The following is a 104,803-nucleotide window of genomic DNA, read 5'->3' on the forward strand; positions in this document are numbered from 1 at the left end:
GAAAATTTATTTACTGCTAGACTCTTAAACTTGCTTTTTTTTACAATATTAATAATATTAAATTTTAACAAATTCTATTTTTCGGTTTTATTTAACAAAACTTTATACTCTTTATTTAAACCTTTAACAGCATATATCCATAATATTACTATTACAAAGAATATAGAAGCAAAATAAGGAGTTGCCTCTACAAAACCAAACGCAGGAAATAAAATAAAGAATGTAGATTGAATAATAGCACCACCTGATTTACCAAATCTTCCTCCGATAACTTCAACAGCAGCTTGCCCTTTTACTCGTAAATCCTTATCAAGCGGAATATACGCCATGTTTTTAGTGGCATCAAATAAAGAATATTTTACACCTTTACTTAAAACATTTTGAATCATACCGATCATAACAGCAAGTACTAAAGGACCTGAAGCAAGAATACCTGTTAAATGCATAGCAATAACACTATCAAAAAAGATAAATGCAAAAAACGCTGCACCGGTAATTAACATCATTAATGGCGTTATCATAGCTGCAGTTAGCCATGATACTTTTCTTAAAATATTACTACCTATAAGCATGAAAGCAATTGCAACCCAACCCTGATAAAATTGGAACTTCCCCATATATATAGTGTAAGCCTCTTTCGTCGGATATAATTCTTTTACTTTGGATTTCCAAACACCTTCAACTAAATTTACTGAAACACCGTAAGCAATAAGTAACAATGCAATATAACCTACATACTTAGAAGTAAAGATCATTTTAAAACTGTCTATTAATGACATTTTAGCTTTAGCTTTCTTTTCTTTTACTAATGCCGGATCATAAAGTCTAGGATCGGTTAGAACGTTTTTATTTATCCATCTATATGTTAATATTACCAAAAAGCTACTTGTTATCATTATAACAAACAAAGGTACAAATTTTAGATGTTCTGCAACTATTTGAGTTTTTTCATGCAAGCAATATCCAATAATTATGGATGTTACAGGCAATGCTAAATTAGCAAGTAAACCAAACATTGAGTAAAAACGTTTAGCTTCATCGGTTTTAGTAATTTGGTTAGCAAATTGCCAAAATAATAAACTAAGCATCATTGTTCCCCAAAGCTCTGCCATAGTATAAAAAGATGCAAAACTCCATTTCCCAACTATTCTTATAAACCATTTGAAATTAGGATAAACTACACTCCAAGATTCTATGGTTTCAGGATCAGGATGAACTAAATCAGGGTAAGGGTAAAGAACAAACGCAAATAATACAAAATACCCTAAGAAAAATGAAGTAATAACATAAAACACGTTTTCTTGCTTTAAAATATCGCAGAGCTTAACATAAATTACCATAGCGATTACGGCAGAAGGTAGTACTATATATGTTTTTAAGAAACTTATTGCTTCTGCTCCTATATCCGTTACTACAAACCCATCTTTAATTGAACGAAGCGTTGAGTAGTTTAATAAAATACAGAACATCATAAACGCCATAGGAAGAAACTTCTTATTTTCATATCTTTCTATAGGCCAAATTACCTTGCTTAGTTCTGAGAGATAATTGTCATTTTTGGGAGTATTCATAAATTAAATTTTCTACTTATTTTGAAGATGAATATTATACTAGAATATGTTAGAAAAGTCAAACCCATTGATTTTTCTCAAAAGAAATATGACAATTTATTTACTTGATTTTAGTTTCTATCTATAATTTTTTATTTATAAATTATTATAATAAAATATATGTCCAAATTAAAAACAGCATTATTAACTGCTATAATTTTTATAACAGGTTGTAAAAGTAATATGAAAAATGAAAACAAGATTTCATTACCGCAATATGTAACTTAAACCTTAAATAGTTCAGAGGATAAAACTATTAGAATAAAGGCAAAAACTTTAAACTTTCCGTTATCTTCAGAAGATTTACGTGATATATCTATTTTAGAAAAGAAATATGATCAAGAAGAAAATTGTGCAGGACTTGCTATACCGCAAATAGGCATATCAAAATGTATAATAATATTTGCAGTACATGAAGATGCAGAGTGAAAAAAATGGCATCCTGACCTTAAGGATACAATGCCTAAAACTATTTGGATTAACCTCATATAAACCGATAGGTATTGATAAACATGAAGATTACGAGGGATGCTTTTCTGTTGAAAATGCTACAGGACCGGTAGCAAGATTCAAGAAAATTCATTATCACGCATATGATATAAATGGCAATCAAATTCAAGGTATCGCAGAAGGATTTTTAGCAAGAGTTATCCAACATGAAATCGATCATCTAAACGGAAAAGTATTTTTAGATTAATGTAGCTCCAAAAAAAATAATGACTAAAGAAGAATATTTAGAAATGCGTAAAAAAGCAATGGAGCAGGAAAATATAAAATCTTAGAGTTCTCTAAATCTCAAATATCATTCTAGCTAAAATTTGAGTATGTCATTGCCGCAAAAATTTACTTTATATTATTTGGTATAATACTATTGAATCGGATACGGGACGCACGCGATATTCGCCTAAAGCTTCATCTTCATCACCTATTACATTATTTATAATTTTTCCGCCCATGAATAATGTAGAAGAACCGCCACCGTCTAAATTGATTGCCGATTCATATCCAAGTTAACATATAATATGCAAGTTCTGTTTTAGTTAATCCTATCACAGTATAATTAACAAGGTATTTTTCTAAAATTTTTAAAGCTTCAGGGATTATTAATTTATCAACATTTATTTCTTTCTCTTTCCGTAATATTGATCTTACTTGCATAAGCTTAAGGTCTTTTACATGTTGCTTATAAATATGTTCGACTACAACTATAACTATAGTGCCGTCATTACACACTCCTAAGGCAGTACGAGCATGAACCGGATCATCTTGCTTTGGATTATCTATAACATTTTTACCGTTTTGAACCAATAAGGGAATACCGGTTACTATTGAAGCAGTGTTACTTAAATTTATAAGCTTACCGTCTTTATCGATAAATTCCAAAATTAACTTTACAGAATCATTTATATTTACTACCAGCAAACTTGTTGCTTGTGGACAGGACAATATAAAGCCTTTCTGTGGGATTTGATTATCACCATGCTTACTTATTGCCGTAACAAATAAAATTAGACCTATATAGAAAGTAATATCTTTTAGGTTTGAAAAATAATGAACTTGATTTGGAATAACAGATTTATCGCCTATTGCTACTAAAATTTTTGCACTAGCCTTGGTAATTTGAATATTGCCCTGATCTATAATTAACAAACTTTGTAGTTGTTTTCTAAGGCTAAATAGCTTGCTGTCTATCATTAAAGTAAGGCTTGGTCTGCCATCATCACTACCAGCGATTTCAAAGAATCTGACATTAATAGCAGCAACTGCATTAGTGCGGTGTGCCATAACGTTTACTGTTTCTCTGCCTTATCACCTGATTATGAGCTTTAACTAGTTTTAACCCACAATTCTTAGGATCAATAGTCTAAGACATGAATCACATGCTTATCTTTTTCATAATGATTATATGTCAAGCCTTTATATTCCTTTACGTATATTTTAAAACTGTTGTTTTACTTTTTTTAACAATAAAATTTAACCATAATGCCTCTTTACTTGGAGAGAATCTCTTACTCTTCTCCGTCCATATTTTAACTATTTCAAAAAGCCTGTTAAAATAAGGTTTTATTGTATCTTCATGCATATTGTAAAAATCGCGATCATCACGTTGTATAATATCTGAACCGTATCCGTAAGAAACATAAAAAATGCCTTCCGGCTTTAATGCAGCATGAATTTTTTATACACATTGATTGTTTCATTATAAGGTACATAAAGGAGAGTTGCTTGAGCCCAAACACCATCAAACGACTCCTTAAAATCAATATCTTGAAAAGTGGAGTGCAGTACATCTATTCCGGTTGCTTTTGTAGCTCATTTAACCATTTCGGTTGAACCGTCAAAAGTAGTAACTTGATATCTTTGACTTAAAAAATATTTTGTATCACGACCAACTCCGCAACCTGCATCTAAAATATGAGCCTGTTCAGGTAAATAGCTAGTAAATGCTTTATAGTTATCAGACAAATCTGCATTGATTGTTCTGCTATAAAACTCTTGAGCGTTATTATTATAATATTGTATATTTTTCCCAACTATTAGTATATTTATACTCCCCAAACAATAACATACAAATAGAAAATACATATAATTTCTATTATATATTAGACTTCTTTTCGAACTCGCTTATAGGGAGTCATTTGGAGGAAACACGGAACGCAGCACCGCAGCGTATAAAAAAGTACGTGAGGATGCGAGTACCGGATTGACGTACAAATTACCCCTAGAAGTAGAGTTCCAAAAGAAGTCTATTGACTATTAGACTTAAAAATGGTCTACTTATCAAGAATAAGGCTTAAGGTTTATATGATAAAAAAAATAATATTTGGAATAGCTATTTTACTTAGTACAAGCTGCTTTGCCAATAGTACAACTTCTGACGGCTCAAAAAAAGACGCAGCAAAAACTAACGATGTTACAACACAAAAAATTATAGATGATTTTTCTGCTTACGCCGGTACTATAAAACCGGAAGTACGGGAGGAAATACAAAAATATAGAGTAGCAATAGTCAAGATTAATAAGAAGAAACGTGAACTATATAACAGGCTTTCCAAAGAGGCCCAAAATTTTTTAGCAGAACAACAAAAATATAAACAAAAACTATCTATCTCTAAGCTACCGGTAGAAAACGACCAAAAGAATAATACTGTTGATTCTAATTGTAATAAGAGCAAAGATACAAAATAAATTACTTTTCTTAGCCGTTATTGTGCGGGTCAAAAATCGTCATTGCGAGCAGCCATAGGCTGTGGCGGCAATCTCATGAAATAATAACAAACTCCTGAGATTGCTTAGTCAATTGCTACGCAATGTCCTCGCAATGACGGATAAACCTATCCATACAACAACTCCGTTTTTTAGCTAGGTATTTCATAAACCTGCTCTACTACACCATCAAGACCCATTAAAAAAGTATAAACTTTTAATTGGGGGAATTTTGCTTTTATTATATCACGGGCCTTGTTTAAAATTGCTGCATGTGCTGCCGTTTCTTTTTCCTTGGTATTTAGCTGTTCCTGACCTATAAGTATATTATAAGCTCCACATTCTCTATGATCAAGAAAAACAATTTGTTTTATGTTATGTAATTCTTGCAAAATCTCAATAGTATCTTCTATTGTTTTTCCCCAATAAGTATATTTGTCGTTAATAAGAGCAAGCGATGCACCGGGCAGTGATACTTTATCAAAATTATCTTCTAATCCTAATTGCTTCATTAATTTATCTGTTTCGTCTATTAATCTAAAATCTACACAACTAATTAAAAGAGTAGAAGCTTCATTTAATGTTTTTAAATGTTCATTACTTACTTCTACCTTTACAACTTTCTTATTGGCAATAATATCATTGTTAGCAGCGTAAAGATTTAAACTAGACACCATAATAAACCCTAAAATTATATATTTTACATGTATCATAAAATTTTCCTATTTAAAAATATTTCTTACAGGCTTTAAAATAAGAATAACCTGTAATGATTGTTAAAAAAGCGGCAATCCATAAAATTATTTCCCCTACTATATCTAAATAAATAATTCCTGAACCTTTCGAGCCTATTATCAATATCGATAAAGCAAACATTTGTAAAAACGTTTTTACCTTAGCAAGTCTCGATACAGGCACACTAACCTTTACTAGAGCTAAAAATTCCCGAAGACCGCTAACTAAAAATTCTCGTGCTAAAATTAATAAGCAAGGTATCTCATCTACATTATCTTTTTTTAGTAGCATGATAATAACGCAACCTACAAGTAGCTTATCTGCTATAGGGTCAAACATCTTGCCGAAACTTGTAACTAAATTATATTTTCTTGCAATATAACCGTCAAAAAAATCCGTAATACTAGCTAAAACAAATAATAATGCCCCAAGTGTACGTGCAAGTGAGTTATTTATATAAAATACCAGTATAATAACTGGAATTACCATTATTCGAGCAATAGTTAGATAATTAGGTAAATTTTTATCTATTCTCATTAATTAATTAAATTTATTAATATAATATTGTTGAATGATGGATAGAATATTATTCCAAGACCAATATATTAAAAGTCCAACAGGAAAACTACTAAACATAAATAAAAAAATTAGCGGCATAAATTTCATTACTTGAGCTTGCATCGGATCCGCAGGTTCAGGACTCATTTTTTGCTGTAAGAACATAGTAATAGTCATTAAAATAGGCCATGCTCCAATCATTAAAAATGACGGCGGCGCGAACGGTAATAAGCCGAATAAATTAAAAATAGTAGTAGGGTCAGGTGCAGATAAGTCTTTAATCCAACCGTAAAACGGTGCTTGCCGCATTTCAATAGTTACATACAATACTTTATAAATGGAGAAAAATACCGGAATTTGAACAAGTATAGGTAAACAACCAGCTACCGGATTTACTTTTTCTTTTTTATATAAAGCCATAATTTCTTGATTTAAACGTGCTTTATCATCACTGTATAAATTTTTTATCCTATCGATTTCCGGCTGTAAATTTTTCATTTTTTTCATCGAACGATAAGACTTATTGGCTAAAGTAAACATTAATAGCTTAATTATAACCGTAACAATTAATATACTAACACCGAAATTACCGACATAGCCATAGAAAAAATTCATGGTGTAGAAAACCGGTTTGGTAATTATATAGAACCAACCGAAATCAATAGCTCTATCAAATAATTTAATATTATATTGCTTTTCATATTTATCAAGCAAGTCTACTTTTTTTGCTCCAGCAAAAATTCTGCTTTTAATTGCAAAATTTTCGCCGGGCTTTATTATTTGTACCGGTGAAATAAAATCTACCTGATATCTTTCAGTCCCTTGCTTAAGAGCGTAATTAAAATTCGAGCTGTAATTACTTGATTTATCCGGAATCAAGGAAGATAACCAATATTTATCGGTAATTCCTATCCAGTCAACCTTACTTGCTGCAAATTTTTCACTTTTCTTATCTTTAATATCATCATAAGAATATTCTTTAAGGTTCTCGTCTATACACCCGATAGGTCCTTGATGTAATATATTCACCGCTTTCTCTACAGCAATATATTTACGATTTATTAAACCGTAAGATTGCACAGGAAGTTCTTTATCACTATTATTAACGATGGTTTGCTCTATAGTAAATAAATAGTTTTCATCGACAGTAATAGTAACTAAAAATTTAACTCTGTCTTCATTAACCCAAAATAAATGCACAGGTTTTTCAGGGCTTAATATTTCACTATCACTATTCCATATAGTATCGTTGTTAGGGAGTTTTACACTAGATAAATTACTAACTAAACCAACTTCAGCAAAATATGCATTTTCTGTATTAGCCGGTGAAAATAATCTCACTTCAGGACTATTTTTAGATAAATCTTGTTTATACTTCTTTAATATTAAATCATCAAATCTAAGTCCTTTTAATGAAATAGAACCGGTAAGTGATTCAGATTCTATTTTAATACGCTGTACTTGACTTTCTTCTTGCACAACAATACCAGTTGCAGGTTCGACTAAAGCTTTTAACTGTTGTTTCTTTAAATTTTCTGCTTTCTGCACTGCTATTTGCTGTTGCTGTTTTTGTTGTTCAGGTTTTACAACAAAATACTGCCAACCGAAAATTATACTTAAAGACAGTATAATAGCGGCTATTAAATTAATTATATTATTATTCATTCCTAGGTCTTAAATTTTAATATTTTTAAAGCTTTAAGTTTTAAAGCATTTAGAGCAAATAATCAAGTAGTATAATATACTTCTTTGCTTTCAAAAGTAGTGAATATCCAAGCTGAAAGACAACTTCCATCTTGGATACAAATTTAATTTATTTTTTTCTTTTTACTACTTTTCATTTTACTTCGGATATATTATACCACTCCTACATTCTGAAATATTTTTAATTTAAATTCAGGAAGTATAGAAATGAAATGTTCAGAAATATTGTCCTGTATATTTTCATAACCTACTAAATTTACTTCTTTAACAAAGATATATATTTCTATAGGCAACCCATTAATCGTAGGTTCAAGCTGTCTTACTAGAAAAGTAAACCCTTCGGTATAAACTGCTGGATTATTTTTTAGATATTCCTGAATATATAATTTGAATAGTTTAATGTTGGTTAAATCTTTCTCTTCTTTATCAAGAGTGATTTTATCTATTACATTCTTTGATATATAAGGAGATTTTTTTAGTGCTTTTAAAATAGTAGCATCACAGAAGTTAATAGTTGCCATATTAATATTAAATACTCTCTTTACCCTTCTTGCTCCTGATTCACTAATTCCTCTATAATTAGTTACGTTAGAATTTAAAATGCTGTAAGTAGGAACTGTGGAAATAGATTGGTCAAAATTCCTAATTGTTACTACGGAAATAGTAATTTTTTCAACTGTTCCTTCAATTGCGCCTATACGTACCCAGTCTCCAATATTAATAATTTCTTGAGTAGTTAGTTGCAAGCTTGCAAGTAATCCTAAAACGGTATCTTTGAAAACAAATGTTAAAAGAGCTGCGGCTGCACCTAAGCTTGTTAAGAATGTACTAAGCGAAATATTTAATACATATGAAATAGTTACCATTGCTGCAATAACTATGACAATAATTTTTAATATTTGAAAATATAAGCTAAGCGGTGCATTTTTTGTAACGGCTTTGATTCTATTCTGATACAGATCTGCAAAAGCATCTATAAGCGTTAATAATAACATCGTCACAGATATACCAGTATATAAGATTACTATAGTATCTTTGATTCCCAGTAATACATGTGCTTTAAAAGAAATAGGATTAAAAATCTTTCCCCAACATACAAAGTAAAATGCTAATAAAGTATGTAATAAATAACGAAATATAGGATATTTTTTTATCCTTTCATAATCATCATAATGATGTCTAGTTAAATAATTTTTTACCGGAATAAAAATTAATCTTTTAATTAGAAATATCACCGGTATAAGAGATACTAACATAACAAACAATAATACTAACTCAGTACTTGAGGTATGATATAGATCCATTAAATATTGCATATTTTACCTATCATTATTATTATAAATATAAATCTTTTTGATTATTACTAAGAATTTTATTTTTATCAATAATTTTAACTCAAAAGAATTTGGTATTGCTAAGCAAATATAGATACTGTCATTGCAAAGCCATGAAGCAGCTGCAGCAACCCATAAAAATAATAAAAAACTGAATTGCCTAGTCAATTACTTACGTAATTTTCCGTAACTCAGACGTTAAATGAATTAAATAACTTATTTATCTATGACATTTCCTAATATCAATCCAGTTATTTTCTCTATAGGTCCACTTGCTATCTCTTGGTATTCTCTTTCATATGTAATAGGAATTTTGCTAGGCTGGTTCTATGCAAATAAAATTATAGAAAAATTTAAGCCTCAAATTACCAAAAAAAATCTAGAAGATTTCATTACTTATGCCGTTATAGGCATAATAGTCGGAGGCAGACTAGGGTTTGTTTTATTATATAACCCTTCTAGATATTTTTCAAATCCAATAGATATCTTAAAAACTTATGAAGGCGGGATGTCTTTCCATGGCGGAGCTTTAGGGGGGATTATTGCTGCTTATTTGTTTTGCCGAAAATATAAAATTAATTTTTTAAGTCTCACGGATATAATAGCCCCTGTAGTACCTATCGGATTATTTTTAGGTAGGATCGCTAATTTTATTAACGGCGAACTATACGGACGTATTACAAATGCTTCTTTTGGTATGATTTTTCCGAATAGCGATTTGATGCCAAGACATCCTAGTCAATTATATGAAGCTTTTTTTGAAGGTTTAGTATTATTTAGTATCTTAGCATATGCAACATTTAAGCACAAAACTCTTAAAAAGTGCGGTTTAAACTCAGGAATATTTTTCACATTTTACGGTCTTTTCCGAATCACTATTGAAATATTTAGAGAACCCGACATACAAATCGGGTTTATTTTAGATAGCTTAACTATGGGACAAATTTTATCTGTACCTATGTTACTTTTAGGAAGTTATTTAATATGTCAATCGAATCCAAAATAAGACAATTAATTGATCAAAACGGTTATATTACTTGCGATGTCCTCATGCAGGAGGTATTAAACTCAAATCCTACTTCCTATTATAAGCAAGTAAAATCATTAGCTAATGAAGGTGACTTTGTTACGGCTCCTGAAATTTCACAGCTATTCGGTGAAATTATCGGCTTATGGTGTATCAGAGAGTGGCAAAGAATTGGCTGCCCAAAAAGTCTTAGTTTAGTAGAGCTTGGTCCTGGTCGAGGTCTACTAATGCGTGATTTACTACGTACTGCAAAATTAGTACCGGAATTTTATAAAGCCTTATCAATTGAACTAATAGAAATTAATAAAAATTTCATTGCTTATCAAAAGGCTAATTTACAAGATATTAATTTACCGATTAGTCATCAATCATTTGTAGAAGATATACCAAAGAAACCTACTATAATAATAGCTAACGAATTCTTTGATGCTATACCGATAAAGCAATATATTAAAGTCAAGGAATTATGGTATGAAAGAATATTTGTAGTGCAGCCGGTAGACAAAAGAATTAAATACGATAAAATAAGCGTTAATAAGCAATTACAAGAATATCTGCTGTGTACTCATATTGAAGCAAAAGACGGGGCAGTACTTGAAGAATCTTATAAATCGATAGAAATTATAAAATTTATAGCGCAGCATCTAAAAAGACTAAGCGGCAGTGGCTTAATAATAGATTACGGCTATGATATAGCTCCGAATGGTAGAACTAGATATCAATATAATCAAACATTACAAGCGGTTAAAAACCATAAATATTGCCCCATCCTTGAAAATCTTGGAGAAGCTGATTTATCGGCACATGTGGATTTTTATGCATTAAAGACGGTAGCTAAAAACAGCAAAATAAACGTAATAGATACAATATCACAACGAGATTTTTTAATAGAAAATGGAATCTTATTACGTAAACAAACATTGCAAGACAAGCTTAATGATAGACATCTTGCCAAATTCGCTTATAGAGAGGAATTTAAAGAAGACACGAAACGCAGCACCGCAGAGTACACTTTAGTACGTGAGGATGCGAGTATCGGATCGACGTATAAATTACCTCTAGAAGTAGAGTTTGGAAAGATGTCTGAGCAGGCACAAATAATAGAAAGACAGATAAAAAGACTAATATCACCGAAACAAATGGGAGAATTATTTAAAGTATTACAAATTATGAATTAATTTAGGTTTTGTGGACATTTCTAATGTTTATTGCTGCAAATTATAAGATTTTTTTGAAATATGACTAACTATTCCGCAAAAATCTTATTAATTTTTGTTACAAAATACATCAAAATAGCAAATCAACTAGAAATGTCCACAAAAAAATCTAGGTTCTGAGTCTTGATTATAAATGGACAACTTTAAGTCCCCTTCTTCACATTTCAGCATGGCTTCAAATTCTTTTTTATACGCTCTTCGGTTTTTCCTGTAAGATGTAAGACACATAAGCAGTATCATTGGATATACAGAACCGCTATAAACCCCAAAACTTTGAAATTCACAATCAGCATCTCGGTACTTAATCCATAAATTTGGGAATTTTTTAAGTAAATTAACTTGTTCTCGTTTGTCTGAAATATTGTTTTAATATTTCTTGGTATATTTGATTTAGTTTCTTATATTCTGCAGCGACACAATAATTCATGTCACCTTGTGTCATGGTATTATTACAATCAACAGAAAATAATTGCTTTTTTCATTATTTTATCATTTTTAAAAATAATTAATTAAGAATCACACACCGTGACGTTCTGCAATTAAACTTTTTATTTTACCGATAGCTTTAGCAGGATTTAAGCCTTTCGGGCAGGTCTTAGTACAGTTCATAATCGTATGACAACGGTAAAGCTTAAATGGGTCTTCTAAAGCTTCAAGACGTTCACCGGTATTATCATCCCTTGAATCGGCAATCCATCTATATGCTTGTAGTAAAATCGCAGGACCCAAATATTTATCACCGTTCCACCAATAGCTAGGACAAGAAGTAGAACAGCAAGCACATAATATACACTCATATACACCGTCAAGCTTTTCTCGGTCTTTAATCGACTGTAACCTTTCAGAGTTTGAAGGGGTAGGGCTATCGGTTTTGAGCCAAGGTTCTATAGATTCGTATTGTGCATAAAAATGCGACATATCAGATACTAAATCTTTCACTACTTTCATATGAGGAAGCGGATAGATTTTGATATCGCCTGATATATCTTCTATTGGTTTTATGCATGCTAAAGTATTTGTACCGTCAATATTCATTGCACAACTACCACAAATTCCTTCCCGACAAGAACGCCTAAAAGTTAAAGTAGAATCGATTTCGTTTTTGATTTTAATTAAAGCATCTAAAACCATTGGTCCGGTTTTGCTTAAATCTATCTCAAAACTATCGATAGTAGGATTCTTATCAAGATCAGGATCATACCTATAAATTTTTATCTTTCTAGGTTTAAGCATTTCCTCTTGTTCTTTATGCTCTCTACCTTTTTTTACTACTGAATTTGGCGGTAACCTTAACTCTGGCATTTTAAGTACTCTCTTAAAATTTGTTTTTAGAACTATACAAAATAATTAGCTAATTCACAATCTTTCATACCTGTTACGTGGATGACATTAATGTCTCTAGGTTGCCATGCTACTTACAGTTACTCACAAGGTATTGCCAGCGTGGATACCGATGTCATTCCCGCAGAAGCGGGAATGACATCAAGAGCATTTACTGGTCCACGCAACAATGCCTACTCACAATGACGCTATTTATAGTTAGCAATCCATATACGAAGATCAACTTCAAAAAGAGCCAGGAGTTCACAAGACGAGGAACGCAGCGTATACTTAATACATGAGTACCGCAGTACTTGTAGAACGACTTCGCCAATTTTGAAGTTGATCAAGTATATTCTATTATCCATTAAACTGCTCTTTTATTGAGTCATATATATTTTATAATCTCATCTAATTTTTTAGTTTCAATTACGCTGCCATTATTAATATTCAGAATATTTTTAACATTCTCAAGCAATAATATATAGGGATTGTGATATTGTACTATTCTGATTATTTCATACAAAAGTCTACATCTCCTATACCAAGCCTCTTACCTGAAATACTAAAAGATTGGCAAGGAAAACCGACACATAAAATATCATATTTAGGGATTTTGGTCTGATATTTCCATAATATCACCATATGGCTTATCACCGAAATTTCTTTTATATGCTTCTTGTACATCTTTGTCTATGAAAAAACACATTCAAGCCCCTTTATTTCCAAGACTTTTCTAAAACCACCGATACCACAAAATAAATCTATAAATTTATACGTAAATTATACTACTAAACTTAGGAAGCGTAATTTTCTTTTTTAGCTTTAGTTGTTTTTGTTTTCTCAGGTGATTTTTCTTTATCTATTTTTATAGTAGATGAATCATTAAAAGGAAATTTATTCTCCTCTTCTGAATCTAAAGCTCTACCACTAAGTAAATTTTTAATTTGCTGACCAGACAATGTCTCATATTCAATTAAAGCATTTGCTAAGGTATGAAGTTGATCTATATGTTTTGTTAAAATATCTTTTGCAAATTCATATCCTTGCGTAATAATTCTTTTAACTTCAGCATCAATTAACTCTGCAGTAGCTTCCGAGGTTTCATGATTAGGTTGTCTACCATACATATCATCACCACTTAAACCGTGAAATATCGGTCCTATTAAATCACTTAAACCTGCTTTTGTAACCATCGCTCTGGCAATATTAGTTGCACCTTTTATATCCGACGAAGCTCCTGAGGTAACTTTATTTCTACCGAAAATAATTTCCTCCGCTACTCTTCCTGCCATATAAACTGCTATAGATGATTCCATCTGTTCACGATTCTGAGAATATTCATCAGTTTCAGGAAGTCTTTGCACCATCCCAAGAGCATTACCACGCGGTATAATCGTAGCCTTATGAATAGGTGATGCTGCAGGACAATAAAGTCCTACTAATGCATGTCCGCCTTCATGATATGCAGTCAACCTTTTTTCTTTCTCCGACATTGCAATGGAGCGACGTGCAACTCCCATCAGCACCTTATCTTTTGCCTCTTCCATGTCTTGCATATCTACTTCTTTCTTACCAAGCCTTGCAGCAATAAGAGCAGCTTCATTAACTAAGTTAGCAAGTTCAGCACCGGAAAAGCCTGGGGTACCGCGAGCAATAATTCGTGCTAGTACCGTACTATTATATTTAATTTTCTTTAAATGTACTTTTAGAATTTGCTCACGACCGTTTATATCAGGGTTTGCAACGGCAATTTGACGATCAAACCTACCGGGACGCAGTAATGCACGATCAAGAACGTCAGGACGGTTTGTAGCTGCAATGATCACAACTCCCTCGTTTGCTTCAAATCCATCCATTTCAACTAACATTTGGTTTAAGGTTTGCTCACGTTCATCATTGCCGCCACCCATACCGATACCTCTATGGCGACCTACTGCATCAATTTCATCGATAAAGATAATACAAGGAGCATTACGTTTACCCTGTTCAAACATGTCACGCACACGGCTTGCACCGACACCTACAAACATTTCAACAAAATCAGAGCCGGATATGCTAAAAAACGGAACATTAGCCTCACCTGCAATTGCTTTAGCAAGAAGTGTCTTACCGGTTCCGGGAGGACCTATAAGTAAGCAGCCTTTCGGTATTTTACCACCAAGCTTTTGGAACTTGCTTGGATCCCTTAAAAAATCTACTATTTCAGTTAATTCTTCTTTTGCTTCATCGATACCTGCTACATCTTTAAAGGTAATTTTTGGTCCTTTATCTGATAGCAACCTAGCTTTAGATTTTCCAAACCCCATGGCTTTCCCACCTCCATGCATTTGACGCATGAAAAAAACCCAAACACCTATCAATAAAAGCATAGGAAACCAAGAAATTAAAAAGCCTAAAAAGGTATTCATTCTTGTTTCAAGAGGCACTACTTCAATATTAACGTCATTGCTAGTAAGACGATTTACTAAATCAGGATAATCAGGAGCATAAGTATTAAAAGTAGAGCCGTCATTTGAAGTGCCTTCAATTACTCTACCCTGAATTTTTACCGAATTAACAGTCTTTTCATCAACTCGTGTTAAAAAATCCGAGAAAGTTATATTATTTCTTCCACCAAGTAAACCGTCAGATTGGAACACATTAAAAAGTAATATTACACAAATAAAAAGTACTGCCCAAGCTAAAATACTTCTACCTTGATTATTCATCGATATAAAACCTAATAAAAATTTTTATTGGTATAAGAGAGGTCTGTAAATAAATTTTAACTATAAAATTTATTTACAGATAACCTCTTAAATACCGGTGTTAGCAAAAATGGGTGAAACGAGATACAAAATTTGGAGAAAAAGATACTTCAAAGTTCCACATGTCGTTATCATAATATGATATATGTGGTATTGCTATAACTTTTTCAAGTATTTTAATGATAGGTAAGGTCAATAAAACTGCATTGTGGTTTTTGCAAGATAGATTTTTTAAAGGTTCTAAATCTAATTGTTTCTTTATTATTTTATAATCTTTTAACGATAGATGAGTTACAAAACAATTTGGAGTTTCTTGATTTTTTGTGATACAAAATCTATTATCCCAAATAACGGATTTATCTAGTAATATTTTACTCTCAGGCAATTTTTTGCCGAATTCCCTGTATATAAGTAACTCGTTTTGTATGCGCTTAATTATACAGCCATGAAGTGTATTCTTAAAGTTTACGTCTTGAGTAATTAATTTCAAAATAGGTTCTACCGAATAAAAACGAGCTGCTCTAGATTGTCCACTAATTATTATCAGTAAAAAATTAATTATTTGTACTTTCACCTCATTTGAAAACTTATCAAATTTAACTAAATCAAGAAAAGCAAAGCCATATTCAAAAATCTTGACCGCTTCAGCTATCGCCGATATTAATTCAGGCTTAAACTCGTTTTCTATACGTTTGTTGGTTTTAAGTTGTTGTGAGATTATTGCGGCTTTAGACATCTTTCCACACTTCGCTTCTAGAGATAATTTAGACGCCGTTCCGGTACTCGCATCCTCACGTGGCATTGTTGCGTGGATCAATTTTACCTCTGTCATCCCGTGGCTTGACCACGGGATCCAGTTAAACATACTAAAATTATTAGTACTTTTTATTGTCTTTACCGTGGTCAAGCCACGGGATGACAGAGGTAAAATTGATCCACGCAACAATGCCTCCTCACCTACGCTTGTGTACGCTGCGGTGCTGCGTTCCGTATTTCCTTTAAATTCCTCTCTATAAACTGGTTTGGAAAAATGTCTAATATAATCTGCACCTTTAGCTAATTTTTGCCTAATAACATTTCGTCTATATTTATCAGATGAATTTGACTCATCTTCAAACCATTTTATATTATGACTGACTAAATATTCTACTAATTCACTTTTTGGAATATTATATAGCGGTCTAATTATGTGTATATTATTATACCAATTGATATTACTGCTACTAAGTCCAAATATACTGCTATTACGCTCTAATCTTAAACAAAAATTTTCTATGTAATCATCTTCATGGTGAGCAGTTAAAAGTACTAATATATCGAGTTCTAGGCATAGATTGGTCATCAAATCATAGCGTCCTTCTCTTGCTCTTTCTTGTAAATTGGAAAAATTATTTTGATGGTCAAAAGATAAACTATAATGCTTGCGATTTAGACTATTACTGATATTTTGGATATAATGGGTCTCTTGCTTCGACTGTTCCCGTAAGTTATGATCAACCGATATAACAAATAATTCTATATTATTTTTCTCTGCCCAAATATTAGCAAGATAAAGAAGTGCTACCGAATCGCTCCCACCAGATACTGCAATCGATATTTTAGATAAGCCAAAATTACTTATTAGATTATTGATATTATACTCAAATTTTTCATATAGCATGGTTGAAAAATGTTAGTATTGTTTGTAAAGTGTTTGGATATTGTGGTCAAACTGAGTAGTATGTCATCTCCGCGTAGGCGGGACGTTGTTGCATGGCTCTTATGTCATTCCTGCGAAAGCAGGAATCCAGAAAAAAGTATAAACACAGCAAATTCTTGAAATTAAAAGCTCGATTTATCTTGTTTTATGCTGGATGCCCGCCTACGCGGGAATGACATCGAGCAAGTTTCTCAATCCATACAACAATGCTCTACTTTTGCAATGGTAACAAAAAACTACACAATTAGATGATAAAAAAAATTTATGCTGACTCAGCTAAATCTTCTGAAGTTTCAGTCTTTTGTTCGCGTAAATAATCTTGTGCCTCTGATTCTGATCTTGCAACAATAACCGTAACTATAGCATTAAGCTCTGCATGGAGTCTTATTTCAACTGTATAAATTCCGGTAGATTTAATTTGTTTATCAAGAATAATATTTGAATGAAAAATATTATAAGATATATTTTCAGATAATTTATTGGCTATTTCTTTATTAGTAACCGAACCGAAAAGTTTACCGTCATTTGATGTTTGACGGATAAAAACTAATTGTTGATCTTTAATAAGAGCATTAATTTTTTCTACTTCTTCTCTTATTTGCTTATCTTTTGCTTCAAATTCGTGTTTTTGTTTAACTATTAGCTCTTTATTAGGCTCAGTAGCTCTAATAGCTAATTTTTGCGGTAAAAGATAATTACGACCAAACCCGTCTGCTACTTTGAGTATGTCGCCAATTTTACCTAATTTTCTTACGGGTTTTATTAATATAACTTCCATGTATTATGCCTTTATTTAGCTTGAAATACAAAAGGTAATAACGCTAAAATTCTTGCAATTTTAATAGCATTATTTAGCTTTCTTTGTTTCTTTGCACAAACATTTGTGATCCTGCTTGGTAACATTCTACCGCCTTCAGAGACAAATTTTATTAAAAGCTCAGGGTTTTTATAATCAATAACAGGTGCATTAGGCACAGAAAGAGGGCATCCTTTACGTCTTCTAAAAAATACTTTTTTAGCAGTTTTATCTCCTACCTTGTGAGCAGCTGTTTCACTAGCATTATTACTTTTTAACATTCTTTAACCTTAATTCTTATCAATTTAATTATTAATCGTTACGTCAATTACCGGAGCATTCTCTGTACTTTGATTTTTTAATATCGGTGAAGGTTCACTATTAATTGAATCTGCTTGAATTGTAAGAAATCTAATGATATTTTCATTAAGCTTCATTTTTCTTTCTAGCTCTTCTTTTACATTACCAGTAATATCTAGACCTAAAAAATAATAATGTCCTTTTTTGTTATTACCGATTTTGTAAGCTAAAGTTCTTAACCCCCAATATTCTTTTTTTATGATAGTGCCATTATTATCTTTAATAATTTTAGCAAAATCATCAACGATTTTATCTATATCGTTTAATGATACGTCTTGACGTATAATAAAAACTGACTCATAAAAACTCATGATATATAAGAATCTCCAACAAACAAACTTTAAAATAAAGCTACTTATAGCAACTAAAACTATTAAATTCAAGTATTATCTTTAAAAAATTATTATTTCTTTGTTTCTTTTTATAAAAAGTTTGCTATAAACCCTAATAAATTAGAAAATTATTACAAAAAATTTTTAATTATTTACTAAATATTAATGAAGATTAATTCAGTGTTTGATGAGCTATTACCTGAAGTTTTAATTATAGAAGAAAAAAATAAAAAAGTGTTAATATTTCTTTAAGTAATGATATAAGAGAGCAGGATTTAATATAATGAGGGCTTCAACTCTAGAAAAAGCATTAACTTATTTTTTTAGTCAGCTGCTTGTTATCATGATTATTAGTGCAGAATTACAAGAAAATCCTTTAATAACAATAAATAACTAACAGAACATAGACGATAACGTGCTATTTTTTTATAAGCCCTTCTTATCTGAGCAAATAGTAGGTACTTTAAAGAGCTTATTGAGATGTTTTAAGTCAGTTGTACAAGATAATATTATTAAATTTAAGAATCTAAATATTGATTTAAATACTGAAAAAGTATACAAAGACGGACTGAATATTCCTCTAGGTCCTACTGAGTTTAAAATTTTACAACTTTTTTTCAGGTTCCAAATGAAGTATTTTTGCGTCAAGAAATAATAAAATATTTATGGGAAAGTGAAGAGACCTTTAATGAACGTCTCTATAGATGTTCATATAAATAGGATTAGAGAGGTCTTAGGGAAAGACAATTTAATTATTACAACCATTCGTTTATTGGTTATTATCTAAATAAGGATAACTAGAATTTTATTGTCAAAATTTTCTTTGTATTTATACATTAAGTATGTTAATATCTATTAATATTTGTATAATATAATTAAGATTTTATTCGTTGCCGATTTATATATCTTATAACTAAAAACTGTAAATTGTATGTTAAGTAAACTAAATAAGCCCGCTTTATTTGCTTTAATATTTTATCCTATTTTTATTATATCTCTTGTAGTTAAATATTCGTTTGATTATGGAATAGGGCTAACTGAAGTTATTTTTATAATTGCTAGTTATTATATTAATAATATTACCGTTGGGATCGGTTTGCATAGGTTATGGTCTCATAATGCCTATAAAATAAATAAATATGCTGAGTTTGTCTTAATTATGCTATCTGCAGGAACATTACAAGGACCAGCTTTATCTTGGGCATCGAATCATTATAAACATCATAGATATACGGATCAAGATCAAGATCCGCATACTCCTTTAAAATTTGATAATAAATTTTTAGGCTTTATGTGGTCTCATATAGGATGGATGCTAGTCGGAAGCGGTAGCTATAAGTCTATTGATCGCATTACTTGGGCTAAGCACGGGAAAAACAATTTATTAAAATGGCAGCTAAAATATTATTGGCAAATAGCAGCTTTTATGAATATTGTCGTGCCTTTATTTATCGGTTACTTAGTCGGTGGTACTATGCAATCGGCATATGCAGGATTTTTATTTATGGGGCTCGGTAGATTCCTACAGCAGCAAGCAACCTTCTGCGTTAATTCTTTATGCCACTTTGCCGGTAGTAAAAAATATTACAAAGGCACTGCCGGAGATATTTGGTGGATGGCATTATTCTTACTCGGTGAAAATTGGCATAATTACCATCATGCTTTTCCTTCAGATTATCGTAACGGTGCAAAATGGTATCATTTGGACGTTCACAAATGGATAATATTTTTAATGAGTAAAATCGGTTTAGCTTCAGGACTTGAACGTACTACAAAAGTACGTATACAGGCAAAAATGCAAGAAACTTTAAGCTATCTTAGTGAAAAACAAAAGCAAAAATTGACTTTAATGCAAACTAAAATAGATCATTTATTAGAAAATCTATGCTTAAAAATTAAAGAACTTGAAGAATCATCTATTACTATCAAAGAACAATTTAAAAAATCTTTTGTAGAAATACAAGAATCACTTAAAAATTTAGCGGAGCAAGTAAGTACTGCAACACAAATAACAGAAAAATCTTCGGAAAAACTATTAAAAATAGTGAATAAAAAAATTATTGATGCCGAACAATCTATTTATAAGCTGTATAATCAATTAAATACCTTAAAGGTATCTAATTAGGCATTATTAAAATAAAGATAGATATCGTGATTGCAAGCGGGTGTGGTGTTTTCACATGGGTCCTGTTATGTTCATGCCCACCTACACGGGAATGACATCGGTATCCACGTGGACAACACCTTCTCATAATGACGCAAACTATCATTTTTTACTTAACAACGCCTCTAATTAGTTTCAATTTGAATGATAAAAATTTTAGGTATAGAATCAAGCTGTGATGATACAGCTGTTTCTATAATCACCGAAAATCGAGAAATCTTATCTAATATAATCATTTCACAAAATACAGAACATACAATTTTTGGAGGGGTAGTACCTGAAATTGCTGCACGTTCTCACTTATCGCATCTAGATAAAGCATTAAAAAATGTTTTAAAAGAAAGCAACACTAAATTAACGGACATTAGTACAATTGCTGCAACTTCCGGTCCAGGTTTAATCGGCGGTGTTATAGTTGGCTCAATGTTTGCAAGATCACTAAGCAGTGCTTTAAAAAAACCCTTTATTGCAATTAATCATTTAGAAGGTCATGCTTTAACCGCAAGACTAACCGATAATATTCCTTATCCTTATTTACTCTTGTTAGCTTCAGGCGGACATTGCCAATTTGTAGCAGTTTTAGGTCTCGGAAAATATAAAATACTAGGATCTACTATAGATGATGCCGTAGGCGAAGCCTTTGACAAGGTAGCCAAAATGCTAAACTTAGCTTTTCCCGGAGGACCTGAAATTGAGAAAAGAGCAAAACTTGGCGATCCTCATAAATATAAATTTCCAAAACCTATAATTAACAGCGGTAATTGCAATATGTCCTTTTCAGGACTTAAAACTGCCGTGCGTACTTTAATAATGAATTTAAAGGAAATTAATGACACTGTAATCAATGATATAGCGGCAAGTTTTCAATTTACTATAGGAGAAATTCTAAGTAGTAAGGTACAAGATGCTATTAGAGCATATGAACAAATAACAAATAATTTTGATAAGAAGAATATAGTTATTGCCGGCGGTGTCGCTGCTAATAAATATTTACAAAAAATATTAAGTAGTTGTGCTAAAACATATGGTTATCGGCTTATTTATCCACCTATCCACTTATGCACCGATAATGCTGCAATGATTGCATATGCAGGACTTGAGCGTTACAATAATAAGTTATTTACTCCTTTGAATTTCTGTCCAAAAGCTAGGTGGAGTTTAGAGGATATTAGTAATTAAAATTTATTTACTGATATCCTCTAAGAAGAAATATAATTTTTTAATATTGACACTTCTTAATTTAGTAGTATAATATGCAATTACCATGAAACATGGCAATTACGTATATAAAAAAGAGGTAAGTTTATGAGCAATAGCAATTATGAAAACATATACAAAGCATTTAATTGTCTTTCAGAAGCAACCAATTCTGCCTATTCAGCCGTAAATACTTTTTTAGAGCTACCTAATGTATTTAACAAATATCCTACTGTTATTTCTGTAATTTTTTCTAAAACAGCAACATTAGACTCTAATATAACCAATATAATTAAAAACGGTGTTATTATATATGAGATATCAACAGCCTTAATAGAGGCCGTAAATACTTTTTATAAAGATAAAAAACTAGTCGATACAATATTAAAAGACGGACAACATGCTATTGATAAGCTTATTGAAACAACAACCTATTTATCGCCAATAGTTACAGGTATTACAAATACTTACTTAGTTGATCCGTATAAAGAAGAAAAAGCACTATTATTTGACTTACAAATTCCTAACTCTACTAGTAGTGATTATTATCAATTATCAGGTACTGAAAGTATAACATCATCTGAAATTGAATATTATTAATACTAATTTATAGAATTTTTATATTACTTTTTCTAGATGACCATGCTCCTTTTAGTTATGGTCTTGTTGCATTGCTTGTTTTGTGTCATTCCTGCTTCCGCACGAATGACATCAAACACGTTTTTTGAGCTATGCAACAAGTCTTTTAATAGCTCGCAATGACAAAATCAATAATTATTAAACAGTGCCTTTAACAAGAATAGTGGATTATGCGATAATTCGTTATTCGGAAAAAATTAATCAACTTATTGTTACCTTCAATTCTTTATCCTTTGCATTTATTTTAACCGTTTTACCGCTACTTATTTCGCCTGCTAAAATCATTTTGGCTAAATTATTTTGTATTTCCCGCTGGATAAGACGTTTTAAGGGTCTTGCTCCAAAGCTTGGATCATAACCTTTTTCGGCTAAATAATTTAATGCAGATTCATCAAATTCAAGAATAATATTTTGTGCTAGTAAAATTTTCTTTAAACTTTCAAGCTGTATCTTAACTATATCATGAATATTATTACGATTTAGGCGATGGAATAATATAATCTCGTCTAATCTGTTTAAAAACTCAGGTTTAAATACTGCTTTTACATATTCCATAACCTCATCCTTTACTTTATATGTATTTTCGTCCTCTTTCTGATTAACGAGTATCTCAGCACCTAAATTAGACGTTAAAACTATTATAGTATTCTTAAAATCAACCGTTATACCTTGACTATCTGTTAATCTTCCCTCATCAAGTATTTGCAGCATAATATTAAATATGTCGGGATGGGCTTTTTCAACCTCATCAAATAATATTACCTGATAAGGACGACGTCTTACTGCCTCCGTCAACACTCCGCCTTGATCATATCCGATATAGCCGGGAGGAGCTCCTATTAAGCGAGAAATAGCGTGCTTCTCCATATATTCCGACATATCTATACGAAGTATTGCATTACGGTCATCAAAAAGAAAACCAGCTAAGGCTTTGGTAAGCTCGGTTTTACCAACCCCGGTCGGTCCTAAGAATAAGAACGAACCAAGCGGGCGGTTAATATCTTGAATCCCTGCACGTGATCTTCTTACCGCATCACTAACACCTTTAATTGCCTTATCCTGGCCTATTACCGATTCTCGTAATTTCTGCTCCATCACAAGCAGACGCTCACGTTCACTTGATAGCATCGTATCAATTGGAATACCAGTAATACGAGAGATAATACTTGCTATATCACTTTCCGATACAATTTCTTTTAACAGCTCTTTATTATCCATACTTTCGGCTTCCTGAATCTTTTTCATAATCTCAGGTATAATTCCGTATTTTAGCTCACTAGCTTTAGCGAGATTAGCATCACGTTCGGCACGTTCAAGCTCGTTTCGGCTACGGTCTAGTTCTTCTTTGAGCTTTTGTGTTTGCTGTAGTTTAGACTTTTCAGCTTGCCATTTAGCTCCCATATCATAGGATTTAGACTCTAATTTTTCTAATGCTGTAGTTAAATGCTCTATTTTCTTTTTAGAATGCTCGTCATTTTCTTTTTTAAGTGCTGCAAGCTCTATTTTTATCTGAATAATACGACGGTCCAGCTCATCAAGCTCTTCTGGTTTACTTGATAGCTCTATTTTCATACGACTACAAGCTTCATCAATCAAATCAATAGCTTTATCAGGTAAATAACGATCGGTAATATAACGGTTTGATAACGTCGCTGCTGCAACTATTGCACTATCGGAAATTCGCACTGCATGATGCAACTCATATTTTTCTTTAATTCCTCTAAGTATTGATATAGTATCCTCAACCGTCGGCTCACTCACGTAAACAGACTGAAAACGACGAGCAAGTGCCGCATCTTTCTCGATATATTTACGATATTCATCTAGAGTAGTAGCACCGATACAATGCAGCTCACCACGAGCAAGCATCGGCTTTAGTAAATTCGAGGCATCCATAGCACCGTCGGTTTTTCCCGTACCGACTAATAGATGCAATTCATCGATAAATAAAATAATTTCACCGCTTGATTCTTTGATTTCGCTAAGCACTGCTTTAAGACGCTCTTCAAATTCGCCTCGATATTTAGCTCCCGCTATTAAAGCTCCCATATCAAGCTCAATAATACGGCAATTAATAAGCGATTCAGGTACGTCCTTACTAAATATTCGTTGTGCAAGCCCCTCTATTATAGCAGTTTTACCGACTCCAGGTTCTCCAATCAATACAGGATTATTTTTCATACGTCGTGATAGTACCTGCACCGTTCTTCTTATTTCTTCATCACGTCCGATTATCGGATCAAGCTTACCGCTTTCGGCAAGCTCTGTTACGTCTCTGCCGTATTTCTTTAAAGCATCATAACTATTTTCTGCCGATTCGGTATCTGCTTTTTTGCCTTTACGAAACTGTAAAATAGCTGTTGCTATTTTTTTATTATTAATTCCATTATTCATTAAAATTTTACCGGCTATAGTATTATCATAAGTTAATGCTTCAAATATACGCTCTATGGTTACAAAGCTATCCCCACTGTCTTTAGCAATGCTACTAGCTTTTTCTAAAACTTTAAGAACTTCAGCAGAAGAATAAACTTGTCCCCCTCCCTCAACCTGAACTTTTGGGATTTTATTTAGTTCTAGCTGAACTTGATCTTTTAATAAGTTTATATTACCGCCGGTATTATTAATAAGGGTTTGAATTATACCTGTTTCTTCACTTAAAAGACTAGATAATAAATGCAAAGGTAATATTTGCTGATGATCATTTTTAGCAGCAAGTGATTGGCTACTAGCTATCACTGATTTAGCATGTGCAGTAAATTTATCAATATTCATATAAATAATATATTTTAATTAATAAAGTTAAATATTTTTAACTAGACTATTTTTATATAATAATTTTTAATTAAAATAACAAGAGATGCACAACTACATATAGAATTTTATAATGCTTTCATCATCAAAAAAACAATTTGATAACGATAAGGAGTTTTTATTAAATCATACAAAAGAATTTTTAACCACACCCGGAATAGGTGTTACTTGAGAAACAAATAGAGCGAAAATTGAAGGGAAAAACGGTGAAACTCCAATATTAATACATGACAGTCGTAACAATCCCAATGAAAAAATTGTTTTAGGCACTAAAGCTTTTGAAATGCAATATTTAAATGCTATCAGAGGAGCGATAAACATAGCAAAGGGCAAAAATAAACCTGAGCTTGTGCTGAAATTAAATAAAGAAACAGTAAAATTTATTAATAGTTTTAATGCTTTGAATATGGAAAAATCACAAGAAAACATCTCAAAAAATAGGCAAGCTGAAATTGACAGTATTGCTGAATTGCTAGGAAAAAGTGGTATTAAAAATGCTCATAAAAAATTAAATGTTGCTAAAGATTTTCAAAATTTCAATGATGAGGGAAAAGAGCATATTGTAGTCAAAGCGGAAGTAGCTTTTAAAGGCTTGACAGAAGAACAAAAGCAAGAATATCAAAATAGAGACGATAAAACTGGTATAATGTAATGCCTGAATGCGCGAGGAAGCTTGTTGATCAGTATACTGATACAATTTAAAACGGTAGGCATGTTATCCCAACCCAGTTACGACAAATTGTTGGCATGAAAAACGCCTTTGAGAAAATTGGGACAATAACCGACAAAGACGGTAAAAATTTTGAAACATTGCTTACATCTAAACATGCAGGTACATTAGCCTCGATTTCAAATGATATAGATTCTAGACAAAAAATTACCGACTTAAATGCACGCCAAGCTCAAGAATGGCTTGAAGACGGCGTTACTCTTCATACTAATACATTAAACTCAGGTCCTATAGGAGCTGGCAATGATCCCACAATTGTTGATCAGACAAAAAAATCTATGGAAAATGTCGGTGGGAAAAATACTAATACTCCTCTTAATTTATTTAGGCTTATAGGAGTAACAAATAACTTTACAGGAGTGAGTGATACTTTAAACAAAATAGCAAAAAATTTACCGACTGAAAAAGGAATTGATGAATTAAAAGCACATATTAAACCGAGAAGCAAATTTGAACATTTTTTTAGGATCAATAAACCTACAGGAAATGCAGCAGAAACAATTAACAATGCAAATTTAACGGATCAGGAAAAAGAAATATTAAAAAAAGCTGCAACATTAAGAAAAAATATTGAACAAACAGATATTCCTTTTAGAGTATCCTTCGAGACAAAACTTCCTTTTATATCTTTTGATAAAGAAAATATTAATCTAAATATATCAGATGTCTTAAGTAATTAAACAGCGAAAATAAGACAAAATAAACAAGAAACTAAAACCACTAGTTTAATAAATTTACCTCAGGAAGAAATATGCACAATGTGTGCCAGCGGTAAAGATAGAGAAGGGCTTAATGAACATAATAAAATATCTCAAGCAGTATCAAAATATACCGGTATAAAAAGAAACAGACATCGATAAACAATTACTTAAAAACTGTCATATTACTCAGCAAGCAGGTAGTATTTATGCAAGCGGTGCAACAATAGGTTGTTACGGCACTAAAAAAGAAAATAAAAGAGTCATTCCAAAAAGTAGAAAAGAAACACTTGCTGCTATAATGGCATTAACTGCTAAAACTAATAAAATTGCAGACAAAAAAAAAGATGGATAAAAGATAGATGCAGAATATGAAAAAAATCACCCTAGAGAATCTATCGCAATACGCAGTGATAGGAAAGTTGTTAAACCGTTAACTAAATCAGTATCATAGCTTAAACTAAGTATAACCCCACCGGTTAAATTTAATAAAAGTCAAAATATAGGTAGGTATGGAGAAATAATGTCAGAACTTACAATTGTAACAGGCGGTACTAGAGGAATAGGTAAAGCTACCGCTTTAGAATTAAAAAATAAGGGTCTTACGGTAGTGGCTAATTTTTTCAGCAATTACGACACTGCTAAAGAAATAGAAGAAAAATACGGTATAAAAAACCAAACGCTAGAATATTACGGATTTTGAAGAATGTAGAAAAGCAGTAAAGGAAATTGAAGAGGAGTTTAAAAAACCGGTAAGTATTCTTGTAAATAATGCCGGTATTACCAAAGATAAAATGCTACATAGAACGAGTCATCAAGATTGGAATGATGTGATTAATGTTAATCTCAATTCTTGCTTTAATATGTCTAGTAGTGTAATGGAGCAGATACGAAACCAAGATTACGGTCGTATAATAAATATCAGTTCAATTAATGCTCAAGCAAGGCAGGTTGGGCAGACTAATTACTCTACTGCTAAAGCTGGAATTATCAGCTTTACTAAGGCCCTTGCTCGTGAAACTGCTTCTAAAAATATCACCATTAACTGTATAGCTCCAGGGTATATTGCAACCGAAATGGTAGGAGCAGTACCCGAAGACGTGCTTGTTAAAATCGTTAATAGTATCCCCAAAAAAAGACTAGGACAGCCGGAAGAAATAGCTAGAGCCGTAGCACTTTTAGTTGATGAAAATGCCGGATTTATCACAGGTGAGACTATTTCTATCAACGGCGGCCATAATATGATTTAAACAATTAACTAATAATAGATTAGAATATGAAAGAGATCGTAAACCAATTAATCTCTAAAGGAAGAGAACTTTTAAGTAAAAATGAATATAAAGAAGTACTTAATATATTTACCTTAAATTAAACAATATAAAGGTTTTCTAAATATCTATTATTATGAAGACATCACTTACTTGTGTTGGGGAGAGTATTATAATAATGTTGAACAAACAGACCTTTTTACCTTAAGGCGGTAGCTTCATTACGACAAACAGCTCTATATACATCTAAACCTAAAGATACTGATGTTTTATTAGGAAAAGCTTTTTACAAAGCAGGCAAATTAAGCGAAGCTGGTACTGTACTTAACAAATATATATATCTTGTCCAGAGAATGAGGAAGAATTTCAGGAAATTCTCAGTCAAATAATTCCAGAACTTAATAAAACTAATAATTCACCAATGTTATCGAGAGATAGTAGTCAATTAACTTCGTTTAATAATAAAGATTCGCATGATATAATAGAAGTGAGTCAAACATTAAATGCATTAATAAGCATAATAGCTAAACATGACCACGATATAGCTCGACATGCGCAAGCAATTGCAGACATAAAAAAATGTTACAATCTGCAAATGTTGGGTATACTGCAGATATAAACAACCAAATTAAAGAATTGAAAGTCATTAACCCTAAATTAGAAGAATATTATAAATGTTTTAATATGGCTTTACAACAATGTATGTATTGCTGCTAGTAAGTAGCGGCCTAGTAGTTCATGATGCAGGGTATTTAACGTGTGAGTGCCTCTTCTCTTATAAAATGGGTTTGTTATCTTGGCGACATAGCAGCGTCCGGTTTTTTAAATTCTATTGCCACTGCTCTAATAGCAGTTCTGCATGATGCCGGTAATAATATGTTTAACTCTAAGAAAGAAAAAAAGCTATTAGATGTACTTACTAAATTTTGTAAAATGATTAATAAACAATCTAATATAACCATACCTGTAGGACAAGATCTACAGAGATTAGCTTTACTTTTTGCTAATTTAAGGAGTGTAGAAATCAAAAAAAATAATGAGACAGATTTCAGTAATTTCTTTACGACTAAATTGCCAATGCACAATAAATTTTTTCGTTATGATACCAAATAATATCAAAGAAATGAATAGTAATCCTATGGAAAAATTAGCGTTTCAAGATACTATTTCTTTGATTAGTTATATGTATCATCATGCAGAGGATATATTAAAGAGTTCTAAATCGTTGTTAAATCAAATTTTAACTACTACAAAAGAAGGATTAAGCACATCATGGGATGATATAAAGAAAAACTACTCCCGGCAATATAGAGTACGATTTATGGCAAATGGAAAAGCAAGTACCTGAATCTGAAATAATAACTGAGAAAGCAAAAAGCGGACAGCTACGAAGTATAAAGATATCTTGCTTTTCGGTTGATTGCTCAAAACCACTTTAAAAAAAATAGCGATTTCTTCAACCGACATCAGAAGAGGAGTTGAAGATTTTCTTAATCAAAAATATTTTGCTGATAAATTTACTGAAGAAGAACAAGGTTGTTTTGTCTTATTCTTAGCATACTAAATATTTAGATATGGTAATAAGGTATGTCTCAAATATTTTAGCGAGCAACAGCCGGAGCTAATTAAAAAAATTTTCGATGATTATCCTCATTTATTTTTTAGGAGAGAGGCAATTAACATATGTATTAAAAATAAAGATGGTAGACAAAAACCATTAGATGCAATAAAGTTAAAATCGTCAGATAAATTTTTTAAAGATTGCTTTGATACAGTATTCCCTAAGGTAGATGTTGTTGTAAACCTCATATTTGAAGAAGAACCTAAACCGAAGCACGTACCTAATGAACTTGAGCTTGTATTTAACTTAGAGCTCATACCTTTAAATATAGATGAAAATTATGATGTACTACCAACAAGTAATGTAGAAAATAACCACTAAATTTTTAAAATGACTAGCATATATCACATTCTTGACCGTATCCCTGCTATTTATAAGCAGGACATGGAAATGGAGTATGAGCATTTGGCTATGCAATTAATTAAGTCCGGTAAATTACGGATAGATACCGATGATTGCTGCAATTTTGCAAGGTTTACCGAACCTGCTCTTAATATAAGCTTAATGGTTAGTCAAGAAGAGCTAACAAGCCCGCATTTAATCCCTGAAACTACCAAGCTTTTTCAAAATTTATACAGAAATTCCGCTTCAGATCAAAAAATAAAATCAATTTTCGATAATTTAAAAAAGCAAATACAAAAGCTACAGCCGGTTAAGAAAGAAGTAACCGAAATGCTAGCACGTATTTTTGTTCAGTCGGCTCATCCGATCGTAATAAGGTGGCTTCTGCTTAATAAGACGGAAGTATTTCTTACCTACTCACATAATATCGGCGATATGATGGATATGGTTAGCTGGCAACGAGTAGGCGGTAATAGCGGTATGCAAAGCACTAACGGCAAGGACGTAGCTATTTTTGTTTCATGCGGCGGTAATCCTTTTGCTGAAAACAATAAAGATCATCCGACTTACGGCAACGGCTTTGCTGCGGCAGCAAGACTTCAGATTATCGCAGCCCAAGAGCTTGGACATTTTGCTGATATAAAGAGAGATGATAAAGGCAGGCAAATAACTCGCCATTCGGCTAATTTTTCCGGTACTAAAGCTACCGATAAAGTACGAATTGCTAGAAAAAATGACATAATACATTGTCATAATTTGCTGAGTAAGCTCCTTAAAGCAGGTATGAAAAAGCAATTAGATTATGAAACAAAACTTAAATTTTATAATGCAAATAAAGTTAGCGGCTTAAAAGTTTATGCTATAAAATTCATGATTTTTATATATAAATTTCGGCTTTTAAATTATAGCAGTAGGAATAATCTAATATTTGTAAGAAAATTTAAAACCGATGAATATATGGCATTAATGATTGATGCTATGTTTAAAGATATGCAAGCTAATTTATCACCGGCAGCTGACGTGTATAAAAATAAAAACCCTGAAATTGAAGAAGCGATAGCCTGCATTGAAGCCTTAGCAAGAGTACCGCAACAAACCATAAAATGGGGATATTTAACTACCAAAGAAACTATGCATGACCTTTATAAAATATATTATAACGAGGTTATACCTTCTTTAATTACTAGCTATAATGCTATCACCGGTGAAAATTATCAACGTAATTTTAAAAAGCCAAAAAGTAATTTCTTTTCTAAAATCAATATCTTTAGTAACAAAAAGTTAGTACTAAAACCGGTTAGGGAATTATGAGTATACTGATGTGAAATGAAGAATGGTAGACAAAGATTAACTTCAAAAAGAGCAAGGAATGCACAAGGCGATGAGGCATTGCTGCGTGGATATTGTTTTTTCGTCATTGTAAGGAAAATTACAAAGTAATTTGACTAAGCAATCTCAGGAGTTTGTTATTATTTCATGAGATTGCCGCCACAGCCTATGGCTGCTCGCAATGACGATTTGGTATCCCGCACAGGAATGATATTTTTAGAACAATATCTTTAACTTTATGAACCTTTGGTGGCTAGTATATTTGCTGTGTAAATTACAGTTATACGTTGCAAATAGCTCAATATTCTTATGAGCGGTAAGTAAACTTGCAACTACATTATAGCCGACTTTCGGTGTGCTGCTACTTGTAGTGTTCTCAAAGTAATTATCTGCCCAAATAAATCTAGCTTTCACCTTAGGTTGCTTATTGCTAAAGCTATTTTCTACAGAAGCATGTAGTCCCGGTACTATTTGAGTATCGTTTGATAATCTCTTAGGAGCGGTTAATTTTATGCCTGCAATCCCTGTAGTTAAGTTACCGGACTTACCAGCAACATACATATTATTCACACCTGTACCGGTTTGCTGCAGTATAAGTATATCCATTAGGAACAAATCCATCTCCATTACTCATCCTCAAAATTGATAGGACGGCTACATCATTCGCCGTGTGAGCCCTATTAATATTAATCACAATATTTGTACAGAATGCCGTAGGGAGATTGTGAAAAACTATACCGCTTTCTCCTAAAACATTTATAGTAATATTACCTTCAAGTACTACATCACCGATAAGAATTACGTTACGTCTAAGATCGAATGTCGAGCCATTAACGTTAGCATTACCGTTAATCGTAATGTCCTGAGTGCGAATATTATAAGTTCCCGAATCAAAATTAGTTTGTCTAGAATGAATATCATTATGCAATTTGTGTTCATGATTACCTTCAAACATCACTTTAGAAACTTGTTTGGTTTGTGAGCCGATTTCATAAATATCAGGAATCTTTACGAAAGTTACCTCTCCTCTCATAGTTTTTAGTAGTAGTAATATTACCGATAAAACCTTTATTAACCCTTACCTTCCCAAAACTTATAAACTCTAAATTCCCTGTATCTATTACACTGCCGTTGCGATGTTTCATATCAACTTTTTCTTTAAATACAAGCTCAATAGATTCAACGGCACTAATATTATTACCGGTAATGGTTAGCTCAGAACCTGTTCTATTACCGCTTATAAGCTTTAGCTTTGCTTTTGCATTATTATTTGGCGCCATATGCAAGAGGTGCTACTAAAGCATTTTGAACTGCCCTTTGAGTTTGCAGATTGTCAACGTTAGTTATATTGTTAATACTAACTCTTGTAGTTGGATTGCCTTCAATAATAGTAAATACCCCATTAAAACCATAAAGATTAATATCATTAATATTAATATTTTGGGTAAAATTAACCATATGGTTATTTTCTGCGATAATAATATTGTCATTATCTTGTGGAAGATAATGGTTGTGATTATATCTTCAATCATTCATCGTACCTATATTAGAAGATGGATTGCCCGCCGAAATAATATCCGCCGCAAAGCCTCCCATGCTTGCAAGCAGCCCAATACTACTGGTTGCTAGTAAAAGTTTATAAAAAAATTTTGTTCTTATTAGTTATAATTTCTCCTATAACTTATTGCTTTTAATGATTTTACCACTTAACTTATCGGTCATTATACACTATTTATTTACGATGCACAATAATTAATAAATAAATTTACTATTAGTTAATATTTATTAATTATTTACGATGGCGTGATTTATGAAATTTAAGGGAAATAGGCTGGTTTAATGAAAGGTAGGGGTTATGGTGTTTGTTTGGTAGGTAATCGTCATTGCAAGCAAGCATTGCCCGTGTGGATCAGTTTTCCGTTGTCATCCTGTGGTTTGACCACGGGATGACACCGAGTGCGTTTTTCGATCTGCACAATAATGTCGTAATTTCCTCGCAATGACGTCAAAATAACATCCTATTCATCATCTATATTAGAAAGCTCATCTTGTAATTCTCGAGAAAATACATCCTCATCATCGTTAGAATCATTCGATTTCTTAAGAGAGTTTTTGAAATTATTTAGGTCTTTATTTTCAAATATTTCAATAGATTTTAAAGTCTCGTTTGGAATTATAACTATAATATTTTTACTTAATTTATCTAAATAATCAGTGGTAACGGCAACTTTCAGTACTCCTCCATATTTGCTCTGTTTGCTACTTACTACAAAATCTTTTAAAGATTTACTTTTAAAATAGTTTTCAGAAGTAAAGATCATTGTTATAAAAAATAGTACTAACGAGATAGTAGTACCTACGGCAAATCCTGCTAATAGCCCTAAGAATCTGTCAATAAAACCGTTTCTCATAAATGAAATTATAGCAAGAAATTTATAAACTATAAAAACACATAAAATTAAAGCAATAACATAAGATATAACACCGGCAATAATTATTCTTATAACCTCATTATCCATATATTTCCCGATTAGGTCAGAAATATATGGATATAAAAAATATCCTAACATTATAGAAGTAATAAAACCAAGTATTCTAGTTGCAAACCCGATTATGCCTTGATATAAGCCGAAAAATGAGAAAAGAGTAATAATAGCAAAAATAGTAATATCAAAAAATGTGATCATTATTGTTAACTTCTATTGAATAATTGGATTTAAATCTTATATATTATATAATTAAAGTTTAATTTATGAGCGATAAAATTTTTCATAACTTATCCGGTAAAACACTAGTTGCTACACCGCATGTCATTACAAAAGGTATTTACCATAAATCCTTAATTTATATGTTATCACACACGGAAGAAGGAGCAATAGGATTAATATTTAACCGCTTAGTAAATCATATAGATTTAAAATCGTTTTTTAAAATAAAAAATGACGAAATAACAACTCCGGTTATGGTTCCTATATATCTTGGCGGACCCGTAGAACATGAAAAAGGGTTTTTTCTTCATTCTAGCGATTATAATAAAAATTTGTTATTGGATTTCCATAATGATTTAGCAGTAAGCTCTAATTTAGAAATTTCAGAAGATATAGCTTTCGGTAAAGGACCTAAAAATAGCTTATTCATTGTCGGTTATACAGCATGGAAACCAGGGCAGCTTGAAGAAGAATTAGAGACAAATCTATGGCTGGTTATGGATTGTAATAAAGAATTTATTTTTGCCGATAATCCTGAAAGTAAATGGCATAATGCATTAAAACACTTAGGCATTGATGAAATACATTTCTCATCACAAATAGGAAATGCTTAGAGATTATCTGTTAACCATTTTTCGGTAAGCCTAAGCAATAATGCTTTAAAAATTTTCCCTGACTGCTAATTAAATACACAAAATTAGAATGTTGTAATTCATATTTGTTTGTTTTTACATCAAATATTTTGGATGTATAGAAGACCTTAAATTGATCTGCTAATTGTTCAATATCTTGGACTCTCCCTGTTAAACCTATAAAATTATCATTTATTTTTTCTAAATATTTTTTTAATACTTCACTTGTATCATGCTCAGAATCTAGAGTAATAAAAACTACTTGTACTAAAATATTCTCTTTCTTTAAAATCTTAATAATATCTTCTACTCTTTTTAGTGTTTGATTGTCATATAAGGAATAGGTAGTACCAAAATAAATCAAACTTAAATGACCTTGCAAATGGGTACTATCAAATTTCTTTCCTTCTTGATCTATAAGAGTAAACTTAATTTTAGGCGAATCGTCCATATTACTAGTTTTCGCACTAATCTTAAGCTTAGACGGAGTTAATGAAGAATACAATAAACATAAAAATATTATGCCCGTAATCATAGCTAGGGCTATAAAAATTTTTATAATATACATTTGGTTTTTATTATTTCTCATAACCTAAGTAATTATTAATATTTATTTATAATAAAACTTATTCTTATCATATATGCAATAAAAATCATCTTTCAGTATATTAAATATTGTAATATCTAAATTGTGATATTTTTAGTTAAAATTATTAAATAAAAAACAACTAAGAAACGGATTAATTATGTACAATTATACCGTTTATGTAAAACGTTTAAATGATAACTTTAAAAAACAAGAACATACGGAAATAGTAGATAGTACTATTTCAAATGCTAAATGACAACAACAATGCAACTCAACTGATACAAACACTCCTAAATCAAAATTCGTTTGCAATAACAAATAATATTGAACACAATAAAGCAGAAAATATGAGGGGTATAATGATGTTGAAAAAAGAAGAAATAAAGGAAGCCGAAATGGAACATTTTATATCCAATATGTAAAGGATAAAAATTTTATCGACTTAATTAATAAAGATAGTGAGAAATATGAAGCTATTATTGATAGGAGTAATAAAGCTATAATTATATTAGGGCAAGAGAAAGAAGATTTAAAGCTCATAGCTAATTTTCTTAAAGACGGTGAATTAATATTAGAAAGTAACGAGTATGGAGATTGGGACTGCTCAAAAAAAGTCTAACCACAAGTTCAAATATTTTAGATAGTTTTTATATAAAAAACGCAAAATATTTAACATATAACAGTTCTTATTTGAATGCTGCTAATTCATCCTCTGAATCTACTATTGACAAATTTTTCCTACAAAAAATTCTAAGTACGACTCCTACTAAATTTATATTAGTAATAAAAAATATTGAAACCAAAAACTCTCACTTTTCGCTTGTCAAAACCAATCTAGAAAAACTTGTCGGTATATTTGAACAATTTACTAAATTATATTGATATAAATGAAGGTAATTTATCTATAGTAGTGACTGATAGCCCAAACAAGCAATAATCATACTCGTATATCTAAAATTATTGATGACACTATAAAACTCGGTAATTTTAGCGATGAACAAAAGAGTATAATTAATAAAATAAAAGATTCTATTTTTACTTCAAGCTAGCGAGCAAGTAAAAGACTATACAAAGCTATTAAATATTAGAGATGATAATTATATCATTCTAGATGAATATAATAAAATAACAATCGACGGCGAAAATTTAACATATATTTTAAATTCCATAAATATAATTAATAAAGAAGTACCAATTAAGTATCAATGAGCTTAAAACATATATAGAAAATAATTAATTTAAGTTTTGAAGATGTTTTGCCTAAAACAGACAAATTGAAACAATTAATAGATATAGTAAATTATTATAAACAGTTAGAAGACAATGCCAAAATTATAGGAAATTTCTTAGAAACCGTTAAAAAATTAAATCAGCCTTTAGAAACACCGAAATCAGAAAATAAATTAGAGAATCTTCTAAATTACCTTAAATAAAGTTATTAGAATCATTTAAGCATACAATATGCAAAGATAAAGATTCATTTTATAACAAATTAAATGAGACTATTGAAAAATTTTATGAAGATATCAAAAATAACGATGTTTAGACTTAAAAGCAATCAATAATATATATAACTTAAAAAACTTTTTACAGCATATTAACAATTCTAGCACTGATGTTAAAAATTAAGATAATATTAAATTATTTTTAACAAAGAGCTTTAAGAATTTTAATAAAATATTAGGTATAACTATAAATAATAGCATTAGTAATTTACTAATAGGCTCAGTCAGCAAGCAAGAAGCTAAATCTCTTTGGAAGTATATTACCGCCTCTAAATCTATTACAGAAATATCTCAAAATCTTGATAAAGTAATATTATGATAAGCTTTTACATCAGCCTGTGTTACCTGATCAAGCGCTACCTATTTATAATTTATTAGAAAAATTACTAAAAGAAACTCACAAATCTATTAATGATTGTTATAAAAACGAAAACTTATATAAACATCAATTAGCAAAAATTTATTGTCAACAAGCACAAATCTGTACACCTAATGGCTCAACAAAACTATCTAAAGACTCAATAGGATTGTATGAAAACGCTGCTAACCTTGGTTCTGAAGAGGCAAATATAAAACTTGGGAAGATTGAATTTAAGAACGGAAATTATGTAAAAGCTTTAGAATATTTTAAAAAAACTACTCATATATCTTATGCAAAAGAAGCTTTTAATGAATTATTACATCTAAAAGAATCAGAACTAAAAAAGAAAATACAACAAAAGAAGCTAAATTAGCATCAGAAATAATTGAATTATATTCAAGCCAAAGTGATTTTTATAACCAATATAATCTAGATATATCAGAAAAAAGTCTGCAAGATTCACTAAAAGTATTTTGTCTTAATACGAAAGCTCTCATAGAAGAACAAGGAAGACCTAAACCTTATGGAATATTATATGATTTGTCTAAAGAGTTAACATCAATAATTTCTTCACCGTGTAGTCAACTTAAATTTATACAAAAAACTGAAAAATATAAAAATTTAGCAGAAAAATTTAAAGAAGAAAAACTAGAAACTAATTATACGAATATTACGACAAACCGGTCACATGATTCATACTTTAAAGAACCTTTACTTAAGTTCGATGATTTACACTTTAATTCTTCATTTAGACCATATTATGATAATAATGAAGATTCTAGCAATATGTTAGGTGCTTGTTATAATTCCTCAGAGTTAGCCTCAATGAGAAAAATTTAATATCTCTTAATACAATTTTAATAGACAAGCAGAAATGTGGTGCTAGTATAAAAATAGCTATATTTAACGATGAATTAGATTATGACAAATAATCAATTTTCCGAAGATACCAAAAAAATTGCTGATCAAATAAAAGATGCATTAATGGGTATTAGTGACGATCTTGTACTTGAAAGTAAAGAGGTAGAGGAAATTTTTGAAGAATTAAGCCAAAATGAAGAATTTGAGTATGAGATGGAACGCATGCTTTCTATCTTAAATGAACAAACTATGGATTTAACTCAACTGCAAAGTCGGATTATCTTATTAATTCGTAAGTATTTAGGTAAAACTCAAAACTTAAAGCTTAAAATGCTTAAAATGGATGAGAAGCTCATTAACAAGAATGTTGCCGAAGTCAGTAATTATTTAATGCATCAGCATTCTAAAATAGTTAGAGATGCTAATAAAAACCTTACAAACCCAAAAGACAAATTACAAGGTTTAACCAAACAAGCTAGAATAGACTTAAAACGTTTATTAAAAAGCTTTGCCGTTTACCAAATTTATATGTTTATGAACCCAAAAAGAATAGCAGGCGAAACAAAGCTAATGAACTTCGCTTATAATATGATCAAAGGGGGCATGAAACTCGCTAAAAAATATGAAGGCGGCAAGGAACAAGAAATTAAATCATATTCACCTAGACTTATTAAAAAACTTGAAAAAGCTCATATCGGCTTTAAAAAAAGTGGCGGTATATCAATTTAACTATTGTATCTTTTTATAAAGAGCTTATAAACTAACATTAATACTATGATAGCTATCAAGCTTTCAACTTAAATTATTCATGTAAACTTAATATTGCGGAACTAATAACTTGGGTACATCTTGGCTGCAGTACTCAAGAAAAACACCACACTCAACCTGTAAAAATTAACATAAAACTCTTTCTCTCAACTCCTCCCCTTGCTACTGTAACGGATAATATAAACGATACTGTTTGTTATGCAAAAATCGTACGGCTAGTACAAAAACTTTCTCAAGAAAATCACTTTAATCTTATCGAGTATTTAGCCGCACAAATATATGTGATATTATTTATCAAAATTTTATCGAATCTAAATTAGAAAAGATTTTTCTAAACGTAACCGTTACTAAATTAAAATCACCGGTTTCAGGAGTACATGGCGGAGTTTCTTTTTCTTATTCAGGAAAGGAGACACTATGATTTATATTTCTATAGGCAGTAATTTAGGTAATAAACTTTTAAATATTAAAAAAGCTCTAAATTCACTAGAAAGTTGTAATTTTATATCGCTTAAGCAAGCTATTATTTTTGAAACACAAGCTATTCTACAACCTAATGCAGATAAAGCTTGGGATAAATCATATTTAAATATGGTGGTGCATGGCAAAAGTACTTTAACGCCTAGTAAACTTCTAATTGAGCTTAAAAAGATTGAAAAACAACTAGGTCGAGCAAGCTCTTACGATAAATGGTCTCCAAGAGTTATTGACTTAGATATCATACTTTGGAATAATTGCCATATAGATTTACCTGATTTAAAGATACCGCATCCTGAATTATTAAACAAACCGTTTCTTATTCATCTAAATTGCAGGTTTAAGCTTGGAATGTCGTTATTCATGTCCGATCAATAATTTTTACAACAATAAAACCTTTGCAGAAATAGCACATTTAATTGAAAATCAAGGAGTTATAGGCTCTCTTGTTTTAAATCCTCAATTTGTCGGTATTTTAAACATTACTCCTGATTCTTTTTCTGATGGAGGATTGAGTTTTCATAATGAAGGGGCTACAATAATTGAGCTTGGATCACAATCAACACGTCCTTCTGCTTTAATTATTAATGAAGATGAAAAATATGCAAGGCTCAATAATGTTCTTGAAGAGCTTAAGGAAGTTATAAAGGAAAAAGAAGTTATAGTCAGTATTGATCTCCTGAAGTAATTAAACATGTTTTAAAAAAATACCCTATTTCCTATATCAACTTGGTTAAAAATAATCTAGATGATTATACATTACGATTAATTGCCGATTATAATTGTAAAATTATTACTATGCATTCATTAACCGTTCCACCGCAAAAACAAAAATGTCTTGATTTCGATAAATCTCCACTTACTAGCTTAAATATATAGACAGAGCAAGAAATAACAAAATTAGAAAAATGTGGATTTGATAGAAAAAATATCATTCTTGATCCTGGAATTGGTTTTGGAAAATCCGTTTATCAACATTTATATATTACAATATATTAAAGAATTTAAAAATCTAGGATGTGAGATATTGTTAGGACACTCACGAAAATCTTATATTTCCGCTTTTTATAATTCCAAAGCATCGGAAAGAGACTTAGAAATAATAGCAATATCAAAATATTTAATGGAAAACGTAGTTGATTATTTACGAGTGCATAATGTTATAGAGCATCAAAAATTTTTTGTAACAGACCATATGATTAACTATATCTTATGAAAAATAGAAAAATCATCGGTATAATGGCATGTGACCCACAAGGGGTGATAGGTAATAAAGGTCAGATGCCTTGGTCTTATACTAAGGAGTTTGAATATTTTTATCAGACGGTAAAAAATAATATTATAGTCATGGGACGAAAAACCTTTGACTCTATACCCACAAAGATTTTAAAACATTGTATTTGTATTGTTTTTTCAAGAAATACACCATTACAATCTTATAATAATATATTTTTTATTAAATCCTTAGATGATTTTTGGCAGGTAATAAAACCTTTTACTGATAAAAAAATTTTTATGGTTGGAGGGACAGAAATAGCAACTCTTTTCCTAGAACAAAATCTTATTGATGAATTTTTACTTACAAAAATAAATAAAAATTATGATGGAGATACTTTTTTGCCTCTTAATCTTTTAGCAGAATGGCATTCTGTAATAATAGATAAAACAAACAATGATCAGATTTATAAATTTACTAAGAGGAGGTAAGATGAAATTTTTAGAACAGCTTAATATAAAAATCTTGAGCAATATAACCTCTTAAATCATCCATTTTTCAATTATGGCATATGGGAAAACTTACTCATTCTACTTTACAAATTTACACAAAAGAATATTATATCATCACGTTACAGCTTTCCCACGTTATATTAAGTGCAATACATTCCAAATGTAGTGATATACAAGCTAGACAAATATTACTTGGTAATCTTATAGAAGAAGAACAAGGTGAAGAAAATCACCCGGAACTATGAAAACGTTTTGCTAAAGGACTTGGATGTTTAAGAAACCAACGCACTTCAGAACCTAAATTAGACTCAACTCAAAAACTTGTTCAAGATTATTAAATTAACAGAAGAATCTTTTTCTATAGGTCTTGGAGTACTTTATGCTTATGAGCGTCAGACTCCTAAAGTATCTGACTCTAAAATTCAAGGATTACAAAAATTTTATGGAAATTCAGATTACAGAACTTTACAGTTTTTCATTGTTCATAGTAAAGTTAATCAATGGCATACACAAGAATGTGCAAATTTGATTAATAATTTAAACTCAGAAGAACAAACATTAGCATATCAAGGAGCAAAACTACTATGGCAATTTCTAGACGGTATAAATGCAACGTATCAATAATTTAACTATTATTCTTTCATAAAATGAAAAATATCTTCCTACATTCCTTAAGTCTTGAGAATTATCGTAATTTTAAAAAACTTGAACTAAAAACAGATAATACACCAATAATTTTAATAGGTGAAAACGGTAGCGGTAAAACTAATATTTTAGAAGCTATATCGCTATTTTATCCAGGAAGAGGGCTGAGATCAGCAAAACTTGCCAATGTATGCAAAACTTCAGAAGATCATTGTCTAGTTAAAGCTCTATTGCAAAGTAAGCTAGGACTTGCAGAATTTACCACCCAATTTAAACGTAGTTCTAATAGAAGGATAACTGAGTATAACGAAAGTAAAATAGCCAATAATGAGTTAAGTAAATTCACTAGCATGGTATGGCTGACTCCACACATGGAAGGAATCTTTACAAGCGGTAGCAATGATAGAAGAAAATTTCTTGATAGAATAGTTTATAATTTTGATCCAAAGCATGCAGAGCTAGTTAGTAAATACGAATATTACATGCATGAGAGAAATAAAATTCTAGTAGAAGATATAAGAGATGATAATTGGCTTAAAATTATTGAAGAAAAGATGGCTGATATTTCTAACCATATCGCTAATAATCGCTTAAAAACCTTAGAATTTATGCAGCAAGCAATAGATGACCTTGAAAATGAATTTCCAAAAGCCGATTTATCGATTGACGGCATTGTTGAACAAAAAATATTAAACGGCAAAGAAAATATTGTTAGTTTTATTACTGCAGAACTTTATCAAACAAGAAGCAAAGATAAACTACTTGGTCGCACTAGTTTTGGAGTGCATAAAAGTGACTTTTTAGTAAAGCATCAAAAGAAAAATATCTTAGCCAAATTCTGTTCTACCGGTGAACAAAAAGCTATATTAATTGCAATAATCCTTGCTGAAATGAATTATGCTATAAAGCTAACTAAAATAGCACCGATTTTACTTTTAGATGAGGTCTTTGTGCATTTAGACGACAAAAGACGTCAATATTTAATCGAATTTTTGACCGGCTTAAACATGCAACTATGGGTTACCACTACCAATCTAGAGGGAATAGAAAATTTTGCAACTAAAGCACAATTGATTAAGTTATAGTTTGTTTAATAATGTCATTCCTGCGAAAGCAGGAATCCAGAAAAAAAGTATTAAATACAGCAAATTTTTGAAATTAAAAGCTCGATTTATCTCACTTTATGCTGGATTCCTGCTTCCGTAGGAATGACATTGAACACTTTTCTCACACCATGTAACAACGCCCGCTAAAAGCGGGAATGACATCAAGAGTATTTTCTGATCCATACAATGGAGCACTATCCCAATCAGATTCACAAGAAAAATTTCATCCTTCTTGATTTTTATCGCACCTCTTAAAAAACCAAAATAACTATTATTATTTTTCATAAAATAAAATTGCACTTCACTTACATATTATATGAGCATTAGTTAAATTTAAAGTTTTTTGTATATAAATATATTGCTTAATCTTTTGAAACTGCTTAAAATTGATTTTTAATTTATGTAAATACTATGACAAAACAAGCTAATAAAATATCCTATGATGAAGTACCTTATTCTCCATTTACTTTCAGTTATACCTCCCCACCTTATTTAAGAACTATCGGCAAACTATTCGGGCTAAACCCTCCACCTCTTGAAACTGCTAAAATACTTGAACTTGGTTGTGGAATCGGTGTTAATCTGCTTAACTTTGCTGAAACATATCCTAAATCACAATCTCTAGGTGTTGACTTATCCAAAACACAAATAGAATTAGGTAAAAAAATTATCAGTGATTTGAAAATAAAAAATGCTGAACTAAAGGCATTATCTATATTGGACCTTGATGAGTCATACGGTAAGTTTGATTACATAGTTTGTCACGGCGTATATTCATGGGTACCTGAAGAAGTACAAGATAAAATACTCAAAGTCTGTAATAAACTGTTAAATCCGAACGGCATAGCTTTTGTAAGCTATAATACGCTCCCGGGCTGGAATATGCAGAGAACAATACGTGAAATGATTATGTTCCATTCAGAGCTATTTAATACTAGCCATGATAAATTACAGCAAGCTAAATTACTTTTAAAGTTCATCAATGACTCATTAGAAAGCTCCACAACGCCTTATTCTAATTTCTTACGAGATGAAACAAAATTATTATCTGCATATACGGACTCATATGTATTACATGAATATTTAGGCGAAATTAATACAGGTATATATTTTCACCAATTCATAGAAAAAGCTCAAAAAAATCATCTAAATTACTTAGGTGATACGTCGCTTACTGCAATGTTTATCGGTAATTTACCTACTCAGGCAGCAGAAAAGCTACAAGCAGTTAATGATATTGTTCGTACTGAGCAATATATGGATTTTATCACTAATAGAAAGTTCCGCTCGACATTATTATGTCATCAAAACATACCTATAAACAGAAAAATTGAATTTAATAATTTAAAAGAGTTTTTTACTAGCCTTAATATTAGACCGGTAATTCTAGAAAAAGCTGTTGATTTAACTAACGAACAGGAAAATGTTAGCTTCTATTACGAAAATTTACCTGAGCCTTTTATTTCAACCACTTCGCCGATCATGAAAGCTATTTTATATGTATATGCCGAAAATATTAGCAATCCGATAAGCTTAGAACAAGTAGCAAAAGAAGCTTTTAAAAAGCTTGGTAAATATCAATTACAAGATTTCTTAGCAGCATTAGAACAGCATTTTATCATATTCATTTTTCAAGGTTATCTCAAAATATTTGAGACAAAACCTCATGCTATAGCAACTATCACCGAAAAACCTAAAACTAGCGAATTTGCAAGATATCAAGCAAAACAAGCATATTTTAATAATGTAACTAGCGTGTTTAGCGTCACTAATAGACTTAACGATATGGTAGGTATACCGATACATGAAAAATATATTTTAGAAATGTTAGACGGTACGCATAATATTGATGATATTAAGAAAGGCGTTCTTGAAAAAATTAATTCAAAACTTTTAACTGCTCGTGACGATAAAGGACAGGAAGTAACAGATCCAAAATTATTAAAAGAATTTGTTGACTATGTAGTTAATACATCCCTTGAGAAATTCCGGATGAATTATCTGTTAGTAGAGTAATTAAAATGTTCGTGATCAAGTCTGCTTTGTTGCATGGATCAGCTTTTTCGTTATTGCGAGTAGTCGTAGACTACAGCCAATCCATAAAAATATAATCCGAGTAAATGAAGAGTAGCTATACGAAGCTCAACTTGGAAAAGAGCAAGGAGCCTGTAAGCCGAGGAGCAGAGCATATACTTTTAACACGTGAGCATCCGAGGACTTACAAAAACGACACAGTCAATTTTTCAAGTTGAACGAGTATAACTATGCTACTAATTTTTCACGCAATACTTCAACTAACTTATTAATTGCTTCGGTTGGGTGGATGTTTTCAAGGATAGCAAGCTCGCCTGCAAGTCTATTTAAAGCTGATTCGTAGAGTGTTCTTTCACTGTAAGAACGATCATTATCAACATTTTTATGTAAGTCCCGTAATACTTCGGCTATAGCTACAATATTACCTGAGTTAATTTTGCCTTCATATTCTTGGGCTCTTCTACTCCACATTCTATTTCCTTGTTTTGGTTTACCTTGAAGAGTTGAATATATGACATCTAAATCTTTTCTGCTTGCAACCGCTCTAAGACCAACAACCGCAGCTCTACTAACAGGCACTTTTAATGTCATTTTATCCTGCGAAAAGGAAATTACATATACTTTAATTTCAGTACCTGCAATAGTATGATATTCTATATTTGTTATTTCACCAACTCCATGTGCAGGATAGACAATTCTCTGCCCTATTTTAAACTCAGATTTTTGTTCGGATTGTGTTGTATTTGCCATTATTAATTCCTCCGTAGTGGTTTTAGTGCCTAAGAACTTAATGTTAGACTACTATTTTCTATAGCATAGCACATTTTTCTTTTATTATAAAGTAGAGATTTTTATTGAAATAAAATTGATACGATCTTATTGTAAATAATATTAATAAGTTAAAGGAATAAATATGCGAAGTATTTTTACTATACTAATATTTTTATTATTTTTGAGTAGCTGTTCAGAAGAAAAAGCACAAGATAAGAACCATGAGGAAAAACAAATAATAGAGCACGAAACTCAAAATAACGAAACTTCTAAAGAAACGAATCAGGAAGCCGTAAATTCTGAAAATACGCCTGCATCAATAGTTCCTGCTAATGATAATAATCAGACTAATGAAGTATCAACGCCGGCTTCATACAAACAAAAAAATCCTGCAATAAAAGCTGTTAAAGTCACTTTTAAAGTTGATGATAATGATATGGTTCTTGGTAACAAAAAATCAAATGTTATAGTAGTTGAGTATTTTTCTCCTACCTGTCCACATTGTGCTTATTATCATCAAACAATTTTTCCGGAACTTAAGAAAAAATATATTGATACTAACAAAATTGCATATGTGGTTCGTGAATTTATTGCTACTAAACAAGATTTAGATGCTGCAATTTTAGCCCGCTGCAAGGGGGATACAAATAGTTTTACACAACTTCATAATATCATATTAATACAACAAGATAAGTGGGCATATAGCAATAAATACAGAGAATTATTAACTGATATAGGACAACTTGGCGGTATTTCTCCGGAAGAATATAAACAATGTTTAAATAATGATAAAATTACTGCAATACTAATTGCTAATACCAATTTTGTAGCAAAAGCACCCCAATTTATAGGTACTCCTTCTTTCTTCGTTAACGGAGTACAAACAGGAAGTTATAGCATAGATAATATTTCCACAGCAATTGATAAAGCTTTAGAGGAGCAGAAAGAAAAAGCAAAAAATGAAATGAGCTTGTAATTTAGATCGTCATTGCGAGCAGTCGTAGATTGTGCGGCAATCTCGTTAAATATCCTGAGATTGCTTCGTCGACGGCTATGGCGTCTTCTCGCAATGACGGAGATAAACTAATGAATACGGAAAAACTAAAAGATATCAAAGCAAGAATTAAAGACTTAACAACTCCTAAGTTTTCTAATCCTAAAATTCGGCAAGAAATTAGCCCATTCACTATCGCTGTAGATTTAGTTTCAGGTACAATGGTAGGTGTCGTAATCGGAATATTTATGGATAAAATTTTTAATTCTAAACCTTTATTTCTTATTATATTTACAATAATAGGAATGATTGCCGGCTTTAACATTATAAAGAAAAAAGTAAATAATAAAAAGTAAGGAAATGACTCATAGCCCTTTAGCACAATTTGATATCAAAAAATTAATAGACATCAAAATGTTCGGTTTTGACGTCAGCTTTACTAATTCGAGTATCTATATGTTACTTACTAGCATCTTAGCTCTAACTTATTTTTACTTAGCTTTTCATAACCGGAAATTAGTACCTTCTAGATTACAAGTGAGTGCTGAAATAGTTTATAATCTTGTAGCTGATATGTTAAATCAGAATATAGGAGTAAAAGGACGTAAATTTATTCCGTTAGTTTTTAGTTTATTTATTTTCATTTTACTCTGTAATTTACTTGGTATGACACCTTATAGCTTTACTGCTACTAGTCATATTATCGTTACTTTTACCTTGGCAATTCTAGTATTTTTAATAGTAACTATAGTTGGTTTTGTAAAACACGGCTTACGTTTTTTAACCCTTTTTTTACCGCATGGTACTCCTTTATGGTTAGCACCGTTGATGATAGTAATTGAACTATTTACATATTTAGCAAGACCGGTTAGTTTATCATTGCGACTTGCCGCTAATATGATGGCAGGACATGTTTTATTAAAAGTAATAGCCGGTTTTACCGTGTCATTAATGATTTACTTGAAATTTCTGCCAATCCCTATTATGGTGATACTAATTGGGTTTGAAATTTTTGTTGCAATACTTCAAGCTTATATTTTTACTATTTTATCTTGTATGTATCTTAATGATGCTATTAATTTACACTAGACTTTTTGCACAACTTGCTTCTAAAGGTAATTTGTACGTCAATCCGATGCTTGAATCCTCACGTACTTTTTTGTACTCTGCAGTTCTGTGCTTCGTGTTTTCTGCAAATTCCTCTTTATTAGCTTCGTTGTACAAAAAGCCTATTATACAGATAATTAGATAAAGTTTTTTGATTAATTAAAAGTGAGTTTTTTATGGACATGGTTTCTTTAAAATTTATTGGTACAGGACTTATGGCTATCGGCATGTACGGTGCAGCTTTAGGCGTTAGTAATATATTTAGTTCTCTACTTAGTTCAATAGCACGAAACCCTTCAGCTACAGAAAACTTACAAAGAATGGCTCTGATCGGTGCAGGTCTTGCTGAAGCAATGGGACTTTTTTCCTTTGTAATTGCTATGTTACTTATTTTTTCTTAAAATTCATTTTTAAATAAGATGCCTCAATTTAATATTGCTACCTATTATTCACAAATTTTTTGGCTTATCGTTACTTTCGGCTTATTGTATATCTTTGTTTATAAATTTATCACTCCAAAAGCTGAAGAAATTTTTAATAATAGACAGACAAATATTCAAGATAATATTACACAAGCCGATACATTGACCATAGAAGTAGAGAAGCTAAATAAATATTATAACGAGGAAATAGACAAAACAAATGCTGAAATAGATAGACTAAAAAAAGAAAAAATAGACTCTTTAGAATCAGAATTTTTAATTAAAAAAAAGAATCTAGAGCAAGATTTAAAAAACGCTATAAATCAAAACATTGAAGATATAAATTTAGCTGCTAAGCAATTTAGAACTAATAAAAGCGCAGCAATCATAAAGCTTGCCGTTAATATTATTGAAAAAATAGCTGGCACTAAAGCAGATATGAATTTACTACAAAATATAAAAGTAAAATAATGAATTTCCTAGATGAGAGCTTCTGGCTTGCCGTTAGTTTTATAATTTTTTTATATTTAGTTTATAGACCGGCAAAAAAAGCCATTTTAAATTCTTTAGATGCTAAGATTTTAGAAGTCCAAGAAAAAGTTCTACAAACTGAAAAGTTAAAAGAAGATGCTGCTTTGCTCTTTAAACACACCAACGCACAAATAAAGAAATTAGAAACTTTACGCTCTCAAATGATAGAAGAAAGTAATGAAGTTACCAAGAAAATCATTCAAGAAAAAACTAAAGAAATTGAAGAATTTTTAGAGCATAAAAAATCTGATGCTATACAGTTAATGCAAAACCAAAAATCAACCGCAAGTAAAGAGCTACAAGATGAATTTTGTGATGAAGTGATAAAACTTGTATCCGAATATTTTCAATCAGTTAAGCTTTCAGAAAGCAACATTGCTAAAAATTTAATGGATAAATCTTATTTTCCTCAGGATGAGGGTAAAGCTACATAGCCACACTAACCACTAACTAGCAATTTATTTAAAATTGCTTCATCATTAAATATCCGTAATATTGAGCCATCAATAAAATATTCAGGATGTTCGTTTGTTATCTTATTTGTTAATTCAGGATAGGCTCTAACAAATTCTTTTACACAAGTGAAGTTTTTGCTAGAGCTGTTAATCGCTCCTAAGCAAATCGCTTCAAAACATAACATTTTAGCTATTTCTATATTTTTAAGGTCAGATAAAACTCTTAGTTGTTTTACTATAAATATCTATCACCTAAATAGACTTGCATCCCCAATTTCCTAAGATTGAGAACTTACTATTCCACTTATCTTTAGCAACATTAATATATATTTTATTTAAAACATTCTTTTATATTTTTTGTTTAATTTCTAATGTAACTTCCTCAAAATCGCCTCTTTATAATATAAACTCCCTAGTTTCATTATTTTTTATAAATTCTGGTGCAATTTTTTTGAGATAAGTTTTTAGCCTTGTAGTGACCTAAACCTAAAGTTTGACGTACATTAAATAAGATTGTTTATAGAACTCTATAGCTTCGTATGTATTATCTAATTTTCATAAATCACTCCGATATTATTAAGAGAGCTAGCAATAAAAGAAGGATGAACTAATTCTTGATCGATTTTTAAAGCTTTCTTATAATATTTTAACGATTCTTTAAATTTACAAATATATATTCATTATAATAACCCATTTTTTGATAAAAATTTGCCTTTCTACATTTATCCATTTCAATATCATCATTTAATATTTTTACTACATGGGGATAAAATATTTTAGAATTTTCCCAGTTTTCACTTGGAACATCTGTTAATATTGGCAATAAATCATCTAAGATTTCTGCTAGTCTTGTATAAATCTCTTTTTCATCTATCGCATGTTCTTTATTTTATTTATATATTGCTTTGTTATAAATTGCATTAATCTATGTAATTGTAAGCCGGCTTGTCTATTTTGGTATGTTAGATTCATTATCGATAATGCTTCTAACCTTTTTATAGGTTCTTGTAGCTTTTCTTTATCTATTAAAAATAATTCTTCGAAAATCTCTATACTGATAAACTCAGGGTCTAAATCTGCAGAATATTGTAAAATATCTGCCAAGCTAAAGGTAATTTTTCTAATAATTGTAGTAATAAAACGGTTTCTATATGATCATCTTTGCTATTTTTAAAGTAATTTAATGTAATCATTTACTTTAAGTAATTAATTTGCTTTTAAATATGCTACTGCTTTAGATAGCCTATAAGGTGATGCAGCATCGTTACTACCAAAGTCTTCTACTAATTTATCAATATCTTTCTTGTTTAATCTATTTTTTAGAGATTTCTTTAAATATAATATCGCTTCTTTTTTACTAAAAGACTCTACTAATATAATATTTTCTATATCATCACTTAAATTATTATTTTTAGTAGTAATTATCACTTATACCTTATCATTAAGTATATTAATTATACTGTTAAGATAAGGCTCTATATCTTTATGACCTTCAACATTATCAAAAATAAATAATATAGCTGAATTTAAATTAGCAATCCTCTCATGGACTAATCTTATTATATTTTCTTCCTTTTCATCTATTATGTAAATAGTAAATTCTTTAACAAGTTGTCTATAATGCTTCAAGGACTTTGTCTGCAGAATCTACGTTAATAAAACGTACTATTTTCTTTTTCGCTTGTGTTTATCTATCTCCATATTTTATAGCTAGAGTGATTTTACCGGCTCCAGCGAAAGCACTAATTGTTACAAATCGTTTTTAGTTTAAAGTTTCTTCTATTTGTTGTAATATTTCATTATGGACAATCAAATTATAACTTCAATTAACCTTAAAATTTACTCTCTTAAGTCATCTACTTTAACTTTAGGTAAGTTTGTAAAGATATAATATTTGCCATATTGAGCTTCATATAGTTCTTTTATTACTTTTAACTATTGTTTTATTAAATTTGGTATTTCTTTTCTATCTATACTCAATTTGCTCAACTGTGCTAGATACCAATCACTACTGCCCTTATTATTTGTATTTGCTATATCTACAGACAAATTTACTTCTTTTATACGATAATGACCTTTGTAAGAAAGTTCAAATGTTCCCTCAGGGGTTATGATCTCTTTTGATGGGCAACCTTGTGCGGCATTATTTTCTAAATGCTTATAAACATCTAAAAATTGTCCGGTTGCAATATTACCGCTTATAAGTTGATCGATTACCTCTAAGAAGCTTCCAAATGTCGTTGCAGTAGCATTTTTATATATTAGATTGCTTGCTAAAGGTAATAAATATCAAGTGCTTTATTAATATGCGGATTACAGACATTTACAAAATTTGGAGCTGATAAATAAGTTGTTATATTTAAAATTTTTACGTCAAAGGTAGTTTCATGGCTATACATACATCTGCGGCTAAAGATTTTCTGTAGCTAAACCCGGGCTATCGAATGTGATTGCCTTTGCTTTTGGATAATGAAAATCTCTCTATGAGCAAAATATAAACTAAGCTCTGCGAGCCATACACCTAAAGAATGACCTGTGAAAGATAAATTATAATTATTCTCTTCAGCATATTTGGTAATCTCCTTTGTAGCTTCATATGCCACCGCTTGCTGGCCACTATCTGTCCACCTAAAATACTTTTAAAATGAGCTTTAAACGGTGAATTAGTTTTGAGCAAATCTAATTTTTCAAATGTAGTACCTCGATAGATAAGTACAATTTGTTTTACTTTTTCATTTACATATGCTACTGAGTAATATCTACCTATTTCAGGCTCCAGTCTTTCAATTGTTCATTTCGGGTTTTGACCTTTTCATTATTTTCTTTTTCTACAGCAAACTCTACAATATCATTTTCCGTAGAATCCATATAAGCATGTAAACTAAATAACCCATGGACAAAGTTGGTAGGGTGGTGCTTTATAGTTTTGATTATTTAAGATCTTATATTATAGGAAAATATAGAATGGTGACCCCTACGGGACTTGAACCCGTGTTCCCACCGTGAAAGGGTGGTGTCCTAACCGCTAGACGAAGGGGCCTTAATTTTAAAGTAAGCAATATAGTTAGTCATACCGTTGCTTATGACCACGGCATGACATTAAGTTAGAAGTTTTATATAACACCTTTGCAAATATTGCAAGTATAAAAATTATAGGTTTACCTTAAGCTTAACACTACCTTGATGACTTCTATAATGTTTATTTAGATAATAATTATAACCCAACGCAATAATAGTATTTTTGATACTGCCTATAATACCCGTTCCTAAATTATAGGATGTTTTCGGTTGCTTCGGTATTAGATAATTATGTTTAAATGTATTATCAAATATTTTAACAACTCTATTTATTCTTTGGGTTTTCTCTTTAAAATTATGTTCTACCGCTCCTTGGAATGTTAGACCTAAATTATTAAATTTTAGAGCATCTTTTAAAGGTACTGTGACTTTAGTACCGACAATTCCGGACAATATATTATTCTCTTTCATTGTAAGAGCTATTTCTTGTACGTTAATACCGGTTTCATTATATACCCCGTCTCGTGACTTCCCGTATCTTAAGCCGACATTCGGGGTAATAACGAACTTGCCCTGCACAAGATAATTATAATGCAGTAATGCTTCCGCATTATAACTATGATTACGATGTTTTACATTACTTTTAATTTTAGTATCACCATATGAATAAGTTGTTTTATCTTTAATAAAGTTTTTAGAAGCAGATACTAAAGCTTGTAGTGCAAAATTCTTCGGTAATTCTTTTTGTCCGTAAATAGAAACCACATGACTATTAATAAGTTCTTTATCATTATTTTTACTATTTTTAAATTTAAATACTGAATGAACATTACTATAAGCTATACCTACGATATTATTGTCGATTTCAGCATCGAACCCGATAGTAACACCTTTGTTAGTACCTCTATAACCGGTCATATTCTCAACGCGTCCATGATTATTAGTGCCGTACATACCACGCATCCACAAACCTCTTTTTATATGAGACTCTTCTTCATCACCGGCTCCCACTGCTACCATATTATTAGACATATTCACATCTAATCTGTTACGAATCATATTATTTACAATAGTATTAACAACTTTCGCTTGATTTAAAGTAGGAGCGTTTTCTGAAATTTGCGTTTGCATTTCTTTTTTTGCTTCCTGTTCAAGAGGAATAACCGTATCAACTTCCATTATTTTAAGATTACCCCCATCGGAATCGGATAATTGCCCTATTGTTTCTTCTTCCTCTTCAAACCCTGAATCATAACTTTCTTCATCTTCGCTACCATCGCCTAATGCTAAACATTCCTTTTCTCTATCATCACTTAATGCTAATGCACTCTCATTACTTGATGCAAGTGCAGGTAATGAAGATAATTGTCTACTTACTTCTGTGTCTTCTTGTTCTTCATCTCCTGCAGGTAAGGTAGATTCTGATTTACCATCCGACACTAACATTTCTTGTAGCAATAACTGAGCAAGAATATCTGTAGCTTCTTCACGAAGTAACGAAGAAATTTTTTCATCATGTTCTTGTAATTGTGCATTTATTACTAAAAGCATTTTTTCATCTAATTCCTCTACATCCTGTATACGATTACTTATATAAGCCATTGCTTCTTCAATATGATTAAGTTCCTCACTTCTAGAACTTGAGCCAGACAATTCTTCTATTTTTTGTATTTTATTGCTTAATACTCTTATATAGGTATCTACATAATCTTTATTAATTTTTATATTTAGAGTATCTACCGGAGTTACAACATCACGACTACTCAAATCATCATCATTAGAGAAGCTGTTTATGCTACCAACTGAAGATGAACATGAAAATACCGGCTTACTCTCAGTTACCTTAGGTTTAGATTCAGTATCTAGATGCTTTACCTTCCCTTCTAACCAAATCTTTTCTTTATTTAAAGTATCTAACTCCAATTCCTTATTATAATCATTGGCTATTTTTTCATGTTTAGATTTTAATTCCCCTAATTGCATAACATTAGAATTGTTTAAATCCTCTAAGCCACTAACCGAAGGTGAACGGGATAGATTTGATTCTGCATCACTAAGTACACTGCTTATGTCATCAATTGAATAGGAACGTAATATTGATACATCTGTGCTTGAAGACTTTTCATTTAAAGAAAATTCTGCTTCTATGGCTTTCCTTTTTTCTTTTAATTGTGATTCTTTTAAAGATAAGTCTAGTGCTTCCATAGCTAACCGCTTAAATTCTAGGTTTTCTGGATCTTGACATTGATTCAATTTGGCAATAGCTTGCTTTTCTTTAACTATTCTAGCTTCCTCTACTTCTAATAGTTTATCTTTTAAATCCAAATACTCTAATTTCTTGTCAAACTCAGCACTTCTGAATAATGGTATAGGTAATTTTTGTTTACTAGTATTCGTGTAACTTATAGATGACTTAGGTTGCTCTGTCTTATATATTGTTTCTGATGCTAAATTCTCATCACTAACCGACTCATATATAGTAGATAAATTAGATAATGGCTGTGTACCTTTTTTAATAGTACTATCAACCAAATTTAGTCTACCTTGTGATCTATCATTTATTATAATATTTTTATGATCTTCTCGAAATTGTTGAGCTTGCGGAGAGTTATATAGTGACCCTACATTTATAGGTGGGGTTACAGCTAAATTTTTTGGTAAGCTATCCATATTAGCAGTCGGCATAGAATGACTATTTCCCCCATTTGGATTAAATCCAATATCTACATCTGTTTCTATATTATCAAAGTGTTTATCTGCTCTGCTTTTAATAGCATCCAATTTTTTTTCTGCTTTTGCATTATAAGCTTTTATATCTTCCGGTTTGCATATTAATACCTGCTGTAATTCTTGAGAGATTTTAATTGCTTCTCGGTAATCATTTTCTATTTCCTGTAAAACTAAACTAAGTGATTTTCTTTGTGAAGGACTGGTTGTTTGCAGTATTGCGGTTCTCTTTGCATCTAAAAGGCTTATAAGCTGAGTTGCCTTTTTTGTGAACCCACTAACTACACTTAAACTAGACTCCTTATGATTCTCATTTCCCCAAGCGTGGCCAAATTCTCCCTCTTGATCTACTGTTCTTTGCTTTGAGGTTTCTCCATCTCTTTTCCTTTTTCTGTTCTCTGAATAATTTGTGTGCAAAATTGACTCTACTTTTGATACAGCTCTCTTTATTATATTACCTTGTTTTTTCTTACTAGAAACTAAATAGGTACTTTCTTCAGTTAAAGTTTCTTGAGGTGCATAATGTAAATCTAGCCCTAGATCATCCTGCACACCTAAAGTTTCTGTACGCATTTTTTCTGATTGCAGTTGTTGTATCTCCGGAATACTTCCACTTACATTATTTTTCCTCGATGAGTCACTTTTAGCAACAGTTGTATTTTGTGTTGGCGTTATTAAATCAAGAGTTTCTATAGTTAACGTATCAGATTGTTTTAGATTCTGAACAAACACGTCGCCAGCTAAATCTAAATATTCTAATCCTCTTTTATTAAGCTTTGGACTTGAAGAATATGGTGCAGAATTTTTCCAATTGTTGTCAGATCTCAAGCTTTCATCTGTAGTTATGGTTTGTAACAATGCTGATTTTTCTTCAAAATTTGATGATATTACACTTTTAGCTGAAGACGAGCGTGATAATACTGGAGTACTGCTTTTTCTTGAATTCTCTTCATACTCTGCATAAGACTGAGATATTTCCGCTTGCTCATATACTTTTTGAGTTTCTGGAATTCTAGCTTGCTGAATTTCATATAATTTCTTGAACAAACCTTCATATGCCTTTATACTGGCAAGATGTGCAATCTCACCTAATTTTTGACTAAATTGATCCGCACTAAACTTTCTCATTTCTGTTGCTAAACTATCTATTACACTATCTATTTGAGCTTGATTTGACTGATTTGGCTGTATGCTATTCAAATAATTAATGTATTGTGAAACCTTAGCCTCATAAATATCTTTTGGATGACTTGGAATAGGGTCCTTTATTTCTTGATTCGGCAATATTACTATATAAGGTTGCTGCTGAACTTTTATTGGCACTAAGTACCCCTCTTCATCCTCTGGTTGTTCATCTAAAATTCTCTGAACCCCATGACTTAATGGCATAGTTGGCTTTGCTTTTGGCGACTGCTTATAAGTAGGACCGGTAGAACTATTATAAACAACAGGAGTTAATAACTTTAGATTTTCCTCTATCTTATTTAATTGTTCAGAATCACTATCTTGCATGGCTCGTAATGCAGTTCTACTTGTTTCTTTTTTCGCACTAGCAGCTACTTTTTTAGCTTTATCTGATACCGTTTTTATAGCTTTTTCTTGTTTCTTTATTTCTGATAACTGCTTTTGTGCTTCTTGTTTTTTCTTTTCTCTTTTTGTTCCAGCACTACTTTTTCTTACATTATCTCCACTTGATTTATTTTTATTAAATATACCTTGCCGAGCCTCATTAATTCTTGCTTGCTGTGCTTGAAACGCACTAACTTCGGTTGACGCCGTTGTAACCGGAACTATTTCCTGCGATCTTATCGAAACTTTATTTGCTGGAATATCTATTTTTTCTATTTTCTGAAATAATCTATCTGCTTTATTATTTTTACTTGTTAACTCTTTTTCAAGTTTCTTTATTTTATCTTTATTTTTACCTATTTTGATTTTTGTTTCTATCTCTTCAGCTCTTGACTTGAGTACTTCTGTTGTTTTTTGTGTTGAAGTTAGCTGCGTATACAACTTCTGTAATCGTTCTTTATCTTTTTTACCTGTGGTACCTTTAATAGCCTGTGTTACTTCAGCTAACTTGATTCCTATCATCTCATTAACTCGTGATATATTACTTACCATTCCTGCTACAATTTCAGTACTGCCTTTTTTTATAGGCAACGGTATAAATGTTGGCTTCGGAGGAACTTCTGATTTAACCTGTGAGCTAGATTGCACTGCCTGTTGTTGCGGGTCGCTACTGCTAAACGATAATCTTCGTGCTGCCTTTGAGTTTGTGTTTATGTTTGGTGGTGTATTAGCTCCTAAACTATCATTTGGTTTAGAATCTGAAGTAGGCTGATACGGAGTCGCCGGTGTTGATGATGGAGTACCAGGTGCCGTAGTATATTGTTCAGGTGATGTCAGGGTAGTATTTGGTGTATTAGGTGCAGTGATAAAACTATTTGAAGCTGGGCTAACAGTAGGCGAAGACGCTGTTATTATAATCTCCGGTTTTTGAGGCATTTGTTCTGTCGACTCAGAAGTATAAGTATTTTGACTTTGTTTTGTTTTTTCAATGCTTGCAAATGTTTTGCATCTAGTAATTGATCGTACTTTTCTTGCTTTCCCGATATCAGACTTACTACGTGCTACCACTTTATAATGATCCTCTATAGGAACATCTTTTAATGGATTAGATGCCTTAAGTTTGTTAGATATTTTCATTTCTCTTATTTCAGATGGGGTATATGTGTTTATTTCTGGTTCCGGTACAATTACTGTTCCTATCTGCTTCGGGGTATTTGTCGTATCTTTGTGTCCGTTTAATTGTGACACGTGATTCAACAATTTATTACTAAGATCGATACGAAATGCTTCTTTACTCATCGCTATACCCTCAAAAGGTATTGCAGCTCCTACTGCAATAGAGGCAAGCAGAGAATATTTTAAAAATCTTGATTTTTTTAGTAAATGTTGTTCTGTTAACTTATTCATTACAAATATCTCAATTTAAATTAAAATTTCATGTACATAACGTTGGGCATTATAATAAATAAGTTAATAAAAAGCAATATATTTGTTAATTTATCTTAACTTATAATTACAAGAGAATTTTGTTCTAATGATTGAAAATATAACAGATATAACGTATAATGTATTTTTAACTTTTGATAGGAAACACTACAATATTTTAAAATAACTTTGGAAACAGAGTATAATAATTTAAATATTTGGTATTTTGTTAATTGTATTTACGGTATTATTGTTTATTTTTCGCTTGATTTTGAGCTTGCATTTACAACAATTTTTTCATTTTTTGTGTTTGTTTAATATTAACTTTTACTAGGAATTCTAATATATTTTTACAATTTACTTACTGAATGATTATTGCTTTTATTTTTGGCATATTCATCTCTAAATATCATGTAACAAATTTACATAGCGCAATGCTTTATAAAGCTATCATCACTAAAATTAGCGGTAAAATAGAATCGATAAAACCGACTATTATAGGAGGATAAGTAGTATTAAGTCGCATAAAGATAGAAAAATTAATCGTAACTTACAAAAAGTTAAAAAATTAGTATACCGAAAAAATATATACAAGAAATTAGGGTAAATAACCGAATTACTTTGCTTGCTAAGCTCTATAAGCCGCAAAATAGTATACTACCCGGGGGTTATGATTTTGGTTTTTACGCTTATCTATCGGATATTGGAACAAACGGCTATGCGATGTCTGAGCCACAAATTATAGAACGTAATGAAACAAATTTTGATAGTTTTATTTATAGAGTGCATTCCTATATTTATAATAATTTAATAGAAAAGATAAAGGGAATTATGCAGCTGCAATATTACTTGGCAAGACAAAAGGTTTAAACAGGCAAATAATGCAGGATATGAGGCAAAACGGTATATCACACGTGCTTTGTGTTTCAGGATTACATCTATCTTTAGTTGTGATGATTATTTTCCTTACTACAAGGTTTTTATTAAATTTTTCAAATTATTTGGCATATAATTTCAATATAAAATTAATCTCTGCTTATTGTTCGCTAATAGGAAGCTTTGGTTATTTAGAACTAAGCGGTATGCAAATAGCAGCGACTAGAGCTTTTATTACTGCTGCAATTTTTATTTACGGTATTATATTTATCGGACGCTCTTGCTTTCCCCTTCATTCACTTGCAATTGCGGCTTTTATAATATTATCGTTAAATCCCGAATATATTTTTCATCCAAGTTTCCAATTATCTTTTATCGCCGTATTATCGCTTGTTGCCGGTTATGAATTTTACTTAAAGAATTCATGGTTACTTGGAGAAAAGAAAGGCATTTTTGGAGCAGTAAAATTTTATACAGCCTCAAATATTTATTCAAGCTTCTTAGCAAGCATCATAACGGCACCTGTAGTAATTAATTAATTCTTTATATTTGCTACTTACTCAGTACCAACTAACCTCATTGTTGTTCCGATAACGTCATTTTTTCTTATGCCTCTTGCTTTGTTATCTCTGCCTTTTACCATGATCGGGTTTGATAACTATATCCTAAAGCTTATGGGATTCTTTATTGATATAATAATAAAATCAGCCGCCTATTTCAATAGTTTACCAGCTGCTGTATAATATTTCGGTTATATTACCAATTTCAGCATATTACTCTTTTTTATTCAGCTTTTTTGGCTTTGTATACGGAAACCTGCTTGGCGTTTGCTTGGTCTTGCAATCATGACAATATCTTTTATATTTATGTCCTACTCCCCAAAGCCGGAATTAATATTTGATGCAAATCATATGGCGGTAGGCGTTAAAGATAGAGAAAATAAACTAGTAATACATGCTGATAAAATACCTGCTTTCAATAGAACTTACTGGGCTAATTGGTTTGGACAAAAAGATAGTATGGTGTTACCTTTAGAGAATAATATTTTTTAACCAACTACGAACAAAAAATTGTCATTAATAAAGATAATCATTGTGAGAAAGCCGAAATTCATATTAATCTCAATTATAAATCTAAATGCCGCGGGAGCTTAATAACGATTAATAAAGATTTTAAAAAAAGCCCTATTATACTTATCTTTTGCAATAAAAAGGAATATACGTAAAATCTTAGTACCGGACTGTTCTTGTTCTATGTCATTCCCACTTGACATTGTTGTGTGGATACTAAGTCGTTATTGCAAGCGACTGTAAGGAGCGTGGCAATCCAGAAAAATAATAAAAAAATGTTAAAAACTAGCATTTTTTACTGGATTGCTTCGTCAAAACTTACAGTTTTTCCTCGCAATGACGACTCAGTATCCACACAACAATGCCAAGTGGGAATGACATAAACGAGCCATATAACAAGGTCCAGTTTTTAGCTAGGATGACATCAAAGTCTTTTTAAAAACTATCCAATACTTTAGGTAAAATCGAATAATGCAAGTTACACACAAAATACTAAAAATCCCCTCAAAAGGATATAGAAAAATCTTGAGTCTCTTAAATGAAAAAGGACAAGCAAGACTTATAGGCGGCTGTGTACGTGATGCGTTACTAGATCTCTTGCATAACAAAACTAATAAAGAGGAATTTGAAGGAGACACGGAACGCAGAATCGCAATGTACATAAACGTACGTAAGGATTTGAGTACCGGATCGACGTACAAATTACCTTTAGAAGCAAGTTATCCAAGAGATCGACTTGAGAAAGGTAGCCGCGATATAGATATAGCTACTAATTTGACACCTAGTGAAGTAACAAATATTTTATCTGGAGCTAAAATAAAAACTATTCCGACCGGTTTAAAATTCGGCACGATTACAGCTACTTTAAATAATGAAAAATTTGAGATCACGACTCTTAGGAAAGATATTGAATGTAACGGCAGACATGCCAAAGTAATATTCACCAACGATTTTGCCGAAGATGCCGCAAGACGAGATTTTACTATTAATGCTTTAAGCTATTGTCCCTTTAAGAACGAGATATATGATTATTTTGAAGGGTTTAAGGATTTGCAGCAGGAAAAGGTTGTATTTATAGGGGAAGCTCTAGATAGAATTAAAGAAGATTATTTGCGAATTCTACGCTTTTTTCGGTTTTCTAGCTATTATGCGAATCAGCTTGATTATGGCAGCTTTAAAGCATGTAAAGCTTTAAAAGACGGCTTAAAAACTTTATCACGAGAGCGAATTAAAAGCGAAATGGATAAAATTATTGTTTCAAAAAAAGCAGCACAAATTTTAAAAGCTATGTTTGAAATAGGAATATTAGAACTAATATTCTCTATCCAAAATTATGAAATAAAATTTTTTGAACAGGCAAATGATTTTAAATTAGAATTAGTTACTCGATATGCACTCTTATTATATTGTCAAAAAGATTTAAATTTAAAGGTCTTTCTAGATTGGCAATTCTCAAAACATGAAGCAATGCAAATATTATCAATAACGAACTTTCTGAATGACGCTAAATTTAACATGAAAAAAATTTGGTTTGAAAAAAAGAATTATAAGGAATATTTATTAGCAGCTAGAATAATCGGTAAATTAAATCATTCACAAGTAAAAGAATTTATTCTTAAATATGATGCGTTATTACGTCCTAAATTCCAAGTAAACGGTAATGATTTGTTAAATATGAATATAGAAAAAAAAAAAATAGGAGCAAAACTAGAATATCTAAAAAATTTTTGGATAGAGCAGGATTTTAAACCTAGTAAATTAGAGTTGTTGGCGAAATTATGAGAGCTAGTACGTCAAACCGTCATTGCGAGGAAAAATTGAAAATTTTGACGAAGCAATCTTGTGCCAAAATCCTGAGATTGCCATGCTCCTTTCAGTCGCTAGCAATGACGATTTGGTATCAATGCAAGCAAACCTTCACAGAGATGACATACCTAGCATTACTATTCCTTACATTCCTCAGCCTTACTAGCTATGCTAAGCCTAAGATAGTTGTAAGTATTACGCCAATCGGCAGTATTGTTTCGATGCTTGTTAAGGATAAAGCGGATATCGAGAGCTTAGCTATTAGTAGTGACTGTCCACATCATTATAATTTAAAACCTAGTGATTTAGTAAAAGTCAAAAATTCTGATATAGCAATTTATATTAATGAACAATTTGACGGTTTTGCCGAGAAATTAATTGATAATCATAGCAAAAACATTATAAAAATCAGTGATATTAAATCTTTAACCACTATAAAAGATAATTGGCATACTTGGCTTGATCTTAATAATGCTGTGATTTTACTACAGGAATTTGCACAAATATTTAGTGAAAAATTTCCTGAGCTACAAGAAGATATTAATAATAACCTTTCAACAGCACTTAAAGAATTAAATAAGCTACAAGAGATTAAAAATAATGAGCTTGCAACGATAAAAGACGTAATTTTATTAAGTGACAGTAGCGAGTATTTTTTTCTTAATACTAATATTAAAACTGCAAAATTATATAGCGAAAGTCAAAAAAGCCTCCGATATATAAGCAAGCTAGAAGATTTAATTAAAGAGTCTAATAACAAATGTCTTGTTTTAAGTAATGAACAAAATTCACGATTATACGACAAATTAAACGCTAAAATAATAATATTAAATAGCGAAAACTGGAATGTGCAGAATATAGGTTCCAACACTTTTCAGAATCAATATTTACAAATGATTTATCAAGTTAAAAAATGCATACACTAAATAGCGAAGAAAAGACAAAGAAGCTTGCAAAGCTTTTAGCACAAAGCTTAAAACCAAATGATATAGTTTTACTTAACGGTGACCTTGGAGCAGGTAAAACATTTTTTTGTCGTGAAATTATTAAATATTTTTGCGGTGAAAATACAAGCATTATAAGCCCTACTTTTAACTTACTGCAAACGTATAAAGCATCTAACTTCACTATATATCACTATGACCTGTATCGTCTTAAATCACCTGAAGAAATTTATGAACTTGGATTTGAAGAGGCATTAAACAGCAATTTAATTTTAATAGAATGGTCTGAAATTATTAAGCATTTACTTACTCCGCCTTTAATCGAAGTAAATCTAGAAGTATTAGATAATAATAAACGTTTATGTAGTATAATAACAAATCATAAAGAAAATTCACAAGAATCTTCCCTTATTGATTTTTTACAAGATTCTCCGCTATTCGATACAAAACTTGATATTCAAAGAGATAAAAGCCCTACTAGAAAAGTTAAGTTATAATTATGAACTATTTAATTTTTCTTTTAACTAATTTATAAACTTTTCCATCATTTCTTTTTCCTATAAGAAAGATATTTAATATCTTATTTAAAAAATCCTTACTCTCTTCCTCTAATAAAAAACCACTTTTACTCGCATTTTTTGCTTGCATTGCCCAATACATATCTTCAAGCTGATCAATTTTCTCATATTCTTCATGTGATATAAGAACAACTATGAGCTTACCGTATTATTAATATCTAACTAATCAATTGTCATGTAATAAAAACGCCTTTTCAATAGGAAGTAATTTTAATTCCGGTAACATCGGCATAATTAAATCTATTCCGGCTTTTTCGTTACTATTACCGTGTACCAATATAAAAGAACCATTTTGAACTTTTTCGCCTTTAGCAAGCCATGCATTACTCCCAAGCGAAATAAATCCCAAATCTTTTAATTTTTCTATTAATGTTTGATCGGAAACTAATCCAGGAAAACGAAAGAAAGGTGACGGAGCAATATTATAACTTACTAATATTTTCCCTGCTTCTAATACTTCATTTTCAAAATCATCTTTATTGGAAAGAAGGAAATTATCTTCAAGAGGTTTATCTTTAAAATAAGGATGACTAAATGAATGATTAACCCATGTTATTTGTAAATAACCGTTTTCTTGTTGTTTTAATAACCATAAGAATTCTTCTGTATGCTTATTAATCCATAATCCTGAAACACATATAGCAATCGGAATAGGTTTATTTAGTTTGATCGATAATTCTACAAGCTTTTTAAAAAAATCTTCTTCAAAGCTTTTGGAAGAAGGACACATGTCAATTGTCAAGAACTGTCCTTTTACTTTATACATGCTACTCGTAGCACCGTAATTTTGTTGTATATAAGGTGTAGAGCTATATTTATTTAAAACTTTAATATACGGAGTTTTACTTAATTTTTTTAGAAGATTTTCTTTTTCTATTTTATTCGTAGGTAAAATTACCAGCTCTTGTAGGGCTATTTCAGTTTTAAAAGAATTCGGATCTACTAAAACGAAATATGATTTTTCATTATTTAAATAAGAACGAATAGCAATTCTTATTTTTTTATTTTCAGCAATTACAGGTAAAAATACCGGTTTATAATCAGTTATAATTACTGCTTTTTCACTTGCATAGCTTAAACTAAAAAACAATATTACAAAAATAAAACTTAAAATTCTTTTAATTTATTTGTCTCCATAACGCTCGTATAAAATTCCGCAATTTTCTCTTTTACAGCTAGAGGATCGTTCATTAAATTAACAGCACCTCTAAACTCTGCTGAATTCGGTAAACCGCTACTATACCAGCCAATATGCTTACGTGCAATAGGTACGCCCACAGATTCACCATAATAATCAAGTATTGCCTTATAATGCTCGGTTACGATATCTAGCTGCTCTGCTATAGAGGGAGCAGATTTTTCTTCACCTGTTTTAAGATAATGATCAATTTGTGAAATAAGCCAAGGTTTGCCATATGCTCCTCTACCGACCATAATACCGTCTGCACCAGATTTTTGTAGGGCTTCTTTTGCCTTAGCAAAATTAGTAATATCACCATTAGCAATAACCGGAATCTTTACCGATTCTTTAACTGATCGTATAAAATCCCAATCGGCATTACCGGAATAAAACTGGCATCTAGTTCTACCGTGAACGGTAATCATCTGAACACCTGAGCTTTCAGCAATTTTGGCTAAAGTCGGAGCGTTTTTCGTATTATCATCCCAACCCATACGCATTTTAACGGTTACCGGCAGCTTAACTGCTTCAACGGTAGCTTCAAAAATTTTAGCTGCCAGCTGCTCATCCCTCATTAGAGCCGAGCCTGAATAACCGCCTACTACTTTTTTCGTCGGACAGCCAAAATTAAGATCGATAATTTTTGCCCCCATACCCTCATTCATTTTAGCAGCTTCTGCTATCACATTCGGCTCACAGCCTGCTAGCTGTACGCAAGCACTTGTTGCATCATCACGCATAATGGCACTTTTTTTTAGTGACTGCCTAGATTCCACAATCATTGCTCTACTTGCTACCATTTCAGAAACTACAAGCCCTGCACCAAATCTTTTCACTAACCTTCTAAATTCCAAATCCGTAACACCCGACATTGGAGCTAGTATAATATTTGAAGAAAGCTCAATATTGCCGACTTTGATCATAAAAACCGTTATAAAAATAAACATTCATGATATCATAATTAAGTATTTTTGTCTAATATTACTAATTAAGAATAGACAAAAGCCGACTAATCTATTATAAGCTTAAGTTATATTGCCTTATACCCTAATAAATGAAAGAATAGTATAGACGAAGATCAACTTGGAAAAGACCAAGGAGTCTGTAAGTCGAAGAGCGGAGCGTATGCTAATACGTGAGTATCCGAGGACTTACAAAAACGACGAAGCCAAATTTTCAAGTTCATCGAGTATATACGGCCACGTAGCTCAGTCGGTAGAGCAAAGGACTGAAAATCCTTGTGTCGTTGGTTCAATTCCAACCGTGGCCACCACTATTCCTTACTTTAAATCCCGTTACGTTATTTTATATCTTCAATTAAATTTCTATTGCATCTGCAAACTTATTTTTGTAATTTTAATTAACTTTAGGTTAATAAGGATAAATTATGTTTATACGTATAAAAAATTTTTGGAATACATAAAGAATCAACACCTGAAGAATCAGATGAAATATTATATAATCAACTAATATCTTTACTAGAAAAATTAACGTGTGTAATACACACAAAAGATGAAGATAAAAAAGAAATTGAAAAATTAATTGATAAAATAAAAAATACTAATTTATTTAATCAATCCGATGAGGATGGTAATACAGCCTTAATTTTAGCTGCTGATGCAGGTTTAGAAGAAGATTGTTTCAAACTTATTACCAAGATGTCTGACGAGGCTATATTAATACGATCGAGAATATACGTGGTCAGCCTGCATTAACAAAGGCTATGTGACGTGATTTAGATAATGTTTGTATAGAGCTTATTCCAAGAATGTTTGAGGAAAATATTAACTCTATTGATAAATTCGGAAGGACATTGTTAATGCTTGCATCCAAAAAAGGCATAATAGCAGTTTTTCTAGAGTTTATTAAGCTGCTGCCACCTGAGATGATTATTCGTGCTGATAATAATGGGAATATGGCTGCAAGCTACGCAGATACGGACAAAGCATTTGCCGAGGTAAGGGAATTATTGCAAGAAAAACAACAAAATTTATTAAAAAATTTAGCTTCATTTCTAAATAAAACTTTTTTATAACAATGGTTTAGATAATTTTTTTAAAATTGCATATGCTACAAAATTCTATAAAAAAGTGAAAGTAAATAAGGAACTATCAGCATCTTATTTACAAGAACAAAATAATAATCCTAAATCTATTATAATAACGATGAATAATTTTATGAAATTATTCCCATTTGCCATTGCAGGAGTATATACAACCGGAAATTCAATCGGATTCTAACCCCCCTTTTTACATTTATCATGCTTACCAAATGAAGCAATATGTTGTATTATCTCCCACTTAGAAAATGAAAAATGGGGGATAGATGTTGAGTTGTCTGGAAAAAGTAGCGCTACATAGGATTAATAAAAAGGGACAATTTTGCCTTCATCCTTAATTTTTATGATGCTTACAAATTTTGTTATACAAAAAAATATTACTTAATATACTGTCACTTAGTGGAGCAAATCGTCTATACTCTTCTGCTTTCAAAAATTGCTCTTTCATTTTATCAAGGATTCGCATCCTCACCCCTCAAAATAAAATTCAATTCTTGAAAGCATTTGAGTATACTTGCCTCCACCATTTAAATTCTGCTTATTTATTACTCCCAGTTAATCAGTTTTTTAAAGTAATTAATTTTAATATAACAAAAAGTAAATTTCATTACTTTTTAAAGCTCGTATGTTCAATACAAAATCATTCTTATCATAGATAAAAAATTTAACTAAGTTTAGATATAATACAGTGCCAAAAATAATTGAACGGAATAAACCAAGCGATGCTTTTGAAAGTTGTTTATCGATTATAAGTATAATTTTCGGTATGGTAAATTGAATAAATTTCTAATTAATTTGTAGTAAGAATATTATGTGTAAAGTTTTTTAACTAAAATAAATTCTATTCTTAATTCCCTATTTATACCATTTGGATAAATTTCATGTAATTAAGTCTTTGTCTTTAATAAAAAAATCTAGATATGGCTCAATAATAGCTATTTCTACTGTTTTAGTGTTCATAATGGCTTAGTTCTCATTAGTTAAACTTAAATGATTCAAGTTTGATCACCAAGAAGCTAAGTTAAAGCCCGATTGGTGATCATGGAGTTAGAAACACCGTCAACAAGAACAGCTGAGTAGTTTTTAGGCTTAAAGTTAATACTCTAAGCCCTGAACATGACTACTACACCTCCCCGACCGTAAAATATCGAGGAATAAACCAATTTAACAGTGATTTTACCGCCTGTTAATGGAGGTTTCTATACTCCAGAACAACCTTAGCTGTTCCAAGATGATTCTAAGCAAAACTTTAAACAAGTCAATATGATTATTGATTTCAAAAATTGGTATTGCTCGCATGACTCGTTTTATGTCATTCCCGCTTTCGCGGAAATGACATCAAGTGGGTTTTTCGAGCCATGCAACAAAGCTTACAGTCGTTTGCAATGACGATATCAATCTTTATTTTGCAATACCTTTTATGCTATCTGTAAAACAAGATTAAAACGAATAGCAGGTTATCCACTCGCGTTGTTATAATACAAGGCTATCATTAATCGTTTACTCCTAGTCCTGCAAGCATTATATTCTCTATTCTCATCACATAGTCATAAGTTGCAGAATAACCTGAATTTATTAATGCTTCTTTTTGTTCAGCGATATCAAAACTTAAAGCTGATATATTATGATCATCAATAAAAACTGTTCTATCATGATTCTGAAAACAACTTATCAAGTCAAAGTTTGTGAGAACTTCAGCTAATGCATATAGTTGATCCACAACAGTAGTAGTATCCACAAACGGTTTAGGTTCTGTACCATTCTGATAAGCTTCTAATATTTCTTTATTGATTGGTTTAAACCCAAGAGTTTTATAATTTTTATTATCTGTTTGAAGGAGGCTTCGTGCTGCAGTTTTATCATCAAACACCTTAACCAGGTAATTATTCGTAACTCCACCATCCACATATGTTGAAACTACTCCTTGAACAGTTTTTTGTACGGACTGAAAATATATTAGGAAAAGCCCCTGAAGCGTATACGAATTTTACAACTTTCTCATCAGGAACATTTTCATAAGATAGAATTTCCGGAAATTGAGTACTGAGATTAGTACACACTACGTATAAATCTATATTTGTTTTTTGACTGTCATGTAGCTGTTTAAAAGTAATATCGGGGTCAAATCTCTTGTTTTTTAATATTGCCTTAAAAATTCTTCTAGATATTTCTCAGAATTTAATCCTCCGTAGAATACAAGATTATACACTTGGTCCTATTTACTAGTATGATCTGAAAATTTATCAAAATCAATTTTCTTAAATATATCCTCAATTTCTTCCGGTTGATATCCTAGTGCTATGGAGAAAGCAGCTATTGCACTACCGGAAGCTCCAACTACTTTCTGGATATTTTTTTAAACAATCTTTGTCTTTTAGCCCCTGCATACGCGATGACTTTACTCCACCACCTACAAAGGCTAAGTTCTTTATTTCTAACATTTTCAATACCTTGATTTAGTTAATATAATTTAGGCTTTATTAAAAGACATTAGATTATTAATATTTTTGTAAAAATTGATAAGATTTATACTAAAATAGCTACAATACATTAATTTAATTCTTCTTAATAAAACGTAAATTAATATTTGTGGCTTTTTATCTATTTTTTTCCTAGATCTTACAATCAAGTAGATGTTGTTGCGTGGATCGGTTTTTCCATCATTGCGAGGAATTTGCATAGCAATTGACGAAGCAATCTCAGGAGTTTGTTATTATTTCATGAGACTGCCACGCAGCCTACGGCTGCTCGCAATGACGATATCATTCTTTACTTAGCAATACCTTTTATTCCACCTGTAAATTTTGTTGCATAATAAAACTATCACTTATATACTGTCGCTAATGATTAATTTGCTTAAAGTTATATGGTAAGTAGTAATTTTTATAAAAACCTAGGGCCACGAAAACTAACAGCAATTATAGATTTTTTACACGATATTATAGCACCTCCTAAGATTCATGAAGATATAGCTATTCATGATATTAAAATTCTGCAGGAAGCATCACCAAATGATATTAGCTTTTTAAGCAATCCTAAATACTCCGAATTTTTAAAAAATACCAAAGCTGCTGCTTGTATAGTGCCGAAAAATTTTACGGGAGAAGCAAATCCAAATACTGTTTTATTACACGCCCAGAACTCACATTTTGCTTACGGCAAATTAATAGATTTTTTTTATGCTCCTATTAAATCATACCCTACTAAAATAATGAAATCCGCTATTGTTGCAGATTCGGCGACTATCGGAAAAAATTGTTATATAGGTCACAATGTAGTTATTGAAGACGATGTTATTATAGGTGATAATAGTATTATAGAAGCTGGAAGTTTTATAGGTAGAGGAGTAAATATCGGCAGAAACGCTAGAATAGAACAACATGTTTCAATAAATTATTCAATTATAGGCGACGACGTCGTAATACTTGCAGGTGCAAAAATTGGACAGGACGGGTTTGGATTTTCTACCGAAAAAGGCGTACATCACAAAATATTTCATATAGGAATAGTTAAAATCGGCAATAATGTTGAAATTGGTGCAAACACTACTATTGATAGAGGATCACTTCAAGATACAATTATAAAAGATTTATGCCGCATAGATAATTTAGTACAAATAGGGCATGGCGTTAAAATAGGTAAAGGCTCTATTATCGTAGCACAGACAGGTATAGCAGGAAGTAGCACGATCGGTAAATATTGTGCTCTTGGAGGGCAAGTAGGAATCGCCGGACATTTAAATATAGGCGACGGGGCACAGGTAGCGGCACAAGGCGGTGTAGCACAAAATATAGAAGCAGGTAAAATTGTCGGCGGCAGTCCTGCAATTCCTATTATGGATTGGCATAGACAATCCATTATTATGAAACAATTACTAAAGACCTCTAATAGCAAATTAAAAAAGTAGCTTGTTATTAAAAAGAACTTTGTTGTTGCATGAATACCTGAGTCGTCATTGTGAGCAGCCATAGGCTACGGTGGCAATCCAAAAAAATTAGCAAAAAGTGCTGATTTTTAGTACTTTTTACTAGATTGCTTCGTCAATTATTTCATAATTTCCTAGCAATGACGGAAAATTTACATTAAAGAAGAGATCTAAATAAATGATCATAGATATTACCGAAATCATGGATTGGATACCTCATCGCTATCCATTTTTATTAGTAGATAGAGTACTTAAAATTGATCCTAACAAATCAATAACAGGTATTAAAAACGTTACTGTTAACGAACCGCAATTTACAGGACATTTTCCGGCAAGACCTGTTATGCCCGGTGTTCTAATGGTTGAGGCTATGGCACAATTAGCTGCTATATTAGTTGCTAAATCTTTAGGTTCTACTAAGAATAAAGAAGTGTTTTTAATGACTATCGAAAATGCAAAATTTCGTAGAATTGTTCAACCAGGGGATACTATGCATATCCACGCTGTTATTGATCAGCAAAGAGCTAACGTATGGAAATTTTCAAGTACGGTTACGGTCGAAGGTGAAATAGCTGCAGAAAGTAAGTTTACCGCAATGATTAAAGATAAAACATAGGGACATAGTGTCAAATTCTAATATCCATACTACAGCTGTAATTGCAGAAGGTGCAAAGCTTGGTAAAAACGTAAAAATCGGACCGTATTGTATTATAGGTCCTGAAGTTGTGCTTCATGACAATGTCGAGCTAAAATCCCATGTAGTAATTGAAGGGATTACCGAAATCGGCGAAAATACCGTAATCTATCCTTTTACATCAATAGGTCAACCTCCACAAATCTTAAAATATGCTAATGAGCGATCAAGCACGATAATTGGCTCTAATAATACTATTAGAGAATATGTTACGGTACAAGCAGGAAGCCAAGGCGGCGGAATGATGACAAGAGTAGGAAATAATAATTTATTTATGGTTGGCGTCCATATAGGTCATGATTGTAAAATCGGCAATAATGTAGTATTTGCTAATTATGTAAGCCTAGCAGGTCATATTGGGGTAGGTGATTATGCAATAATCGGCGGACTGTCTGCCGTACATCAATATGCTAGAATCGGTGAATATTCGATGATCGGCGGGCTATCGCCAGTCGGAGCAGATGTAATACCGTTTGGGCTTGTAAGTAGCAAACGTGCGGTGCTTGAGGGCTTAAATCTAATCGGTATGAATAGAAAAGGGTTTGATAAAGTAAAGTCTTTAAATGCTTTAAAAGCTATCGAAGAAATCTTCTCAGGTGAAGGTAATTTTGCTGAGCGTATAAAACAAGTTGCTGAGAAATATAACAATAATTCTATAGTAATACAAATTATCGATTTTCTTAATCAAGATAGTAGTAGAGCATTTTGTCATTTTGAGAAGTAAATTTATTTAACTAGCAATATGTAACACTTTGTGTTACAATTAAATATTATAAGGAGGATAAAAAGTATTACGACTAGTATACGCTTAGAAATAAATTTAAGTAAAAACTTGAAAAAGTAACTTATGATTTACACCGTGAAAAAAGCTGGATAATTAGGTGAAGCAATACGTATATATCTTAAACAACTAGAAAATTCAGACCTAGCCAAAGAAGCTAAACGTCAATCCTTATTAGCTAGTAAAGAAAACAATCCTGATGCCAACTTATGGTTAAAACACAATGAAGAAAGTTGGTTAGATGAATGGAAATAATAGAAATTAAAAAAAGATATATTGTTGCTTGGTGTAATATCTGGGGAGATTATGGTAAACCTCGCCCCGCTGTTGTTGTTCAATCTAATTTATATAAAAATCATCCCAGTATAACAGTTTGCCTTCACAACGGATTTAATAGATGCCCCACAACTTTTCACCTGTTATTGAATCCTACAGAGCTAAATGGTTTTAATTTAGAATTTCATATTATGGTTGATGAAATTAGTGCTATAAGAAGTGATAAAATTCAAAAAAATTGGTGAATTATCACCTGAACAACTAGAAGAGTTAATTGAAGCTATTATATTAAATAATGGATGAATTAGCCACTAATTTTCTCATTTTTTCTTGCAAAGAGTTTTGGCGTAAACGAGTTTTCAAGCTCTTAAAATCAACTATTTCTGCATTTTGATTTTGGTGGCTACATGCAAAAATATATTTCTGCTCTCCTTTAACTTTTTGAATACATTGTCCGCAAATTCCTTTCATCATACATTGCATCGATGAATTAACGCTAATTATTATTTTTGTATTTTCACTGAATATTTCATTTTTTAGACTTTGCAATTCTTCTATTATTTCAGGAGAAGCATTAATTATTACTATATCCACTGAAACTAATTTACGGATTTTTATATCAGGATAGGTAACAAATATAACTTCATTATTATTTTCTTTTAGAACTTTTAATAAGCCTATATTACCGACTTCGAAATCAACAATAACTATTTTTTTATTTTGAGGTATTTCTAGCGGCGAACCTGTCGGTCCCATTAAAACTACTTTCTCATTTTCGGATAATGTTTTACATAAGCTAGTAGATTTACCGACTTCAAAAACTATAAAGCTAATTAAGCCTTTTTCTACATCAATATCGATAGGGCTTAAGGCTACAGACTCTATTAACTTAGCAGCATCTTCAGAATAATTTTGTAAGCGAAAAAACTGTCCGAACTTAAAATTTTTAGCAGCAAGCGGCGAATGAATTATCAACTCAAAAGTTTTATCATCTAAAATATTTATTTTATTAACCCTAGAAGTCAGCAAATAATCAAGCTGCGTACAAAAATCTTTATAACTACCTTTAAAGCTAGGATTATTATTTATAAGTTTTTTGTTAATAGCGTCGTACCCTTCTTTGGTACTAGCAAGAGCCTTCACTACACTACCCGAATATTTAGGATTACAATCACCGAAATAGCTATATTTATCCTCATCGAATTGAGTGTTATTTTCTATACCGATTGCCATAATCACGGTTTTGGTTTTGATGTCATTGCGAGGAAATGCGTAGCATTGACGCGGCAATCTTGTTAAGCCAAACTCCTGAGATTGCCACGCAGTCTTTGACTGCTCGTAATGACGGTTTCGATTCTCAAACTCCATAGATTCCACATGACCGTATTTATCAACATTAATCCTTAAAGGTTGCATATTTTCCTTAAAATCAACACCGAGTGCTAATGCATATATTAGCTCCTCGTGATTTAATTTATATGCCGGCGAATCTTGCAATCTTCCACGATAGTAGACAGTAGCACCCCCAAGCTTATTAAAAACCTTTCTTAATTCTTCATTATTCTTAGCTTCTTTAAACAATTTTGCATGAGCAATAAATTCTTCAGCTATTTCTTTATCTTCCTCTGTTAAATCTTTTTCTATATAATCTTCGGCAAATTCCTCTACTTGTTTTTTATAGTAATATAAACTTTCCGTTGCTGCGTCTAAGGAAGTAAGACCGCCGCCTATTACCGCAATCGGCATCCTAATTACCATATTAGTACTAGAATTTTTCAAAAATGCCCCTCCGTTTTGCAAAGTCATTAAGAAATCAGAAGCCGTTTTTACGCCCTTAGCTTCAAAATTTTCTATATCCAAAACTTTCGGCTGGCCTGCTCCAATGCAAAAAGCTATATAATCAAAACCCAAATCGAAAGCTTGTTCTTTCGTTATATTAAAATCTAAAGCTACTCCGTCATAATATTTGAAATTATTATTTCTCTCTAATATTAGCCGCAATATATCGAGATTGTTTTTATCCCACCGAACAGTAATCCCATATTCCGCTACCCCTCCAAATCCTCTTGGCATTCTTTCCGATAACAAATTTTTATATTCATGCCAAAATTTTATAGGCTTATGAACGTCAAAAGGCAGTAGAGTAATTCTTAAACCGTCAATAGCCACAACATTATGACCTGACCGTAATAAATAATAGCTAAGACTAAAACCTGCAGGACCAAGACCGGTAACTAAAATATTATAATTAGTAGGTTCTTTCGGAAGCGGTGCATAAATATTAAGCGGATTCCAACGAGTAAGCAGTAAATATATCTCTAAGCCGTAAGGTAATTTAAGTGTTTCTTCTAAAATATTTGATTCTATTAATGGGATATTTACCGGATCTTGCTTTTGGTAAATACAAGCTTTTGAGCAATCATTACAAATTCTATGACCTGTTGCTGCAACCATCGGATTATCAATAACGATAATAGCAAGAGCACTTAGGTTAAAACCTTGTGCCTTAACACAGTTCATTTCAGAAATTTTTTGTTTTAACGGGCAACCTTGTTTTAAATCCGTCATTGCAAGCAACTGCAAGGAGCGTGGCAATCTCGTCAAATCTCCTAAGATTGCCACGTCGCTTTGCTCCTCGCAATGACGATTCTGAGGTTGCAGTAATCCCTTAGAACAGCTATCCTTATCTTGCTTATGGCAATAAATACAATAATGAGAATGGTTTAAAGCTTCATCTAGATTTAAAAAAGAATCTGTATAGTCAAAATCTACTCTCTCATTTTTTTGATATTTTAATATTTTTTTATCGTCTATTAGATTTTCTTTATCTAGTTTTTGTGGGAGGTTGAATAGGATGTTATCCTGTGGCTTGATACTCTCACACAAATAAACCCTATACGCAGCATACCTAGCTGCTATGTCTAATTCTTCTGCAAAACTTTCTTCTGCCTGTTGCCATATAATTATTTGTTTGGCAAATTCTCTAGAAGTAAAATTTGCACCTATTAAATCAGTTAGTTTTAAATACACATCTTCAAAATCAATATCTTTTATTTTTTCCAGTGGATATTTTTTTACGGCAACACGTTGAACAAATTTTCTTTTACATTCATAAATAATATCAAAATCTTTATGTTTTAACCTTAATATCGTTACTTCTTTTGAAATACAAAATAACTCTGCTAAAAAATCGTCTAAATGAGGGGAAATTTTTAGCAAAAATTCGGAATAATCTTTTGGAATAATGGAGAGAGGAGTCGATCTAAATAACATTAAATCTTTATGCAAAGATCTATCAGCTTTAAAGAGATAATCTAAAAATATTTGATCTAATTTTTTAAGTCCGGTTAAATCTAATTCATTAAAATCTAGATTAAAACCAAGTTTCATAAATAATAAATAACTCTTTTAGAAAATTGTCTATAAATTAAATAACTGATACAAACAGTAATAAATGCAACTATAATAGACTTAACTATCAGCATCATATCCGGTAATGTTCCGTCAATCACCAACGCTTGTACGGGTCTTATAACTAAAAAGAACGGATTAAATTCAAAATATATCTTTTTAGACTCCGGAATTAGCGAATATGGATAAACTATCGGTATACTCCAATAAATAACTCCAAGAATAACACTCAACATTTGCGGAATATCTCGAATATATGGCGTTAAAAATGCTACTGCGATAGAACCACTAATCACACATATTATTAAGGGCAAAATTAATATCGGCATAAATATTATTTGCCAAGAAAATTTTTCTGGAAATAATAAAATAAAAGCAAAATACATTGCCGAAAATGAGCAAATTAAAGTATATAATTGCCCTAAACTATCCGCAACAGGAAAAAAAGTCTTAGAAATTCTAACTTTTTTTATTATTTGATCACGTATAACTAAAGAACTTGAACAAATCGTTAAGCTGCTTACTATAAAACTCCACAAAGGAATACCACCGACTAAGTTCATTACCATAAATTCTCTCGGCTGTCTTAATAAAAAACCGAAAAAATATGAAATTACCATTATGTGAATAAAAGGCTGAATTAAACTCCATAAAGAACCTAAAAAAGAATCTTTATTTTGCCTAATTATAGAAGCTTTAACTAGTAATGCTATTGCCCGCCAGTATTTTTTAGAAAAAAAATACTTTATCATTTATGAATTTCCTTGTTGTTGGTTATAGATTTTAAACATTTCCGATGGTGTACCATCACCTATAATATTGCCGTCTTTTAATAAAATACATCTATCGCAATTATCTTTTATAATTTCTTCTTGATGGCTTACTATTATTGAGATAGGAGTATTTTTAAATTTATTCTTCATTAAACTAAGAGATTTTTCTATAAAATAGCTATCGCCTGCCGCAAAAACTTCATCAAGTAATAGAATCTGCGGATTTTGAAATATTGATACAGAAAAAGCAAGACGTGATAACATACCGGAGCTATAAATTTTTATCGGTAAATCAATTTTACTACCAAGTTCTGAAAAATCTATAATTTCTTTTTCAATTTTTTTGCTATATTTATCCAGCATATTATTATATAGCATTAACATTTTTATATTTTCACGACCAGTTTGCTCAGACTCAAAACCAACTCCCATATCTATAATTGCCGCAATATCTCCATGAACTTTGACTGTACCGGATTTTAACGGATATATTCCAGCGATTAACTTTAGGAACGAACTTTTTCCCGAACCGTTACTCCCTATAAAAGCTATTTTTTCTCCCTCATAACAAGAAAAATTAATATTGTTTAATATAGGTATATTTGGAGAAAGAGAGACTCCTTTTTTCAAGAAGAAATGCTTTAAACCTTGAGCTCTTTTATGAGTATCAATACCTTCAACATAACCATTAGTTATCTCTATAAATACTTTTGGATAGCTAAGTGACATAAATAAATATTAAATAGATTTATTAATCCAATCTAAAAGAGAATTTTTTTGTTGCAAACCTATTTTAGTATCTTTTTGTTCACCATTTTTAAATAACATTATCGTTGGAATACTACGAATACCGTATTCTGAAGGAGTGTTAGGATTTTCATCAATATTCATTTTAAGTACTTTTACTTTGCCTTGTAATTCTTTACTGATTTCATCTATTATCGGCATTAACATTTTACACGGTCCGCACCATTCTGCCCAAAAATCAACCAGTACAGGTAAATCTGATTCTAATACTTCCTTTTTAAAAGAGCTATCCATTACGTTATTTACCATAAATTCCTCTATGTTTTTGTAGCATTGTCCATATGGCTTTTATGTCATTCCCGCTTTTAACAGCCTTATTGCATAACTCGTTTATGTCATCCCCGCGTGTAGACGGGGATGACATCGAGTAGGTTTTTCAATCTATACAACAAAGTCGCTTTTAGCTAGGAATGACATAGTGTTGCTTTCGGATTCATATGGACAACACCTATATTTATAAATAAAATTATAAAGTACAGGCTTCTACTTGTAAATAATGAAAATCTTTTTATTTATTATATTTATTTTTTCTATTATAATATATTCGCATTATTAAAGCTGCTGTTTCCTCTATTGATCTAGTCGACACATCAATTACCGACCAATTTCTTTGATCACAAATTTTTCTGACTTCTAGGCACTCTTTTTGTACTATATTAAAATCCGTATAGCTTTTATTTTCGTTAATTTGTAATAGATTTAATCTAGCTTCTCTTATCTCAATTAACCTATTTGGATTAATAACGAGTCCTACTACCAATTGATCTATATCTTTTTCTATAAAATCAGGAAAGGGGCAATTATAAACATAAGGAATATTGGCAGCTTTTAAACCGTTATACGCTAGAAATACGGAAGTCGGTGTCTTAGAAGTTCTAGAAGGACCTATTAATATTATATCAGCCTCTGATAATTCATTAAGCATTTGTCCGTCATCATGTCTTATAGCATAATCTATGGCATTAAGTGTATCAAAATAAGTTTTATCAAATTTATAATTGTAATTCTGTTCTTTTTCTATTTCAATACCTGAAAAAACAGACATTTCTTTAATAATTTTACCTATTACAGAAATACATGGAATTTTTAATTCATAGCAAAATTTCGTTAAAGTTTTTCGGAGTTCTTGATCGGCAATCGTGTATAATACTATCCCATGTTTATGTTCTATTTTACTTAATACTTCATTTAGCAATTCCAAATTTCTGATCATTGGCCAATGATATAATTTTGGTTTTACGGAAGTAAATTGTGCAATGGCAGAATTTGCTGCATATTTTGCAGTTTGCACGGAAGAGTCTGAAACTAAGTGAATAATTAGCTTTGTCATACTTTACACATGTAATTGTGGATAAATTTTTTAATAACTTATTATTTTTCCTATTAAAACCTATTAAAAATTTCCTCAAATCCTTATTAAATCAAGTAAATCTAGTGTATTTTCTTTTAAATAAATAGTTTGTGGATAAAATTGTGAATAAATATCATTTTTCTTTGAAAAAATAGTCTTTTCTAAACTAGAAATGAATTTTACACTTAATTATCCACTTGTATAAATTCATTACAAACTTATGTGAATATAATTAAAAATACCTATATTTTTAAGAAAATTTTAATGAAAATTTTGTTGATAACTCTGTTTAAAACATTTAATCTACATAATTCTATTTATATAAACGACAAATAATAAATATATTTATTATTTTAATATTCTTAGTAATAACATGAAGCAAATTATAAATCCATTAAAAGGAAATAATAATAAAGTACCTATTTGGTTTATGCGTCAAGCAGGTAGATATTTGCCGGAATATAAAAAAGTAAGAGAAACAACAAAAAATTTTCTAGATTTTTGTTATGATGTTAGCAAAGCAACAGAAGTAACCTTACAACCGATAAAACGTTATGGATTTGATGCAGCTATTATTTTTTCCGATATATTAGTTTTACCTCATGCTCTTGGATGGGAAGTGGATTTTAAAGAAAAAATAGGGCCTATATTAAAGCAATTCAAATCACAAGAAGATTTTAAATATCTGCAAATCAATCCGAATTATAAATTAGAAAAGGTTTATGAAATAATAAAAAAAGTAAAAAAAGAATTACCATCCCCCATTTCTTTAATAGGATTTGCAGGTAGTCCTTGGACAGTGATGAGTTACATGTTAGAGGGAAAAGGAAAACAGGATTTTAAAACGAGCAAAAAATTCATATATGAAAATAAAATACTTGCTGAAGAATTATTAAATTTTATTACGGAAAAAACAGCTGATCATCTTATAAATCAAGCAAAATCTGGAGCAGATGTTTTAAAGCTTTTTGATTCATGGTCAGGAGTACTTGCAGAAGAGGAATTTACTGAATTTGTAATAGAGCCGACAAAAAAGATTATACTAAAAGTAAAAGAAGTTTTTCCAAAAACTCCTATAATTGCTTTTCCTAAAGGAGCAGGATTATTGTACGAAAAATTTATAAAAGAAGTACCGATAGATGTTTTAGCTGTAGATCAAATGGTTCCTCTTGAAAAAATGAAAGAGTGGAGTGATAAAGTAATAGTACAAGGTAATTTAGATCCGGTTGTATTATTAACTAATAAAGAAATTATTAAAGAAAAAACTTATAAAATTCTTCAGGCAATGAAAGGAAAGAATTTTATCTTTAATTTAGGACATGGTATTTTGCCTGAAACACCTACAGAAAATGTAGAATTTTTGACAGAATATGTTAGGTTATATGAAGAAAAGAATAGCAATAGTACTTTTTAATTTAGGCGGTCCAAAAAACCTTAAATCAGTGAAGCCTTTTCTATTTAATCTATTTTATGACAAAGCTATAATTAATCTACCAAATCCTTTGCGTTATATTATCGCTAAAATAATTTCTATTACTAGAGAGAAAAAATCTCAAAAAATTTATTCTTTAATCGGTGGTAAATCTTCTTTACTGCAGGAAACAGAGGAGCAGAAATTAGCACTAACCGAAAAGCTAAAGCAACTTATAAAAGAAGATTTCGCTATTTTTATAAATATGAGATATTCAGCACCGTTTGCTAAAGAAGTAATAGGTCAAATAAAAAAATATAATCCAAGCGAAATAATATTATTGCCTCTATATTCTCAATTTTCAAGTACTACGACAGGATCATCAGTTAAAAATTTTTTACAAAACCTTGATATTGATATTCCAATTAAAACAATTTGCTGTTATCCTCTAGAAAAAGATTTTATAAAAGCTCATGTTTCATTAATTAAAGAAAAACTATACGATAAAAATTTTCGTATATTATTTTCTGCTCACGGGTTACCCGAAAAAATAATAAAAGCAGGTGATCCTTATGGTTTTCAGATAAAAGAAACAGTACAAGCAATAGTTAAAGAATTAAATATAAAAGATCTAGATTATAAGATAACTTATCAAAGTAGAGTAGGACCTATAGAGTGGTTAAAACCTAATACGGAAGACGAAATAGAGCTAGCAGGAAAGTTAAAAAAAGACATAATTATCGTACCTATATCCTTTGTATCCGAGCATGTTGAAACACTAGTAGAGCTTGATATTGAATATAAATTAATCGCAGATAAATATAAAATTCAATATACCCGAATTCCGACACTTGGAACAAATAAAATTTTTATTAATAGTTTGACAAATATATTGCTACGATTTATTAATAAGGTTGATACTAATTTAGTTATGAGTAGCTCTAGTACAAGAATATGTCCAAACGAATTTACTAAATGTTTGTGTAAATTAACAAGTTAATAAGGAAAAGAATGGCAAGTTACTATCTATGGTTTAAGTCAGTCCATCTGATATCTGCTATATGTTGGATGGCAGGGCTTCTTTATTTACCTAGAATATATGTTTATCATATCAAAGCTAAAATAGGTAGTGAGCTAGATAGTACTTTACAAGTGATGGAGCTAAAATTACTCAGATTCATTATGAATCCAGCAATGATTAGCACATTTATTTTTGGTTTAATAAATGCTCATATTTACGGGTTTGTTGCTCTTGATACTTGGTTTCACATTAAAATGTTTGCAGTATTAGTTTTAGTGATATTTCACGGTTTACTTGCAAGATGGCGAAAAGATTTTGCAAATGGTAAGAATGTCCATTCAGAAAAATTTTATTGCATAGTTAATGAGATTCCGGCTATTTGCATGATTGTTGCAGTGATTATGGTTATAGTGAAACCATTTGACTAGTATATACTCTTTGTTATTTGAAAAGGGATTGTTAAAGATATATCGTCATTGCGAGCAGGAAATAATAACAAACTTCTAATATTGTGTTTCGTCAATATTTTCTTTTGAAGTAAACTCTGCTACGAGTTCAGGTAGGCTCTTGTTAGTTTGGTTGGATATGTAGTTACTCCCGATTAATTAAACTAAAGCATTGCTTTTAAGCTCTGGACATTCCTATTATAACTGACTTTTGGTAGAGATTGCTACACCCCGAAATAGTGTTTTACTATTTCAGTTAAAGCTTATACCTAACTTTCTTTGGTGGTTTTCAGTAGTCGACGTAGTAGGAGCATTGACTGATAGTAGTGACCCTGGAGCTTATTGAAGAAAACTAAAACAAAGGTTAAATGAAGAAAAAAGTGAGGTCATGACAAACTGTCACGGACTGAAATTAACTGCCACAGATGGAAAAAATATATAACAGACTGTGCAAATACAGAGTCATTACTTCGTATTATACAATCTATTTCGTCTCCAAAGGCAGAACCATTTAAACAATGGCTTGCAAGTCGGTTATGAGAAGATTCAAGAAATTTCTGATCCGGAAAAGTCAATTGATAGAGCAAGGGATAATTGGAAACGACACGGTTGTAGCGAGAAATGGATTCAACAACGTATGATGGGGCAGGAAACACGAAACAAATTAACTGATTACTGGAAAAACCATGAAGTATAACAAAAGAGAATGAATTTGCTATATTAACTAATATTATTCATCAAGAATGGGCTTAAAGAACACAAAAATATTAAGGGCTTAACAAATCAAAATTTACGTGATCACATGAATGAAGCAGAATTAATTTTTACTGCTCTTGCTGAATTATCTACTTCGTCAGGTAGAGAAACCAATAATGTAACAGGAATGGAAAGAAAATAAGGTTGCAGGTAAAATAGGAGGAAGTATAGCTAAAAACGCTAAAACGGCCTTGGAAAATAAAACTGGTAAAAAAGTAATCTCAACAGAACATTATTTACCGTCTAAACTTACAAAGTAAAAATTTTTGTTATAGTGAAATGCATTGAATTAGGTGACATTTTTTAATAATATATCTCATATCGTAAATGGGTTGGCATTCGCTATATCCTTAAAAAAAATTGGTTTTGTGGAAAATACTCTCACTTTTGACAGAAGTTTCAACACACCGAAACAGCATTTTGCCATTCCGGTTATGATTTTAAAAAAGTCAATTAAACTTTACTTCAGGTGGCAATGACATTAATATTGCTTCGACATTTCCATCAGTCATTAAGCCGAATTTAGTACCGCGGTCATATAGCAAATTAAATTCTACATATCTACCTCGCCTTATAAGCTGGTATTCTTTCTGCTCAGCTGTCCAAGGTAAAAATAACTTACTTCTAACGATTTCAGGATATACCGACAACAAAGTCTTACCTACGTCCTGTGTAAAGGCAAAATCCTGTTCAAAATTACCATTATTTAAGTAATCATAGAATATTCCGCCTACTCCTCTCGGCTCTTTTCGATGCTTTAGATAAAAATATTCATCACATTGCTTTTTGAATTTAGGATAATAGCTAGAATCATACTTATCGCACGCTTCTTTAAAAGCTGCATGAAACTTTACAGTTTCGTTTTTTTCCGGATAAAAAGGTGTTAAATCGCCACCGCCGCCAAACCAACTTTTAGAAGTTTCTATATAACGAGTATTAAAATGCATAGCGGGAATTAACGGCGATTTAAGATGTGCGACTAATGAAATGCCTGTTGCAAAGAATTTCCCGTCTAGCTCTGCTCCTGGAATTTCGTTGCGGAATTCGGGAGAAATTTTACCAAATACGGTAGATATATTAACCCCGACTTTTTCAAATACTGCTCCTTTCATGAGAGACATGACACCGCCACCGCCGCCGTTACGTTGCCAGCTTGAGCGTACAAACTTAGCCGGTTTTAAACCTTTGGTTTGTGCATATTCTTCTTCGATTTTTTCAAATTCTTTGCACAATAAATCACGTAAATTAGTAAACCAACTACTTGTTATTTCTTTATTTTCTATGTTCATAATTATTAAGCAACGATTTAATTACTTTCCTCATCATATACATAATCACTAAAAATACGGCGGCAATGATCATAATATAAAAAGCCGGAGCATAAAATAAGCCTGTGCGCTCTACAAGCCAACGAGAAATAATAGGTGAAGTTCCGCCGAATATCGCTATTGCAAAATTGTAGCTGAAAGCAACACCGGTAAACCTTTGTTCTGCCGTAAACAAGGATATAACGAGTATATAAGCTGTACCTGCTGTGCTTCCTGCAAGCATACCAAGTATTGTAAGAGCTATAATTTGTTGCCACATCTCTTCTGTCGACATAAGTAACATGGTCGGTAAAATCAATATCAAGATAGCAACACCAACAAGCATTGCCATTTTAAATTTTCCGATAATATCGGCAGTACCGCCGGCAAGCGGCATCGCTATCATCGCAATAAACGAACTATACGCTAAATATGATAAAGCAATAGTATTACTAAGATGCATTACATTATAATAGAAAACATTTATATATGTTTTTACTAAATACATAACGCTGCTAGCGATAGCACCTATACACATAGTTAAAAACATCGATCTCCAAGCAGTTCTAATTACATTGGAAAAAGGTGCTTTAAGAACTTGTTTCTTTTTCTCAAGCATTTTAAAAATCGGTGTTTCCGATACGCGCAATCGCAAGTAAAATCCTGCAAGACCCATAAATCCGCCAAGCAGAAAAGCAAAACGCCAAGCAAAATCTATATGAGAGAAATAACGTTCTATTATAATACCGATAAGTGTTGCAATTAAGGTACCGGCGATATTTGAACCATGTACTAAACCTGCCGTAAAACCCGGTCTTAAATTTTGACGATGTTCAAGGATAAAAATAGCCGCTCCCGTTCCTTCACCGCTAATACATAAACCTTGAATAAGTCGCATTATAACTAGAGTTATAGGGGCATACATCCCAATACTTGCATATGAGGGTATGAGACCCATAATAAAGGTCGGAATAGTCATACCTAGCATCGAGATTATCAAAGCGATACGTCTACCGTATCTATCACCGATATAACCGAATAATATGCCTCCTATCGGTCTTGTCAGAAAGCCAACCGCAAATACTCCAAGGCTTAGAAGAATTTTAATGAATTCTGATTCGCCTGGAAAAAAAACTTGTCCAATAATCAGCGAAAAAACTGAATATACCGTAAAGTCATAATATTCGAGTACATTACCTGAAATAGCAGATAAAAAAATAAACTTAGACCTATTATTCATAGAGCTTTAAATAATTTAATTACTAATTGGTTATTATAGACAAGTTACATAATTTATAAAGTATAATTTATAATAATAATATTTAATTGTCGGTATTTTCTTGTGGTGATAGTAATATGTTTTTGTGGTTATAAGTTCTTGTTTAATAAACAACCTGAATCAGTTGCAAATGATTTTGAAAAAGAATTAGCAGAATGTGATAGCTATAAAACAAAATCCGAATGATGCATATATTGGATATGGATTTAGACTAAGAATACTGGGATTTAGATTTCCTGAAAAATATGAGTTGGTCCTTGAAGTTTATAACAAAGCAATTGCACTAAACCCTAATCATTTTCAGGCTTATCTTAATAAAGGAGCGGTATTAATTCAGTTGGGAAATACGATTTAGCTTTAGAAGCTTATAATAAGGCAATCGAAGTAGATCCAAGTCATCCTTATGCTTATAACAATAAAGCATTAGACATGCAGAAGGCTAAATAATAGTCATAATTTATTATGACTATTATAACGTACATATTAATTTGGTCATTATTATTATAATATACACGTTATAATGGTCAAGCACTTATAACCTAGTTATCCTCTAGTGGTACCGGAATTCCTACTTTTGTAAGTTTAGCTCCTTTTGGCTTTTTAATTCCTGCAAATTTCTGTTCTTCTTGTTGTTTTCATAGTTTTTTCCTATTTTTGCAGCTTCTCTGCTACCTTTAAGAGCACTTTTTACAGGTTTTGTGTTAATATTCGTAACACCTTTTGAAGTCTTAATACTTCAAATCTTTATCAAAATATTTTACGTTTGTAGCAATACTTAAATGGTAAACTCCGCTACCTTTTTGTATAAACTGATTTTGATTTTGTAAAGCTTTACCTTATAAATCTAAGAATTTACCATCTTTACCAAAATCACCTACTTCTCCAACTTTTGTACCACTAAGATCATATGCGTAAAGTTTTTTTTCATGGAAATCTAGGTTGTTTAAAAAGTTCTCTATAGAATTCTTATCATTAGTAAAATTGCCTAATTCATGGGTGCCTATAATTTTCTCTTCTTTGCTTACTACTTTTTTCGTATTTTTAATAATTCCAAGATAGGCTAGAGCTTTTTTAAACTTACCCAAATTACGCTTTACCTCAACTTCTCCTATAACTAATTGCCCATCTATGGGGCTGTCTAGTTCATCTTTAAAATGAATTAATTTGGCATTTTACTCTATTTAAGTCAGTTTCTTCAGTTTGAAAATGTAGATGTTTTTTTCTGGCATAAATTCCTCCTTGAATAAATTGTGGTTTATTTTAAATGTAAAGGAGTAAATTAAATTTTTGCAAGAAGTTTTTATTGTTAGTTATTTCTCAATAAATAACAAATATTAAGAATTAAAACTACTGTGCCATCCAGCCGCCATCTATCAAGAGTCCACTACCTGTTATTGATGATGCTTTTTTATCACATAAGAATATTACTAAGTTTGCTATTTCATCAGCTTCTACAAATTTTTTCGTAGCTTGAGATTTAAGGATTACATCCCTTAACGCTGATTTTTCACTGATATGTCTAGCTTTAGCAGTATCTGCTATTTGATTCCTTACTAATGGTGTGTTGACGTAACCGGGACAGATAGCATTAACTATAATATTATTCTCAGCCACTTCTAAAGCAACGGTTTTGGTAAGTCCAAGGATACCGTACTTTACTGCTACATATGCCGACTTGAAAGGTGATGCGACATATGCATGAGCGGAAGCGATATTAACAATTCGCCTGAAGCCGTTTTTTCATAATCTGTATTGTATATTTTTTAGTATAGAAAGATGCTATTAAATCTATACGCAAAATTTGCTCCCATTTATCTTCAGGAAATTCATCGATAGGAGCAACATGCTGAATACCTGCATTATTTACTAATATGTCTATTTTACCGAATTCTTTTATTATCCTCTCAAACATAGAATGAATTTCATTAGGTTTTTCCAAATTTATTCCTTGATAAAATACAGCCCTTGCCCCAAATTCTTTTAATTCTGCTGAAATTGTGGCTACTTCATCTTCTTTTGCAAAACCGTTTTTGCAAAATGTTTTGTTATCTCAAGCCCGATACCGCTAGTAGAACCGGTAATAACTGCTACTTTGTCTTTCATTTTTATCTCCTTATAAAATATGTACTGTCATACCGTGGCTTGTACCAGCCAGCTAAATCGTCATTGCGAGCAGAGCCATAGGCTGTGTGGCAATCTCAGAACTTTGGCACTAGATTGCTTTGTCAATTACTTACGTAATTTCCTCGCAATGACAAGAAAATTAGAACCATGCAACAAAGCTGATCAAGTCACGGGATGACATATTTAATCAAGTAATATTTGTCTTTTATTTAAAAGTAACTTATATTAGATTACACTTAAAGAAATAATGTATAAATCTATGGAAATTGTTAATAGCGTTGATGCATCTGTATCTTGCCAGGGCAAAGAACCTCCATATGACCATCCGAAAGTTTATTTAGAGATAGATAAAAAAAAAAAAGAAGTTATCTGCCCATATTGTAGTAAGAAATTTAAACTAGTAACAAAATGACTATAAAATTTCTGTCAGAAAGTACTATCAACCGAATTGCTGCCGGTGAAGTTATAGAAAGGCCCGCATCGGTAGTAAAGGAATTAGTTGAAAATGCTGTTGATGCAAGTAGTACTAAAATAGATATTATTTTAGAACGTGCCGGTAAAAATCTAATCATTATTTCCGATGACGGTATCGGTATGACTGATAAGGAATTAGAAATTGCTGTTGAACGTCATACAACTTCTAAGTTTGATGAAAGCGATTTTCTAAATATTAATACTTTTGGTTTTAGGGGTGAAGCACTGCCGTCTATTGCTGCTATTAGCAAAATGCTAATTACTTCTAAAAAACGAGATGCCGACAAAGCATTTCAGATTAAGTTAATTGGTGGCAATGAAAAACAAGTTACTATTTCTGTTCATAATGAAGGTACTAAAATAGAGATACGTGATTTATTTTTTGCAACACCTGCACGTTTAAAATTTCTTAGAGCCGATAAAACAGAGCTTGCAGCAACTGTAGGTGTGGTTAAGAAAATCGCTCTAGCACATCCTAAAATTTCTTTTAGTTTAACACATGACGGCAAGAATTTATTAAAACTAAAGGGACAAAATAAAGATGCTGAAACTAACCTAAAACAGCGTATAATTGATGTAATAGGTGATGATTTTATAAAAAACGCCGCTTATATAGACTTCAAAACACCTGATTTCTCTATTTGCGGCTATACTAGTAGCCCGACATATAATAGAGCTTCAAGTGAAGATCAGTTTTTATTTATTAATAATAGACCAGTAAAAGATAAATTATTACAGGTAGCTTTAAGGGTAGCATATCAAGATTATTTGGCTCGTGATCATTATCCGATATGTGCTATATTCTTACAAATCGATCCGCAACTTGTTGACGTTAACGTACATCCGGCAAAAGCAGAGGTTAGGTTTCATGACCCGAATTATGTGCGAAACTTATTAATAGAAGCAATTAAAAATGCTTTAACAAATAAAAGCCATGTTACTTCTACTACTATCGCCTCTGATGCTCTTGAGTTATTTAAAAATCCTTTAGTTAACAAACAATCGCCAGTAAGTAAAGTTATAAACGTTAATAGTAAATCGGCAGATTATAGACCTACTACTCATTCTACACTTAATACAGTTCCTCAAAATCATGTTTGTCAAAAATTAATCGATACATTATCACATGCTAAAATAGAACAAGAAGTAGAAAATCGTATAGAACATGAACAGCAAACCCGTAAACAATATAAACTTGGGGCAGCTAAAGCACAACTTCATACGACTTATATTATTTCACAAACCGAAGATAGTATAGTGATTACCGACCAACATGCAGTACACAAACGTTTAGGGTATGAAAAAATAAAAGATTACCTTAAAACGGAAGAGTTAATCAAACAGCGTTTGCTTATTCCTGAGATAGTAGAACTGCCAAATGAAAAAAAAGCAGATTGTTTATATGACCATAGAGAAAAACTATATAAACTTGGTTTAACTCTAGAAAAATTTGGCGAAAAATCTATTATAGTAACTGAAATTCCACATATCCTTGGAGATGTAAACGTACAAAAGTTAATTCAGGATCTCGCCGATCATTTATCGGATTTTGGCAAGAATATAGCTTTGACAGAGTTAATCGAGCATGTAACGGAAACTTATACCTGTTATTACTCTATTAGAGCAGGACGAAAATTATCGGCAGATGAAATGAATGCCTTACTGCGTCAAATGGAAAATATGCCGCTTTCAGGTCAATGTAATCACGGCAGACCTACTTATATTGAGTTGAAGCTTAAGGATATCGAACGCTTATTTGGACGGTAACTCGTTTAATTTGAAAAATTGGTGTCATTGCGAACGACTGCAAGGAGTGCGGCAATCTCGGGAAATTAAAACTAGATTGCCACGCTCCTTGCAGTCGTTTGCAATGACGTATCTCTCTTTATTTTGCAATGCCTAGTTTTTACTTGACTATTTTTCAATTTCGTTTTATTCTGCTTTTCTTAGAAAAATAAAATAATATCTTGATTTAAGGTGTCAGCTAATGGCAAAGAAAAATAAAAATGTTTTGGTAAGGCTAGTAAGTACTGCCGGCACAGGTGTTTTTTGGGTAAAGAAACGTAATCCGAAGACCCAAACCGAGAAGCTTTCTTTTCGTAAGTATGATAAAGTAGTTAGAAAACATGTTCTTTTTAAAGAAGAAAAAATAAAATAATTGTAAGTAATATAATATGGCAGTAAAAATTCGTTTAGCTAGAGGCGGTGCTAAAAAGCGTCCTTTTTACCGTGTAGTAGTAGCTAACGCAACAGCACCTCGTGACGGTGACTTTTTAGAAAAAGTCGGAACTTATGATCCAATGCTTGCTTCAGATAATAGTGAGCGTGTTGTTTTAAAAAAAGATCGTATAGAATATTGGCTTGGCACCGGTGCTAAGCCAACTGAGCGAGTCGCAAAATTTATTGAGCAAGCGGGTGTTACTCTTCCTGAGAAAGTTAAAAAGGAAATGGAAGTGAAAGCAAAAAACCGTAAAGCTAGACTAAGTAAAAATGAAGCTAAAAAAGCTTAGTTTATAGTGTATTTTCATCATTGAGAGCAGGCATTGACTGTGTGGATCAATTCAGCCCCTGTCATCTCCCGCTATTTGATTGCGGGATTTAGTAAATTTGACTATTACAAGTTATTTTTCTAGATATTGTGGTCAAGCCACGGGTATGACAGCACATATCTCTTCTCTATAATCATATTAATATGCCGGATTAGCTCAGTGGTAGAGCAACCGCCTTGTAAGCGGTAGGTCATCAGTTCAAATCCGATATCCGGCACCATCAAAATTTTTCTTGTCATACTGGGACTATCTTTATATAGATACCAAATCGTCATTGCGAGCAGCCGTAGGCTGCGTGGCAATCTCATGAAATAATAACACACTTCCTGAGATTGCTTCGTCGAATTACTGTGTAATTATTCTCGCAATGACGATTTACCAATCCATGCAAGCAAGCTTTCACAATAATTATATAGAAAAAAACATACAATAGTGACATCCTTTAAAATTTTTATATATGATAGTAATCGATAAAACATCTTATAGAGCTGTGGGATTTGATAAACGTATTAAATTCCTAGTGCTACATTATACACAGTGTGATTTTAAGCAGTCTTTAGATTTTCTAACTGGTGAAAAGTTAAGTAGCCATTATTTAATAAACAATGAAAATCCTGAACATATATTTCAATTAGTAGAAGAGCGTGATAGAGCATGGCATGCTGGAGTAAGTTACTGGCAAGGTCATGAGCGTATTAATGATACATCAATCGGTATTGAAATCGTAAATCCTGCTTTTGAAGTAAATGCAAAAAACAATGATATAGTTTGGTTACCCTATTCGGAAAGGCAAATTAATAGTGTTATAAGTTTGTGTAAACAGATTATTGCTAGATATGATATTAGACCTACTAGAGTAGTTGGGCATTCTGATATTGCTCCAGGTAGAAAACAGGACCCTGGCCCGCTATTTCCTTGGAAACTATTATATGATAACGATATTGGAGCTTGGTATGATGAACAGGTGTTTAACAATCTATTGCCGCAAGTCGATATAACCGATATTGCAGCAATTCAGCAAAAATTTATTACATACGGTTATAAACTTGAAGTTACCGAAATTTTAGACTCTAAAATGAAAGATATTATAATTTCGTTTCAAATGCATTTTCGTCCTAGTAATTTTTCTGGCGATTTGGATGCTGAAACCATAGCAATTTTAGATGCATTAATATTGAAATATAAATCTGAATTAATATGATAAGATTTATAACTATACCGGATTTTGCGGATTATCAAGTTATTTTGAAATTAATGGAAGATTACGTTAACAAAGTAATTAGTGATCATGAGCCGGAAATTATTTATTTAGTTGAACATTCGGAAGTATATACAGCCGGTACTAATTATAAACAAGAAGAATTATTAAATTACGGTGATATTCCGGTAATTTACACAGGACGTGGCGGTAAATTTACTTTTCATGGACCAGGTCAGCGTGTTATTTATCCAATTCTTAATTTAGATTCACCAAATCGACACAAAGATTTAAAGCTATATATAAAAATGCTTGAAGAATGGATTATAAATAGCTTAAATTATTTTGGAATTAAAGCATATCTTATTAAAGATAAAGTAGGAATTTGGGTAAAAGTAAGGAAAGATGAATTTGCTAAAATTGCTGCAATAGGTGTTAGAGTAAGAAAATGGGTTACATATCACGGTGTAGCTATAAATATTTCAACAGATTTAAGTAAGTTTAGTGGGATTATTCCTTGTGGACTTGAAAATTCTTTAGTAACATCTTTAAATCAGTTAGGGATTCATGTTGAAATGTCTGAATTTGATAAAATTATTCAAACTGAATTTAATAAAATATTTAAATGATCAGAAAATTTCTACTCACAATTTTTGCTCTTTAGGTCGGTGGTTTTGGTTATTATTTATATTTAATAAATTCTTATAAGCTTAGTAGTAATACCACTAATGCAATAATAGTATTTGCAGGAGGAGGACATAAAATTGAAACCGGTATTGCTTGGCTTAAGGCAGGTTATGCACCTATATTAATTTTGTTAAAGGAACGTAATGTTATAGAACAGCAGGTAATATTTGCTCTGAATAAAATAATGTCTGAAGAAGATAATATTAAGAAAGTGGTTGATTTTATTGTAACTTACAATCTTACTTCAATAATTTTAGTAGAGCATAATTATAATATGCCTTTTATGCTGAATAAGCTTGAAAAAGCGATTCCTTCTTCTAATAATATCTATATAGTACCATATCCTGTTTTTTCCAAACAAAAATATGATGTCTTATTAAAATCCTATCATCGTTATTTAATGAATATACTCGTTTAATTTACTTCTTTGCTCTTTTCCAGTACAATATTTTAGAACGGCTACGCCAAATAATGCAGAAATTAAAGAGCCTATTATTATTGCAGCTCTCATAGAGTTTGAAGGGCAGCTGCTCTCAAACGTAAAATACTACCTATAAATAAACTTAGGGTAAATCCAATCCCTCCAAGTATAGCTATAGAATAAAATTTTAACCATGAAGTATCACTTGGTAAATTACAGAGTTTAAATTTTACAAATGGATATGAAAATAGCATAATACCTAATTGCTTACCTACAGATAAACCAAATATTATCCCATAAATTAAAGCAAGTATTGAGTTGGAACAAATGCCTTTAAATGCAAAATATTCTAAAAGGATACCGGAAATTCATAAATACAAAAAGCGGTAAAATAAAGTAATTTACAAAAGGATGAGTTAAGTTTTCAAGTTTTTTAAAAGAAGTGTTAAATTCTCCTTTTATATTAACAGGTATAAAAAGTGCTATAATGGCTCTGCATAAGGTATCGTGAATACCTGACTCCACCATACTAATCCATAATAATAAACCTACAATTATATAATAAAATAATTGTTTAACTTGTCGATAATTCAATATAAACAAGATGAATATAATTATAGAAGAAATTAATAATGCCAGAGTATTGTTTTAGCATAAAACAAAGCTAGTATAATTAACGCAAAAGCATCGTCAATTAATGAGAAACCTATAATAAAAGCTCGTAATTCTAAAGATATATGTCGGTTGAAAAAAGATAAAATACCAAGGACAAAAGCAGTATCAGTTGTGATAGGAATAGCCCATCCTTTTATTAATCCCGGTTTATCGTAATTAAAAAATATGTATATTAAGACAGGAATTATCACACCTCCAAGGGCTGCCGCTGCAGGTAATATTAGTTTTTTTATTTTTATGTTCACCTTCTACTAGGTGAAATTTTATCTCTAAACCTATTAATAAAAAGAAGAAAGTCATGAGACCGTCATTAACTAACTCTATAAAAGTTGTTTTTTGTACTTTTATAAGCTTGTATAATAAGTGTAAGAAGATATAATTATTAATTACAAAAAAATATCTAAGCAATTCTTATGTTAGCAGAATAGCAAACCGAATGGATTGAATGGATTATCAGCAATAACCTTGTAAATAAGGGATGGCATATAGATAATGATACTAAAAAGAATGTTTATTTCCAAAAACCAAAAACAGAACAGACAAGATTAAATGGAAAAAGACTGGATCATATCTTATATGAAAGTAATAATGATAAACCTATTGCAATAATAGAAGCAAAAAAGCAGGAGTGGATTTAAGGCAAGCTTTAGATCAAGCAACGGAATATACAAAATTGCTTGATGTACCTATAGTGTTCGCAATAAATGGAACTTACTGCGAAGCTCGTTTTTGTTGTTAATAATAAAGAGCTTATATTAAACGGTGATGAAGTAAGGGAATTACTACATGAAAAAGAATTATTATCTGCTTTTTTAGAAGCAAGCAGTAATGAAGTTTGGACTATACCGAAAGAAATTAAAGTATCACGTGAAGAATTAATATAGATATTTAAAAACTTGAATAATCTTTTAAGAAATGAAGGGCTCCGAGCAGAAATAGAAAGATTTAGCGAATTTGCAAATATATTATTCTTAAAATTATTAAGTGAAAACAATGAAAAATCCTGGTGGAATAATATCAAAGCACAATCAAATAATGATATTATCGGTTACATTAATAGCTATGTTATAGAACAAATTAAGAATAAATACGGTAGTGATGTTTTTACGCCTATTTCTCTAGGCAATTACATTACTCTCCGCCACATTATCGATGCAATTGATCCTCTTATTTTATCTACGATAGATACAGATATAAAAGGCGACGTATTCGAGTATTTCTTAGAAAAAACTACATCAACAGAAAAATGATTTAGGCGAATATTTTACACCGAGCAATATCGTTAAAACCATTATTAATTTGGTTGATCCTAAATTTAAAGAAACAATTTATGATCCTTTTTTGGTACTGGTGGGTTCTTAACTGAAGCTTTTAATTATATCAAAGAAAATAATATAATTAATACCGATGAAGATTTAGAAAAATTAAGATTTAATACATTATATGGGCGAGAGTTAACCAAAACCGCTAGAATCTAAGATGAATATGATTTTGCATGTTAACAGACAGAATTCAGCAAATAAATAGTCTTGAGAACCCTAATGATGTTAAACCCTTAACTGATCAGCAGTTAAAGTTTGATGTAATTGTTACTAATTGCCATTATTATTTTTTAAAATCTCAGCAAAATATAATATACCAAAAGCAAGCTGGATCAGGTCAACCTCACGTTTATTTGAAAAATTTAGAGGATTTACAAATTCCTATCCCGCCTCTTGAAGAACAGCAAAAAATGGTAACAGAGCTTGATAATAATCAAAGTAAGATTGACAACCTTAAAAACTATATAAAACAATTTGAAAACAAACTAAAAACCACATTAAATTCTCTTTGGCAATAATTGATGTACATTAACTACTTAAAAGATTTGATTAGTTTTAAGTCTGTAACTCCTAAGAGCGATGGGGCTATTGAGTATATTAATGATTTGCTTAAACAGCACGGCTTTAAGACCGAAATAAAAATATTCGGTGATTCTAAAAGTGAGCAAGTCACTAATCTTTATGCTGTTTTCGGTAGCAATGAGCCTAATATTTGCTTTGTTGGTCATGTAGATGTAGTGTTGGCAGGCAATCATGAGCTTTGGCATAATGCGAGTCCATTTAAAGTTAGCCAGCAAGATGGTAAGATATATGGCAGAGGTGCGGTGGATATGAAAGGGGCTATAGCGTGCTTTCTAGCTGCCAGTTTAGATTTTATAAAAAATAATACCGATTTTAAAGGTTCCATTAGTTTCTTACTTACTAGTGATGAAGAGGGAAAAGCAAAGCATGGTACTAAAGAAATGCTGCAATATATTTATGATCAAGGATATAAGATAAATTTTGCTATTGTCGGTGAACCTACTTGTGAAAAAGAAATAGGCGATGCAATTAAGATTGGCAGAAGAGGAAGTGTTAACTTTAAATTAAATATAGAAGGCTTAAGCGGGCATGTAGCTTATCCTCATAAAGCAAATAACCCATTGCCTTGCTTAATAATAATATTGAATGAGTTAACAAATATAAAACTTGATGAAGGTACTGAATTTTTTCAACGTTCAAATCTTGAAGTAACGAATATCGAGGTCAGTAATAATACTTCAAACGTAATTCCAGCAAGTACGAAAGCATCTTTCAATATACGTTTTAATAATTTACATAGTGCAGAAACTTTAGCAAAACAGGTAGAAGAAATTATTAAACAGCATTGTAAAGAATATAAAGTAGATTATAAGTTAGAATATAGTAGTTCTGCTGAAAGTTTTATTCAGAACCCTAGCGATAAAATAAAAGAATTTGCTAAAGTAGTAGAGCATACGCTTAAAATAAAGCCTGAATTCTCTACAAGCGGCGGTACGTCGGATGCAAGATTCGTCAAAAATTATTGTCCGTTAGTAGAGTTTGGTTTATTATCCGAAACGGCACATAAAATAAACGAATACACAAAAATTAGCGATTTACAAAAATTATATGATGTGTATTATAACTTTTTGATGGAAATGCTTTGATGTCATTCCTGCAGAGGCAGGAATGACATAGAATCCATGCAACAAGGCCGCCCTTTTACAGGAATGGCATTACCATACGCGGATGTGATGGAACTGGTAGACATGCAAGATTTAGGTTCTTGTGCCGTGAGGCGTGGGGGTTCAAGTCCCTTCATCCGTACCACTTAAATTTTCTCATAAAAAATAACATAAAATTTTTATGCAGCAATTTAGTATTTATCAAACAAGCGATGAATTGCTTCTAAAATCGATATTACTTCTGATAGAAAAATGCTATCACTCTGATCTTAAAAGCGTAATATTAACTGCAGATGCAGATCAACAAGAAATGCTCAATAAAAATCTTTGGACTTATTCACGTAAGCAATTTATACCTCACGGTAGTAAACTTGATCCGCAGCCTGAAAAACAGCCGATTTATATTACCGATGAGTTACAAAATCCTAATAATGCTAGTGTGCTTGTTATTATTTCGCCTACAGATATAGGAAAAATTTTACAAGCAAAAGAGTATATAAGAGTTTTCAAAAGGATAATTATAATAACTGATTTACCCGAAGATTTAAAAGAATTAACAGTTAAAATAAATAAATTTACCGAACAGGAAAACAAAATAGATTGTTTTACTCAAAATCCTCGTGGAGCTTGGAATAAAGTAGTCTAATAAATTTATATTCTTTTACGTACAAATAAATATAATCCGATCGTTAAAGCAATAACTAAATTGAAATAACAAGCAAAAATAAAATCTAGATTTTTTGAAGCAAAATTTTGTAATATAAAATGAATTGAAGTAACTAGCAATACTGTTAAGGCAGAAAATAATACCGGCATAAAAGTTGTTTTTTTGCTATAAGGATATCTCAAAAAAACTGCAAGTGCTACAAAAGGTAATACAAAATTGTATAAAGGCCAAATTATTCTTTGATGTGCTTCAGCAATTAATTTAATTTTTTTAGTAATAGCTAAATCATGAGGAGGAGCAAGTAATTCGCTTATATAATATTCGTTTGATTCTTTATTATGTTTAGTTCTTTGTGATACTAAAGGGTTATCATTTTGCAGTTTTATCATTAAAGAATCGAAAGTTAACTGAGTTAAATTACCGTTTACGTCATATTCTTGTCTTATGCCGTTATTAAGTTCAAAAATCGGGCTATTATCATATATATTAAGAGTACCTGAACCCGCAAATACTACTGATGGATTGTCAGCGTTGCGATTATCAAATATTATTACGCCGTTCATAATATTTCCTGCTGATTTTTTATCTATAAAAACAGTGATATCTTTCGTTACTTTATTAAAAGTTTTCTCTTCAATCATACTTGAGATATAATTATTCTTTATAAAGTTTAAACGTGATTTTAAGTTTATATGAGATAACGGCAGGATGTTAGAAGATATATAATAAGCAAGTAGCATAACTATTAATGCGACATATAAAGCAGGCAGTGCTAGCTGTACATTATTAACTCCTGAAGCTTGTAATATAATTAATTGTCGCTCGACTTTTAAATTATTATAGATATAGATCACGGTAATAACCGTTATTACTGGTAACAGAATAAATAATAAAGTAGGAAGTACTAAAACTATTAAACTGAAGAAGTCTATAACTTTTATACCTTTATCAAATAAATATAAAAGTTTTAATATTTGCGTTATCCATACTATACTAGTCACTGAAAAAGTAACGACTATAAGCAGCGGTAAGATATTTTTTATAAAGTATTTTCGGTATAGTAGCATAATGTTTGTTTGGTTTTTTGATGTCATTCTCGTTTTTAGCTAGGAGCGACATCAAACGCTTTTCAAAAACTGTCCAGTATTATGGATGGTTAGATGGTTTTTGGGGGAACTCGTTCCCAGTTCATTTCAAAATAATTAAAAACCAAGTATACTGTGTGAACCTAATTGTATTAACTCCAATGTATCAGCATCGGGTTTTCTATAAATTAATATTAAATCCGGTTTAATATGACAATCTCTACAATCTTTCCAATTACCTATAAGGGTATGATCTCTCATATGTATAGGTCATGTTATATCAGCAACCAAGTATCTAACTGCTTTCAGTAAAATATAATCCAAATTTATTCCACGTTTAAACAGTGCAGTACGTTTAATCGTTCTCATTTAAATCAGATAACAAATTATTGATATTACCAACATGAACTAATTTGCCGCTTCTTGCAGCTTTCATAGCTTTAATTGTTTCATCATTTGGGATACGTGGTTCAAACGGCAATGCTTTTTCACGAGCAACACGAAATAACAGCATACGAACAGCATCAGATAAAGTAAGTCCCATAGCAGCAAGCACTAAAGCTGCTTCTTCTTTCACGTCTTCATTAATACGGGCTCGCACAATAGAATCAGCAGACATAAAAATCTTCTTTCAATAATGTAGCTACATTGTAGCGTGCATATTAAAAACTTTCAAGATTAAAAAACAAGTTTTTTATATGTTTTTTCTTAATTACTGCCTCATTAATAGAAAATCCCCGATCTTTCTTATTATATGATTTGCAAAGATGCGATAAATTAACTTACCTATCAGTATTGTTATAAATGCAATAATAATGCCGTAGATTATATCACTTGGGTAATGCATAGCAAGGCTTATGCGAGATAAAGACACGAGCACAATAACACAAATCATTAAGATTTTTAATGGTAATTTTATATAATTCCAAGTAAAATACGTTACTAACACGCTAAGAGCTGCGTGGCTGCTTGGAAAGCTTGAAAAGCATCTTTCGTTTGCAGTATTTATTATGGTCATGAAATTATCTACAGGAAGACTGCAATAAGGGCGAGGGAAATTAACTGAAAATTTAAGAGCGGTAAAAATTAAACCGAATACCCCGTATATTATACCGATTTCAACTAACTTATTATAATTGTGCCAGAATTTATTTTGCCGCTTCTTATCATTTTTGGTTTTCTTTAATTGAATATAAAAATATATACAGTATAAAATATATATTAAAGCGAAATTAGCGATATTAAAACAAAACGAAATTATTTTAAAAAAATAAGGTATAAAGCCGATATTAGTAATTTTATTCAAAAATAAGAATATTTCTTGATTTAAGCCGCGAAAATTATACAAAACTTCAAACATTATTTTAAATATTTATGTTACAAGTAACAATACTTGGGTGTGGAGCATCTATAGGCGTACCGGTGATCGGGTGCGATTGTAGTACTTGCACATCTCCTTCAAAGTACAATAAAAGGACTAGATCAGCAATATATATTAACGATGAAAATAGTCAAATATTAGTTGATTTCGGTTTTGATATTAGAAATCAACTATTACGAGAAAAGATAAATAAGCTCAATTGTGCTATATTAACACATTATCATTCCGATCACGTTAACGGCATTGATGATTTACGAGTATTTACTTTTATGCAAGGCAAGCCATTTGAAATCTATACAGATCACGATAGTACGGCAAAGCTCCATACAAAATTTGATTATCTATTTAACAATAAGTTATTTAAGCTTGGACGACTGTTCACAACTCAATCTGTTAGTTTTTTTGATAAAATTAAGATTAATACTATCGAAATACAATTTTTTAGACAGCATCACGGTCCTATAGATAGCTTGGGCTTACGTATGGGTGATTTCGTTTATTCGCCCGATTTAATCGATTTTCCTCCTGAATCAGATAAATTTTTAAAAGATATAAAAATATGGATATTAGATTGTATGGATTATAAATCAAATCCGAATCATGCAGGGCTTGATAAAGTTCTAGAATGGCGTGAAAAATATAAACCTGAGCAGATATTATTAACCAATATGAGACACACGATAGATTATCATGAGATTACGAAAATGCTTCCAAATAACGTTAAGCCGCTTTATGACGGTTATAAATTTACGGTCTAGTTTATGATTATTTTAGAAAAAGTTTGTAAGCGTTATGGCAAGAATTACGCAATTAAGAATATTGATTTAAGTTTTACTACTAAGGAAACTACTGTAATAATCGGTCCTTCGGGAAGCGGTAAAACTACTCTGCTTAGAATTTTAAATAATTTAGAAGAACCAAGTAGTGGTACTTTTTTGGTAGACGGGAAGAAGCTACTACTTAAAAATAGAAGAAAGCTTCTTTTAAAAGTTGGTATGGTTTTTCAAAATTTTAATCTATTCCCGCATTTAACGGTAGGAGAAAACCTAATCTATACACCGGTAAATGTTTTAAATTTGCCAAAAGAACAGGCAATTTCTATGGCAAAGGAATTGCTTGCAAAATTTAAGCTAACGCAAAAATTTGACTCATATCCGGCAAGCCTATCAGGAGGGCAAAAGCAACGCACCGCAATAGCAAGGGCTTTAATGATGAAGCCGAAAATTTTGTTATTCGACGAACCAACTTCGGCACTCGATCCTGAAAATATTAAAGATGTTATAGAGAATATAAATTTATTAAAAGATCAAATGAGCATGGTAGTGGTCACGCACCATTTGAAGTTTGCAAAATTAATAGCGGATCGTGTTATTTTTATGGATCAAGGACAGATTTTAGCAAATCAGCCTGCCGAGGATTTTTTTAATAAACCGGCATCGCATCGAGCTAGGTTGTTTTTAGAGAATATCGGCGATTTAAGGTGATTTTCTTGATAAAGATAAAATGATAGCCTATAATTAGTATTAATTATAGGTATCCTCAATGAACTTAAAACACTGGCTACGTCGTCTAAATAAGTTCGCAGGTAGCCACGTATTAAGGATACGCTCCGCTCCTAGTCTTGTAGACTCCTTGCTCTTTTCCAAGTTGATCTTCGTATAACTTTCTTCGTTTACTTGGAGTCAATAATGGAACATATTTATGCAAATCTAGCAGTTAGTATATCAGAATTTAAGAAAAGCCCTACTGCATTATTGGATAAGGCAAGTGGTGAGCCTGTTGCCTTATTAAATCATAATAAACCAACTGTTTATCTAATTCCAGCTGAATTATATGAGCAAATTATTGAAGCTTTAGATGACTAATATTTATTAGAGCTTGCTACTATTAGATTAAAAGATAAAGAAAAGGCAATAGCGGTTAATTAGTATATAATTTGTTTAGAAAGCTAGATTCCTGCTTTCGCAGGAATGACATAGAATCAATAAATAATATCGCCATATGAATAAAAAGCTTATCCTATTTTTTAGTATAATGTTACTATTATTACATCGTACAGTTTTGGCATAGACATGAGTATAATGACCGCAAAAACTAAAAAACTTGAATTACAAGGAGGAGCAATTGCAATTTTATACAAAGGTGAAGTTATTTATAAAACAACTTTTGGAAATCAGAAAGGTAATAGTGGAGTTATTTATGGATAAAACTTTATTTCTTTTAGCATCGGTTTCAAAAGCTGTTTCAGCAACGGCAATTGCATTAATGGTAGATCAAGAAAGTTGAGATTTTGATGAAAAATTCAAATTACCATACCTAAAAATGCTATTAGTCTTAATAATATTTTAAGCCATACAACAGGTTATCAATTCTCAGGAAATATTGAAATTGAGCAACGTTGCTAAAAAAACAACAAGCTAGTTGTAAACCCGGGCAATGCTATAAGTATAGTAACATATTTTAGTTTACTTGAAGAAGCTTTAAATTGTAAAAAATCAAGTTTAAATGCTGTAATAGATAATTTGCGTACAACGCTTAAAACGCAAAATATACAAATATTACCGCTAGGGCCGAATGTACAACTTGCTTATCCGCATTCTAAAGCAATAATAGACGGACAGGAGGTAATAACATTGCTGCCGTTTCCGCATTATTATCCAAAGACGGTACCTGCATCTGTCGGTATTTTTGCATCGATAGATGGAATGATTGAAATATTCACACTTAGTTTTGGTTATAAACCGAATCTTATTGCTAAAAGTACTTTAGATCGTATGTGTAAAATAGTAAAATCAAACAAAGATGTTTTTGGATTTAAATGGTAACCGATTTGGCCTATTGATCAAAAAATGATTGAGTCATATTATGCTCTTGGATGGCATATTCTTAAACTAAAAGGATGCTCAAATAAGGATTTAATTTTTCACTCAGGCTATATAATTAACGGTATTAATTCTTTTATTGGCTTTATACCGTCAGAAGAACTTAGAATTATTATTCTAGTGAACCAAGAAGGTAGTTTTCCACTTAAAAATGGGCTGGGACTTTGGTTTGATTATATAGATTAAAATTTATATACTCAGATAGAACTTCGTATACCTATTCTTTATTTACTTGTAGTTATTATATGAATAAAAAACTCATAAAACTTATTTTTATCATTTGTAGCACCGTAATTGTAACCGGTTTATTATACAAATATATCAATCAACATTATCCAAAATTTTTTAAAGCACCACAAAATATAGGGAGTTTTTGTGCGTCATTATTAATATTATTTAGTATAATTTACAGTACTATTAGCCAAAATGAAATACGCAGATTTTGTTTGCAATTAGCAATATGGGCAGTAATTTTCTTAGTTATAATAATCGGTTATTCTTTTAGGTTTGAGCTGAACTACGCTTATCATAGAGTAATGTCTGCTTTAATTCCATCATATAAATGGTCTACTGAAGTCGGAGAAATTATTATAGCCCGTAGCAGAGACGGGCATTTTTATATCAATGCTTTTGTAAATAACGTTAAAATAAAATTTATGGTAGATACAGGGGCAAGTGATATAGCTTTAACTAAAGAAGATGCTCAAAAATTAGGCTTTGACTTAACTAAATTAAAATATACTAGAACTTATCTAACAGCTAACGGCGAAAATAAAGCCGCCCCTATAACCTTAAATAGTGTAGTAATCGGTAAGGAATTTAAGAACATCAAAGGACATGTAGGTCTTGGTGACCTTGATATTTCGCTTCTTGGTATGTCGCTACTTGAGCGTTTCAAAGGTTTCAGGATTGATAAGGATTTATTGATCTTGAATTATTAAACTTCTTGCATAACTTGCTTCTAAAGGCAATTTGTACGTCGATCCTAATCCCTAATCTTCACGTATATCTATATATGCTGCAGCGGCAAGTGCTTCCGTGTATCCTTTAAATTCCTCTCTATAAACTGCTTTGGAAAGATGTCTATTTTTTACAAATTTCCTTTTATTAAGAAATAGTTAAATTATTAATTATTTCTTGGCCTTTATATCAAAAAGTGCTAACATGCCTTTTTTAAATAAAAGGGGTTTTGTGTATAAATCTAAATATGACGAAATCAATTTGTTTAATGCTATTTACAATGAAGACATTAAGAAGATCAAAGAACTTGTCAATAATAAGATTATAATATTGATGTTGTTAAACTTTATCTACAAGATGCTTGTAATTTGAAAAATTTTTTAGAAACCGGTAAAAAAGAGCTAACAGAAGAGCAAAAAGAAAAATTAGAGCAAAAGTTAGATAAACTAAACGATATGATTACCCCTTCTCTTAAGGATAAAATAGGGATAAAACGCTATTGAAATATAAAGAAATATATAATGATAACAACAATGAAGAATATCAAATATTAAAAGAGAAACTTAAAGTTTTGCCTGAGATAGTGCAAACAGAGCTTAACGAGATGTTGGGGATAATACATCTTATTATGATGATATGTTGTGAATAAATATGGATACCAAATCGTCATGAGTTAAGCAACTAAAGACGTTGTTGCGTGGAGCAGTTTTTCTGTCATTGCGAGGAATTTTAGAATAGTAAATTGACGAAGCAATGGGAAGAATTCCTGAGATTGCCATGCTCACTAACGTTTGCGTGCAATAACGACTTGTATCTACTCAACATGATCTCTTTGCAAGAATGACATAAGAGCCGTGTTAAAACGGCATTTTAAAGCCTGGTGGTAATCTCATACCGTTTAAAGTTCCTGATAAAGAATTTTGAGAATCTTCATCACATTTTTGTTGAGCATCATTAAAGGCAACTTTAATTAAATCCTCAAGCATTTCTTTTTCTTCTGCTTTTAATAAAGATTCATCAATTGAAATCTTTTCAACTTCGCCTTTACCGGTTGCAATAACCTCAACAAGCCCGCCGCCGGCTTTACCGGTATATCTTGCATTTGCCATTTGCTCTTGAGCTTCTTGCATTTTCTTTTGCATTGATTGGGCTTGCTTTAAAAACTGATTAAAATTTACCATAATTCTATCCTATATATTTTTAGCTTTTAAGTAAAATATCCGAAATTGTTATATTTGGGAAATGTTTTTTAATTAAACCAAAATCGTTACTTGCTTCAATCTTACCAATTAACTGATTCTTTAAGGTTTGCTTGTTCTGCTCTTTTATTATTATTATCTCAAACTTTTCATTACTAAAAGCAGCTAACAAATCGTCTATTTGTCTTTTTATTTTGCTTGTAACTTCAAGACTTACGAACTCTAATCTATTATTACTGAGATTTTTAAGTTCCGTATGATTGAGCAGGAAATAATATATATCTATCTCATTATTTTTATATAAATATTCAAGAAAATCTACAATTTCAAAATTTTTTTTTATTTCCGGATTAATTGATTGATTTAAATTTTGATTATTACCGTCAAAATCTGTAAGCAAGGGTAGCGACGTCGAATATATAGATTTTATAACTAACATTTCCGTTTCTGTTAGTTGGTTATAGGAAATTTTTATTTCCCCTACTCCCTTATTATATATTTGCCATAAGATTGATAAGTGCGGCAAGCTGGTTTTATCTAATATGTTTTTAGTTCTATCATTAAATGATTCATATATAGGCAAACTATAATTAGGTAACATTTTTACTTTATTAAGATAAGCAATAAAATCTGATGCCGATTCTATAAAAATCTCAAGATTAACTGAAGAACCGTAAAGTTTATTTATTAAATTTATAGCTTTTTCCGTCTCTCTGTAGATAATATATTCGACAAATTCTATTATAACCGAACTATCGACAAGCCCAAGCATTTGATTAATTACTTGAGGACTAATTATATTGTCAGATTTTACCGACATACTAGCTGCTTGATCTAAAATAGAGACTGCATCACGTGC

At 31.2% G+C, this 104,803-nt stretch carries 111 protein-coding genes, 4 tRNA genes and 20 pseudogenes; 83 read left to right on the top strand and 52 right to left on the bottom strand.

The features are described 5' to 3' along the window. Positions 1-74 precede the first annotated feature (74 nt). A complete protein-coding gene (gene tlc1 / locus BG75_RS00355) occupies positions 75-1,571 on the bottom strand; it encodes an ATP/ADP exchange transporter Tlc1 (protein WP_062811025.1) in 1,497 nt (498 codons plus the stop codon). Positions 1,572-2,028: 457 nt separating this feature from the next. Here tlc1 and BG75_RS10290 point away from each other — a divergent pair. Next, positions 2,029-2,304: pseudogene (locus BG75_RS10290) on the top strand (peptide deformylase); the annotation flags it as partial. Between the two features lie 154 nt (positions 2,305-2,458). On the opposite strand, the gene BG75_RS06685 reads toward BG75_RS10290, so the two are convergent. The 3 genes from BG75_RS06685 to BG75_RS00375 form a co-directional block, all read right to left on the bottom strand. Then, a complete protein-coding gene (locus BG75_RS06685; RefSeq protein WP_252903535.1) occupies positions 2,459-2,566 on the bottom strand; it encodes a hypothetical protein in 108 nt (35 codons plus the stop codon). Positions 2,567-2,609: 43 nt separating this feature from the next. Next, positions 2,610-3,395 (bottom strand): phosphodiester glycosidase family protein, encoded by a 786-nt coding sequence (locus BG75_RS00365; RefSeq protein WP_062811026.1) that lies wholly within the window; start codon positions 3,393-3,395, stop codon positions 2,610-2,612. A 528-nt stretch (positions 3,396-3,923) separates the two neighbouring features. Continuing rightward, a complete protein-coding gene (locus BG75_RS00375; protein ID WP_252903536.1) occupies positions 3,924-4,169 on the bottom strand; it encodes a methyltransferase domain-containing protein in 246 nt (81 codons plus the stop codon). Between the two features lie 46 nt (positions 4,170-4,215). Here BG75_RS00375 and BG75_RS06690 point away from each other — a divergent pair. Then, a pseudogene (locus BG75_RS06690) lies at positions 4,216-4,365 on the top strand (palindromic element RPE1 domain-containing protein); the annotation flags it as partial. Between the two features lie 50 nt (positions 4,366-4,415). Then, positions 4,416-4,799: a hypothetical protein gene (locus tag BG75_RS00380; protein WP_062811029.1), complete on the top strand. Its 384-nt coding sequence runs from the start codon at positions 4,416-4,418 to the stop codon at positions 4,797-4,799. Between the two features lie 170 nt (positions 4,800-4,969). On the opposite strand, the gene BG75_RS00385 is transcribed toward BG75_RS00380, so the two are convergent. The 4 genes from BG75_RS00385 to BG75_RS00400 form a co-directional block, all read right to left on the bottom strand. Further along, a complete protein-coding gene (locus BG75_RS00385) occupies positions 4,970-5,530 on the bottom strand; it encodes a carbonic anhydrase (protein ID WP_062811030.1) in 561 nt (186 codons plus the stop codon). Between the two features lie 13 nt (positions 5,531-5,543). Next, entirely contained in the window at positions 5,544-6,089 is a 546-nt protein-coding gene (gene pgsA, locus BG75_RS00390; RefSeq protein ID WP_062811031.1) for a CDP-diacylglycerol--glycerol-3-phosphate 3-phosphatidyltransferase, read from the bottom strand. Between the two features lie 3 nt (positions 6,090-6,092). After that, positions 6,093-7,775, bottom strand: a complete 1,683-nt coding sequence (gene yidC, locus BG75_RS00395) for a membrane protein insertase YidC (RefSeq protein WP_062811032.1) — start codon at positions 7,773-7,775, stop codon at positions 6,093-6,095. A 191-nt stretch (positions 7,776-7,966) separates the two neighbouring features. Then, positions 7,967-9,130 (bottom strand): mechanosensitive ion channel family protein, encoded by a 1,164-nt coding sequence (locus BG75_RS00400; RefSeq protein WP_062811033.1) that lies wholly within the window; start codon positions 9,128-9,130, stop codon positions 7,967-7,969. Positions 9,131-9,374: 244 nt separating this feature from the next. On the opposite strand from BG75_RS00400, the gene lgt reads away from it, so the two are divergent. Next, positions 9,375-10,154, top strand: a complete 780-nt coding sequence (gene lgt / locus BG75_RS00410) for a prolipoprotein diacylglyceryl transferase (protein ID WP_012150302.1) — start codon at positions 9,375-9,377, stop codon at positions 10,152-10,154. Continuing rightward, positions 10,133-11,353 carry a class I SAM-dependent methyltransferase gene (locus tag BG75_RS00415; protein WP_062811034.1) on the top strand — a complete coding sequence of 407 codons (1,221 nt, stop codon included), beginning with the start codon at positions 10,133-10,135 and terminating at the stop codon, positions 11,351-11,353. Before lgt ends, BG75_RS00415 begins: the two co-directional genes overlap by 22 nt. 122 nt (positions 11,354-11,475) lie before the next feature. On the opposite strand, the pseudogene BG75_RS10425 reads toward BG75_RS00415, so the two are convergent. The 8 genes and pseudogenes from BG75_RS10425 to rpsF all read right to left on the bottom strand — a co-directional run bounded on the left by BG75_RS10425 (position 11,476) and on the right by rpsF (position 18,628). Then, positions 11,476-11,834, bottom strand: a pseudogene (locus BG75_RS10425) (lysozyme inhibitor LprI family protein). Positions 11,835-11,908: 74 nt separating this feature from the next. Then, positions 11,909-12,694, bottom strand: coding sequence for a succinate dehydrogenase iron-sulfur subunit (locus BG75_RS00420; RefSeq protein WP_062811035.1), 786 nt, complete (start codon positions 12,692-12,694; stop codon positions 11,909-11,911). A 406-nt stretch (positions 12,695-13,100) separates the two neighbouring features. Continuing rightward, positions 13,101-13,441: pseudogene (locus tag BG75_RS09220) on the bottom strand (DNA cytosine methyltransferase). 68 nt (positions 13,442-13,509) lie between these two features. Further along, entirely contained in the window at positions 13,510-15,423 is a 1,914-nt protein-coding gene (gene ftsH, locus BG75_RS00425; RefSeq protein ID WP_062811036.1) for an ATP-dependent zinc metalloprotease FtsH, read from the bottom strand. A gap of 100 nt (positions 15,424-15,523) precedes the next feature. Then, positions 15,524-17,122 carry a tRNA lysidine(34) synthetase TilS gene (gene tilS, locus BG75_RS00430; RefSeq protein WP_062811037.1) on the bottom strand — a complete coding sequence of 533 codons (1,599 nt, stop codon included), beginning with the start codon at positions 17,120-17,122 and terminating at the stop codon, positions 15,524-15,526. Positions 17,123-17,423: 301 nt separating this feature from the next. After that, positions 17,424-17,939 carry a 50S ribosomal protein L9 gene (gene rplI / locus BG75_RS00435; protein WP_062811038.1) on the bottom strand — a complete coding sequence of 172 codons (516 nt, stop codon included), beginning with the start codon at positions 17,937-17,939 and terminating at the stop codon, positions 17,424-17,426. Between the two features lie 11 nt (positions 17,940-17,950). Next, entirely contained in the window at positions 17,951-18,238 is a 288-nt protein-coding gene (gene rpsR, locus BG75_RS00440) for a 30S ribosomal protein S18 (RefSeq protein ID WP_004996865.1), read from the bottom strand. 24 nt (positions 18,239-18,262) lie between these two features. Then, the gene (rpsF, locus tag BG75_RS00445; RefSeq protein ID WP_062811039.1) at positions 18,263-18,628 is read right to left on the bottom strand and encodes a 30S ribosomal protein S6; all 366 of its coding nucleotides are present in this window, start codon (positions 18,626-18,628) and stop codon (positions 18,263-18,265) included. 952 nt (positions 18,629-19,580) lie between these two features. Here rpsF and BG75_RS00455 point away from each other — a divergent pair. From BG75_RS00455 to BG75_RS00465, 3 genes are all read left to right on the top strand, one after another. Beyond that, complete coding sequence (locus BG75_RS00455) at positions 19,581-20,774, top strand: fatty acid desaturase (RefSeq protein WP_062811040.1); 1,194 nt, start codon at positions 19,581-19,583, stop codon at positions 20,772-20,774. Positions 20,775-20,957: 183 nt separating this feature from the next. Beyond that, a complete protein-coding gene (tsaD, locus tag BG75_RS00460) occupies positions 20,958-21,992 on the top strand; it encodes a tRNA (adenosine(37)-N6)-threonylcarbamoyltransferase complex transferase subunit TsaD (protein ID WP_062811041.1) in 1,035 nt (344 codons plus the stop codon). A 126-nt stretch (positions 21,993-22,118) separates the two neighbouring features. Further along, positions 22,119-22,610, top strand: a complete 492-nt coding sequence (locus tag BG75_RS00465; protein WP_062811042.1) for a DUF5424 family protein — start codon at positions 22,119-22,121, stop codon at positions 22,608-22,610. Between the two features lie 240 nt (positions 22,611-22,850). Here the strand turns inward: BG75_RS00465 and clpB are convergent, their stop codons facing one another. Further along, positions 22,851-25,424 carry an ATP-dependent chaperone ClpB gene (gene clpB, locus BG75_RS00470; RefSeq protein WP_062811043.1) on the bottom strand — a complete coding sequence of 858 codons (2,574 nt, stop codon included), beginning with the start codon at positions 25,422-25,424 and terminating at the stop codon, positions 22,851-22,853. 322 nt (positions 25,425-25,746) lie between these two features. On the opposite strand from clpB, the gene BG75_RS09225 reads away from it, so the two are divergent. The 9 genes and pseudogenes from BG75_RS09225 (at position 25,747) to BG75_RS00520 (ending at position 31,433) form a co-directional block, all read left to right on the top strand. Then, complete coding sequence (locus tag BG75_RS09225; protein WP_252903537.1) at positions 25,747-26,115, top strand: hypothetical protein; 369 nt, start codon at positions 25,747-25,749, stop codon at positions 26,113-26,115. Positions 26,116-26,210: 95 nt separating this feature from the next. Continuing rightward, positions 26,211-26,873, top strand: a complete 663-nt coding sequence (locus tag BG75_RS08885; RefSeq protein WP_252903538.1) for a hypothetical protein — start codon at positions 26,211-26,213, stop codon at positions 26,871-26,873. A gap of 541 nt (positions 26,874-27,414) precedes the next feature. Then, positions 27,415-28,141 (top strand): annotated as a pseudogene (locus BG75_RS00495) (SDR family oxidoreductase). A gap of 171 nt (positions 28,142-28,312) precedes the next feature. Then, positions 28,313-28,548 (top strand): annotated as a pseudogene (locus BG75_RS10430) (hypothetical protein). A 32-nt stretch (positions 28,549-28,580) separates the two neighbouring features. Further along, positions 28,581-28,778, top strand: a complete 198-nt coding sequence (locus tag BG75_RS09230; RefSeq protein ID WP_004996895.1) for a hypothetical protein — start codon at positions 28,581-28,583, stop codon at positions 28,776-28,778. A gap of 140 nt (positions 28,779-28,918) precedes the next feature. Beyond that, positions 28,919-29,272: a hypothetical protein gene (locus BG75_RS00505; RefSeq protein WP_062811046.1), complete on the top strand. Its 354-nt coding sequence runs from the start codon at positions 28,919-28,921 to the stop codon at positions 29,270-29,272. Further along, positions 29,259-29,507 (top strand): hypothetical protein, encoded by a 249-nt coding sequence (locus BG75_RS09235; protein ID WP_084777168.1) that lies wholly within the window; start codon positions 29,259-29,261, stop codon positions 29,505-29,507. The genes BG75_RS00505 and BG75_RS09235 overlap by 14 nt, the downstream gene beginning before the upstream one ends. Positions 29,508-29,575: 68 nt before the next feature. Continuing rightward, positions 29,576-30,101, top strand: a pseudogene (locus BG75_RS06735) (hypothetical protein). A gap of 9 nt (positions 30,102-30,110) precedes the next feature. Then, the gene (locus BG75_RS00520; RefSeq protein ID WP_062811048.1) at positions 30,111-31,433 is read left to right on the top strand and encodes a DUF2748 family protein; all 1,323 of its coding nucleotides are present in this window, start codon (positions 30,111-30,113) and stop codon (positions 31,431-31,433) included. Positions 31,434-31,667: 234 nt separating this feature from the next. Here the strand turns inward: BG75_RS00520 and BG75_RS00525 are convergent, their stop codons facing one another. From BG75_RS00525 to BG75_RS00535, 3 genes and pseudogenes are all read right to left on the bottom strand, one after another. Beyond that, entirely contained in the window at positions 31,668-32,057 is a 390-nt protein-coding gene (locus BG75_RS00525; protein WP_196242452.1) for an autotransporter domain-containing protein, read from the bottom strand. Beyond that, positions 32,014-32,909, bottom strand: a pseudogene (locus BG75_RS00530) (hypothetical protein). Before BG75_RS00530 ends, BG75_RS00525 begins: the two are co-directional and overlap by 44 nt. 560 nt (positions 32,910-33,469) lie before the next feature. Further along, on the bottom strand, positions 33,470-34,138 hold the full coding sequence (locus BG75_RS00535; RefSeq protein ID WP_012736446.1) for a CvpA family protein: 669 nt from the start codon (positions 34,136-34,138) through the stop codon (positions 33,470-33,472). A 65-nt stretch (positions 34,139-34,203) separates the two neighbouring features. Here BG75_RS00535 and BG75_RS00540 point away from each other — a divergent pair, with 65 nt between their 5' ends. Next, the gene (locus tag BG75_RS00540; RefSeq protein ID WP_012150274.1) at positions 34,204-34,773 is read left to right on the top strand and encodes a YqgE/AlgH family protein; all 570 of its coding nucleotides are present in this window, start codon (positions 34,204-34,206) and stop codon (positions 34,771-34,773) included. 10 nt (positions 34,774-34,783) lie between these two features. On the opposite strand, the gene BG75_RS00545 is transcribed toward BG75_RS00540, so the two are convergent. Further along, complete coding sequence (locus tag BG75_RS00545; RefSeq protein WP_062811050.1) at positions 34,784-35,380, bottom strand: SCO family protein; 597 nt, start codon at positions 35,378-35,380, stop codon at positions 34,784-34,786. A 245-nt stretch (positions 35,381-35,625) separates the two neighbouring features. On the opposite strand from BG75_RS00545, the gene BG75_RS08555 reads away from it, so the two are divergent. The 16 genes and pseudogenes from BG75_RS08555 to BG75_RS00610 all read left to right on the top strand — a co-directional run bounded on the left by BG75_RS08555 (position 35,626) and on the right by BG75_RS00610 (position 44,847). Further along, the gene (locus BG75_RS08555) at positions 35,626-35,802 is read left to right on the top strand and encodes a hypothetical protein (protein WP_196242453.1); all 177 of its coding nucleotides are present in this window, start codon (positions 35,626-35,628) and stop codon (positions 35,800-35,802) included. 172 nt (positions 35,803-35,974) lie between these two features. Continuing rightward, positions 35,975-36,262: a hypothetical protein gene (locus BG75_RS00550; RefSeq protein WP_217284862.1), complete on the top strand. Its 288-nt coding sequence runs from the start codon at positions 35,975-35,977 to the stop codon at positions 36,260-36,262. Positions 36,263-36,654: 392 nt separating this feature from the next. After that, a complete protein-coding gene (locus BG75_RS08050; protein WP_196242450.1) occupies positions 36,655-36,813 on the top strand; it encodes a hypothetical protein in 159 nt (52 codons plus the stop codon). Between the two features lie 410 nt (positions 36,814-37,223). Beyond that, positions 37,224-37,619: a hypothetical protein gene (locus BG75_RS00555; RefSeq protein ID WP_062811051.1), complete on the top strand. Its 396-nt coding sequence runs from the start codon at positions 37,224-37,226 to the stop codon at positions 37,617-37,619. 167 nt (positions 37,620-37,786) lie between these two features. Then, positions 37,787-38,086 (top strand): hypothetical protein, encoded by a 300-nt coding sequence (locus BG75_RS00560; RefSeq protein ID WP_062811052.1) that lies wholly within the window; start codon positions 37,787-37,789, stop codon positions 38,084-38,086. 81 nt (positions 38,087-38,167) lie between these two features. Continuing rightward, complete coding sequence (locus BG75_RS00565; RefSeq protein WP_062811053.1) at positions 38,168-38,836, top strand: DUF5394 family protein; 669 nt, start codon at positions 38,168-38,170, stop codon at positions 38,834-38,836. A 104-nt stretch (positions 38,837-38,940) separates the two neighbouring features. Next, on the top strand, positions 38,941-39,195 hold the full coding sequence (locus BG75_RS06745) for a dihydroneopterin aldolase (protein WP_252903564.1): 255 nt from the start codon (positions 38,941-38,943) through the stop codon (positions 39,193-39,195). Between the two features lie 97 nt (positions 39,196-39,292). Beyond that, positions 39,293-39,730: a 2-amino-4-hydroxy-6-hydroxymethyldihydropteridine diphosphokinase gene (folK, locus tag BG75_RS09240; protein ID WP_252903539.1), complete on the top strand. Its 438-nt coding sequence runs from the start codon at positions 39,293-39,295 to the stop codon at positions 39,728-39,730. Further along, positions 39,699-40,040, top strand: coding sequence for a dihydropteroate synthase (locus tag BG75_RS09245; RefSeq protein WP_252903540.1), 342 nt, complete (start codon positions 39,699-39,701; stop codon positions 40,038-40,040). Before folK ends, BG75_RS09245 begins: the two co-directional genes overlap by 32 nt. A 41-nt stretch (positions 40,041-40,081) precedes the next feature. Then, positions 40,082-40,231, top strand: a complete 150-nt coding sequence (locus BG75_RS09250; protein ID WP_252903541.1) for a hypothetical protein — start codon at positions 40,082-40,084, stop codon at positions 40,229-40,231. Between the two features lie 54 nt (positions 40,232-40,285). After that, a pseudogene (locus tag BG75_RS08910) lies at positions 40,286-40,568 on the top strand (dihydropteroate synthase). Then, the gene (locus tag BG75_RS00585; RefSeq protein WP_062811055.1) at positions 40,565-41,059 is read left to right on the top strand and encodes a dihydrofolate reductase; all 495 of its coding nucleotides are present in this window, start codon (positions 40,565-40,567) and stop codon (positions 41,057-41,059) included. The pseudogene BG75_RS08910 and the gene BG75_RS00585 overlap by 4 nt, the downstream one beginning before the upstream one ends. A gap of 80 nt (positions 41,060-41,139) precedes the next feature. Then, complete coding sequence (locus BG75_RS08060) at positions 41,140-41,325, top strand: hypothetical protein (RefSeq protein WP_062811056.1); 186 nt, start codon at positions 41,140-41,142, stop codon at positions 41,323-41,325. A gap of 76 nt (positions 41,326-41,401) precedes the next feature. Next, positions 41,402-41,704 (top strand): iron-containing redox enzyme family protein, encoded by a 303-nt coding sequence (locus tag BG75_RS00595; RefSeq protein ID WP_062811057.1) that lies wholly within the window; start codon positions 41,402-41,404, stop codon positions 41,702-41,704. A 23-nt stretch (positions 41,705-41,727) separates the two neighbouring features. Beyond that, a complete protein-coding gene (gene recF / locus BG75_RS00600; protein ID WP_062811058.1) occupies positions 41,728-42,810 on the top strand; it encodes a DNA replication/repair protein RecF in 1,083 nt (360 codons plus the stop codon). A gap of 432 nt (positions 42,811-43,242) precedes the next feature. Then, entirely contained in the window at positions 43,243-44,847 is a 1,605-nt protein-coding gene (locus BG75_RS00610; RefSeq protein WP_014273109.1) for a methyltransferase regulatory domain-containing protein, read from the top strand. 246 nt (positions 44,848-45,093) lie between these two features. On the opposite strand, the gene BG75_RS00615 is transcribed toward BG75_RS00610, so the two are convergent. Further along, complete coding sequence (locus BG75_RS00615) at positions 45,094-45,615, bottom strand: CarD family transcriptional regulator (RefSeq protein ID WP_010976718.1); 522 nt, start codon at positions 45,613-45,615, stop codon at positions 45,094-45,096. A gap of 163 nt (positions 45,616-45,778) precedes the next feature. Here BG75_RS00615 and BG75_RS00620 point away from each other — a divergent pair, with 163 nt between their 5' ends. The 3 genes from BG75_RS00620 (at position 45,779) to BG75_RS00630 (ending at position 47,719) form a co-directional block, all read left to right on the top strand. After that, entirely contained in the window at positions 45,779-46,612 is an 834-nt protein-coding gene (locus tag BG75_RS00620; RefSeq protein ID WP_062811060.1) for a DsbA family protein, read from the top strand. A 110-nt stretch (positions 46,613-46,722) separates the two neighbouring features. Further along, positions 46,723-46,986, top strand: a complete 264-nt coding sequence (locus BG75_RS00625) for an AtpZ/AtpI family protein (protein WP_062811152.1) — start codon at positions 46,723-46,725, stop codon at positions 46,984-46,986. Between the two features lie 4 nt (positions 46,987-46,990). Further along, positions 46,991-47,719 (top strand): F0F1 ATP synthase subunit A, encoded by a 729-nt coding sequence (locus tag BG75_RS00630; RefSeq protein WP_062811061.1) that lies wholly within the window; start codon positions 46,991-46,993, stop codon positions 47,717-47,719. Positions 47,720-47,731: 12 nt separating this feature from the next. On the opposite strand, the pseudogene BG75_RS06760 reads toward BG75_RS00630, so the two are convergent. Then, a pseudogene (locus BG75_RS06760) lies at positions 47,732-47,893 on the bottom strand (palindromic element RPE1 domain-containing protein); the annotation flags it as partial. A gap of 20 nt (positions 47,894-47,913) precedes the next feature. Between BG75_RS06760 and BG75_RS00635 the strand changes: the two are divergent. The 3 genes from BG75_RS00635 to BG75_RS00645 are packed head-to-tail and all read left to right on the top strand — an operon-like array spanning position 47,914 to position 49,124. Next, positions 47,914-48,138 carry a F0F1 ATP synthase subunit C gene (locus BG75_RS00635; protein ID WP_010976714.1) on the top strand — a complete coding sequence of 75 codons (225 nt, stop codon included), beginning with the start codon at positions 47,914-47,916 and terminating at the stop codon, positions 48,136-48,138. 18 nt (positions 48,139-48,156) lie between these two features. Continuing rightward, complete coding sequence (locus BG75_RS00640) at positions 48,157-48,630, top strand: ATP F0F1 synthase subunit B' (protein WP_062811062.1); 474 nt, start codon at positions 48,157-48,159, stop codon at positions 48,628-48,630. Next, positions 48,630-49,124, top strand: coding sequence for a F0F1 ATP synthase subunit B (locus tag BG75_RS00645; protein WP_062811063.1), 495 nt, complete (start codon positions 48,630-48,632; stop codon positions 49,122-49,124). The genes BG75_RS00640 and BG75_RS00645 overlap by 1 nt, the downstream gene beginning before the upstream one ends. Before the next feature lie 5 nt (positions 49,125-49,129). Here BG75_RS00645 and BG75_RS00650 read toward each other — a convergent pair whose 3' ends face one another. From BG75_RS00650 to BG75_RS00685, 7 genes and pseudogenes are all read right to left on the bottom strand, one after another. Further along, a complete protein-coding gene (locus BG75_RS00650) occupies positions 49,130-49,330 on the bottom strand; it encodes a hypothetical protein (protein WP_062811064.1) in 201 nt (66 codons plus the stop codon). A 363-nt stretch (positions 49,331-49,693) separates the two neighbouring features. Continuing rightward, a pseudogene (locus tag BG75_RS00655) lies at positions 49,694-49,875 on the bottom strand (tetratricopeptide repeat protein). 140 nt (positions 49,876-50,015) lie between these two features. Continuing rightward, on the bottom strand, positions 50,016-50,249 hold the full coding sequence (locus tag BG75_RS00660; RefSeq protein WP_012150252.1) for a hypothetical protein: 234 nt from the start codon (positions 50,247-50,249) through the stop codon (positions 50,016-50,018). A 102-nt stretch (positions 50,250-50,351) separates the two neighbouring features. Further along, positions 50,352-50,573, bottom strand: a complete 222-nt coding sequence (locus BG75_RS00665; protein WP_062811153.1) for a hypothetical protein — start codon at positions 50,571-50,573, stop codon at positions 50,352-50,354. Further along, a complete protein-coding gene (locus tag BG75_RS09255; RefSeq protein WP_252903542.1) occupies positions 50,574-50,774 on the bottom strand; it encodes a hypothetical protein in 201 nt (66 codons plus the stop codon). Positions 50,775-52,110: 1,336 nt separating this feature from the next. Continuing rightward, positions 52,111-52,185 (bottom strand) — tRNA-Glu (locus BG75_RS00680). A gap of 110 nt (positions 52,186-52,295) precedes the next feature. Next, positions 52,296-57,866 carry an autotransporter domain-containing protein gene (locus BG75_RS00685; protein WP_062811065.1) on the bottom strand — a complete coding sequence of 1,857 codons (5,571 nt, stop codon included), beginning with the start codon at positions 57,864-57,866 and terminating at the stop codon, positions 52,296-52,298. Between the two features lie 386 nt (positions 57,867-58,252). Here BG75_RS00685 and BG75_RS08565 point away from each other — a divergent pair, with 386 nt between their 5' ends. From BG75_RS08565 to tsaE, 7 genes and pseudogenes are all read left to right on the top strand, one after another. Beyond that, the gene (locus BG75_RS08565; protein ID WP_196242454.1) at positions 58,253-58,393 is read left to right on the top strand and encodes a hypothetical protein; all 141 of its coding nucleotides are present in this window, start codon (positions 58,253-58,255) and stop codon (positions 58,391-58,393) included. A gap of 112 nt (positions 58,394-58,505) precedes the next feature. Further along, positions 58,506-58,754, top strand: coding sequence for a hypothetical protein (locus tag BG75_RS00690; protein WP_062811066.1), 249 nt, complete (start codon positions 58,506-58,508; stop codon positions 58,752-58,754). Positions 58,755-58,774: 20 nt separating this feature from the next. Further along, positions 58,775-59,503 (top strand): annotated as a pseudogene (locus BG75_RS00695) (ComEC/Rec2 family competence protein). Positions 59,504-59,605: 102 nt separating this feature from the next. Further along, the gene (locus BG75_RS00700) at positions 59,606-59,812 is read left to right on the top strand and encodes a hypothetical protein (RefSeq protein WP_062811067.1); all 207 of its coding nucleotides are present in this window, start codon (positions 59,606-59,608) and stop codon (positions 59,810-59,812) included. Positions 59,813-60,301: 489 nt separating this feature from the next. Beyond that, positions 60,302-61,612: a palindromic element RPE1 domain-containing protein gene (locus tag BG75_RS00705; RefSeq protein WP_062811068.1), complete on the top strand. Its 1,311-nt coding sequence runs from the start codon at positions 60,302-60,304 to the stop codon at positions 61,610-61,612. Continuing rightward, positions 61,609-62,562 (top strand): metal ABC transporter solute-binding protein, Zn/Mn family, encoded by a 954-nt coding sequence (locus BG75_RS00710; protein WP_062811069.1) that lies wholly within the window; start codon positions 61,609-61,611, stop codon positions 62,560-62,562. The genes BG75_RS00705 and BG75_RS00710 overlap by 4 nt, the downstream gene beginning before the upstream one ends. Beyond that, positions 62,550-63,077 (top strand): tRNA (adenosine(37)-N6)-threonylcarbamoyltransferase complex ATPase subunit type 1 TsaE, encoded by a 528-nt coding sequence (tsaE, locus tag BG75_RS00715; protein WP_062811070.1) that lies wholly within the window; start codon positions 62,550-62,552, stop codon positions 63,075-63,077. The genes BG75_RS00710 and tsaE overlap by 13 nt, the downstream gene beginning before the upstream one ends. Before the next feature lie 7 nt (positions 63,078-63,084). Here tsaE and BG75_RS08915 read toward each other — a convergent pair whose 3' ends face one another. The 3 genes from BG75_RS08915 to dusB form a co-directional block, all read right to left on the bottom strand. Beyond that, on the bottom strand, positions 63,085-63,228 hold the full coding sequence (locus tag BG75_RS08915) for a hypothetical protein (protein ID WP_217284866.1): 144 nt from the start codon (positions 63,226-63,228) through the stop codon (positions 63,085-63,087). 96 nt (positions 63,229-63,324) lie between these two features. After that, the gene (locus BG75_RS00720) at positions 63,325-64,281 is read right to left on the bottom strand and encodes a polysaccharide deacetylase family protein (RefSeq protein WP_156468954.1); all 957 of its coding nucleotides are present in this window, start codon (positions 64,279-64,281) and stop codon (positions 63,325-63,327) included. Further along, on the bottom strand, positions 64,266-65,261 hold the full coding sequence (gene dusB, locus BG75_RS00725; protein ID WP_062811154.1) for a tRNA dihydrouridine synthase DusB: 996 nt from the start codon (positions 65,259-65,261) through the stop codon (positions 64,266-64,268). Before dusB ends, BG75_RS00720 begins: the two co-directional genes overlap by 16 nt. A 274-nt stretch (positions 65,262-65,535) precedes the next feature. Here dusB and BG75_RS00730 point away from each other — a divergent pair. Together BG75_RS00730 and BG75_RS00735 are read left to right on the top strand one after the other, a co-directional pair. Next, positions 65,536-65,611: transfer RNA gene (locus tag BG75_RS00730), tRNA-Phe, on the top strand. A 495-nt stretch (positions 65,612-66,106) separates the two neighbouring features. Next, the gene (locus BG75_RS00735) at positions 66,107-66,373 is read left to right on the top strand and encodes a hypothetical protein (RefSeq protein WP_062811072.1); all 267 of its coding nucleotides are present in this window, start codon (positions 66,107-66,109) and stop codon (positions 66,371-66,373) included. Positions 66,374-67,889: 1,516 nt separating this feature from the next. On the opposite strand, the gene BG75_RS09260 is transcribed toward BG75_RS00735, so the two are convergent. Continuing rightward, entirely contained in the window at positions 67,890-68,303 is a 414-nt protein-coding gene (locus tag BG75_RS09260; RefSeq protein ID WP_252903544.1) for an alpha/beta hydrolase, read from the bottom strand. A gap of 960 nt (positions 68,304-69,263) precedes the next feature. Here BG75_RS09260 and lpxD point away from each other — a divergent pair. From lpxD to BG75_RS00765, 5 genes and pseudogenes are all read left to right on the top strand, one after another. Further along, positions 69,264-70,304, top strand: a complete 1,041-nt coding sequence (lpxD, locus tag BG75_RS00750) for a UDP-3-O-(3-hydroxymyristoyl)glucosamine N-acyltransferase (protein WP_062811074.1) — start codon at positions 69,264-69,266, stop codon at positions 70,302-70,304. A 196-nt stretch (positions 70,305-70,500) separates the two neighbouring features. Beyond that, a complete protein-coding gene (fabZ, locus tag BG75_RS00755) occupies positions 70,501-70,938 on the top strand; it encodes a 3-hydroxyacyl-ACP dehydratase FabZ (RefSeq protein WP_004997000.1) in 438 nt (145 codons plus the stop codon). A gap of 7 nt (positions 70,939-70,945) precedes the next feature. Continuing rightward, entirely contained in the window at positions 70,946-71,740 is a 795-nt protein-coding gene (gene lpxA / locus BG75_RS00760; RefSeq protein ID WP_062811075.1) for an acyl-ACP--UDP-N-acetylglucosamine O-acyltransferase, read from the top strand. A gap of 30 nt (positions 71,741-71,770) precedes the next feature. Continuing rightward, positions 71,771-72,052: pseudogene (locus BG75_RS10435) on the top strand (CopG family ribbon-helix-helix protein). A gap of 24 nt (positions 72,053-72,076) precedes the next feature. Continuing rightward, positions 72,077-72,318, top strand: a pseudogene (locus BG75_RS00765) (type II toxin-antitoxin system PemK/MazF family toxin). 43 nt (positions 72,319-72,361) lie between these two features. On the opposite strand, the gene BG75_RS00770 reads toward BG75_RS00765, so the two are convergent. From BG75_RS00770 to BG75_RS00790, 5 genes are all read right to left on the bottom strand, one after another. Continuing rightward, entirely contained in the window at positions 72,362-75,463 is a 3,102-nt protein-coding gene (locus BG75_RS00770) for an FAD-dependent oxidoreductase (protein ID WP_062811076.1), read from the bottom strand. After that, positions 75,460-76,236: an ABC transporter permease gene (locus BG75_RS00775; RefSeq protein WP_062811077.1), complete on the bottom strand. Its 777-nt coding sequence runs from the start codon at positions 76,234-76,236 to the stop codon at positions 75,460-75,462. The genes BG75_RS00770 and BG75_RS00775 overlap by 4 nt, the downstream gene beginning before the upstream one ends. Beyond that, positions 76,237-76,986 carry an ABC transporter ATP-binding protein gene (locus BG75_RS00780; protein WP_004997012.1) on the bottom strand — a complete coding sequence of 250 codons (750 nt, stop codon included), beginning with the start codon at positions 76,984-76,986 and terminating at the stop codon, positions 76,237-76,239. 9 nt (positions 76,987-76,995) lie between these two features. Then, positions 76,996-77,313 carry a thioredoxin gene (gene trxA / locus BG75_RS00785; protein WP_062811078.1) on the bottom strand — a complete coding sequence of 106 codons (318 nt, stop codon included), beginning with the start codon at positions 77,311-77,313 and terminating at the stop codon, positions 76,996-76,998. Positions 77,314-77,572: 259 nt separating this feature from the next. Further along, positions 77,573-78,394, bottom strand: coding sequence for a pyruvate, water dikinase regulatory protein (locus BG75_RS00790; RefSeq protein WP_062811079.1), 822 nt, complete (start codon positions 78,392-78,394; stop codon positions 77,573-77,575). Positions 78,395-78,788: 394 nt separating this feature from the next. Here BG75_RS00790 and hemE point away from each other — a divergent pair, with 394 nt between their 5' ends. The 5 genes from hemE to BG75_RS09270 all read left to right on the top strand — a co-directional run bounded on the left by hemE (position 78,789) and on the right by BG75_RS09270 (position 81,990). Beyond that, the gene (gene hemE, locus BG75_RS00795) at positions 78,789-79,829 is read left to right on the top strand and encodes a uroporphyrinogen decarboxylase (RefSeq protein WP_062811080.1); all 1,041 of its coding nucleotides are present in this window, start codon (positions 78,789-78,791) and stop codon (positions 79,827-79,829) included. Beyond that, entirely contained in the window at positions 79,786-80,826 is a 1,041-nt protein-coding gene (gene hemH / locus BG75_RS00800; protein WP_062811081.1) for a ferrochelatase, read from the top strand. The genes hemE and hemH overlap by 44 nt, the downstream gene beginning before the upstream one ends. Before the next feature lie 11 nt (positions 80,827-80,837). Then, complete coding sequence (gene hemJ, locus BG75_RS00805; protein ID WP_062811082.1) at positions 80,838-81,275, top strand: protoporphyrinogen oxidase HemJ; 438 nt, start codon at positions 80,838-80,840, stop codon at positions 81,273-81,275. A 495-nt stretch (positions 81,276-81,770) separates the two neighbouring features. Continuing rightward, the gene (locus BG75_RS09265) at positions 81,771-81,833 is read left to right on the top strand and encodes a hypothetical protein (RefSeq protein WP_252903565.1); all 63 of its coding nucleotides are present in this window, start codon (positions 81,771-81,773) and stop codon (positions 81,831-81,833) included. After that, entirely contained in the window at positions 81,817-81,990 is a 174-nt protein-coding gene (locus tag BG75_RS09270; RefSeq protein ID WP_252903545.1) for a hypothetical protein, read from the top strand. Before BG75_RS09265 ends, BG75_RS09270 begins: the two co-directional genes overlap by 17 nt. Positions 81,991-82,498: 508 nt before the next feature. Here BG75_RS09270 and hemF read toward each other — a convergent pair. Together hemF and BG75_RS00820 are read right to left on the bottom strand one after the other, a co-directional pair. Next, on the bottom strand, positions 82,499-83,338 hold the full coding sequence (gene hemF, locus BG75_RS00815) for an oxygen-dependent coproporphyrinogen oxidase (RefSeq protein WP_062811083.1): 840 nt from the start codon (positions 83,336-83,338) through the stop codon (positions 82,499-82,501). Next, positions 83,322-84,596 (bottom strand): MFS transporter, encoded by a 1,275-nt coding sequence (locus BG75_RS00820; protein ID WP_062811084.1) that lies wholly within the window; start codon positions 84,594-84,596, stop codon positions 83,322-83,324. The genes hemF and BG75_RS00820 overlap by 17 nt, the downstream gene beginning before the upstream one ends. Positions 84,597-84,734: 138 nt before the next feature. Here BG75_RS00820 and BG75_RS10440 point away from each other — a divergent pair. Then, positions 84,735-85,073, top strand: a pseudogene (locus BG75_RS10440) (tetratricopeptide repeat protein); the annotation flags it as partial. Between the two features lie 398 nt (positions 85,074-85,471). Here BG75_RS10440 and BG75_RS00830 read toward each other — a convergent pair. The 3 genes from BG75_RS00830 to BG75_RS09280 all read right to left on the bottom strand — a co-directional run bounded on the left by BG75_RS00830 (position 85,472) and on the right by BG75_RS09280 (position 86,631). After that, the gene (locus BG75_RS00830) at positions 85,472-85,720 is read right to left on the bottom strand and encodes a hypothetical protein (RefSeq protein ID WP_062811085.1); all 249 of its coding nucleotides are present in this window, start codon (positions 85,718-85,720) and stop codon (positions 85,472-85,474) included. A 262-nt stretch (positions 85,721-85,982) separates the two neighbouring features. After that, positions 85,983-86,357, bottom strand: coding sequence for an SDR family oxidoreductase (locus tag BG75_RS09275; RefSeq protein ID WP_368072207.1), 375 nt, complete (start codon positions 86,355-86,357; stop codon positions 85,983-85,985). After that, entirely contained in the window at positions 86,350-86,631 is a 282-nt protein-coding gene (locus BG75_RS09280; RefSeq protein WP_062811087.1) for an SDR family NAD(P)-dependent oxidoreductase, read from the bottom strand. Before BG75_RS09280 ends, BG75_RS09275 begins: the two co-directional genes overlap by 8 nt. Before the next feature lie 375 nt (positions 86,632-87,006). Between BG75_RS09280 and BG75_RS06825 the strand changes: the two genes are divergently transcribed. The 8 genes and pseudogenes from BG75_RS06825 to BG75_RS00875 all read left to right on the top strand — a co-directional run bounded on the left by BG75_RS06825 (position 87,007) and on the right by BG75_RS00875 (position 92,085). Next, complete coding sequence (locus BG75_RS06825; RefSeq protein WP_010977913.1) at positions 87,007-87,171, top strand: zinc-finger domain-containing protein; 165 nt, start codon at positions 87,007-87,009, stop codon at positions 87,169-87,171. Next, on the top strand, positions 87,168-89,000 hold the full coding sequence (gene mutL / locus BG75_RS00845; RefSeq protein ID WP_062811088.1) for a DNA mismatch repair endonuclease MutL: 1,833 nt from the start codon (positions 87,168-87,170) through the stop codon (positions 88,998-89,000). The genes BG75_RS06825 and mutL overlap by 4 nt, the downstream gene beginning before the upstream one ends. A gap of 220 nt (positions 89,001-89,220) precedes the next feature. Further along, a complete protein-coding gene (gene rpmG, locus BG75_RS00850) occupies positions 89,221-89,391 on the top strand; it encodes a 50S ribosomal protein L33 (RefSeq protein ID WP_004997072.1) in 171 nt (56 codons plus the stop codon). 16 nt (positions 89,392-89,407) lie between these two features. Further along, positions 89,408-89,743, top strand: a complete 336-nt coding sequence (gene rpsP, locus BG75_RS00855; protein ID WP_062811089.1) for a 30S ribosomal protein S16 — start codon at positions 89,408-89,410, stop codon at positions 89,741-89,743. 184 nt (positions 89,744-89,927) lie between these two features. Beyond that, positions 89,928-90,002 (top strand) — tRNA-Thr (locus BG75_RS00860). Between the two features lie 237 nt (positions 90,003-90,239). Next, complete coding sequence (locus tag BG75_RS00865) at positions 90,240-90,983, top strand: N-acetylmuramoyl-L-alanine amidase (protein WP_014365105.1); 744 nt, start codon at positions 90,240-90,242, stop codon at positions 90,981-90,983. Further along, complete coding sequence (gene lipB / locus BG75_RS00870; RefSeq protein ID WP_062811090.1) at positions 90,980-91,609, top strand: lipoyl(octanoyl) transferase LipB; 630 nt, start codon at positions 90,980-90,982, stop codon at positions 91,607-91,609. The genes BG75_RS00865 and lipB overlap by 4 nt, the downstream gene beginning before the upstream one ends. After that, positions 91,606-92,085 (top strand): annotated as a pseudogene (locus BG75_RS00875) (YdcF family protein). Before lipB ends, BG75_RS00875 begins: the two are co-directional and overlap by 4 nt. Before the next feature lie 89 nt (positions 92,086-92,174). Here the strand turns inward: BG75_RS00875 and BG75_RS10445 are convergent. Continuing rightward, the gene (locus BG75_RS10445; RefSeq protein ID WP_016926664.1) at positions 92,175-92,342 is read right to left on the bottom strand and encodes a Na+/H+ antiporter NhaA; all 168 of its coding nucleotides are present in this window, start codon (positions 92,340-92,342) and stop codon (positions 92,175-92,177) included. 79 nt (positions 92,343-92,421) lie between these two features. Further along, positions 92,422-93,063, bottom strand: a pseudogene (locus BG75_RS08930) (Na+/H+ antiporter NhaA). Positions 93,064-93,467: 404 nt separating this feature from the next. On the opposite strand from BG75_RS08930, the gene BG75_RS09290 reads away from it, so the two are divergent. The 7 genes from BG75_RS09290 to BG75_RS00920 all read left to right on the top strand — a co-directional run bounded on the left by BG75_RS09290 (position 93,468) and on the right by BG75_RS00920 (position 96,416). After that, positions 93,468-93,647, top strand: a complete 180-nt coding sequence (locus BG75_RS09290) for a hypothetical protein (RefSeq protein ID WP_062811092.1) — start codon at positions 93,468-93,470, stop codon at positions 93,645-93,647. A gap of 12 nt (positions 93,648-93,659) precedes the next feature. After that, positions 93,660-94,013: a type I restriction-modification system subunit M gene (locus BG75_RS09295; RefSeq protein WP_062811093.1), complete on the top strand. Its 354-nt coding sequence runs from the start codon at positions 93,660-93,662 to the stop codon at positions 94,011-94,013. Positions 94,014-94,041: 28 nt separating this feature from the next. After that, positions 94,042-94,125 (top strand): hypothetical protein, encoded by an 84-nt coding sequence (locus BG75_RS09300; protein WP_252903568.1) that lies wholly within the window; start codon positions 94,042-94,044, stop codon positions 94,123-94,125. Between the two features lie 133 nt (positions 94,126-94,258). Next, positions 94,259-94,603 (top strand): restriction endonuclease subunit S, encoded by a 345-nt coding sequence (locus BG75_RS00905; protein ID WP_252903547.1) that lies wholly within the window; start codon positions 94,259-94,261, stop codon positions 94,601-94,603. Positions 94,604-94,606: 3 nt separating this feature from the next. Then, a complete protein-coding gene (gene dapE / locus BG75_RS00910; RefSeq protein ID WP_062811094.1) occupies positions 94,607-95,752 on the top strand; it encodes a succinyl-diaminopimelate desuccinylase in 1,146 nt (381 codons plus the stop codon). A 78-nt stretch (positions 95,753-95,830) separates the two neighbouring features. Beyond that, positions 95,831-95,915: transfer RNA gene (locus BG75_RS00915), tRNA-Leu, on the top strand. 36 nt (positions 95,916-95,951) lie between these two features. Next, positions 95,952-96,416 (top strand): DNA polymerase III subunit chi, encoded by a 465-nt coding sequence (locus BG75_RS00920; protein ID WP_012151453.1) that lies wholly within the window; start codon positions 95,952-95,954, stop codon positions 96,414-96,416. A gap of 5 nt (positions 96,417-96,421) precedes the next feature. On the opposite strand, the gene BG75_RS00925 is transcribed toward BG75_RS00920, so the two are convergent. The 4 genes and pseudogenes from BG75_RS00925 to BG75_RS00940 all read right to left on the bottom strand — a co-directional run bounded on the left by BG75_RS00925 (position 96,422) and on the right by BG75_RS00940 (position 98,882). Continuing rightward, entirely contained in the window at positions 96,422-97,504 is a 1,083-nt protein-coding gene (locus BG75_RS00925) for an LptF/LptG family permease (protein WP_062811095.1), read from the bottom strand. A gap of 135 nt (positions 97,505-97,639) precedes the next feature. Beyond that, positions 97,640-97,891 (bottom strand): annotated as a pseudogene (locus tag BG75_RS10450) (type II toxin-antitoxin system YafQ family toxin). Beyond that, entirely contained in the window at positions 97,878-98,141 is a 264-nt protein-coding gene (locus BG75_RS00935; protein WP_062811097.1) for a type II toxin-antitoxin system RelB/DinJ family antitoxin, read from the bottom strand. The pseudogene BG75_RS10450 and the gene BG75_RS00935 overlap by 14 nt, the downstream one beginning before the upstream one ends. 93 nt (positions 98,142-98,234) lie before the next feature. Continuing rightward, positions 98,235-98,882, bottom strand: a complete 648-nt coding sequence (locus BG75_RS00940; protein ID WP_062811098.1) for a phosphatase PAP2 family protein — start codon at positions 98,880-98,882, stop codon at positions 98,235-98,237. 14 nt (positions 98,883-98,896) lie between these two features. Here BG75_RS00940 and BG75_RS00945 point away from each other — a divergent pair, with 14 nt between their 5' ends. From BG75_RS00945 to BG75_RS10300, 8 genes and pseudogenes are all read left to right on the top strand, one after another. Beyond that, entirely contained in the window at positions 98,897-99,661 is a 765-nt protein-coding gene (locus BG75_RS00945; RefSeq protein WP_062811099.1) for an MBL fold metallo-hydrolase, read from the top strand. 3 nt (positions 99,662-99,664) lie between these two features. Then, positions 99,665-100,387, top strand: coding sequence for an amino acid ABC transporter ATP-binding protein (locus tag BG75_RS00950; protein WP_010977895.1), 723 nt, complete (start codon positions 99,665-99,667; stop codon positions 100,385-100,387). Between the two features lie 204 nt (positions 100,388-100,591). Continuing rightward, a pseudogene (locus BG75_RS00955) lies at positions 100,592-100,831 on the top strand (type II toxin-antitoxin system Phd/YefM family antitoxin). 196 nt (positions 100,832-101,027) lie between these two features. Further along, on the top strand, positions 101,028-101,189 hold the full coding sequence (locus BG75_RS08935; RefSeq protein WP_217284864.1) for a hypothetical protein: 162 nt from the start codon (positions 101,028-101,030) through the stop codon (positions 101,187-101,189). 236 nt (positions 101,190-101,425) lie between these two features. Continuing rightward, the gene (locus BG75_RS09310) at positions 101,426-101,728 is read left to right on the top strand and encodes a hypothetical protein (RefSeq protein WP_252903548.1); all 303 of its coding nucleotides are present in this window, start codon (positions 101,426-101,428) and stop codon (positions 101,726-101,728) included. Positions 101,729-101,752: 24 nt separating this feature from the next. Beyond that, positions 101,753-101,971: a serine hydrolase gene (locus BG75_RS00970; protein WP_062811100.1), complete on the top strand. Its 219-nt coding sequence runs from the start codon at positions 101,753-101,755 to the stop codon at positions 101,969-101,971. Positions 101,972-102,030: 59 nt separating this feature from the next. Then, the gene (locus BG75_RS00975) at positions 102,031-102,726 is read left to right on the top strand and encodes a TIGR02281 family clan AA aspartic protease (RefSeq protein WP_062811101.1); all 696 of its coding nucleotides are present in this window, start codon (positions 102,031-102,033) and stop codon (positions 102,724-102,726) included. Between the two features lie 387 nt (positions 102,727-103,113). After that, positions 103,114-103,248: a hypothetical protein gene (locus tag BG75_RS10300; protein WP_014365091.1), complete on the top strand. Its 135-nt coding sequence runs from the start codon at positions 103,114-103,116 to the stop codon at positions 103,246-103,248. A 354-nt stretch (positions 103,249-103,602) separates the two neighbouring features. Here the strand turns inward: BG75_RS10300 and BG75_RS00980 are convergent, their stop codons facing one another. Together BG75_RS00980 and BG75_RS09315 are read right to left on the bottom strand one after the other, a co-directional pair. Next, positions 103,603-103,926 carry a YbaB/EbfC family nucleoid-associated protein gene (locus BG75_RS00980; protein WP_062811102.1) on the bottom strand — a complete coding sequence of 108 codons (324 nt, stop codon included), beginning with the start codon at positions 103,924-103,926 and terminating at the stop codon, positions 103,603-103,605. A 19-nt stretch (positions 103,927-103,945) separates the two neighbouring features. After that, positions 103,946-104,803, bottom strand: a pseudogene (locus BG75_RS09315) (DNA polymerase III subunit gamma/tau); the annotation flags it as partial.

Source organism: Rickettsia endosymbiont of Proechinophthirus fluctus, from assembly GCF_001602635.1.
Classification (GTDB): Bacteria; Pseudomonadota; Alphaproteobacteria; order Rickettsiales; family Rickettsiaceae; genus Rickettsia; species Rickettsia rickettsii.

Bases quoted from the DNA above. Each gene is read 5' to 3' on its own strand.
- tlc1 (WP_062811025.1), bottom strand. From the start codon at position 1,571: ATGAATACTCCCAAAAATGACAATTATCTCTCAGAACTAAGCAAGGTA.
- BG75_RS06685 (WP_252903535.1), bottom strand. From the start codon at position 2,566: ATGGGCGGAAAAATTATAAATAATGTAATAGGTGATGAAGATGAAGCT.
- BG75_RS00365 (WP_062811026.1), bottom strand. From the start codon at position 3,395: ATGGCACACCGCACTAATGCAGTTGCTGCTATTAATGTCAGATTCTTT.
- BG75_RS00380 (WP_062811029.1), top strand. From the start codon at position 4,416: ATGATAAAAAAAATAATATTTGGAATAGCTATTTTACTTAGTACAAGC.
- BG75_RS00385 (WP_062811030.1), bottom strand. From the start codon at position 5,530: ATGATACATGTAAAATATATAATTTTAGGGTTTATTATGGTGTCTAGT.
- pgsA (WP_062811031.1), bottom strand. From the start codon at position 6,089: ATGAGAATAGATAAAAATTTACCTAATTATCTAACTATTGCTCGAATA.
- yidC (WP_062811032.1), bottom strand. From the start codon at position 7,775: ATGAATAATAATATAATTAATTTAATAGCCGCTATTATACTGTCTTTA.
- BG75_RS00400 (WP_062811033.1), bottom strand. From the start codon at position 9,130: ATGCAATATTTAATGGATCTATATCATACCTCAAGTACTGAGTTAGTA.
- lgt (WP_012150302.1), top strand. From the start codon at position 9,375: ATGACATTTCCTAATATCAATCCAGTTATTTTCTCTATAGGTCCACTT.
- BG75_RS00415 (WP_062811034.1), top strand. From the start codon at position 10,133: ATGTCAATCGAATCCAAAATAAGACAATTAATTGATCAAAACGGTTAT.
- BG75_RS00420 (WP_062811035.1), bottom strand. From the start codon at position 12,694: ATGCCAGAGTTAAGGTTACCGCCAAATTCAGTAGTAAAAAAAGGTAGA.
- ftsH (WP_062811036.1), bottom strand. From the start codon at position 15,423: ATGAATAATCAAGGTAGAAGTATTTTAGCTTGGGCAGTACTTTTTATT.
- tilS (WP_062811037.1), bottom strand. From the start codon at position 17,122: ATGCTATATGAAAAATTTGAGTATAATATCAATAATCTAATAAGTAAT.
- rplI (WP_062811038.1), bottom strand. From the start codon at position 17,939: ATGGAAGTTATATTAATAAAACCCGTAAGAAAATTAGGTAAAATTGGC.
- rpsR (WP_004996865.1), bottom strand. From the start codon at position 18,238: ATGTTAAAAAGTAATAATGCTAGTGAAACAGCTGCTCACAAGGTAGGA.
- rpsF (WP_062811039.1), bottom strand. From the start codon at position 18,628: ATGAGTTTTTATGAGTCAGTTTTTATTATACGTCAAGACGTATCATTA.
- BG75_RS00455 (WP_062811040.1), top strand. From the start codon at position 19,581: ATGTTAAGTAAACTAAATAAGCCCGCTTTATTTGCTTTAATATTTTAT.
- tsaD (WP_062811041.1), top strand. From the start codon at position 20,958: ATGATAAAAATTTTAGGTATAGAATCAAGCTGTGATGATACAGCTGTT.
- BG75_RS00465 (WP_062811042.1), top strand. From the start codon at position 22,119: ATGAGCAATAGCAATTATGAAAACATATACAAAGCATTTAATTGTCTT.
- clpB (WP_062811043.1), bottom strand. From the start codon at position 25,424: ATGAATATTGATAAATTTACTGCACATGCTAAATCAGTGATAGCTAGT.
- BG75_RS09225 (WP_252903537.1), top strand. From the start codon at position 25,747: ATGCAATATTTAAATGCTATCAGAGGAGCGATAAACATAGCAAAGGGC.
- BG75_RS08885 (WP_252903538.1), top strand. From the start codon at position 26,211: ATGAAAAACGCCTTTGAGAAAATTGGGACAATAACCGACAAAGACGGT.
- BG75_RS09230 (WP_004996895.1), top strand. From the start codon at position 28,581: ATGTTATCGAGAGATAGTAGTCAATTAACTTCGTTTAATAATAAAGAT.
- BG75_RS09235 (WP_084777168.1), top strand. From the start codon at position 29,259: ATGATACCAAATAATATCAAAGAAATGAATAGTAATCCTATGGAAAAA.
- BG75_RS00520 (WP_062811048.1), top strand. From the start codon at position 30,111: ATGACTAGCATATATCACATTCTTGACCGTATCCCTGCTATTTATAAG.
- BG75_RS00525 (WP_196242452.1), bottom strand. From the start codon at position 32,057: ATGGATATACTTATACTGCAGCAAACCGGTACAGGTGTGAATAATATG.
- BG75_RS00535 (WP_012736446.1), bottom strand. From the start codon at position 34,138: ATGATCACATTTTTTGATATTACTATTTTTGCTATTATTACTCTTTTC.
- BG75_RS00540 (WP_012150274.1), top strand. From the start codon at position 34,204: ATGAGCGATAAAATTTTTCATAACTTATCCGGTAAAACACTAGTTGCT.
- BG75_RS00545 (WP_062811050.1), bottom strand. From the start codon at position 35,380: ATGAGAAATAATAAAAACCAAATGTATATTATAAAAATTTTTATAGCC.
- BG75_RS08555 (WP_196242453.1), top strand. From the start codon at position 35,626: ATGCTAAATGACAACAACAATGCAACTCAACTGATACAAACACTCCTA.
- BG75_RS00565 (WP_062811053.1), top strand. From the start codon at position 38,168: ATGACAAATAATCAATTTTCCGAAGATACCAAAAAAATTGCTGATCAA.
- folK (WP_252903539.1), top strand. From the start codon at position 39,293: ATGATTTATATTTCTATAGGCAGTAATTTAGGTAATAAACTTTTAAAT.
- BG75_RS00585 (WP_062811055.1), top strand. From the start codon at position 40,565: ATGAAAAATAGAAAAATCATCGGTATAATGGCATGTGACCCACAAGGG.
- BG75_RS08060 (WP_062811056.1), top strand. From the start codon at position 41,140: ATGGGAAAACTTACTCATTCTACTTTACAAATTTACACAAAAGAATAT.
- recF (WP_062811058.1), top strand. From the start codon at position 41,728: ATGAAAAATATCTTCCTACATTCCTTAAGTCTTGAGAATTATCGTAAT.
- BG75_RS00610 (WP_014273109.1), top strand. From the start codon at position 43,243: ATGACAAAACAAGCTAATAAAATATCCTATGATGAAGTACCTTATTCT.
- BG75_RS00615 (WP_010976718.1), bottom strand. From the start codon at position 45,615: ATGGCAAATACAACACAATCCGAACAAAAATCTGAGTTTAAAATAGGG.
- BG75_RS00620 (WP_062811060.1), top strand. From the start codon at position 45,779: ATGCGAAGTATTTTTACTATACTAATATTTTTATTATTTTTGAGTAGC.
- BG75_RS00625 (WP_062811152.1), top strand. From the start codon at position 46,723: ATGAATACGGAAAAACTAAAAGATATCAAAGCAAGAATTAAAGACTTA.
- BG75_RS00630 (WP_062811061.1), top strand. From the start codon at position 46,991: ATGACTCATAGCCCTTTAGCACAATTTGATATCAAAAAATTAATAGAC.
- BG75_RS00635 (WP_010976714.1), top strand. From the start codon at position 47,914: ATGGACATGGTTTCTTTAAAATTTATTGGTACAGGACTTATGGCTATC.
- BG75_RS00640 (WP_062811062.1), top strand. From the start codon at position 48,157: ATGCCTCAATTTAATATTGCTACCTATTATTCACAAATTTTTTGGCTT.
- BG75_RS00645 (WP_062811063.1), top strand. From the start codon at position 48,630: ATGAATTTCCTAGATGAGAGCTTCTGGCTTGCCGTTAGTTTTATAATT.
- BG75_RS00650 (WP_062811064.1), bottom strand. From the start codon at position 49,330: ATGTTATGTTTTGAAGCGATTTGCTTAGGAGCGATTAACAGCTCTAGC.
- BG75_RS00685 (WP_062811065.1), bottom strand. From the start codon at position 57,866: ATGAATAAGTTAACAGAACAACATTTACTAAAAAAATCAAGATTTTTA.
- BG75_RS08565 (WP_196242454.1), top strand. From the start codon at position 58,253: ATGATTATTGCTTTTATTTTTGGCATATTCATCTCTAAATATCATGTA.
- BG75_RS00700 (WP_062811067.1), top strand. From the start codon at position 59,606: ATGACAATATCTTTTATATTTATGTCCTACTCCCCAAAGCCGGAATTA.
- BG75_RS00705 (WP_062811068.1), top strand. From the start codon at position 60,302: ATGCAAGTTACACACAAAATACTAAAAATCCCCTCAAAAGGATATAGA.
- BG75_RS00710 (WP_062811069.1), top strand. From the start codon at position 61,609: ATGAGAGCTAGTACGTCAAACCGTCATTGCGAGGAAAAATTGAAAATT.
- tsaE (WP_062811070.1), top strand. From the start codon at position 62,550: ATGCATACACTAAATAGCGAAGAAAAGACAAAGAAGCTTGCAAAGCTT.
- BG75_RS08915 (WP_217284866.1), bottom strand. From the start codon at position 63,228: ATGCAAGCAAAAAATGCGAGTAAAAGTGGTTTTTTATTAGAGGAAGAG.
- dusB (WP_062811154.1), bottom strand. From the start codon at position 65,261: ATGATCAAAGTCGGCAATATTGAGCTTTCTTCAAATATTATACTAGCT.
- BG75_RS00735 (WP_062811072.1), top strand. From the start codon at position 66,107: ATGTTTGAGGAAAATATTAACTCTATTGATAAATTCGGAAGGACATTG.
- lpxD (WP_062811074.1), top strand. From the start codon at position 69,264: ATGGTAAGTAGTAATTTTTATAAAAACCTAGGGCCACGAAAACTAACA.
- fabZ (WP_004997000.1), top strand. From the start codon at position 70,501: ATGATCATAGATATTACCGAAATCATGGATTGGATACCTCATCGCTAT.
- BG75_RS00770 (WP_062811076.1), bottom strand. From the start codon at position 75,463: ATGAAACTTGGTTTTAATCTAGATTTTAATGAATTAGATTTAACCGGA.
- BG75_RS00775 (WP_062811077.1), bottom strand. From the start codon at position 76,236: ATGATAAAGTATTTTTTTTCTAAAAAATACTGGCGGGCAATAGCATTA.
- BG75_RS00780 (WP_004997012.1), bottom strand. From the start codon at position 76,986: ATGTCACTTAGCTATCCAAAAGTATTTATAGAGATAACTAATGGTTAT.
- trxA (WP_062811078.1), bottom strand. From the start codon at position 77,313: ATGGTAAATAACGTAATGGATAGCTCTTTTAAAAAGGAAGTATTAGAA.
- BG75_RS00790 (WP_062811079.1), bottom strand. From the start codon at position 78,394: ATGACAAAGCTAATTATTCACTTAGTTTCAGACTCTTCCGTGCAAACT.
- hemE (WP_062811080.1), top strand. From the start codon at position 78,789: ATGAAGCAAATTATAAATCCATTAAAAGGAAATAATAATAAAGTACCT.
- hemH (WP_062811081.1), top strand. From the start codon at position 79,786: ATGTTAGGTTATATGAAGAAAAGAATAGCAATAGTACTTTTTAATTTA.
- hemJ (WP_062811082.1), top strand. From the start codon at position 80,838: ATGGCAAGTTACTATCTATGGTTTAAGTCAGTCCATCTGATATCTGCT.
- hemF (WP_062811083.1), bottom strand. From the start codon at position 83,338: ATGAACATAGAAAATAAAGAAATAACAAGTAGTTGGTTTACTAATTTA.
- BG75_RS00820 (WP_062811084.1), bottom strand. From the start codon at position 84,596: ATGAATAATAGGTCTAAGTTTATTTTTTTATCTGCTATTTCAGGTAAT.
- BG75_RS06825 (WP_010977913.1), top strand. From the start codon at position 87,007: ATGTATAAATCTATGGAAATTGTTAATAGCGTTGATGCATCTGTATCT.
- mutL (WP_062811088.1), top strand. From the start codon at position 87,168: ATGACTATAAAATTTCTGTCAGAAAGTACTATCAACCGAATTGCTGCC.
- rpmG (WP_004997072.1), top strand. From the start codon at position 89,221: ATGGCAAAGAAAAATAAAAATGTTTTGGTAAGGCTAGTAAGTACTGCC.
- rpsP (WP_062811089.1), top strand. From the start codon at position 89,408: ATGGCAGTAAAAATTCGTTTAGCTAGAGGCGGTGCTAAAAAGCGTCCT.
- BG75_RS00865 (WP_014365105.1), top strand. From the start codon at position 90,240: ATGATAGTAATCGATAAAACATCTTATAGAGCTGTGGGATTTGATAAA.
- lipB (WP_062811090.1), top strand. From the start codon at position 90,980: ATGATAAGATTTATAACTATACCGGATTTTGCGGATTATCAAGTTATT.
- BG75_RS10445 (WP_016926664.1), bottom strand. From the start codon at position 92,342: ATGCTATTTTCATATCCATTTGTAAAATTTAAACTCTGTAATTTACCA.
- BG75_RS09290 (WP_062811092.1), top strand. From the start codon at position 93,468: ATGGAACTTACTGCGAAGCTCGTTTTTGTTGTTAATAATAAAGAGCTT.
- BG75_RS00905 (WP_252903547.1), top strand. From the start codon at position 94,259: ATGTTAACAGACAGAATTCAGCAAATAAATAGTCTTGAGAACCCTAAT.
- dapE (WP_062811094.1), top strand. From the start codon at position 94,607: ATGTACATTAACTACTTAAAAGATTTGATTAGTTTTAAGTCTGTAACT.
- BG75_RS00920 (WP_012151453.1), top strand. From the start codon at position 95,952: ATGCAGCAATTTAGTATTTATCAAACAAGCGATGAATTGCTTCTAAAA.
- BG75_RS00925 (WP_062811095.1), bottom strand. From the start codon at position 97,504: ATGCTACTATACCGAAAATACTTTATAAAAAATATCTTACCGCTGCTT.
- BG75_RS00935 (WP_062811097.1), bottom strand. From the start codon at position 98,141: ATGTCTGCTGATTCTATTGTGCGAGCCCGTATTAATGAAGACGTGAAA.
- BG75_RS00940 (WP_062811098.1), bottom strand. From the start codon at position 98,882: ATGTTTGAAGTTTTGTATAATTTTCGCGGCTTAAATCAAGAAATATTC.
- BG75_RS00945 (WP_062811099.1), top strand. From the start codon at position 98,897: ATGTTACAAGTAACAATACTTGGGTGTGGAGCATCTATAGGCGTACCG.
- BG75_RS00950 (WP_010977895.1), top strand. From the start codon at position 99,665: ATGATTATTTTAGAAAAAGTTTGTAAGCGTTATGGCAAGAATTACGCA.
- BG75_RS00970 (WP_062811100.1), top strand. From the start codon at position 101,753: ATGATTGAGTCATATTATGCTCTTGGATGGCATATTCTTAAACTAAAA.
- BG75_RS00975 (WP_062811101.1), top strand. From the start codon at position 102,031: ATGAATAAAAAACTCATAAAACTTATTTTTATCATTTGTAGCACCGTA.
- BG75_RS00980 (WP_062811102.1), bottom strand. From the start codon at position 103,926: ATGGTAAATTTTAATCAGTTTTTAAAGCAAGCCCAATCAATGCAAAAG.